Annotated in this window: 80 protein-coding genes and 3 pseudogenes (1 of these 83 cut by a window edge); 32 read left to right on the top strand and 51 right to left on the bottom strand. The window is 73.3% G+C overall.

Annotation, left to right across the window (positions count from 1 at the left end; translation table 11 throughout):
• Nucleotides 1–43 precede the first annotated feature (43 nt).
• From AQJ11_RS10035 to AQJ11_RS10025, 3 genes are all read right to left on the bottom strand, one after another.
• Complete coding sequence (locus AQJ11_RS10035; RefSeq protein ID WP_059262702.1) at nucleotides 44–2,380, bottom strand: ATP-binding cassette domain-containing protein; 2,337 nt, start codon at nucleotides 2,378–2,380, stop codon at nucleotides 44–46.
• A gap of 29 nt (nucleotides 2,381–2,409) precedes the next feature.
• Nucleotides 2,410–2,607, bottom strand: a complete 198-nt coding sequence (locus AQJ11_RS10030; RefSeq protein ID WP_014676437.1) for an antitoxin — start codon at nucleotides 2,605–2,607, stop codon at nucleotides 2,410–2,412.
• Between the two features lie 74 nt (nucleotides 2,608–2,681).
• Nucleotides 2,682–3,689, bottom strand: a complete 1,008-nt coding sequence (locus AQJ11_RS10025) for an LLM class flavin-dependent oxidoreductase (protein WP_058083079.1) — start codon at nucleotides 3,687–3,689, stop codon at nucleotides 2,682–2,684.
• Between the two features lie 105 nt (nucleotides 3,690–3,794).
• On the opposite strand from AQJ11_RS10025, the gene AQJ11_RS10020 reads away from it, so the two are divergent.
• Nucleotides 3,795–4,286, top strand: coding sequence for a phosphatase domain-containing protein (locus AQJ11_RS10020; protein WP_014676439.1), 492 nt, complete (start codon nucleotides 3,795–3,797; stop codon nucleotides 4,284–4,286).
• Between the two features lie 21 nt (nucleotides 4,287–4,307).
• Here AQJ11_RS10020 and AQJ11_RS10015 read toward each other — a convergent pair whose 3' ends face one another.
• A complete protein-coding gene (locus AQJ11_RS10015) occupies nucleotides 4,308–4,523 on the bottom strand; it encodes a dodecin (RefSeq protein ID WP_014676440.1) in 216 nt (71 codons plus the stop codon).
• A 210-nt stretch (nucleotides 4,524–4,733) separates the two neighbouring features.
• Here AQJ11_RS10015 and AQJ11_RS10010 point away from each other — a divergent pair, with 210 nt between their 5' ends.
• Complete coding sequence (locus AQJ11_RS10010; protein ID WP_059262701.1) at nucleotides 4,734–5,990, top strand: extracellular solute-binding protein; 1,257 nt, start codon at nucleotides 4,734–4,736, stop codon at nucleotides 5,988–5,990.
• A 15-nt stretch (nucleotides 5,991–6,005) separates the two neighbouring features.
• Here the strand turns inward: AQJ11_RS10010 and egtD are convergent, their stop codons facing one another.
• Genes egtD through egtA form a run of 4 tightly spaced genes read right to left on the bottom strand, consistent with a single transcriptional unit; the run spans nucleotide 6,006 to nucleotide 10,460 of the window.
• Nucleotides 6,006–6,965, bottom strand: a complete 960-nt coding sequence (gene egtD / locus AQJ11_RS10005) for an L-histidine N(alpha)-methyltransferase (RefSeq protein ID WP_014676442.1) — start codon at nucleotides 6,963–6,965, stop codon at nucleotides 6,006–6,008.
• On the bottom strand, nucleotides 6,962–7,777 hold the full coding sequence (egtC, locus tag AQJ11_RS10000; protein ID WP_059262700.1) for an ergothioneine biosynthesis protein EgtC: 816 nt from the start codon (nucleotides 7,775–7,777) through the stop codon (nucleotides 6,962–6,964). Before egtC ends, egtD begins: the two co-directional genes overlap by 4 nt.
• Nucleotides 7,777–9,120 carry an ergothioneine biosynthesis protein EgtB gene (egtB, locus tag AQJ11_RS09995; protein ID WP_014676444.1) on the bottom strand — a complete coding sequence of 448 codons (1,344 nt, stop codon included), beginning with the start codon at nucleotides 9,118–9,120 and terminating at the stop codon, nucleotides 7,777–7,779. The genes egtC and egtB overlap by 1 nt, the downstream gene beginning before the upstream one ends.
• Complete coding sequence (gene egtA / locus AQJ11_RS09990) at nucleotides 9,117–10,460, bottom strand: ergothioneine biosynthesis glutamate--cysteine ligase EgtA (protein ID WP_059262698.1); 1,344 nt, start codon at nucleotides 10,458–10,460, stop codon at nucleotides 9,117–9,119. The genes egtB and egtA overlap by 4 nt, the downstream gene beginning before the upstream one ends.
• Before the next feature lie 272 nt (nucleotides 10,461–10,732).
• Between egtA and AQJ11_RS09985 the strand changes: the two are divergent.
• Nucleotides 10,733–11,558: pseudogene (locus tag AQJ11_RS09985) on the top strand (TIGR02452 family protein).
• A 42-nt stretch (nucleotides 11,559–11,600) separates the two neighbouring features.
• Here the strand turns inward: AQJ11_RS09985 and AQJ11_RS09980 are convergent.
• Nucleotides 11,601–12,047: a type II toxin-antitoxin system PemK/MazF family toxin gene (locus AQJ11_RS09980; protein ID WP_059262696.1), complete on the bottom strand. Its 447-nt coding sequence runs from the start codon at nucleotides 12,045–12,047 to the stop codon at nucleotides 11,601–11,603.
• 430 nt (nucleotides 12,048–12,477) lie between these two features.
• Nucleotides 12,478–12,939 carry a cupin domain-containing protein gene (locus AQJ11_RS09975; protein WP_059262694.1) on the bottom strand — a complete coding sequence of 154 codons (462 nt, stop codon included), beginning with the start codon at nucleotides 12,937–12,939 and terminating at the stop codon, nucleotides 12,478–12,480.
• A 113-nt stretch (nucleotides 12,940–13,052) separates the two neighbouring features.
• On the opposite strand from AQJ11_RS09975, the gene AQJ11_RS09970 reads away from it, so the two are divergent.
• Nucleotides 13,053–13,736 carry a helix-turn-helix transcriptional regulator gene (locus AQJ11_RS09970; protein ID WP_059262692.1) on the top strand — a complete coding sequence of 228 codons (684 nt, stop codon included), beginning with the start codon at nucleotides 13,053–13,055 and terminating at the stop codon, nucleotides 13,734–13,736.
• Nucleotides 13,737–14,015: 279 nt separating this feature from the next.
• On the top strand, nucleotides 14,016–14,444 hold the full coding sequence (locus AQJ11_RS09965) for a hypothetical protein (RefSeq protein WP_059262690.1): 429 nt from the start codon (nucleotides 14,016–14,018) through the stop codon (nucleotides 14,442–14,444).
• 151 nt (nucleotides 14,445–14,595) lie between these two features.
• Here AQJ11_RS09965 and AQJ11_RS09960 read toward each other — a convergent pair whose 3' ends face one another.
• From AQJ11_RS09960 to AQJ11_RS09935, 6 genes are all read right to left on the bottom strand, one after another.
• Nucleotides 14,596–16,083: an SPFH domain-containing protein gene (locus tag AQJ11_RS09960; protein ID WP_059262688.1), complete on the bottom strand. Its 1,488-nt coding sequence runs from the start codon at nucleotides 16,081–16,083 to the stop codon at nucleotides 14,596–14,598.
• A gap of 133 nt (nucleotides 16,084–16,216) precedes the next feature.
• Nucleotides 16,217–16,435 carry a hypothetical protein gene (locus AQJ11_RS09955; RefSeq protein ID WP_189887123.1) on the bottom strand — a complete coding sequence of 73 codons (219 nt, stop codon included), beginning with the start codon at nucleotides 16,433–16,435 and terminating at the stop codon, nucleotides 16,217–16,219.
• Nucleotides 16,436–16,461: 26 nt separating this feature from the next.
• Nucleotides 16,462–17,898 carry an amidase gene (locus AQJ11_RS09950; protein ID WP_059262685.1) on the bottom strand — a complete coding sequence of 479 codons (1,437 nt, stop codon included), beginning with the start codon at nucleotides 17,896–17,898 and terminating at the stop codon, nucleotides 16,462–16,464.
• 165 nt (nucleotides 17,899–18,063) lie between these two features.
• Entirely contained in the window at nucleotides 18,064–18,594 is a 531-nt protein-coding gene (locus AQJ11_RS09945; protein ID WP_059262683.1) for a hypothetical protein, read from the bottom strand.
• Between the two features lie 9 nt (nucleotides 18,595–18,603).
• Entirely contained in the window at nucleotides 18,604–19,596 is a 993-nt protein-coding gene (locus AQJ11_RS09940; protein WP_059262681.1) for an alpha/beta hydrolase, read from the bottom strand.
• A 244-nt stretch (nucleotides 19,597–19,840) separates the two neighbouring features.
• The gene (locus AQJ11_RS09935; RefSeq protein ID WP_059262679.1) at nucleotides 19,841–20,401 is read right to left on the bottom strand and encodes an NADPH-dependent FMN reductase; all 561 of its coding nucleotides are present in this window, start codon (nucleotides 20,399–20,401) and stop codon (nucleotides 19,841–19,843) included.
• 99 nt (nucleotides 20,402–20,500) lie between these two features.
• Here AQJ11_RS09935 and AQJ11_RS09930 point away from each other — a divergent pair, with 99 nt between their 5' ends.
• Complete coding sequence (locus AQJ11_RS09930) at nucleotides 20,501–21,181, top strand: TetR/AcrR family transcriptional regulator (RefSeq protein WP_208616471.1); 681 nt, start codon at nucleotides 20,501–20,503, stop codon at nucleotides 21,179–21,181.
• Between the two features lie 705 nt (nucleotides 21,182–21,886).
• Here AQJ11_RS09930 and AQJ11_RS09925 read toward each other — a convergent pair.
• Together AQJ11_RS09925 and AQJ11_RS09920 are read right to left on the bottom strand one after the other, a co-directional pair.
• A complete protein-coding gene (locus tag AQJ11_RS09925) occupies nucleotides 21,887–23,035 on the bottom strand; it encodes an FAD-dependent oxidoreductase (protein WP_059262675.1) in 1,149 nt (382 codons plus the stop codon).
• Nucleotides 23,032–23,748: a TetR/AcrR family transcriptional regulator gene (locus AQJ11_RS09920; protein ID WP_014676460.1), complete on the bottom strand. Its 717-nt coding sequence runs from the start codon at nucleotides 23,746–23,748 to the stop codon at nucleotides 23,032–23,034. The genes AQJ11_RS09925 and AQJ11_RS09920 overlap by 4 nt, the downstream gene beginning before the upstream one ends.
• 138 nt (nucleotides 23,749–23,886) lie before the next feature.
• Here AQJ11_RS09920 and AQJ11_RS09915 point away from each other — a divergent pair, with 138 nt between their 5' ends.
• A complete protein-coding gene (locus tag AQJ11_RS09915) occupies nucleotides 23,887–24,900 on the top strand; it encodes a LacI family DNA-binding transcriptional regulator (protein ID WP_208616470.1) in 1,014 nt (337 codons plus the stop codon).
• A 39-nt stretch (nucleotides 24,901–24,939) separates the two neighbouring features.
• On the opposite strand, the gene trxA is transcribed toward AQJ11_RS09915, so the two are convergent.
• On the bottom strand, nucleotides 24,940–25,347 hold the full coding sequence (gene trxA, locus AQJ11_RS09910) for a thioredoxin (RefSeq protein ID WP_059262671.1): 408 nt from the start codon (nucleotides 25,345–25,347) through the stop codon (nucleotides 24,940–24,942).
• Nucleotides 25,348–25,489: 142 nt separating this feature from the next.
• Between trxA and AQJ11_RS09905 the strand changes: the two genes are divergently transcribed.
• Nucleotides 25,490–26,920, top strand: a complete 1,431-nt coding sequence (locus AQJ11_RS09905; RefSeq protein ID WP_058083098.1) for a dihydrolipoyl dehydrogenase family protein — start codon at nucleotides 25,490–25,492, stop codon at nucleotides 26,918–26,920.
• A gap of 8 nt (nucleotides 26,921–26,928) precedes the next feature.
• Here AQJ11_RS09905 and AQJ11_RS09900 read toward each other — a convergent pair whose 3' ends face one another.
• The gene (locus AQJ11_RS09900) at nucleotides 26,929–27,573 is read right to left on the bottom strand and encodes a peptide deformylase (protein WP_014676465.1); all 645 of its coding nucleotides are present in this window, start codon (nucleotides 27,571–27,573) and stop codon (nucleotides 26,929–26,931) included.
• Nucleotides 27,574–27,951: 378 nt separating this feature from the next.
• Here AQJ11_RS09900 and AQJ11_RS52635 point away from each other — a divergent pair.
• The 3 genes and pseudogenes from AQJ11_RS52635 to AQJ11_RS09885 all read left to right on the top strand — a co-directional run.
• Nucleotides 27,952–28,203: pseudogene (locus AQJ11_RS52635) on the top strand (PepSY domain-containing protein); the annotation flags it as partial.
• Between the two features lie 49 nt (nucleotides 28,204–28,252).
• Nucleotides 28,253–28,651, top strand: coding sequence for a BlaI/MecI/CopY family transcriptional regulator (locus AQJ11_RS09890; RefSeq protein ID WP_014676528.1), 399 nt, complete (start codon nucleotides 28,253–28,255; stop codon nucleotides 28,649–28,651).
• Nucleotides 28,652–28,657: 6 nt separating this feature from the next.
• A complete protein-coding gene (locus tag AQJ11_RS09885) occupies nucleotides 28,658–29,605 on the top strand; it encodes a M56 family metallopeptidase (protein ID WP_014676529.1) in 948 nt (315 codons plus the stop codon).
• Nucleotides 29,606–29,757: 152 nt separating this feature from the next.
• Here the strand turns inward: AQJ11_RS09885 and AQJ11_RS09880 are convergent, their stop codons facing one another.
• Both AQJ11_RS09880 and AQJ11_RS09875 read right to left on the bottom strand, forming a co-directional pair.
• Nucleotides 29,758–30,588 (bottom strand): cytochrome c oxidase assembly protein, encoded by an 831-nt coding sequence (locus tag AQJ11_RS09880; RefSeq protein ID WP_059262666.1) that lies wholly within the window; start codon nucleotides 30,586–30,588, stop codon nucleotides 29,758–29,760.
• On the bottom strand, nucleotides 30,588–31,148 hold the full coding sequence (locus AQJ11_RS09875) for a DUF2243 domain-containing protein (RefSeq protein WP_059262664.1): 561 nt from the start codon (nucleotides 31,146–31,148) through the stop codon (nucleotides 30,588–30,590). Before AQJ11_RS09875 ends, AQJ11_RS09880 begins: the two co-directional genes overlap by 1 nt.
• A 271-nt stretch (nucleotides 31,149–31,419) precedes the next feature.
• Here AQJ11_RS09875 and AQJ11_RS09870 point away from each other — a divergent pair, with 271 nt between their 5' ends.
• The gene (locus tag AQJ11_RS09870) at nucleotides 31,420–32,277 is read left to right on the top strand and encodes an MBL fold metallo-hydrolase (RefSeq protein WP_059262663.1); all 858 of its coding nucleotides are present in this window, start codon (nucleotides 31,420–31,422) and stop codon (nucleotides 32,275–32,277) included.
• Nucleotides 32,278–32,332: 55 nt separating this feature from the next.
• On the opposite strand, the gene AQJ11_RS09865 is transcribed toward AQJ11_RS09870, so the two are convergent.
• On the bottom strand, nucleotides 32,333–33,991 hold the full coding sequence (locus AQJ11_RS09865) for a catalase (protein WP_059262661.1): 1,659 nt from the start codon (nucleotides 33,989–33,991) through the stop codon (nucleotides 32,333–32,335).
• A gap of 251 nt (nucleotides 33,992–34,242) precedes the next feature.
• On the opposite strand from AQJ11_RS09865, the gene AQJ11_RS09860 reads away from it, so the two are divergent.
• Nucleotides 34,243–34,959: a chaplin gene (locus tag AQJ11_RS09860; RefSeq protein ID WP_279616942.1), complete on the top strand. Its 717-nt coding sequence runs from the start codon at nucleotides 34,243–34,245 to the stop codon at nucleotides 34,957–34,959.
• Between the two features lie 138 nt (nucleotides 34,960–35,097).
• Here AQJ11_RS09860 and AQJ11_RS09855 read toward each other — a convergent pair whose 3' ends face one another.
• Nucleotides 35,098–36,447: a hypothetical protein gene (locus tag AQJ11_RS09855; protein WP_059262658.1), complete on the bottom strand. Its 1,350-nt coding sequence runs from the start codon at nucleotides 36,445–36,447 to the stop codon at nucleotides 35,098–35,100.
• Between the two features lie 112 nt (nucleotides 36,448–36,559).
• Between AQJ11_RS09855 and AQJ11_RS09850 the strand changes: the two genes are divergently transcribed.
• Nucleotides 36,560–37,825 carry a molybdopterin-dependent oxidoreductase gene (locus AQJ11_RS09850; protein ID WP_086011605.1) on the top strand — a complete coding sequence of 422 codons (1,266 nt, stop codon included), beginning with the start codon at nucleotides 36,560–36,562 and terminating at the stop codon, nucleotides 37,823–37,825.
• 313 nt (nucleotides 37,826–38,138) lie between these two features.
• Here the strand turns inward: AQJ11_RS09850 and AQJ11_RS09845 are convergent, their stop codons facing one another.
• Genes AQJ11_RS09845 through AQJ11_RS09835 form a run of 3 tightly spaced genes read right to left on the bottom strand, consistent with a single transcriptional unit; the run spans nucleotide 38,139 to nucleotide 40,263 of the window.
• Entirely contained in the window at nucleotides 38,139–38,933 is a 795-nt protein-coding gene (locus tag AQJ11_RS09845) for a class I SAM-dependent methyltransferase (RefSeq protein WP_058083107.1), read from the bottom strand.
• A complete protein-coding gene (locus AQJ11_RS09840) occupies nucleotides 38,930–39,562 on the bottom strand; it encodes a TIGR04282 family arsenosugar biosynthesis glycosyltransferase (protein WP_014676538.1) in 633 nt (210 codons plus the stop codon). The genes AQJ11_RS09845 and AQJ11_RS09840 overlap by 4 nt, the downstream gene beginning before the upstream one ends.
• On the bottom strand, nucleotides 39,559–40,263 hold the full coding sequence (locus AQJ11_RS09835; RefSeq protein ID WP_237281026.1) for a glycosyltransferase family 2 protein: 705 nt from the start codon (nucleotides 40,261–40,263) through the stop codon (nucleotides 39,559–39,561). Before AQJ11_RS09835 ends, AQJ11_RS09840 begins: the two co-directional genes overlap by 4 nt.
• Before the next feature lie 124 nt (nucleotides 40,264–40,387).
• Here AQJ11_RS09835 and AQJ11_RS09830 point away from each other — a divergent pair, with 124 nt between their 5' ends.
• Both AQJ11_RS09830 and AQJ11_RS09825 read left to right on the top strand, forming a co-directional pair.
• Nucleotides 40,388–41,170, top strand: a complete 783-nt coding sequence (locus AQJ11_RS09830; RefSeq protein WP_244218173.1) for a response regulator transcription factor — start codon at nucleotides 40,388–40,390, stop codon at nucleotides 41,168–41,170.
• 1 nt (nucleotide 41,171) lies between these two features.
• The gene (locus AQJ11_RS09825; protein ID WP_059262656.1) at nucleotides 41,172–42,281 is read left to right on the top strand and encodes a sensor histidine kinase; all 1,110 of its coding nucleotides are present in this window, start codon (nucleotides 41,172–41,174) and stop codon (nucleotides 42,279–42,281) included.
• A gap of 101 nt (nucleotides 42,282–42,382) precedes the next feature.
• Here the strand turns inward: AQJ11_RS09825 and AQJ11_RS09820 are convergent, their stop codons facing one another.
• The 6 genes from AQJ11_RS09820 to AQJ11_RS09795 form a co-directional block, all read right to left on the bottom strand.
• Complete coding sequence (locus AQJ11_RS09820; protein WP_014676542.1) at nucleotides 42,383–43,372, bottom strand: NAD-dependent epimerase/dehydratase family protein; 990 nt, start codon at nucleotides 43,370–43,372, stop codon at nucleotides 42,383–42,385.
• Nucleotides 43,373–43,463: 91 nt separating this feature from the next.
• Nucleotides 43,464–44,390: an RNA polymerase sigma-70 factor gene (locus AQJ11_RS09815; protein ID WP_059262649.1), complete on the bottom strand. Its 927-nt coding sequence runs from the start codon at nucleotides 44,388–44,390 to the stop codon at nucleotides 43,464–43,466.
• 229 nt (nucleotides 44,391–44,619) lie between these two features.
• Nucleotides 44,620–46,017, bottom strand: coding sequence for a GH1 family beta-glucosidase (locus AQJ11_RS09810; RefSeq protein ID WP_059262647.1), 1,398 nt, complete (start codon nucleotides 46,015–46,017; stop codon nucleotides 44,620–44,622).
• Nucleotides 46,018–46,049: 32 nt separating this feature from the next.
• Nucleotides 46,050–46,877: a carbohydrate ABC transporter permease gene (locus AQJ11_RS09805; protein ID WP_014676545.1), complete on the bottom strand. Its 828-nt coding sequence runs from the start codon at nucleotides 46,875–46,877 to the stop codon at nucleotides 46,050–46,052.
• A gap of 5 nt (nucleotides 46,878–46,882) precedes the next feature.
• On the bottom strand, nucleotides 46,883–47,836 hold the full coding sequence (locus tag AQJ11_RS09800) for a carbohydrate ABC transporter permease (RefSeq protein ID WP_014676546.1): 954 nt from the start codon (nucleotides 47,834–47,836) through the stop codon (nucleotides 46,883–46,885).
• Nucleotides 47,837–47,847: 11 nt separating this feature from the next.
• Nucleotides 47,848–49,122, bottom strand: a complete 1,275-nt coding sequence (locus tag AQJ11_RS09795) for an ABC transporter substrate-binding protein (protein ID WP_059262646.1) — start codon at nucleotides 49,120–49,122, stop codon at nucleotides 47,848–47,850.
• Between the two features lie 279 nt (nucleotides 49,123–49,401).
• On the opposite strand from AQJ11_RS09795, the gene yicI reads away from it, so the two are divergent.
• From yicI to AQJ11_RS09755, 8 genes are all read left to right on the top strand, one after another.
• Nucleotides 49,402–51,672 carry an alpha-xylosidase gene (yicI, locus tag AQJ11_RS09790; RefSeq protein WP_059262644.1) on the top strand — a complete coding sequence of 757 codons (2,271 nt, stop codon included), beginning with the start codon at nucleotides 49,402–49,404 and terminating at the stop codon, nucleotides 51,670–51,672.
• Nucleotides 51,673–51,765: 93 nt separating this feature from the next.
• Nucleotides 51,766–52,848 carry a PDDEXK family nuclease gene (locus tag AQJ11_RS09785; RefSeq protein WP_244218172.1) on the top strand — a complete coding sequence of 361 codons (1,083 nt, stop codon included), beginning with the start codon at nucleotides 51,766–51,768 and terminating at the stop codon, nucleotides 52,846–52,848.
• A gap of 315 nt (nucleotides 52,849–53,163) precedes the next feature.
• Nucleotides 53,164–54,438, top strand: coding sequence for a hypothetical protein (locus AQJ11_RS09780; protein ID WP_014676551.1), 1,275 nt, complete (start codon nucleotides 53,164–53,166; stop codon nucleotides 54,436–54,438).
• Between the two features lie 24 nt (nucleotides 54,439–54,462).
• Nucleotides 54,463–55,902 carry a Dyp-type peroxidase gene (locus tag AQJ11_RS09775; protein ID WP_059262642.1) on the top strand — a complete coding sequence of 480 codons (1,440 nt, stop codon included), beginning with the start codon at nucleotides 54,463–54,465 and terminating at the stop codon, nucleotides 55,900–55,902.
• Entirely contained in the window at nucleotides 55,899–57,062 is a 1,164-nt protein-coding gene (locus AQJ11_RS09770) for a catalase family protein (protein ID WP_059262640.1), read from the top strand. The genes AQJ11_RS09775 and AQJ11_RS09770 overlap by 4 nt, the downstream gene beginning before the upstream one ends.
• A gap of 109 nt (nucleotides 57,063–57,171) precedes the next feature.
• Nucleotides 57,172–57,561, top strand: coding sequence for a hypothetical protein (locus tag AQJ11_RS09765; protein ID WP_014676554.1), 390 nt, complete (start codon nucleotides 57,172–57,174; stop codon nucleotides 57,559–57,561).
• Between the two features lie 55 nt (nucleotides 57,562–57,616).
• Nucleotides 57,617–59,431, top strand: coding sequence for a peroxidase family protein (locus AQJ11_RS09760; protein WP_059262639.1), 1,815 nt, complete (start codon nucleotides 57,617–57,619; stop codon nucleotides 59,429–59,431).
• Nucleotides 59,428–62,400, top strand: coding sequence for a patatin-like phospholipase domain-containing protein (locus tag AQJ11_RS09755; RefSeq protein WP_059262637.1), 2,973 nt, complete (start codon nucleotides 59,428–59,430; stop codon nucleotides 62,398–62,400). Before AQJ11_RS09760 ends, AQJ11_RS09755 begins: the two co-directional genes overlap by 4 nt.
• Before the next feature lie 297 nt (nucleotides 62,401–62,697).
• On the opposite strand, the gene AQJ11_RS09750 is transcribed toward AQJ11_RS09755, so the two are convergent.
• From AQJ11_RS09750 to AQJ11_RS09740, 3 genes are all read right to left on the bottom strand, one after another.
• On the bottom strand, nucleotides 62,698–63,774 hold the full coding sequence (locus AQJ11_RS09750) for a glycerophosphodiester phosphodiesterase family protein (RefSeq protein ID WP_059262635.1): 1,077 nt from the start codon (nucleotides 63,772–63,774) through the stop codon (nucleotides 62,698–62,700).
• Nucleotides 63,775–63,813: 39 nt separating this feature from the next.
• Entirely contained in the window at nucleotides 63,814–65,034 is a 1,221-nt protein-coding gene (locus AQJ11_RS09745; protein WP_059262633.1) for an alkaline phosphatase, read from the bottom strand.
• Nucleotides 65,035–65,323: 289 nt separating this feature from the next.
• The gene (locus AQJ11_RS09740; RefSeq protein WP_244218171.1) at nucleotides 65,324–67,339 is read right to left on the bottom strand and encodes a multicopper oxidase family protein; all 2,016 of its coding nucleotides are present in this window, start codon (nucleotides 67,337–67,339) and stop codon (nucleotides 65,324–65,326) included.
• Nucleotides 67,340–67,724: 385 nt separating this feature from the next.
• Here AQJ11_RS09740 and AQJ11_RS50315 point away from each other — a divergent pair.
• Both AQJ11_RS50315 and AQJ11_RS09730 read left to right on the top strand, forming a co-directional pair.
• Nucleotides 67,725–67,877 (top strand): annotated as a pseudogene (locus tag AQJ11_RS50315) (transposase); the annotation flags it as partial.
• 148 nt (nucleotides 67,878–68,025) lie between these two features.
• On the top strand, nucleotides 68,026–68,394 hold the full coding sequence (locus tag AQJ11_RS09730; RefSeq protein WP_244218170.1) for an SMI1/KNR4 family protein: 369 nt from the start codon (nucleotides 68,026–68,028) through the stop codon (nucleotides 68,392–68,394).
• A 109-nt stretch (nucleotides 68,395–68,503) separates the two neighbouring features.
• On the opposite strand, the gene AQJ11_RS09725 is transcribed toward AQJ11_RS09730, so the two are convergent.
• The 5 genes from AQJ11_RS09725 to AQJ11_RS09705 all read right to left on the bottom strand — a co-directional run bounded on the left by AQJ11_RS09725 (nucleotide 68,504) and on the right by AQJ11_RS09705 (nucleotide 72,691).
• On the bottom strand, nucleotides 68,504–69,349 hold the full coding sequence (locus AQJ11_RS09725) for an alpha/beta hydrolase (protein WP_244218169.1): 846 nt from the start codon (nucleotides 69,347–69,349) through the stop codon (nucleotides 68,504–68,506).
• An 879-nt stretch (nucleotides 69,350–70,228) separates the two neighbouring features.
• Entirely contained in the window at nucleotides 70,229–70,570 is a 342-nt protein-coding gene (locus AQJ11_RS09720; RefSeq protein ID WP_059262631.1) for a hypothetical protein, read from the bottom strand.
• Nucleotides 70,567–71,229 (bottom strand): RNA polymerase sigma factor, encoded by a 663-nt coding sequence (locus AQJ11_RS09715; RefSeq protein ID WP_059262629.1) that lies wholly within the window; start codon nucleotides 71,227–71,229, stop codon nucleotides 70,567–70,569. Before AQJ11_RS09715 ends, AQJ11_RS09720 begins: the two co-directional genes overlap by 4 nt.
• Nucleotides 71,230–71,292: 63 nt before the next feature.
• Nucleotides 71,293–71,808 (bottom strand): hypothetical protein, encoded by a 516-nt coding sequence (locus AQJ11_RS09710; RefSeq protein WP_059262626.1) that lies wholly within the window; start codon nucleotides 71,806–71,808, stop codon nucleotides 71,293–71,295.
• A 187-nt stretch (nucleotides 71,809–71,995) separates the two neighbouring features.
• Nucleotides 71,996–72,691, bottom strand: coding sequence for a type 1 glutamine amidotransferase domain-containing protein (locus AQJ11_RS09705; RefSeq protein WP_059262624.1), 696 nt, complete (start codon nucleotides 72,689–72,691; stop codon nucleotides 71,996–71,998).
• Nucleotides 72,692–72,873: 182 nt separating this feature from the next.
• Here AQJ11_RS09705 and AQJ11_RS09700 point away from each other — a divergent pair, with 182 nt between their 5' ends.
• The gene (locus AQJ11_RS09700; protein WP_244218168.1) at nucleotides 72,874–74,157 is read left to right on the top strand and encodes a LysR substrate-binding domain-containing protein; all 1,284 of its coding nucleotides are present in this window, start codon (nucleotides 72,874–72,876) and stop codon (nucleotides 74,155–74,157) included.
• 13 nt (nucleotides 74,158–74,170) lie between these two features.
• On the opposite strand, the gene AQJ11_RS09695 is transcribed toward AQJ11_RS09700, so the two are convergent.
• Nucleotides 74,171–74,737, bottom strand: a complete 567-nt coding sequence (locus AQJ11_RS09695) for a GNAT family N-acetyltransferase (protein ID WP_059262621.1) — start codon at nucleotides 74,735–74,737, stop codon at nucleotides 74,171–74,173.
• A 2-nt stretch (nucleotides 74,738–74,739) separates the two neighbouring features.
• Entirely contained in the window at nucleotides 74,740–75,339 is a 600-nt protein-coding gene (locus tag AQJ11_RS09690; protein WP_059262619.1) for an HD domain-containing protein, read from the bottom strand.
• A gap of 212 nt (nucleotides 75,340–75,551) precedes the next feature.
• On the opposite strand from AQJ11_RS09690, the gene AQJ11_RS09685 reads away from it, so the two are divergent.
• Nucleotides 75,552–75,908, top strand: coding sequence for a cupin domain-containing protein (locus tag AQJ11_RS09685; RefSeq protein WP_058083128.1), 357 nt, complete (start codon nucleotides 75,552–75,554; stop codon nucleotides 75,906–75,908).
• Between the two features lie 60 nt (nucleotides 75,909–75,968).
• Here the strand turns inward: AQJ11_RS09685 and AQJ11_RS09680 are convergent, their stop codons facing one another.
• From AQJ11_RS09680 to AQJ11_RS09670, 3 genes are all read right to left on the bottom strand, one after another.
• Nucleotides 75,969–76,943, bottom strand: coding sequence for a D-cysteine desulfhydrase family protein (locus AQJ11_RS09680; protein WP_059262617.1), 975 nt, complete (start codon nucleotides 76,941–76,943; stop codon nucleotides 75,969–75,971).
• 130 nt (nucleotides 76,944–77,073) lie between these two features.
• On the bottom strand, nucleotides 77,074–78,429 hold the full coding sequence (locus AQJ11_RS09675; RefSeq protein WP_059262615.1) for a vWA domain-containing protein: 1,356 nt from the start codon (nucleotides 78,427–78,429) through the stop codon (nucleotides 77,074–77,076).
• The gene (locus AQJ11_RS09670) at nucleotides 78,426–79,283 is read right to left on the bottom strand and encodes an AAA family ATPase (protein WP_014676571.1); all 858 of its coding nucleotides are present in this window, start codon (nucleotides 79,281–79,283) and stop codon (nucleotides 78,426–78,428) included. Before AQJ11_RS09670 ends, AQJ11_RS09675 begins: the two co-directional genes overlap by 4 nt.
• Nucleotides 79,284–79,420: 137 nt before the next feature.
• Here AQJ11_RS09670 and AQJ11_RS09665 point away from each other — a divergent pair, with 137 nt between their 5' ends.
• The 4 genes from AQJ11_RS09665 (at nucleotide 79,421) to AQJ11_RS09650 (ending at nucleotide 82,481) form a co-directional block, all read left to right on the top strand.
• Nucleotides 79,421–79,993, top strand: coding sequence for a TetR/AcrR family transcriptional regulator (locus AQJ11_RS09665; protein ID WP_059262614.1), 573 nt, complete (start codon nucleotides 79,421–79,423; stop codon nucleotides 79,991–79,993).
• Between the two features lie 129 nt (nucleotides 79,994–80,122).
• Complete coding sequence (locus AQJ11_RS09660; protein ID WP_014676573.1) at nucleotides 80,123–80,803, top strand: ABC transporter permease; 681 nt, start codon at nucleotides 80,123–80,125, stop codon at nucleotides 80,801–80,803.
• The gene (locus AQJ11_RS09655) at nucleotides 80,800–81,471 is read left to right on the top strand and encodes an ABC transporter permease (protein ID WP_059262612.1); all 672 of its coding nucleotides are present in this window, start codon (nucleotides 80,800–80,802) and stop codon (nucleotides 81,469–81,471) included. Before AQJ11_RS09660 ends, AQJ11_RS09655 begins: the two co-directional genes overlap by 4 nt.
• Nucleotides 81,468–82,481: an ABC transporter substrate-binding protein gene (locus tag AQJ11_RS09650; RefSeq protein WP_244218167.1), complete on the top strand. Its 1,014-nt coding sequence runs from the start codon at nucleotides 81,468–81,470 to the stop codon at nucleotides 82,479–82,481. The genes AQJ11_RS09655 and AQJ11_RS09650 overlap by 4 nt, the downstream gene beginning before the upstream one ends.
• A 6-nt stretch (nucleotides 82,482–82,487) precedes the next feature.
• Here the strand turns inward: AQJ11_RS09650 and AQJ11_RS09645 are convergent, their stop codons facing one another.
• From AQJ11_RS09645 to AQJ11_RS09625, 5 genes are all read right to left on the bottom strand, one after another.
• Nucleotides 82,488–83,642, bottom strand: a complete 1,155-nt coding sequence (locus tag AQJ11_RS09645) for an ABC transporter ATP-binding protein (protein WP_059262610.1) — start codon at nucleotides 83,640–83,642, stop codon at nucleotides 82,488–82,490.
• 74 nt (nucleotides 83,643–83,716) lie between these two features.
• Nucleotides 83,717–84,358, bottom strand: coding sequence for a LutC/YkgG family protein (locus tag AQJ11_RS09640; RefSeq protein WP_059262608.1), 642 nt, complete (start codon nucleotides 84,356–84,358; stop codon nucleotides 83,717–83,719).
• Nucleotides 84,355–85,833, bottom strand: a complete 1,479-nt coding sequence (locus AQJ11_RS09635; RefSeq protein WP_058083136.1) for a LutB/LldF family L-lactate oxidation iron-sulfur protein — start codon at nucleotides 85,831–85,833, stop codon at nucleotides 84,355–84,357. The genes AQJ11_RS09640 and AQJ11_RS09635 overlap by 4 nt, the downstream gene beginning before the upstream one ends.
• Complete coding sequence (locus AQJ11_RS09630) at nucleotides 85,830–86,585, bottom strand: (Fe-S)-binding protein (protein WP_059262605.1); 756 nt, start codon at nucleotides 86,583–86,585, stop codon at nucleotides 85,830–85,832. The genes AQJ11_RS09635 and AQJ11_RS09630 overlap by 4 nt, the downstream gene beginning before the upstream one ends.
• Before the next feature lie 72 nt (nucleotides 86,586–86,657).
• Nucleotides 86,658–87,787, bottom strand: the 3' portion of a protein-coding gene (locus AQJ11_RS09625) for a rhamnulokinase (RefSeq protein WP_208616468.1). Its footprint extends 334 nt past the window's final position; only the last 1,130 of its 1,464 coding nucleotides appear in the window; its start codon lies beyond the right edge, outside the window; its stop codon occupies nucleotides 86,658–86,660.

Below are 87,787 nucleotides of genomic sequence, written 5' to 3'. Positions count from 1 at the left end.
AGCCACCGATCAGCCGCGTGAACAACGCTGCGGGTCAATACACCTAAGGCATGACCCGTGCCAGATAGGGCGCCGTCGCGCTGCCCTCGGCGCGGGACACCCGGTCCGGCGGGCCGGCCGCCACGATCCGGCCGCCCCGGTCGCCCCCGCCCGGGCCCAGGTCGATCACCCAGTCCGCGCCCGCCACCACCGTCATGTCGTGCTCGACCACGACGACGGTGTGCCCGGCGTCGACCAGCCCGTGCAACCGGTCCATCAGGACCTCCACGTCGGCCGGGTGCAGACCGGTCGTCGGTTCGTCCAGCAGGTACAGGGTGTGGCCCCGGCGCCCGCGCTGGAGCTCGCTCGCCAGCTTGATGCGCTGCGCCTCCCCGCCGGACAGCTCGGTCGCCGGCTGGCCGAGCCGCAGATAGCCGAGGCCCACGTCGAGCAGGGTGGTGAGGCTGCGGGCGGCGGCGGGGGAGTCCGCGAAGAACTCCGCCGCGGCCTCCACGGTCAGGTCGAGGACGTCGGCGATGGTCCGTCCCCGGTACGTCACCTGGAGCGTCTCGGGGTTGTAGCGGGCGCCGCCGCAGTCCGGGCAGGGCGCGTAGGTGCTCGGCAGGAACAGCAGTTCCACGCTGACGAACCCCTCGCCCTGGCAGGTCTCGCAGCGCCCACCGGCCACGTTGAACGAGAACCGCCCGACGCCGTACCCGCGCTCCCGTGCCTCCTCGGTGCCGGCGAACACCTTCCGCACGACGTCGAACAGGCCGGTGTAGGTGGCCAGGTTGGAGCGCGGGGTGCGCCCGATGGGCCTCTGGTCGACCCGGACCAGCCGCTCGATGCCGTCCAGGTCCTCCGTCAACTCGCCGATCAGCGTGGACTTCCCGGAGCCGGAGACACCGGTCACCGCGGTGAACGCGCCGAGCGGGAACCGTGCCGTCACCTCTCGCAGGTTGTGCCGGGTCACCGGGCCCACCGTCAACCAGCCGCGCGCCGGGCGGACTTGGCGCGGCGGACCGGGCGACTCGTCGAAGAGGAACACGGCCGTCGCCGACTCCTCGACCGAGGCCAGCTCGGCGACCGGCCCGCTGTACAGCACCCGCCCGCCGTGCTCGCCCGCGCCGGGGCCCACGTCGACCACCCAGTCGGCGCCGCGCACCACCTCCAGGTGGTGCTCCACCACGAAGACCGAGTTCCCGGCCGCCTTCAGCCGGTCCAGCACGGTCAGCAGGGCCTCGGTGTCCGCCGGGTGCAGCCCCGCGGACGGCTCGTCGAGCACGTACACCACACCGAACAGCCCGGAGCGCAACTGCGTGGCGAGCCGCAGCCGTTGCAGCTCGCCCGCCGAGAGGGTGGGGGCGGCCCGGTCCAGGCTGAGATAGCCGAGCCCCAGCTCGACCACCGGCGTGATCCGGGACATAAGGTCGGCCGTGAGCACCCGGGCCGTCTGCGTCCCGGTGCCGCCGTCCAGCAGTGCCGCGAGGTCGGTCAGCGGCAGCGCGGCCAGCTCGGCGATGGTCCGGCCGCCGAAGGTCACCGCGAGGGCCTCGGGCCGCAGCCGGCTGCCCCCGCAGGCGGGGCAGGGCGCGCTGGTCAGGAAGCGCTCCGCCTTCGCCCGCAGGGTCGGCGACTTGGTGTCGGAGAAGGTCTTCAGGACGTACCGGCGGGCGCTCATGTAGGTGCCCTGGTACGGCCGTTGGATGCGGTCGGCGTCCCGGACCGGGTGCACGGTGACCACCGGCTGCTCGTCGGTGAACAGGATCCACTCGCGCTCACGGGCGGGCAGTTCGCGCCAGGGCCGGTCCACGTCGTGACCGAGCGCGTCCAGGATGTCCCGCAGGTTCTTGCCCTGCCAGGCGCCCGGCCAGGCCGCGACGGCGCCCTCCCGGATGGTCAGCGAGGGGTCCGGGACCAGCAGCTCCTCGGTGGTCTCGTGCACCTGCCCGAGGCCGTGGCACGTGGGGCAGGCACCGGCCGCCGTGTTCGGCGAGAACGCGTCCGAGTCCAGCCGCTCGGCGCCGGGCGGGTAGGTGCCGGCGCGCGAGAACAGCATGCGCAGCGAGTTGGAGAGGTTGGTGACCGTGCCCACCGAGGAGCGCGAGCCGGGGGCGGAGCGGCGCTGCTGGAGCGAGACCGCGGGCGGCAGCCCGGTGATCTCGCCGACCTTGGGCGCCCCCACCTGGTGGATCAGCCGGCGCGCGTACGGGGCGACCGACTCGAAGTACCGCCGCTGCGCCTCGGCGTAGACCGTGCCGAACGCCAGGGACGACTTGCCCGAGCCGGAGACGCCGGTGAAGACGGCGAGGACGTCCCGGGGGATGTCCACGTCGACGCCCTTGAGGTTGTGCTCGCGGGCGCCGCGGACGCGGACGTAGGGGTCATGGGGGCTGTGCATCGAGGGGATACTCTAACCGCCCCGGTGCGTCAGACCTGCGGAGGGTTGTCCCGGTCCTGCGGCCGGGTGCCGAACTCGTCGCGCAGTTTGTCCTGGCCGGTGTCGACCTGCGACCGGTACTTGTTCCCGGTGCGCTCGTCGACGTAGTCGCCGCCCTTGTCGATGCCCTTGTCGGCCATACCCTCACGGCCCTTGAGCATGCCCTTGATCTTGTCCTTGAGGGACATGGCAGCCCTCCTCGTCGCTAGGGGTTCGCCCTCCCAGGGTCACCGGCCCCGGCCGGGTTCGCATCTCGGGCGGGTCACCTGACCGGCGCGAAGAGCGCGGCGAGCCGCCGGTGGGAGTCGAGCAGGGCCGTACGGTCGTAGGTGCTGGTGGTGACGAGTACCTCCTCGGCGCCCGTCTCCTTGAGCACGGTCTCAAGCTCGTGGGCGACCTGGTCCGCGGTGCCCGCGATGTGCCCGGCCAGCCCGGAGGCGTAGAGGTCCCGTTCCTTCGCGGTCATCGCGCGGGCCTCGACCGCCTCGGCGGGGGCGAGCGGCGGGAAGGTGCCGTGCGTGCGGGAGTACGCCATCGCCCAGGCCTCGGGGACCAGCAGCCGGCGCGCCTCGGCCTCGGTGCCGGCGACCGCCACCGTGCCGGAGATCACGACGTACGGCTCGGACGCCCAGCGGGAGGGGCGGAACAGGGAGCGGTACTGGTCGATGCCGCGCAGCATCTTCTCGCGGCCCCGCAGGTCTCCGATGACCATGGGCAGGCCCGCGCGGGCCGCGATGCGCGCGCCCTCGCCCATGGCCAGCACGAACGGCGGCACGGTCAGCCCCTCCGCGGGGCGGGCGTGCACCCCGGTCGGCGAGCCGCCCGTGAACCAGTCCAGCAACTCGCCGAGCCGGGCCGCGAAGTCCTCCGCGTCGCCCTTGTCCCGGCCGAGCGCCCTGCGCACCCCGTCCGTGAAGCCGACGGAGCGGCCGAGCCCCATGTCGACACGGCCCGGGAACAGCGACTCCAGCACCCCGAACTGCTCGGCGACGACCAGGGGCTGGTGGTTGGGCAGCATGACCCCGCCCGTGCCGACCCGGATGGTGCGGGTGGCGGCGGCGACCGCGGCGGCGAGCACGGTCGGCGCGGAACCGGCGACACCCGGCACGCCGTGGTGCTCGGACACCCAGAACCGGTGGTAGCCGAGCGCCTCCACCTCGCGCGCCAGCGCGACGGTGTCCCGCAGGGCCTCGGCGGGCGGGTGGCCCTCTCGGGTGCGGGAGCGGTCGAGGACGGAGAACCGGGTCCGGCTGATCAGTGTGCTGCTCACAACAGGGTTCAACGCCGTGGCAGGCCCGGGATTCCCGCGGCCGGCCCCGGTGGGTGCGCCGGTACGCGCCGTACGGCCGGCCGGGGGCTGGTTAGGGTGGTCGGTGTGACCGACAGCAGCAAGCGCCCGCTCGCCGTGTTCGACCTGGACAACACGCTTGCCGACACCGCTCACCGCCAGCACTTCCTGGAGAGCCGGCCGCGGGACTGGGACGCGTTCTTCGCCGCCGCGCCCCAGGACCCGCCGATCGCCGAGGGCGTGGCGCTGGCCGTGGAGAGCGCCCGCGCCTGCGAGGTCGTCTACCTCACCGGCCGCCCCGAGCGGTGCCGCCGGGACACGCTGGAGTGGCTCGCGGCCCACGGGCTCCCGGAGGGGCGCGTGCACATGCGGCGCGACGCCGACCGCAGGCCGGCCCGGTTCACCAAACTGGAGATCCTGCGCCGGCTCGCCCGGGACAGGGAGGTCCGGGTGGTCGTGGACGACGACGAACTGGTCTGCGACGACGCCGAGCGGGCCGGTTTCACCGTCGTACGGGCCCGCTGGGCCGCGGAGTCGGCCGCACTGCACGAGGCGCAGGAGCGGGAAGGACGTACCTGAACAGGGCCCGAGCGGACGGGCTCAGTCGCCGTCCTCCAGGCGGAAGCCGACCTTCAGGCCCACCTGGTAGTGCTCGATCCGGCCGTTCTCGATCTGGCCGCGGACCTGCGTCACCTCGAACCAGTCCAGGTTGCGCAGCGTCTGGTCGGCGCGGGCGATGCCGTTGCGGATGGCCTGGTCGACGCCCTCGTGCGAGGTGCCGACGATCTCGGTGACCCGGTAGGTGTGGTTCGACATGCGGGTGCTCCTCTCGTGTCACGCCGTACTCCACCGTGCCGTATCAGCGCTGCGCGCGCACGGCGTCGCGGGCCGGCCGGGGTCCGGCCCTTGACCTCCGCATTGGTCCATACCAAAATCCGGAACACCCGTACGAGCCGCGCGCTCGTCCCCCCACGTCGGGCCCCCACCCCTGTCCCAGCACTCCCGCCAGACAGAACAGGACCCCTCGTGAGACGTCGTCTGCTCGCCCTCATCTGCGTCACCGGTTCGCTCGTCAGCGGCTGCGGGATGCTCCCCGGCGACCACGACCGCAAGACGGTGACCGTGTGGCTGATGAAGGGCAGCGCCTCCGGGGAGTTCCTGCGCCGGTTCACCGAGGACTTCGAACGCACCCACGAGGGCCTGCGGCTGGACATCCGCATCCAGGAGTGGACCGGCATCGTCGACAAGGTCCGCGGCGCGCTCAAGGCCGGCTCCGGTGACGGCCCCGACGTCATCGAGGTCGGCAACACCCAGGTGCCGCTGTACGCGGACGGCGGCCGGCTCGCGGACCTGACCCTGGAGTCGATGCGGGACTGGGGCAAGGAGAAGTGGCTGCCCGGTCTCGCCGAGCCCGGCAAGGACGGGAACAAGCAGTACGGCATCCCGTGGTACGCCGCCAACCGCGTCGTCATCTACCGCAAGGACCTGTTCGAGCAGGCCGGCGTCACCAGCCCGCCGAAGACCCGCGACGCATGGCTCGCCGCCACCGAGAAGCTCGACTCCGGCGGCAACCAGGGCATCTACCTCGCCGGGCAGGACTGGTACACGCTCTCCGGCTTCATCTGGGACGAGGGCGGCGACCTCGCCCGGGAGGAGGACTACGAGTGGCAGGGCACCCTGGACACCCCGGCCGCGCTGCGCGGCATGGACTTCTACCGCCGGCTCCAGGCGCTGGGGGAGGGACCCGTGGACGCCGACGAGGAACACCCGCCGCAGGCCGGGGTGTTCGCCGGCGGCAAGGTCGCGCAGATCGTCGCCGTACCCGGGCTCGCCCAGGCGGTCGTCCGGCAGAACCCGGACCTGAAGGACAAGCTCGGCTTCTTCCCCGTGCCCGGCCGGACCGCCGGGCGGCCCGGCACGGTCTTCACCGGCGGCTCGGACCTGGTCGTCCCGCGCAACACCGACGACCAGTTCGCCGCCACCGCCGTCGTCGGGGCGCTCACCGGGGCCAAGTGGGACACCGAGCTCGCCCGCGCCATGAACTACGTGCCCAACAAGACCACGCTGGCCGACGCGGTCGGGGGCGAGGAGGGGGTCGCCGCCATGGCCGCGGGCGCGGCACACGGCCGGGCGACCCCCAACACCCCTCAGTGGGCCGACGTGGAGGCCGACAACCCGATCAAGGAGTACATGACCCGGGTGCTGGGCGGCGCGGACCCGGCGACCGAGGCCCGCCGCGCCTCACGCGAGATCACCGAGGCGCTCGCCCCGAACGTGGGCTGACCGGGCGCACCCGGCTCACCGCACCACGCTCAGCGACAGTGCGAACCGGCCCTCGGCGTCCGTCCACCAGTGGGTCAGCTCCAGGCCGGCCGCGGCCAGTTCTCCGGTCACGCCCTCCTTGCGGAACTTGGCCGACACCTCGGTGCGCAGCTCCTCGCCCGCCGCGAAGTCCACGGCGAGATCGAGCGCGGGCACCTTCACGGTCTGCGCGGTACGGGAGCGCAGCCGCATCTCGATCCACTCCCGCTCGGCGTCCCAGAGGGCCACGTGGTCGAACGCGTCCGGGTCGAAGTCGGCGCCCAGTTCGCGGTCGACCACGGCCAGCACGTTCTTGTTGAACGCGGCCGTCACCCCGGCCGCGTCGTCGTACGCCCGGACCAGCACCCGCTCGTCCTTCACCAGGTCCGTGCCGAGCAGCAGCCCGTCGCCCGGGGCGAGCAGCGCCCGCACCGAGGCGAGGAACCCCGCGCGTTCGACGGGCAGCAGGTTGCCGATCGTGCCGCCGAGGAAGGCCACCAGCCGGGGCCCCGGTGTGGCGGGCAGGGTCAGCGGGGCGGTGAAGTCGGCGATCAGCGCGTGCACGTCGAGCTCGGGGCGCTCCTCGATCAGGGCCCCGCCGGCCTGGGTGAGGGCGCTCTCGCTGACGTCGACCGGGACGTACGCCGAGAGGGGGAGCGCGTCGATCAGATAGCGGGTCTTCTCCGAGGAGCCCGAGCCCAGTTCGACCAGGGTGCGGGCACCGCTGGCGGCGGCGATCTCACCGGACCTAGCGGCGAGGATCTCCCGTTCGGCGCGCGTGGGGTAGTACTCGGGCAGTTCGGTGATCCGCTCGAACAGCTCGCTGCCGCGGGCGTCGTAGAACCACTTGGGCGGCAGCCACTTGGGAGTGGCGGTGAGGCCGTGCAGGACGTCGGCGCGCAGCGCGGCGTCCGTCGCGTCCTCGGGGAGCGTGCGGGTGACGTGCAGGGGGCTCAACGGCAGGGCTCCTTCGGTGATCGGGGTGCCCCCGCTCGGGCGGAGCCGAGCGCGGGCGAGGCCGCCGGGTCCTCCAGCGGGGCGAGCAGCACGCCGACGCGGCTCGCGGTGAGCACGGTGCGGTCGGGCACCTCCCGCCAGAGCGGGTCGTCGTCGTACGGCTCGGAGGCGACGACCGTGCTCCGGCCGGGCTCCGTGCGGTACCAGAGCGAGTCGCCCCAGGCGGTGGCCGTGATCGTGGCTCCGTCGGTCAGCAGCAGGTTGAGGCGGGAGGCGGGGGCCGCCCAGGCAAGCTGGCGAACCGTTTCTCCCATGGCCTGGTCCGCCTCGTCGCCGCTGCGCAGCCGGTGCAGGACCAGCGCCCAGACGAACGCCGAGTCGTTACGGGCCTGGAGCGAGAGCAGCTCGACCGGCGGCAGCGCGGACACCAGGGGCGCCGCCGCGTCCGGCCAGCCCGCGACCGCGCCGTTGTGACTGAACAGCCACCGCCCGGACGCGAACGGCGCCGCGGCGGCCTCGGCGTCCGCCCCCGCGAAGGTCGCGTCCCGGACGGCCGCGAGCACGGCGCCCGAGCGCACCACCCGGGACAGGTCGGCGAAGGACAGGTCGGCCCAGATCGGCCCGGCCCGCCGGTAGCGCGCCGGTACCGGGTCCTGCGAGGCGTACCAGCCCACCCCGAAACCATCGGCGTTGACCGTGCCGTGCCGCTGCCGGCGCGGCGCCCACGACTGACGGAACAGACTGTGCGGGGGCTCCATGAGGACCCGGCCGAGCGGTTCCTCGGGGCCCAGGTAGGCGAGGTGACGGCACATCAGACCGCCTCCGAGCGGGCGGTGCGGAACCCGGAGAAGATCTGCCGGCGGATCGGATAGTCCCAGTTGCGGAAGGTACCCCGGCAGGCCACCGGGTCCACGGCGAACGAACCGCCGCGCAGCACCTTGTGCTCGGACCCGAAGAACACCTCCGAATACTCCTTGTACGGGAACGCGCGGAAGCCCGGGTACGGCAGGAAGTCGCTCGCCGTCCACTCCCACACGTCACCGATCAGCTGCCGGACGCCGAGCGGCGAGGCACCGGCCGGGTAGCTCCCGGCGGGAGCGGGCCTGAGGTGCCGCTGGCCCAGGTTGGCGTGTTCCGGCGCCGGGTCGGCGTCCCCCCACGGGTAGCGCCGCGAGCGGCCGGTGGCCGGGTCGAAGCGGGCCGCCTTCTCCCACTCCGTCTCGGTGGGCAGCCGCCGCCCGGCCCAGCGGGCGTAGGCGTCCGCCTCGTACCAGCACACATGCAGCACCGGCTCGTCGGGCGGGACCGGTTCCGTGATCCCGAACCGGCGCCGCAGCCACTGGCCGCCGTCGCGCCGCCAGAACAGCGGGGCGGATATGGCGTGCTGCCTGATGTGCGCCCAGCCCTCCGGCGACCACCAGCGCTCGGTGTCGTAGCCGCCGTCCTCGATGAACGCCTGGTACGCCGCGTTCGTCACCGGGGTCGTGTCGATCCAGAACGGCGCCACCTCGCGCGGGTGCGCCGGGCGCTCGTTGTCCAGCGCCCAGGGTTCGCTGGAGGTGCCCATGGTGAACGGGCCGCCGGGGACGAGGACTTCGGCCGGCCCGGTGAAGAGCGGGGCCGGCTCCGGGTCCGGGGCGGTCAACGCCTGCGGGCCCTTGCGGAGCTGATGGGTGATCAGCATGGTCTCGTCGTGCTGCTGTTCGTGCTGGGCGATCATGCCGAAGGCGAAGCCGGCCTCGGTCAGCCGGGTGCCGTGGAAGTCCGCCGCCTGGAGCAGGTCCAGCGCCCGGCCGCGCACCTCCGCCGCGTACCGGCGGGCCTCGGCGGGCGGCAGCAGCGGCAGGGTGGGGCGCTCGGACCGCGGGTGCTCGAAGGCGTCGTACAGGCTGTCGATCTCGGGCCGCATCGCCTCCCGGCCGCCGACCGCCCGCAGCAGCCACAGCTCCTCCTGGTTGCCGATGTGTGCCAGGTCCCACACCAGTGGGGACATCAGCGGCGAGTGCTGGGCGGTGAGGTCCGGTTCGTCGACGCAGGAGGTCAGCAGCGTGGTGCGGTCGCGGGCGGTGGTGAGGGAGGCCAGCGCGCGCTCCCGCAGCGCCTCGGCGTCCGTCTCGGCCGTCTGGGTCTCGATGTCGGTCTCGGGGGCGGTCATGTACGGATGTCCTTCCTCCCGCGGGCGGTGCGGGTGCCTCGGGCCGGGCCGGACCCGGACGAGGGCGTCACGGTCAGCCGGTCCAGCAGGTCGTCGGCCGGGCAGCGGCCCCGGGCGACATAGCGGTCCCGGTACGCGGCCACGGCGTCGATGACCCGGGCGGTGGCGCCGAGCCGGGGCAGCGCGTCCAGGGCCGCCGCGAAACAGACGTCGGCCGCCTCGCGCAGCTCCGGGTCGGCGAGCCCGGACCGGGCCGCGTCGACCCACAGGGGGTTGTGCGGGGCGGGCAGGTCCAGGGCCCGTTCGCCCAGTGGTTTCACGGTCCGGTAGGCGGTCTCGGCGGCCTCCGGGTCGTCGAACAGCGCCGCCGTCACCGCGAGCGGCACGATCCAGCCGTCCTCGCCGGGCTGGGCGTCGATCATCCGCAGCTCCAGATGGCCGCGCGGCCGGACCGGCGGGAACAGCGTGGTGAGGTGGTAGTCGAGGTCCGCCCGGGTGGGCGGCCGGGGCGAACCGGAGCGGGTCCACTCCCGGAAGGTGAGCCCCTCGGGCACCTCCCACGGTCCGCTGTCCCGGCGCACGCACATCACCGGCGCGTCCAGCACGTGCCGGGCCCAGGCGGCCCGCGGCTCGCCGTTCGGCGGGGGAGCGCCGGCCCGGCCGGCACCTATCTCCGTCCATATCAGCTGCCGGGCGGACTGCCAGCCCGTGGGGCGACCGCCGATCAGCGGCGAGTTGGCGAACGCGGCCACCAGGACCGCGCCCAGCTGGTGCGCCAGCCACCAGCGCCGGGCGTGCCCCAGCGGGCCGGGCTCCTCGTGTCCGGCGTCCACGCAGACCTGGACGGACGCAGAGGCGCACATCATGTGCCGGCCGGCCGGACCGGTGCGGTCCAGGCAGGTCTCCATGGCGTCGTAACGGGGCTCGCGCAGGAATCTGCGGGGCGGGTGCCAGGGATCGTGACCGATGCCCGCGAGGCCGAGACCGTCCTGGGCCAGCACGGCCCGGACGGCGTCCAGGTCGGCGGAGACGGTGTCGACGCACTCCATCAGGGAGGCGGCGGGCGGCGAGCTCAGCTCCAGCTGGCCGCCGGGTTCGACGGTGAGCGCCGATCCCAGGGGTACGGCCCGCACGGTGGCGTAGGCCGCTTCGAGTCGTTCGGGTGTGACCGGGAGCTGCGGCAGCTCCAGCGGGTGGACGAGCCACTCCAGCTCGACACCGAGGGTGCGGGGCGGTCCGGTCTTGAAGCAGATGCCCCGGACCAGGGCCTCCACCTCGGCCTCGGTGACGGCGGTGCGGTGCTCCGTACAGTCACCACCGTCGCTCTGTGTATGAGACATGTCGGGATCCTCCTGAGATTCCACCATGCCACGGGCCCCGCGTCCGGGCCGGTGGCACTCGTCCCACCCAAGACCTTCGCACCGATTCGCACAAGAGTGCCAGCCGGGACGTTCCGGATCCGTCACCTCCGTTTCCTTGGGTGTTCCCGGGCCGTCGCGGAGCCGCGGGAAACTCCTTTGCACCGCATCACCAGCATCACCCAGGATGCGTGCGTGAGCACGACGGGGGAGGCCGCGCGGGCCGCGGTCGCGGCGCCCACGGGGGTGGCGCCGTGAGCGCGCGCCTGCGCGGGATCGCCGAGGAAACGGAACGGATCGTGGCCGCGGGCCGATATCGCGCGCCGGACGGCCGGGAGGTGTCGCTCGCCGAATCGGTGCAGGCCGCGCGGGCGGGCACCCGGATGTACGGCCCGGCCCCGGTGCCGGTGACACCAGCAAGCGGAACCGAGTTGGTGGTCGAGGTCAGCGGCGAGAGCAGCCTGGAGGCGGCCCGCCGGCTCGCCGACGCCCCCGTCGCCGTCCTGAACTTCGCCTCCGCCCGTAATCCCGGCGGTGGTTACCTCAACGGCGCGCAGGCGCAGGAGGAGGCCCTGTGCCGCGCCTCCGCGCTGTACACCTGCCTGCTGACGGCCCGTGCCTTCTATGACCATCACCGCGCCGACCGCGACCCGTTCTACTCGGACCGCGTGATCCACTCCCCGGCCGTCCCCGTCTTCCGCGACGACCGGGGCCGGCTGCTCGCCGAGCCGTACCACGCGGGCTTCCTGACGGCCGCCGCCCCCAACGCGGGTGTGATCCGGCGGACGGCGCCGGAGCGGGCCGCCGCCCTCCCGGCAGCCCTGGCCGTACGGGCCGGACGCGTCCTGGAGGTGGCCGCTGCCCACGGTTACCGGCGGCTGGTGCTCGGCGCCTGGGGCTGCGGCGTCTTCCAGAACGACCCGGCGCAGGTCGCGGGGGCCTTCCGGACGCTCCTGGGGCCTGACGGCCGGTTCGCTCGGGCATTCGAGCACGTGGTGTTCGGCGTGCTGGACCGGACGCCGGGGGCGGTGGTGCGGGGGGGCGTTCGAACGGGCGTTCCCGGAGTCGGCGGGGGTGTAGCGGGGGGTCCGGGAGAAACGCTCGTGCCGTGGCCCGGCGCGGTCAGGTCCAGCCGTAACGTTCGTGCAGGCGTTGGCGGACGAGGTTGAACCGCATGCGGTCCAGTGCGCACGCCTCGCGGCGCATCCCCTGCTCGTGCAACCGAAGCACCCGATCCACGTCCACCCACGAATCACGGCCCGACCGGTCCCAGGGTCCGGCGCCGATCGCCACCCACTCGCGGTCGCCGTCGTGCCGCTTGCTGGACAGTTGTACGGCGAGCAGGGTGCCGGCGGGCTCCCGGGCCACCACCAGCACCGGGCGGTCCTTGCCCCGGCCGTCGTTCTCCTCGAACGGCACCCAGGTCCACACGATCTCCCCGGGGTCCGGGTCGCCGTCATGGGCCGGGGAGTACTCGGTGCGCACCCGGCCGACCTCGCGCGGGTCGGCCTCGGTGGTGGCGTGCGGGCCGTGCCGGCCGGGGACGTTCTCTTCGGTAAACGTGCTCACGGAGGCACCCTAAGGGCTGTCCCGTAATGATCTAAAGCGCGCTGACGTCGACGGGCCACCCCGCTCGACGGCCCGTCAAGCGGGCGAAGGCGTGTTCAACGCGGGGGTGGGCCCTGCGGTGAGATGTCGTTTTCCTCTTCCCATGCCGGGAGTTCGGCTTGGACCTGGCGGTGATGGGCGGAACGGACCAGGGGCCTCGCTCCCGTGACGCAGCTAGTCCTGTTCATCGAAGTACAGCGGCGACAGTCTGGCGCCACGCTCTGAAGCATCTACGTCAGGCGGTGTGACATGGGCGAGGTCACCGTCGATCGGGATGTCGAACGTCCGGCCGATCTCGGGGTGAGGCGTTCTCTTGCGTTCTCTCGACGAACCTGCGTGCCGAATCCACCGTCGGCAGTTCCCGGGCGCACGACGAGCCGAACGAATCGACCTAGCCCGCCGCCCGGTCCGGTGCGGAACCGGGGCGCTGGAGCGGTGCCGTGCCCGTCGGGCGCGCGCCGATCCGCATGCCGGGGCGCCGGACGTGCACCGTCAGATAGGTCAGCCCCAACTCGCCGGCGGTGATGCTGCGGGCGGCGCCGTGCGGCAGCCAGACCAGGGCGCCCTCGGTGAGCGCCTCCACCGCGTCCGAGGAGCCGTTGCCGAGCGTGCCGTTCCCGGCGACGACCAGGACCAGCACGTCCAGTTGCGCCTCGGTGTGGGCCGTGATCCGTCCGCCCGGAGCCAGCCGGACGACGTTCGCGTCGAGCTGCCGACCGCTCTCCGCCAGCTTCCACAGCACCCCGGCCGGTGCCGGGGGCGTGTCGGCCAGCGCCCGGGTGTCGCACAGCACGCGCGGGTCCGCCGCCGGAGGGGCTGCTGCTGCGGTGTCGGTCGCGGACGGCGACGTCATCTGGTGTTCTCCTCGGCTCTGCCGTATCCCTGCCCACGGTGTCCGACCACTTTACAATTAATACATGTAGGGTTCGTGAAAAATGGCCGCAGGTGGGAGAGGGGTGTCCGGACGTGACCACGCGGGAGAGCCCGCGCCGCCGGGAGCTGGTGGAGGTGCTGCGCACCGCGCCCGCACCGCTCGGGGTCGCCGAGGCCGCCGAGCGGATGGGGCTCCACCCCAACACCGTGCGGTTCCACCTGGACGCCCTCGTGGCCGACGGCCTGGTGGAGCGCCGGGCCGTGGCACCCACGGGACCGGGCCGGCCCCGCACCGTCTACACCGTGCGCCCCGGCATGGACCGTGGCGGCCACCGCGACTACCGGTTGCTCGCCCGTATGCTGCTCAGCCGGTGGGCCGCCGCCGACCCGGCCGCGGCGCGGGCGGAGGCGATGGAGACGGGCCGGGCCTGGGGCCGCTTCCTGGTGGACCCCCTCCCACCGTACGAGCCGGCGACGCCCGAGCGGTCGGTGACCGCGTTGCTCGCCCTGCTGGACGGCCTGGGCTTCGCGCCGCGGCCGGACGGGGAGGACGGAACGGGCGGCGAGCCCGGCCGGACGCCGGAGCGGATCCGCCTGCGGCACTGCCCCTTCCTCGAACTCGCCGAGGAGCAGGGCGGGTTGGTCTGCCCGCTCCATCTGGGCCTGATGCAGGGAGCGTTGGCGGAGCTGGGCGCACCATTGACGGCCACCGCCCTGGAGCCGTTCGCCGAACCCGACTCCTGCGTGGCCCACTTGGCGGTGACCGCGCCCGGCTGAGCCGTCCCGCGCGCGTCCGGGCGCCGCACTCAGCGAACGAGCCCGCTCGCCGGTCGCGGAAGCCAACGCGCCGCTCGCCGAGTCGGCGGCCACCGCACCGTCCGCCGGTCGGGGCAGCCACCGCACCGCTCGCCGGATCGCCAGCCACCGCACCGCCCGCCGCCCGCGGCAGCCAACGCACCGCCCGCCGGATCCGCGGCTGTCGCACCGCCCGCCCCGATCAACCCCGCCCCGATCAACCCCGCCGCTGCACCCACCCGGGCGGAGAGAGGCCCTCCCATGAACTCCACCGCCGCAGCCACCGCCGGCGCGGTCACCTTCGTGTGGCTCGGGATGGTGCTGGCGATCTCCTTCCTGGAGGCGCCGCTGAAGTTCCGTGCCCCGGGCGTGACGATCCCCGTCGGTCTCGCGATCGGACGACTGGTGTTCCGCGCGCTGAACGCCGTGGAGACCGTCCTCGCGGTCGTCGTGGTTCTCGCGGTCGCGCTGGGCGACGCCCCGGCCGCCGTCATCTCGCTGACCGCGGCGGTGGCGGCCCTCCTCCTCGCCCAGCTGGCCGTCGTCCGGCCCTTCCTCAACCGCAGGTCCGACCGGGTCCTCGCGGGGGAGGAACTGCCCCGTTCGCGCAGCCACCTGTGGTACGTGGCCCTGGAAGTCCTCAAGGCGGGCGCCCTGATCGCCCTCGGCGTCGCCCTGCTCACGGCGTGACCTCCTAGCGTCGAAGCGGGGCGGAACCTCCCGGCCTCGCCCACGCCGCCGGGGCGACCCCGCCGCGCGCCCGGAGACGGCCGACCGGATCGTGCACGCGCACGGCCGGGGCCCCTGGTGAGGGACCCCGGCCGTGCACGGCACCCCTTGCTCAGCCCTCCTGCTCCACCGGCACCTTCTGCGGCGGAGGCGCGACCACGCCGTTGAGCGAGGGCGAACCCCCGTTCACCGGCTGGCCGTTGTCACCCATGGTGGCGAGCAGCTTGCGAGCGAGGCCGAGCCCCGTACCGCCCATGGTGAGCGCCTTGGCGAACAACTCGCCCATGCCGTCGGCGCCGTTGAGCAGAACCATGTTGTCCACGTTGCCGAACGCCGACGCCCCCGCCTGGACGATCTCCGGCCACTTCTCGGCGAGTTGCTGGGCGACGACCGCCTCCTGGTTCTCCGCGAGGGCCGCGGCCCGCGCCTTGATGGCCTCCGCCTCCGCCAGGCCCTGGGCGCGGGTGGCCTCGGCCTCCGCCAGGCCCTTCGCCTGCTGAGCGGCGGCCTCGGCCTCACCGGTGGCCCGGGTGGCGGCGGCGCTCGCCGTACCCCGGGTCTTGGTCGCCTCGGCCTCGGCCGCGGCGGCGGCCTTCACCCGGGTCGCCTCGGCCGCCGCCGCCAGCTCCGTCTCCTTCGCCTTCGCCTGGGCCGCCGAGATCCGCGCGTCACGCTCGGCCTCGGCCAGCGTCCGCTTCTCGTACGCCTTGGCGTCCGCCGGCTTGCGGACGTCCGCCTGGAGCTGCTGTTCCCGCCGGTGCGCCTCCAGTTCGGCGACCCGCGTCTCCTGCACGACGACCTCCTGCCGGGCCGCCGCCGCGGCGAGCGGGCCGGCCTGCTGGGCCTTGGCCGCCGCCTTGTCCCGCTCGGCCTGGTAGCCGGCCTGGAGGATCTTGCTGTCCCGGGTGGCTTCCGCCATCCGCGCGAACGACTGCTGCTCGGCCTCCGTGGCCAGCCGGTTCGCCTCGGCCTGCGCGATGCGCGCGTCCCGCTGGACGGCCGCCGCGTGCGGCATCGCCAGGTTCTGGATGTACCCGGTCGGATCCTCGATCTCGTGGATCTGGAGCGAGTCCACGATCAGACCGAGCTTCTCCATCTCCGTGCCACAGGCCGCCCGGGTCTGCCCGGTCAGCTTCTCCCGGTCGCGGATCATGTCCTCGACCGTCAGCCCGCCCACGATCGACCGCAAATGACCGGCGAAGACGTTGTGCACCCGCTCCGACATGAGCTTCTGCTGGTCCAGGAAACGGCGGGCCGCGTTCGCGATCGACACGAAGTCGTCGCCGACCTTGAAGATGACCACGCCCCGCACCTTCAGCGGAATGCCCTGGTGCGTCACGCAGTCCACGTGCAGCTCGGTCTCGTTCAGGTCCAGCGACAGCTTGCGCACCGCCTGCACACCGGGCAGCACCAGCGTGCCGCGGCCGGTGACGATGCGGAAGCCCATGCCCTCCTCCAGGCCCTCGGTGCGGTGCTTGGACCCGGAGATGATGAGCGCCTCGTTCGGCTCGGCGACCCGCCACATCATCTTGAACAGACCGATCAACACGAGGACGGCAACGACGACCGCCCCCGCAACGACGCCGACAACCATCGGCATACGCCCCCTTTGCATGGTGCCCTCTCGGCACCGAACGAAGGGAGTGTGCGCCTGCCGTGGGCCCGGGTGAAGACGCCGGGTAATCCTTGTTGCAATCTTGACGCACGCCGCCCTCACCTGGGGCGACGCGGGCTCAACTGTCGTACGCCGCCGTCACGTAGACCGTCCTCGGTGGCAGGTACTCCACCACCATCACGACCGTGCCGGTCGCGATCCGGCCCGTGCCGTCGGCCGGATAGGCGAGGAAGTGCTCCGCGCCGCCGCGCACCCGCACGATCACCTCGCCGACCAGACCGGGTCCGACCGTCCCGGTCACCCGCCCCATCAGCCCGACCATCGACGCGTCGTCCATGGCCCCAGCGTACGGGCGGAACGCCGTCACACGGCCGGAGTGCCGGCATCCGCGTCGGCGTCCGCCCCCTCCGGCGGCCACAGCTCGTGCCAGCGCAGCTCCGCCTCCAACTGCGCGGCCAGCGACACCAGGAGCGGCTCACTGTTCGCTGGGCCGAGCAACTGCGCGCCCACCGGGAGTCCGGGGCCGGCGAACCCGGCGGGCACGTTCACCCCCGGCCAGCCGAGCACGTTCCACGGCCAGGCGTACGGGCAGGCGGCGATGATCGCCCGGTCCGTGGCCGGCCCGCCGAGCCCGGACAGGGCACCGATCCGGGGCGGGGGCATGGCGGTGGTCGGGGTGAGGATCACGTCGTACGACTCGAAGAACGCGCCGATCCGCCGGTGCAGCACCGCCTCGGCGCGCCGGGCGGCCCGGAGCGGGGCACCGGCGAGCAGCCGGCCGAGCCGGGCGGCGCCCCGGGTACGCGGATCGAGCAGCGCCGGATCCGGTGCCTCGCGGACCCGCTCGGCGATCCCGGCCGTGGCCCGGGGCACGAAGGCCAGCCCGATCTGCCCGTACGGCGGATCGGCCTGCTCCACGACATGCCCCAACCGCGCCAGCCGCTCGGCGAGTTCGACGACCCGGGAGCGGATCACCGGGTCCAGCCGGGCGGGTACGGCGGTGAACGGCGGCTTCAGCGACAGGGCGACGCGCAGCCGGCCCGGGTCGCGGCCGACCGCGTCCGCCGCCGTCAGCGCGGGCGGCCGGTGCGGGTCCCGGTCGTGGTTGCCGCTCGCCGCGTCGAGCAGCAGGGCCGCGTCGGCGACCGTACGGGCGAGGGTGCCGTTGACCGTGATGCCGTGGAAGGACTCGCCGCGCGGCCAGGTCGAGATACGGCCGCGCTGCGGCTTGATGCCGATCAGGTGCGTCCAGGAGGCCGGGATGCGTACCGAACCGGCGCCGTCGGAGCCGAGCGCGGCCGGGACGAGCCCGGCGGCGACGGCCGCGGCCGACCCGCCGGAGGACCCGCCGGGCGTGTGCTCGGTGTTCCACGGGTTGCGGGTCTCCCCGAAGGCCGGCCCCTCGGTGAACGGCCACTGCCCCAGCTCGCACGTGTTCGTCTTGCCGACGATCACCGCGCCGGCCGCGCGCAGCCGCCGTACCGCCTCCCCGTCCGCGGGCGCCGGCGGGAACTCGCCGCAGCAGCCGAACGCGGTCGGCTCACCGGCCACGTCCATGTCGTCCTTCACCGCCACCGGCACCCCGAGCAGCGGGCGCCGCACACCGGCGGCCAACTCCCGGTCCGCGGCCTCCGCTTCGGCGAGGGCGGCCTCGGCGCGCACGATCCGGAAGGGGTTCAGCGTCGCCTGCGCGGCCTCGATCCGCGCCAGCGCCCGCTCCACCACCTCCCGCGAACTCACCTCCCCCTCGGCGAGCGCACGCCGCGTCTCCACGAGTCCTGCGGCACGGTCGGGCGTCATGGACGAGCACCTCCGGGAGACTCCGGGCACGATGTCTACCGAACGGTAACGTCACAGCGGGCCGGGAGCGCGGTTTTCAGCCGGGTGTCTTCCGGGGGCCGGGATTCTTGCAGGGGGTGGGGCGGTGATCCCCGGGGCGGGCGCGGCCACGTCCGGCCCGGCCAATCAGGGGCGGACCCGGAGGCGGCGGGTCGGTGGGGCGTCGGTGGGGGTGAGGGCGCTCGTCACCAGGGCCTCGCCCGTGTCGGCGAACTCCCAGCGGGCCGGGTGCGCCCCTGCCTCGGAGGGCCACTCGGCACGGACGACGGGACGCATCAACAGGCGCTCGAACCAGGCGGCGCACCGCTCGGCGAGCTCCTCCACCGTGCCGGAGGCGCGGAAGAAGCCGCGCTCGGGCGACTCGTGCAGGTTGAAGAGCTGGTCGCAGACCTTCCCCGCGCGCACATGAGAGCCGTGGAAGTGCACGGCCCACTCGCCGAGCGCCATCGAGCGCGCCTCGTCGAGGAGGCACACGTGGACGAGCAGCGAGGAGCCGTCCTCGGGCCGTCCGGCCCGGCTGGGAGCCCACGGCACCCGCCAGGCGGCGGCCCGGCCGCGCAGGGCCGCGAGGAACGCGCGTTTCGCCTCGTCGAAGTCCCAGGGCTCCTCGCCGTACTGCTCCGGATCCTCCGCCTCGAACCAGGTGGTGATGTCCACGAAGAGACTCTAGGACACAGGTGTGTCGCGTGGTGGGGGGTCACCCAGCAGCCGCCGCAGCCACCCCAGGCGGGCCGCGCGGGCCGTGCGGGACAGGGTCGCCTCCGGGGCGAGGGCGTCGAAGCCGTGGCAGCCGCCCGGCCAGACGTGGAGTTCGGCCTCGCCGCCGGCCTGCCAGATCCGGGACGCGTAGCCGACCACCTCGTCCCGGAAGGTCTCCGCGGAGCCCACGTCCAGGAAGGCCGGGGGAAGGCCGGACAGGTCGGTCGCGCGGGCCGGGGCCGCGTACGGGGACACCTCGGGACCGCCGCGGCGGTCGCCGAGCAGGGCCGTCCAGGCGGTCTCGTTCGCGGTACGGTCCCACACGCCCAGGCCGGCCATCTGACGGCTGGAGACGCTGTCGTTGCGGTCGTCCAGCATCGGGCACATCAACAACTGGCCGAGGGGGCGCGGGCCCCGCCGGTCCCGGGCGAGCAGGGCCAGCGCCGCGGTCAGACCGCCGCCCGCGCTGGCGCCCGCGACGACGATCCGGTCCGGGTCGCCGCCGATCTCCCGCGCGTGCTCCGCGGTCCACAGCAGCCCGGCGTACACGTCCTCGATCGGCGCCGGATGCGGATGTTCGGGCGCGAGCCGGTACTCCACCGACACCACGACCGCGCCCAGCTCGCGCGCCCAGGCCAGCGGTTCGGTCACACCGACCCGGTTGGTTCCGGCCACCAGGCCGCCGCCGTGCACGTGGTACAGCACCGGCAGCGGGGCCGGGACGGGAGCGGTCGTCGGCCGGCACAGGAGGAGGGGGACGCCGGGGGCGCCCTCCGGACCGGGCACCGTACGGTCCTCCGCCTCGAACGCGCCGTCCATGGTCACGTCGACCAGCTCGACGGCCGCGCCGCGCCGGGCGGCCTCGACGTCTTCCGGTGCCAACCCGGGCTCGATCACACCCCGGAACGACTCCAGTACGGCGGCGAGTTCCGTGTCGAACGGCGGGGGGACCAGGGACATGGCTCCTCCTGCTCCTTCCGTGGGGCGTCCGGCGGTCGGTCACGACGCAGGCGGTCGTGACCGGTCATGAGCGGTCACGAGCCGTCTACCCCTTGCCGCCCGGAGCACGACCCGCCGGAGCCGGGGACTTCGGCCGCAGCCCCCGGCGCCAAGGGCTGCGACACGGGTGAGGGCCGGAGCCGCGGCGGCTCCGGCCCTCACCGGGAACACAGGGTGCCGGTCCCGACGGGAGCGGCGGTACGGCTCAGGCGGCGGCAGCGCCGACGTTGCCGTGCAGACGGGCGACGACCTCGGTCAGCTGGGCGGCGACCTCGGCGTCGTCGACCGGGTGGGTCTCGGCGAAGCGGGTGACCGAGCCGGGGATGGACAGCTTGATGTCCTCGATCACCTTGCCGCCGGCGATGCCGACGGCCTTGCGGGCCTCGTCCTGCGCCCACACGCCGCCGTACTGGCCGAAGGCGGTGCCGACCACGGCGACGGGCTTTCCGCCGAAGGCGCCGGCGCCGTAGGGGCGGGACAGCCAGTCGATGGCGTTCTTCAGCACGGCCGGGATGCTGCCGTTGTACTCGGGGGAGAAGAGCAGGAAGGCGTCCGCGGCCTGGGCGGCCTCGCGCAGCTTGGCGGCGGCGGCCGGCACGTTGCCCTCGACGTCGACGTCCTCGTTGTAGAAGGGGATGTCGGCCAGGCCCTCGTACAGCTCGACCTCGGCGCCCTCCGGCGCGAGCTTCACGGCCGCCTCGGCGAGCTGGCGGTTGTGCGAACCGGCGCGAAGGCTGCCGACGAGCGCGAGGATGCGAACAGACATGGGAACTCCAAGGGGCTGAAACATCGCTGTCACGATCCGGACCGGGGTCCGTTTAAGTTTGTATCACCCTAACCGGACCGCGGTCCAGTTTTGTTCCCGATGCTTTACGCTGTCGACATGTCCAGCGCTCTGCCGCCCTTCCCGAAGCCTGAGGAGCCCCTCGACACGCCCCAGTTGCTGGAGGTCGGCCCGGCATCCGAAGCGCCGGGCCTGCGGGCCGACGCCGCCCGCAACCGGGCCCGGCTGCTGGAGGCCGCCGCCCGGCTGATCACGGAGCACGGGGTGGCCGGGGTCACCATGGAGGCGGTGGCGGCGGCGGCCAACGTGGGCAAGGGCACCGTCTTCCGCCGCTTCGGCGACCGCACCGGGCTGCTGATGGCCCTGCTCGACCACTCGGCCAGGCAACTCCAGGCCGACTTCCTGTGCGGGCCCCCGCCGCTGGGTCCCGGCTCGCCGCCCCTGGAGCGGCTGCGGGCATTCGGCGTGGCGGTGCTGTACCGCACCATGGAGCAGCTCGACCTCCAGCTGGCCGCCCAGCCGGAGCCGACCCGCCGGTTCGTGCACCCCGCCTCCGGGTCGCTGCGCATGCACGTCACGATGCTGCTGCGCCAGATCGTCCCCAACGCCGACTGCGACCTGCTGGCCCACACCCTCCTCGCCTCGCTGGACCCCGCGCTGATCCACCACCTGACCCGGCAGTGCGACATGCCGATGGAACGCCTGGAATCCGGCTGGCTCGATCTGGTCGCCCGGGTGACCGGCACGGAGCCGCTGCGCTAGCCGGACCTGAACGAGCCGACCCGCGTGAAATCACCGAGCCGGGCCACCCCAACCGGCCGTGCGGAACCAACGAATCGGCCGCACGGAACCACCGAATCGGCCGCACGGAACCACCGAATCGGCCGCACGGAACCATCGAGCCGGACCGGCCGAACCGGCCCGGCTCGGACGGCCTCACCCGGCCAAGTCGACGCGCACCGCGCAGAACCGTCGCTCCCGGCCGAGCCGCCTCCGCCCGCTCGGGGCCCGATATCCGGCCGAGTCGCCCCCGCCCGTGCGGAGCCCCCGACGCTCGGCCAAGACGTCCTCGCCCGCTGGGGGCCCCGGTCCCCGGCCACGCCGGTCTGGCCCGCTCGAACCGGATCGCCCCGTCAGGCCAGTCGTCTCCGCTCGCTCCAAACCGCCGGTGCCCGGCCAAGTCGCCTCCGCTCGCTCCAAACCCCCGGCGCCCGGCCAAGACGCCCCCCGCCCGCGCGGAGCCCCGGCGCCGGGCCGAGTCGCCTCCGCCCGTTCGCAATCCCGGCGCCCGGCCGAGTCACTTCCGCCCGCTCGAAATCCCCCGGCGCCCGGCCAAGTTGCCCCGGCCCAATCGGGCCGGCCCGCCCAGCTAAGACGAGCCAAGGCCCGCCCAGTCAGGACGAATCAGGGCCCGCCCGGTCAGGACGAGCCAAGCCCGCCCGGTCAGGACGAGCCAAGCCCGCCCGGTCAGTCCTCCTGGCCGGTGAACATGTTCACCAACCCCTGCGGCGCGTCCGTGCGGAACAGCAGGGACTGGCTGTGGGCGGAGTCCGTCGCGGCGGCCTCGGCGCGGGGGAACATCCGGGACTCGTAGGCGGCCAGCGCGGCCTCCGTGTTCCCGGGGTGCGCGGCCAGGGCGAGGCCCAGTTCGGCGCCGTCGATCAGGGCCAGGTTGGCGCCCTCGCCCGCGAACGGCGACATCAGGTGGGCCGCGTCGCCGAGCAGGGTCACCCCGGGCACCCGCTCCCAGCGGTGCCCGGCCGGCAGGGCGTGGATGCGGCGGGGCACCAGCGCGCCGTCCGCGTCCGCGACCAGCGCCCGCAGGCTCCCGTCCCAGCCGTCGAACTCCTTCAGCACGGCCGCCTTCGCCGCCTCGGTGTCGGTGAAGTCGATGCCGTCGAGCCAGTCCTCCGGCGCCACCACGGCGGCGTACACGTGCAGGCTGCCGTCGGTCTCGCGGTGGGCGAGGAAGCCGCGGCCGGGCCCGAGCGCGAAGAGCATGCCGCCGCCGACCACCTCCGCGCTCGCCGGGTGCCGCGCATCCGCCTCCCACAGGTCCACCTCGACGAACGACACACCGGTGTACGCCGGCCGGGCCGCGGAGACCAGCGGGCGCACGCGCGACCAGGCGCCGTCCGCACCGACCAGCACATCGGTGGTGAACCCGGTGCCGTCCGCGAGCGTCACCCGGTGCCGGCCGCCGTCCAGCGGGTGCGCGCCGGTGACCTTGGCGCCCCAGCGGACCGTGCCGGCGGGCAGGGAGCCGAGCAGGAGTCCGCGCAGGTCGCCCCGGTCTATCTCGGGCCGGCCGCCGGTGCCGTCGTCGGGCTCCGCCAGCCGGACCGCGCCGTCCTGGTCGAGGACCCGCAGGGCCTGGCCGCCGGGGTGCACCCGGGTCAGGAACTCCTCGTGCAGGCCGGCGGCCCGCAGCGCCTCCTGGCCGGTGTCGTCGTGGATGTCGAGCATGCCGCCCTGGATCCGGGCGTCCGCCGACGCGTCCAGGTCGAACAGGGCGGCCTCGATGCCGTGCACGTGCAGCACGCGGGCGAGCGCGAGTCCGCCGAGCCCTGCGCCGACGACCGCGACGGGGTGGTGGGGGAGGGAACCGGTGGTCACGTGGCCTCCTGGCCTTCGGTCGGTACGGGGTTCAGTGCGTCGGTCGGTACGGGGTTCGGTACGGCGGTTCGCTCGATGCCGTTGATCAGCGTCTGGAAGGCCCACGACAGGCGGGCCCCGGGCGTGCCGGACAGCAGCGCGTCGGCACCGGCGGCGATGTGCGGATGGGTGGCCGCGGGCGCCTCGCGCAGGGCCCGGGCCGCCGCCTGCCAGTCGCCCTGGGGCTCCTCCCCGGCGTGCTCGGCGGCGGTCGCCGTGGCGTGCTGGAGCAGCAGGTCCACCCCCCAGGCCGCCTGGGCGAGCGGTACCCCGCCCGTCTGGAGCAGCTCCAGCAGGGTCTCGACCAGGCGCAGGTAGTGCGGGCCGCTCGGCCGGGCGGTCAGCGCCGAGCGAGCCAGGGTCGGGTGCTCCAGGAGCATCGCGGTGTAGCCGGTGAGCACCCGCTCCAGCCGTTCCCGCCAGGTGCCCTCGGCAGGAGCGGGGCCGATGGTGCCGAGCAGTTCGTCCAGGACGGCCGCGTGCAGTTCGTCGGTGTTGCGGACGTACACGTAGAGCGAGGCGGGGCCGGTGTCGAGTTCCTGCGCGAGCCGTCGCATCGTCACCTTGCGGAGCCCTTCCGCCCGGAGGATCGCGACGGCGGCGGCGATGATGCCTTCCCGGGTCAGGGCGGGCTTGGCGGGACGCTCCCGGCGGGAGCGGGGGGCAGCGTTCATGCCCGTCACCGTAACGAACATGTTCGTCGCGAACAAGTTCGACACGAACGTGTTCGTCACAGGCCGCGCGGGCGTCCTCTTTGTCGAACGATGAACCACCTTGCCCCGCCCGGCCCCGGCCCCCGCCCCTCTGCCAAGATGCGGTCTGTCATGGTGCAGATACCGAACACGCCCACGAGTGCCGATGTGGCCCGCCTGGCCGGCGTCTCGCGCGCGACCGTCTCCTACGTCCTCAACAACACCAGCGCCGTACGGATCAGCGAAGCGACCCGCCGGCGCGTGCACGAGGCCGCCCGCGAACTTGGGTACGTCCCCCACGCCGCCGCCCGCAGCCTGCGCGCCGGACACAGCCGTATGGTCCTCATGCCCGCCCCGGCGATCCCGGTGGGCCCCCTGTACAGCCGGTTCCTGAACGAACTCCAATGGGCGCTGGGCCGTCTCGACTACACCGTCGTCCAGTACGGCAGCGTCGGCCTGGAAGGTGACGAGGCCGCCCGCGCCTGGGCGGAGCTGCGGCCGGTCGCCGTCCTGGTGCCCGGTGCCGGACTCGGCCCGCAGGGCGTCGCCGTCCTCAAGCGGTCCGGCGCCCGCGCCGTGGTCACCCTCGGTCCCGGCCGCGTCGAGGGAGCGCACGCGCTGCTGATGGACCACGACGCCGTCGGCCACTGCGCGGGCGCCCACCTGTACGCGCGGGGCCGGCGCCGGATCGGCGTCGTCCTGCCCGGGGAACCGGGACTGGAGGTCTACTCACGGCCCCGGCTCGCCGGCGTGCGCGAGGCGCTGCGGGGCACGGACGCCACCGTGACGGAGCTGCCCCTCGCCTACACCGAGGAGGCCGCCGCCGAACGGGCCGCCCGCTGGACCGCGTCCGGCCTGGACGCGGTGTTCGCCTACAACGACGAGTACGCGATGCTGCTCATGCGCGCCCTCCAGGACGAGGGCGTCCGCATCCCCGAGGACGTCGCCGTGATCGGTGCCGACGACCTGGTGCTGGGCCGGCTGCTGCGGCCCCGGCTGAGCACGGTCCACATCGAGCTGCCCTCCGGGCAGGACCTCGCCGAACTGGTCGACCGTGCCGTGCGCGACCCGGGCGGCGAGCCCGAGGTGCACACCGTGCTGGGGGCCTCGGTGATCCGGCGCGAGTCCAGCTGATCCGGTCCCGCACGCGGTGTCACCGCGGCCCCGCACGCGTTACTGCTGCGCCTGCCCCGGCTGCTCCTGGCCCGCCTGGGCCTGGTCCTGCTGGGCGGCGATGTCCTTGCGGACCTCGTCCATGTCCAGCTTGCGGGCCTGCCCGATGAGGTCGGCGAGCATGGGCGCGGGCAGGGCGCCCGGCTGGGCGTAGACCGCGACCTGGTCGCGCACGATCATCAGCGTCGGGATCGACTGGATGTCGAAGGCGGCGGCCAGCTCCGGCTGCGCCTCGGTGTCCACCTTGGCGAAGACCAGGTCGGGGTTCTCCTCGGCGGCCTTCTCGTAGACGGGCGCGAACGACCGGCAGGGCCCGCACCAGGACGCCCAGAAGTCGATGAGAACGAACTCGTTCTCGGTGACCATCTGGTCGAAGTTCTCCTTGGTCAGCTCCACAGTGCTGCTCATGGCGTGATTCCCTCTTCCTGGTGTGGGGTGTGCCGACGTCGGAAACACAGTCGCCCGGCCGCCTATTCCACCCGCGCACGCCCGTGTTCCGCGCGCGTACCCCCGTGTGGCCACGGCGCACACCACCCACCAGACTGACTGCATGACGGAAACGGAATCCATCGCTTACGACGTCGTGGTGATCGGGGGCGGACCCGTGGGGGAGAACGTCGCCGACCGCACCCGCGCGGCCGGCCTCACCACGGCCCTCGTGGAGAGCGAACTGCTCGGCGGCGAATGCTCGTACTGGGCGTGCATGCCCAGCAAGGCCCTGCTCAGGCCGGTCATCGCGCAGGGCGACGCCCGCCGCCTGCCCGGCCTCGCCCAGGCGGTCCAGGGCCCGCTCGACGCCCCGGCCGTGCTGGCCCGCCGGAACTACTTCACCGCCGACTGGAAGGACGACGGCCAGGTCGGCTGGCTGGAGGGCACCGGCGCCGTTCTGTACCGCGGCCAGGGCCGGCTGGCCGGGCCCCGCACGGTCACGGTCACCGGACCCGACGGCACGGTCACCACCCTCACCGCCCGGCACGCCGTCGCCGTGTCCACCGGCACCCGGGCCCAGCTGCCCGACCTGCCCGGACTCGCCGAGGTCAAGCCCTGGACCAGCCGTGAGGCGACCAGCGCCCAGACGGTCCCGGGCCGGCTGATCGTCGTCGGCGGCGGTGTCGTCGCCACCGAGATGGCCACCGCCTGGCAGGCCCTCGGCTCCCGGGTCACCATGCTGGTGCGCGGCAAGGGCCTGCTGAACCGCATGGAGCCGTTCGCCGGGGAACTGGTCGCCGAGGCCCTCACCGAGGCGGGCGTCGACCTGCGCACCGGCACCTCCGTGGAGTCCGTCAGCCGTGAGAACGGCACGGTCGTGGCCGTCACCTCCGCGGGCGACCGGATCGAGGGCGACGAGATCCTCTTCGCCACCGGCCGCGTCCCGCACACCGACGACATCGGCCTGGACACGGTCGGCCTGGAACCCGGCTCCTGGCTGGACGTCGACGACAGCATGCGCGTGACCGGCACCGACTGGCTGTACGCGGTCGGCGACGTCAACCACCGCGCCCTCCTCACCCACCAGGGCAAGTACCAGGCCCGCATCGCCGGTGCCGCCATCGGCGCCCGCGCCACCGGCGGCACGGTCGCGGAGGAGCCCTGGGGCGCCCACGCGGCCACCGCCGACCACCATGCCGTGCCCCAGGTCGTCTTCACCGACCCGGAGGCCGCCGCGGTCGGGCTCTCCCTCGCCGAGGCGGAACAGGCCGGCCACCGCGTCCGCGCCGTCGACGTGGAGTTCTCCTCCGTCGCGGGCGCCGGCCTGTACGGCGACGGCTACAAGGGCCGCGCCCGGATGGTCGTGGACCTGGAGGACGAGATCCTGCGCGGGGTCACCTTCGTCGGCCCCGGCGTCGGCGAACTCATCCACTCGGCCACCGTCGCGGTCGCGGGACACGTCCCGGTCAGCCGGCTGTGGCACGTCGTCCCGTCGTACCCGACGCTGAGCGAGGTGTGGCTGCGGCTGCTGGAGGCCTACCGGGACAACTGAGCCGCAGGCTACGGCAGTTCGAAGCCCAGGGCCTCGGCCGCCGCCTCCGGCGTCGGCTGGGCCCACAGGGCCAGCGCCGCCTCCGTGGTGGACAGCGAGCGCGGCTCCGCGCGGTCCAGGTACAGGGTGCCGTCGAGGTGGTCCGTCTCGTGCTGGACGATCCGGGCCGGCCAGCCGGTGAACACCTCGTCCAGCGCGCGGCCGTGTTCGTCCGCGCCGCGCAGCCGCACCTCGGCGTGCCGGGCCACCACCGCGACCCACCCCGGCACGCTGAGGCAGCCCTCGAAGAACGCGGCCCTGGCGGTGCCGACGGGCTCGTACGAGGGGTTGACCAGGACCCGGAAGGGCTGCGGCACCCGTCCCCGGGCGACCGCCACCTCCTCCGGCACCTGCGCCGGGTCCTCGATGACCGCGATCCGCAGCGGCACCCCGACCTGCGGGGCGGCGAGGCCCACACCGGGGGCCGCGTGCATGGTGACGCGCAGGGCCTCGACGAACCGGGCCAGCAGCGCGGGGCCGAGCTGGCCGTCGTACGGCTCGGTGCCGCGCCGAAGCACCGGCTGTCCGGCCGCGACGATGGGCAAGGGGCCGCCGGCGGCGAGGAGTTCCTCGACCCGCTCGGCGAGCGGTGCGTGATCACGGGGAGGTGCCATCGCGTCAGGATGCCACGCCCGCCCGCCGACCCCTGTGGCACAGGTCACCAACACCCCGGGCAACTCGGCCCTTTCGCGGTCCGACCACTGGACCACCCGCGATTCGCGCACCGAGCCCCGGAGAAGGGCCTGCACCTCTACGCCGGCGCGCTCGTCGCGACCTTCCCGCTGACCGCCGCCGTCACCGGCCCGCTGTACGCGGGCTCCATCCAGGCCGAGAGACTCGTGTACGGCCACGAGCCGACCGTTCCGGCCGGCGAGCGCGCGCTGCCCCGTCTCCGTCCAGGTGACCGCCGCCCGCAAGGCCCACCCGGAGGGCACCGCCACGCCCGCCCGCCCCGCGCCCGAGGCCGGCGCCGCGCCTTCGGCCTGCACCGCACCGTCGCCGTCGACCCCGCCGCCGGCCGGGTCACCGACGAGCTGCGGTTCGCCGACCACCCGGTGCTCGCCGAGCTCACCCGCTGGGGCATCGACCTGCACACCGGTGTCCTCTTCGAGGTGCCGCCGTACCTCCTCGCGCCGCCGCTCGGCATCCCGCCGGCCTGTTTCCTCGTCGTCGGCATCCTCCTCGGGGAGGTCGCGAACCGGCGCGGGCGCCGCACGTGCGGGAGTGTCAGTGGCGTGAAGTAGCGTGGAACGGCGGGTGAGCGAGCGAGTGAAGACGGGGGAGGTTCCACGGATGACGAGGGAAGACGGCCGGGCCCGGCGGCGCGGGCAGGGGGAGCTGGAGGGCCAGGTCCTCGGCGCGCTGCGCGAGGCGGACGGACCGGTCACCGCGGCCTGGGTGCAGGAGCGCCTCGGCGGCGACCTCGCCTACACCACCGTCGTCACCATCCTGACCCGGCTGCTCGCCAAGGACGTCGTCTCCCGCGAACGGCACGGCCGGTCCTTCCTGTGGACGCCGACGGCCGACGTGGCCCGGCTGGCCGCCCTGCGCATGCGCCGCCTGCTGGACGGCGAACGGGACCGCGAGGCGGTCCTCGCCAGCTTCGTCACCGCCCTGCCGCCCGGCGACGAACAGGTGCTGCGGGCGCTGCTCGACATCCCGGGCCCGGACGCCGGCGGCACGGAGGACTGACCGCTCATGGGGCTCTTCGTCTTCCTGCCGCTGGTGCTGCCGCTGTCCGCGTGGCCCGTCGCCCGGCTCGCCGAGACCCGGCTGCACCCGCGCACCGCGACCCGGCTGCTGACCGCGGTCGCCGTCGTCATGGCCGGGTGCAGCACCCTGTGCCTGGCCCTGCTCATGGTGGTCGGCACGGCCCAACTCCCCGGCAACCCGCTGCCGGACGGCTGGTCCGACCCGGAGGTGCGGGCCGCCGTCCCGCACGACGAGGTGGCCGGCCGGGCCGCCATCCCCGCGCTCTCCGTCGTCGCCGCGGCCTGCGCCCGCACCCTGTGGCGGCACCACCGGGTCACTCACCGCGCCCACCGCGCGCTCGCCGGGGTGCCGGGGTCCACGGTCGCGGTCCTCCCGGACGGCACACCGTACGCGTACGCCCTCCCCGCGAGCCGCAGCCGGGGACGGGGACGGGGCCGGATCGTCGTCAGCACGGCCCTGCTGGCCGGACTGGCGCCCGCCGAGCGGCGTGCCCTGTTCGCCCACGAACGCGCCCATCTGACCGCCCGTCACCACCGCCACCTGCTCGCCGCGCACCTGGCGGCCCGCGCCAACCCGTTCCTCAGACCGCTGCGCACGGCCGTCGTCTATACGGCGGAGCGGTGGGCCGACGAGGAGGCGGCCCGCGCGGTCGGCGACCGGCGTACGGTCGCCCGCGCCATCGGCAAGGCGGCCCTGCTGTCCCCGCGCATACCGGTGCCGACCGTGGCCGCGCTGGCGGCGACCGGTCCCGTGCCGCGCCGGGTGGCCGCGCTGCTGGCCCCCGCCCCCGCGGCCCGTACCTGGCCGTCGGCGTTCACCTCGGTCGGCCTGGCCGCCTGGGGCGCCGCCGCCGGGGCGCTGGTGTCGGCGATGTCGTCGGCGAGCTCCGCTGTCACCCTGTTCCTGGTCCTGCACGCGGCGACACCGCTGTGACGACGCAGCGGCCGGGCGGCAGTACCCAGGCCGCGCGGGCTGGTGCCGGTCCGGTCCGCGGACACGCGGGGTCTGCCGGAGGGCCCGCGAGGGGGCCTGAATTCTCGGGGTGCCGCCTCCTGGCCGTGCCGGCCGGCATGCCTGCCGCGTCCCTACTGCGCGGGGCGCACCGCGTGCCTGGTGACCGCGCCGCGAGCGGGGCGCCAGGTGGCGACCAGGGCCGCCGCCAGCAGGAGTTCGGCAATGTCACCGCCGTAGTACATGATCTCGGCAGCGCCCCGGACCTGGGGGACCGGAGCGCCGACGGCCACCCGGAAGCCGCCGTACATCAGCTGTGCGACGCTCGCGTGCACCGCGATGGCGCAGCCCAGGCAGACCAGCCGGGCGCGCACACCGGGGCGGCCCGGTGCGGGATCGGGTCCGGCGACGGCGTGCGCGAACAGGCAGCCCGCCAGCAGGAAGTGCGCGTGCAGCAGCCAGTGTCCGGCCGGGCGGCCCGTCACGGCGTCGTAAAGCGGGGTGAAGTACAGCGGCACGAGGCTGCCGGTGGACAGCAGCAGACCGGTCACCGGGTGGGCGAGCAGCCGGGCCGGTCCGCTGTGCAGGAACGCGGTGAGGCGGCGGGCGTGGGGTGCGGGCAGGGCGCGCAGCGCGAGGGTCATCGGGGCGCCCAGCACCAGGGCGAGTGGCGCGTACATGCCGATGAGCATGTGCTGGGCCATGTGGCCGCGGAAGTCACGGTGGGCGAAGGCGGCGACCGGAGGCAGCAGCGCCGCCGCCAGCAGGAGCAGGCCCGCGCAGAAACCGGCCGTGCGCCAGGGGTTCCAGCCCCGCACGGGGTTGCGGCGGCGGACCCGGCGCGCCAGCAGCAGATAGCCGCCCGCGCACGCCAGCAGGGCCAGGACGGGGAGCAGGACCTCCAGCGCGCCGCCGCTCTCCGCGTGCCGCATGTGCGTGTGCAGATGCGCGGTGCCGTCGGCCATCAGACGGCGTGTCCCGGCCGTGCGGCGCGGGGCGCGGCCGGATCGAAGGGCCGGGCGCCGCGCCGCAGGAGCAGGCCGCCCGCCAGCAGCAGCGCACCGAGCACGAGGAAGCCGATGTCCCACCACACCTGGTAGGGGCCGCCGTGGACGTGGTGGACGCCCAGAACGTGATGGTCGAGGACGCCCTCCACGAGGTTGAACAGGCCCCAGCCCGACAGCACCCAGCCCCAGAGCACCCGTGAGGCCCACACCTGGCGCCGGCCCGTGGTCACCCGGGCGTACAGGACGGCGAGGCCGCCGAGGACGGCGAGCCAGCAGACGGTGTGGAAGACGCCGTCCCACACGGTGTTCATCTCCAGCCCGGAGACGGTGTGGGGGTCGTAGTACTTCACACCGATGTGGTCGTGGTCGGTGCTGGTCAGCATGTGGTGCCACTGGAGGAGCTGGTGCAGCAGGATGCCGTCGACGAATCCGCCGAGCCCCACTCCCAGCAGGAGGCCGGGCAGCCGGAGGCTGGGCGGCGCGGTCTCGGCTCCGGTCTCGCGCACGGTGGTCGTCATCGCTCCTCGTCTCGGTCGGTTCCCCGGTGTCCCTCGGTCGAGCGGGTACGGCAGCGGCTGCCCTACGAGAGCTACCAGCTCCCCGGCCCCGCCGCTGCGGCACGCTCGGCCATCTGTGCGCGGACGGGTGTACGGCGACGGAACCGGCCGGCCCGGACCGGTCCTCTCATGCCGTCCGCCGCCAGGGGTACCCGCCCGGCACGGGAGGAACCCGGCACGCCCGCGCGGGTGCGGGTACCCGCGACGGCTCGGACGGAAGGGCGACGCGACCATGCCCGGTACCACGGACCCACCCACCGACGACACGGCCGACCTGCACTTCATCGGCAACGCGACCGTTCTGCTGCGCTACGGGCCGCTGACCCTGCTCACCGACCCGAACTTCCTGCACGTCGGCCAGTACGCCTACCTCGGCAAGGGCCTGCTGAGCCGGCGCCTGACCGAACCCGCTGTGGAACCGGAGGACCTGCCCCGACTCGACGGGATCGTGCTGTCCCACCTGCACGGGGACCACTGGGACCGCCGGTCCCGGCGCCTCCTGGACCGCTCGGTCCCGGTGCTGAGCACCCCGCACGCCGCGCGCCGCCTGAAGGTGCTGCACGGACGCGAGCGGGTGGCCGGACTGCGCACCTGGCGGGGACTCACCCTCCGGCAGGGCCCGGTCCAGGCCAGGGTCACGGCGCTGCCCGGACGGCACGCCGGACATCCGGTGCTGCGAGGGCTGCTGCCCCCGGTGATGGGCAGCATGATCGAGCTCGGTCCGGCGGGCGGCCCGCCGCGGCTGCGGCTGTACGTCTCCGGCGACACCCTGCCGTACGACGGCCTCGACGAGATCACCCGCCGCTTCCCGGCCGCCGACCTGGCCGTCCTGCACCTGGGCGGTACCACGCTCCCCGGCGGCTTCCTGGTCACCATGGACGGCCGGCAGGGCGCGGAACTGGCCCGGCGCCTCGGTCCCCGCGCCGTGCTGCCCGTGCACTACGAGGAGTACACGGTGATGCGCTCGCCCCTGTCCGCCTTCCTGACCGAGGCCGGTCGGCTCGGCCTCGGCGACCGGATCGTGCACTGCCCGCGCGGGCGCCACGCCCGGCTCGTGGCCGAGCCGGGGGCGGCGCCCGTCGTGGGCTGACCGGCGCGCCGGGCTGCCAGGAGTTCCGGCGCGTCGGGGGTGCGGGCTCAGCGGGTCACCGCGTCACCTCATGGCGCGCGTCCGGGACGCAGTGCGTCATGGTGAGGCCCTCGACGTTCCGCGGCGGGTTCTTGCCGAGGTTCGCCAGCCGCTCCTTGTCCTCCTCGGTGAGGTCCTGGCTGGCCAGCGGCTCCAGGTCCGCGACGTCCTCGGGGCGGAGGCCGAGGCCCTCGCCGACCCGCAGCCCCAGATCGTTCTCCACCAGCAGGAAGTGCCACACCATCCGCTCCTGGACGGACCGGTCGCACCGGGAGAGCTGACCCACCAGGTTCCGCACCAGGTCGTCGCGCTCCCACTGCTCCATGAGCAGGTACCGCTGGCCCGCCTGGAGGTAGTCGTTGGTGCGCGGGATGCGCTTGCGGGTGAGCCGGCCGTGGATCTCCGGGCCCTGCTCGTCGTGCGCCGGATACTCCGCCTCGCGCAGGCCGCCCCGGATCGACGGCTCGTAGTTGACGCTCGGGTTCTCCCCGGCGCCGTCGACGTGGTACGTCATCAGCCCGTCGCGCTGGTTGGTGCGCACCCGGGCGTTCTTCGCCTGGTTGACCGGCAGCTGGAGGTAGTTCGGGCCGACCCGGTAGCGCTGGGTGTCGCTGTAGGAGAAGGTCCGGCCGACGAGCATCTTGTCGTCGGAGAAGTCCAGGCCGTCGACGAGTACACCGGTGCCGAAGGAGATCTGCTCGTTCTCCGCGAAGAAGTTCTCCGGCATCCGGTCCAGCACCATCCGGCCCACCGGCTTCGGCGGGAAGTCCTGCTCCGGCCAGGTCTTGGTGTCGTCCAGCGGATCGAAGTCGAGTTCGGGGTGCTCGTGGTCCTCCATGACCTGCACGAGCAGCTCCCACTCGGGGTACTCACCCCGCTCGACGGCCTCGTACAGGTCCTTGGTGGCGTGACCGAGGGAGCCGGCCTGGACGTTGGCCGCGTCCTCCTCGGTCATCGAGCGCACGCCCTGCTTGGGCATCCAGTGGTACTTGACGAGCACGGTGTTGCCCTCGGCGTTCACCCACTTGTAGGTGTTCACGCCGAAACCCTGCATGTGGCGGTAGTCGGCGGGGATACCACGCGGGCTGAACAGGTTGACCAGCATGTGCATGGCCTCGGGCGTCTGCGACATGAAGTCGAAGATCCGGTTCGGCTTCTGCTCGAAGTCCACCGGGTCCGGCTTCAGGGCGTGGATGACGTCCGGGAACTTGATGGCGTCCCGGATGAAGAAGACGCCCAGGTTGTTGCCGACGAGGTCCCAGTTGCCGTCCTCCGTGTAGAACTTGACGGCGAAGCCACGCGGGTCGCGCGCCGCCTCCGAGGAGTCGCGGCCGCCGATGACGGTGGAGAAGCGGACGGCGACGTCGGTGCGCTTGCCGCGCTCCTGGAACAGCTTCGCGCGCGTGTAGCGGCCGATCGGCTCGTCGCCCCAGGCGCCGTACGCCTCGAAGAAGCCGTACGCGGTCACCCCGCGGGCGTGGACGACCCGTTCGGGGATGCGTTCCCGGTCGAAGTGGCTGATCTTCTCCAGGAACTGGTAGTTCTCCAGCGTCGCGGGCCCACGGGCGCCGACGGTGCGCTGGTTCTGGTTGTCGTAGACGGGGTGGCCCTGTCGGTTGGTCAGGATCCTCCGGTCGTCTCCGGAGGCGGGACCGGTGCCTGCTACGTCTGTCATGTCGAAGGCTCCTAGAAACGGGAGAGGCGGTACGACAAGCGTCGCCACGACCACCGTCCGAGTACCCGAAGGCGCGCGGCCATGTCCCTGCCGAACCCTCGTACGGCTCTCGGGCGCGACGGCCGCGCGAAGACGCCCGTCGGCCGCCGTATAGGGCAAAAGGCTGAAAAACCATAACTTGCGTGTTTACGGCGGCGTTTCCTCCGGTGCGGGTGAGTGCCCGCGACCGTGTCTGGAAGGGCTGGGAACCGATGAAACGGGCTACCCGAAACAGTGTGATCGCCATTGCCGCCGCGTCCGGCGCGATGGCAGTGGCGGGACCGGTGCACGCCGACTCCGCCGCGCAGGGTTCCGCGGGCGGCTCGCCCGGGCTGATCTCGGGCAACGGCATCCAGTTGCCGGTGCACCTCCCGGTGAACGTCTGCGGCAACACCGTGAACGTGGCGGGGCTGCTCAACCCCGCCATGGGCAACACGTGCGCCAACAAGGGCGGCGGCACCGGCGGGAAGGAGCGGCCCGCGGCGCCGAGCGGGGCGACGGCCCACGCCCGCACGCAGGACTCGCCGGGCCTGGTCTCCGGCAACGGCCTCCAACTGCCGGTCGACCTGCCCGTCAACGTCAGCGGCAACAGCGTGAACGTGGTCGGTGTCGGCAACCCCGTCTTCGGCAACACGTCCGCGAACGTCCCGGGCGACCACCCCCAAGAGCCCGGCCGGGCCACCCCGCCCAAGCCGCAGGAACCCCCGGTCGCGCCGCCGGTGCGTTCCGAGCCCCCTCGGCCGCAGGAACCGCCCGCCACCCACCCGGCGCCGACCCCGCCCGTCGTACGGCACGAGCCGCCCGGCAGCCTCGCGCAGACCGGTGCGGAGACCACCTGGGCGGCGGCCGTCGCGAGCCTGGCCTCACTGATGGGCGGGGCGCTCCTGTACCGCCGCTCCCGCACGAGGCAGGCCGGCCGGGAGGCATGACCCCACCCTGAACCCCCGGCCGGACTGTCTCCGGCCGGGAACGGACGGCTGCGGACGCAACCGGGCCGACCGGGGGACTAGGCCGGGGCCGGCCGGGTTCGGATCGGGTGGCCGGCCGGCGCGTTCCCCCGGGCCCGGTCACCAGCCGGTGAGCAGCAGGTGGTTCAGCAGCAGCGCGAGCGCTGCCTGGGCGGTGAGCCAGCCGCGTGGGCGGGGGAGGAGCGCGCAGGCCGGGAGCAGCCACATCGCGAAGGGCAGCCAGATGCGTTCCGTCTCCGCCTTGCTCATGCCGGACAGGTCGGCGGCCAGCAGGGCGAGCAGCGCCGCCGCCACCAGGAGGGCGAGCCGGAACTCCGCACGGGGGGCCGTGCGGCGGCGGACGAGGCAGACGCCCGTCCGCCGGAGCCCCGCCGCCGTGGCCAGGCCGGTGATCAGCACCGTGCAGGCCAGGTTGGCCCACACCCAGTAGCCGTAGGGGCGGATGCCGCCGACGCCCTGGTAGTAGCGCGTCACCAGCAGCCGGTACCCCTCCCACCAGTCGAACCCGGCCAGGGTGAACACCGTCGGGACCACCGCCGCCCCCGCCACGAAGAGGACGAGCGGGACCGGTCGCACCCGGCGCCGTCCCGCCGCCGGCACCACCGCCCCGATCAGCGCGAAGAGCGTCAGGCCGTACGAGAGGTAGCAGGTCAGGCCGTACAGCAGCCCGCTGCCCACCGCCCAGGCCGCGGACCGTCCGGTGACCGCCAGCGCCAGCAGGGCCACCGACCAGGCCGCGACCGCCGCGAAGTACCCGTCGGCCGAGGCGCCCACCCACACGGCGGCCGGGGCGAGGACGAGGAACGGCGCCGCCCGCCGGGCCAGGCGCTCGTCGGCCAGCGCCCGCACCGCCACCAGGACCGCCACGCAGGCGGTCGCCCCGACGGTGATGCACCAGGCCCCGGCCCAGCCGCCGCCGCGCAGCCCGGCCCGGTCCAGGAGGACGAAGGTGACGGTGGCCGCCGGGGGATGCCCGGCGACGTGCGCGGGCCAGGGGGCGGGGGAGCCGCTCACGATGTGGTGGGTGAAGTCGCGCAGCGCGGCCGGGAGGTCGTGGAAGCGGCCGATCACCCTCAGGTACTCGTTGCGGGCGGTGAGCCGCCCGGCCACACCCCGCTGCCAGCCGTCGACCAGCGCCAGCGACCAGGTCCAGGCCAGTGCCGCGGCCCAGGCCGCGAGGAGCAGCCCCCGCCACGGCAGCCGTGCGGCGACGCAGGGCCCGTACGCCACCACGGCGACCGCCACCAGGACGGCGGCCGGGGTGCCCGGCCCCAGGTGCGGGTCCCAGTCGGCCAGCAGCGGCGGCCAGTGGACGAACAGGGTGCGCCGGGTGTCCTGGATGTGCCGGCCGACCAGCACGGCGACGAGGACGAGCAGGGCGGCGGCCGACGCGGCACAGAGATCGGCGCGCAGGCCGGCGTACCGGTCGCGCAGGGGAGGCTGGGTCACACCGGAACGCTAGGGCGGCGACCGGGGGAACGAGGGGACCGGCGGCCCGACGTCAGCGTTTCGTCATGGGTCGCGGACGCGGTCACGGCGTGTTCCGGCCTACGGTCGAGACATGCGAGACGACGACCCTCGGCTCCCCTCCTCACCCGGCTTCTGGCGCAGCCCGCTGCGCGGCCCCTGGTTCACCTCGGTGCTCGGCATCGTGCTGCTGGTGGGCATCACGGTGCTGTTCGTGACGGGCCTGGTGTCCTACGCCGCCTACAACCCGGACCTCGCACGGGTGAACGACCAGACGCCGGACAAGGGAATCCTCGGCTTCTACCTCTTCGCCTGGCCGACGAACCCGTACTGGCTCTACCGGGTCACCCAGGGACTGCACGTCACCCTCGGCATCACCCTGATCCCGGTGCTGCTGGCCAAACTCTGGTCGGTCGTGCCGAGGCTGTTCGCCCTGCCCCCGGCCCGCTCGCTCGCGCACGCCCTGGAGCGGATCTCCCTGCTCCTCCTCGTCGGCGGCGGGCTGTTCGAGTTCACGACCGGCGTCCTGAACGTCCAGCTCGACTACGTCTTCCCCGGCTCCTTCTACCCGCTGCACTTCTACGGCGCCTGGGTCTTCTTCGCCGCGTTCGTGGCGCACGCGGCGCTGAAACTGCCGACCGCCGTACGAAGCCTGCGCCGACGGCGCGAGGAGCGGGGGGAGCCGGTGCCCCGCGCGCCGGAGCCGGGGGAGTTGGTGTCCCCCCGCCCGCTGCCGCCGACCGTGTCCCGGCGCGGGGCGCTGTGGTTCGTCGGGGGCGCCTCGCTGCTGCTCCTCGTCACCACCGCGGGCCAGAGCATCGGGGGAGCGCTGCGGCGCACCGCCCTCCTCGCGCCGCACGGCGGAGCCGACCCCGGCGGCGGGCCGAACGGCTTCCAGATCAACAAGACGGCCGCCTACGCCGGCATCGACGCGGCGGAGACCGGCGAGGAGGCATGGCGGCTCGTCGTCACCGGCCGCACCGGAACGGTCCGCCTCAGCCGCGCCCAGTTGCTCCGGCTGCCGCTGCACAGCTCCGCGTTGCCCATCGCCTGCGTCGAGGGCTGGTCGACGGAGGACCAGTGGTGGCGCGGGGTGCGGCTGCGCGACCTCGCCGCGCTCGTCGGGTACGACGGCGACCCGCCGGACCTGTTCGTGGAGTCGCTCCAGCGGCGCGGGGCCTTCCGCCGGGCCGCCCTGCGCGCCAACCAGGTGGCCGACCCGCGCTCCCTGCTCGCCCTGTACGTCAACGGCGAGGCCCTGTCCCCCGACCACGGCCATCCGGCGCGGATCATCGTGCCCGCGGCGCCCGGTGTGCTCAACACCAAGTGGGTGGCCCGGCTGACCTTCGGAGACCTGTGATGCTTCCGCGCCCGGCCCTCGGCAGCCCGTTGCAGATCCTGCTGCTGGCCTGCTCCTTCGCGCTCGCCGGCTACGCCGGCGTACGGCTGTTCGCGGGCGACTGGCGGGCCGTGGCGCTGTGGCTGGTGGGCGCGGCCCTGCTGCACGATCTCGTGCTGCTGCCGCTGTACGCGGTGGCGGACCGGGCGGTCGTCCGCGCTCTCGGCGCCGCCGGGCGGCGGGAGCGGACCATGTACGTCCGGGTCCCGGCCGCCCTGTCCGGACTGCTGCTGCTCGTGTGGTTCCCGCTGATCACCGGCATGGTGGACCGGCCCTACCGGTCCGCCACCGGCCTGTCGGCGGACGGCTTCCTCGCCCGCTGGCTGCTGATCAGCGCGGTGCTGTTCGCCGGCTCGGCGCTGCTGCTGGCGCTGCGGGGGCTGCGGCTGCGCAGGGCGACGAAGCGGCGCCGGCCGGTCGTCCACTGACCGGCGGTGCGCCAGCCCGCCCGGCCCGCGTACCGCAGCAGGGCCGGGGTGCCGAGCCGCGCCCACGGAAAGGCACCATGGCCGCCCGTGTCCACATCGGTGCCGTCGACGACCTGCACCTCGGACCGTTCGTCGACGTCCACCACGGCCGTCTCGGCGATCAGCAGACCGCCGGGCCGCAGCAGCCGGGCCACCCGGTCCAGCAGGGCGCGCGGGTCGCCCCCGATGCCGACGTTGCCGTCCATGAGCAGCACGGTGCCCCAGCGCCCCTCGCCGGGCAGCGGCTCGAACACCGAGCGCCGCAGCGCCTGGCCGCCGAGCCGCACGGTGTGGTCGACGGCGGCCTCGCTGACGTCGATGCCGAGGACGGTACGGCCCCGGGCGGCGAGCTCCGCCACCAGCCGCCCCGGTCCGCAGCCGACGTCGAGCACGGCACCCTCGCACCGGTCCAGCACCGCCCGGTCGACCGGGTCCGCCCGCGCGCACCAGCGCTCGACCTCCAGCGGCAGCAGCCAGCCGTCGGTCCGGCGCAGGAACAGCGGGCCGCGCCCGGTGCGCAGGGCGAGGGCGTAGGGACCGGCCCCGGCCCAGGGGACGGCCGGCGGGGCGCTCCTCGCCCGGCTGCGGCTCCGGGTGCTCATCGCCCGGTCCCCGGTCCGCAGGGGTGCGCGGCGCACCGGGCCAGCCGGGCGGCGAACCGGCCGTGCGGCGCCCGGCCGGCGACCGCCACCGCGTCGGCGGCCGTGTCCACGTCCCGCAGCCGGGGCAGCTCGCGCACCCGCAGCCCCGCGGCCACCAGCCGCCGCCGCTGGACGGCACCGGTCCACGGCGTCGACATGGGCACGCCCCGCAGCAGAGCCGGGTCGGGCTCGGCCAGGCCCAGCGCCCAGAAGCCGCCGTCCTCCGCCGGGCCGAAGCACGCGTCGTACCCCGCGAAGTCCACGGTGAGCAGCTCCGGGGTCACCTGCGGGGTGTCCATGCCGATGAGCAGGGCGGGACCGGTGCACCGCGCGAACGCGTCGGCGAGCCGCAGGTCCAGCCCGCCCGCGCACTGCGGTACGACGTCGAAGCCGGGCGGCAGCCAGGGGCCGGGGCTCCCGTCCAGCACCAGGACGCGCCGGGTGGCGGGGGCCGCCGCGACGGCGCACAGGGTGTCGGCGAGCGCGGCCTCGGCGAGCTCCGCAGCCTGAGCGGGGCTGAACGGCGGGGTGAGCCGCGTCTTGACCCGCCCCGGCAGCGGTTCCTTGGCGATCACGAGCAGTGTGGTCACGGTGCGGTCCTCCCGCCGGCCGGCGGTTCGGCCAGGACGCGGCTCATGTCCCGCACCGCCTGCCAGGTGCCGCGCCAGGTGCCCGTCACCTTGGAGGCACCGGTGCGCGGCAGGTACGGCACGTCGTGCTCGGCGATCCGCCAGCCCGCGTCGGCCGCGCGCACCACCATCTGGAGCGGATAGCCGCTGCGCCGGTCGTCGAGGCCGAGCGCCAGCAGCGGCTCCCGGCGGGCGGCACGCAGCGGGCCGAGGTCGTGCAGCCGCAGCCCGGTACGGCGGCGCAGCAGCCGCGCGAGCGCGAAGTTGCCCGCCCGGGCGTGCGCGGGCCAGGCACGCCGGGTCCGCGCCCGCCGCCGGCCCAGGACCAGGTCGGCCCGGCCGTCGAGGACGTCCCGGACGAAGGGCACGAGGTGCCCGGGGTCGAGGGAGGCGTCGCAGTCGCAGAAGCAGACGACGTCGGCGGTGGCGGCGGTCAGCCCGGCGTGGCAGGCGGCGCCGAAACCGCGTCGCGGCTCGTGCACGACGGTCGCGCCGAGGGCGCGGGCGAGGCCCGCGGAGCCGTCGGTGGAGCCGTTGTCGACCACGAGGGCGCGCCAGCCCGCCGGGATCCGGGCGAGCACCCAGGGCAGGGCCTCCGCCTCGTCCAGGCAGGGCAGCACCACGTCCACGCTCGCCGCCGATGAGGGGGATGAGGGGGTCACGCCGTTCACCCTACGGAGGGGAACCGGGCATATCGGGCCGGCGCTGCTTACGAAACGCGGACGTCCGGGCCGGGAGCGGGCCAGGGGTGCGACACCCGCCGCGGCCCGGTGCGAGGCTGGTGACATGCAGCAGCCGCACCTGCCCGCCGGACGCCCAGTCAGGGACGGGTCCGCCCCCGGCACCGAAGCACCGGCCCCCCGCTCCGTCCCCGGTGCCCCCCGGGTCCTGGTCGTGGACGACGACGCGACCGTCGCCGAGATCGTCGCCGGATACCTCGGCCGCGCCGGATACGCGGTCGACCGCGCCGCCGACGGCCCCACCGCCCTCACCCGCGCCGCCGCCCACTGGCCGGACCTGGTCGTACTGGACCTGATGCTGCCCGGCATGGACGGACTGGAGGTCTGCCGGCGGCTGCGCGCGCGGGCTCCCGTCCCCGTCGTCATGCTCACCGCCCGCGGTGACGAGGACGACCGCATCACGGGTCTGGAGGTCGGCGCCGACGACTACGTGACCAAGCCGTTCAGCCCCCGCGAACTGGTCCTGCGGGTGCAGTCCGTGCTCCGCCGGGCGCTGCCCGGCACGGGCACCGGGCCGCTGACCGCGGCCGGTGTCACCGTCGACCCGGCCGCCCGCCGCGCCACCAAGAACGGTACCGAACTCGCCCTCACGCTACGGGAGTTCGACCTCCTCGCCTTCTTCCTGCGGCACCCGGGGAGGGCCTACGGCCGGGAGGACCTGATGCGCGAGGTGTGGGGCTGGGACTTCGGCGACCTGTCCACCGTGACGGTCCACATCCGCCGGCTGCGCGGCAAGGTCGAGGACGACCCCGCCCGGCCGCGCCTGATCCAGACCGTGTGGGGCGTCGGCTACCGCTTCGAGCCGAGCGGCGCGGAAGGGGAGGGCTGACGTGCGCGACACCGTCCTCATCGCCCTGCTCGCCTTCGCCGGGGCCGCCGTCACGGGCCTGGCCGGGGCCGCCGCGCTCCGGCTGCTGCGGCGCCGCTCGCTCACCGTGTCCCTCGCCGTGATCGCGGCGGTCGGCGTGGGCGGCGTGCTCGCCGGCACCCTCGCCGTCGCCCAGGCGATGTTCCTGTCCGCCCACGACCTGAGCGTGGTGACGACGGTCGTCGCCATGGCGGCCGTGGTCTCCCTGGCGACCGCGCTGGTACTGGGCCGCTGGGTCGTCGCCCGCAGTCACGAACTCGCCATGGCGGCACGTTCGTTCGGCGAGGCCGGCGACTTCGCCGCCCCCGCGGGCCCGGCCACCGCCGAACTGGCCGAACTGAGCCGCGAGCTGGCGGCCACCAGCGCGAGACTCGCCGAGTCCCGGGAACGGGAACGCCTGCTGGAGTCCTCGCGCCGGGAACTCGTCGCCTGGATCTCCCACGACCTGCGCACCCCGCTCGCCGGTCTGCGCGCCATGTCGGAGGCCCTGGAGGACGGCGTCGCCGACGACCCCGACCGCTATCTGAAGCAGATCCGCACCGAGGTCGAGCGCCTCAACGGCATGGTCGGCGACCTCTTCGAACTCTCCCGCATCCACGCCGGCACGCTTCCGCTGAGCCCGTCCCGGATCTCGCTCTACGACCTCGTCGGCGACGCCCTCGCGGGAGCCGACCCGCTCGCCCGCGCCCACGGCGTACGGCTGGTCGGCGACCGGGTGGAGCCGGTCCCGGTCGAGGTCGACGCCAAGGAGATGAGCCGCGTCCTGGGCAACCTGCTGGTCAACGCCATCCGCCGGACGCCCGCCGACGGCACCGTCGCCGTCGCCGCCGAGCGCTCGCCCGACGGCGTGGTGCTCTCCGTGACGGACGGCTGCGGCGGCATCCCGGAGGAGGACCTGCCCCGCGTCTTCGACACCGGCTGGCGCGGCACCCACGCCCGCACCCCGCCGGCCGGCGCGGGCCTCGGCCTCGCCATCGTGCGCGGCATCGTGGAGGCCCACCGGGGCCGGGCCACCGTGCACAACATCCCCGGCGGCTGCCGCTTCGAGGTCACGCTCCCGGCGGCTCCCTAGCCGGTACGCCACCGGCGACGGCCAGTTCGGCTTCGGGCGGCACCAACGCCCAGGGCGACCACGTGTACGAGCGGGGTCCGCAAGAGCCTGACCGGCACCGGTCACCCCGAGGCCGCGAACTCCCGCATTCCCTCCTCGAAGCCGACCCGCGGCTTCCAGCCCAGTTCGGCCCGCAGGCGTGAGGAGTCGGCGGTGATGTGCCGTACGTCGCCCAGCCGGTACTCCCCGGTGACGACCGGCGCGGGACCGCCGTGGGCGTCGGCCAGCGCGCGGGCCATCTCCCCGACGGTGTGCGGCTCGCCGCTGCCGGTGTTGTACGCGGTCAGCGCGCCCGGCGCGGACCCCGCCTCCAGCGCCACGACGTCGGCCGCGGCCACGTCCCGGACGTGCACGAAGTCCCGGCGCTGCCGCCCGTCCTCGAAGACGCGGGGTGCCTCGCCCCGGGCGAGCGCGGACCGGAAGAAGGAGGCGACGCCGGCGTAGGGGGTGTCGCGGGGCATCCGGGGCCCGTACACGTTGTGGTAGCGCAGCGACACGGCGGACCCGCCGGTCGACCGGGCCCAGGCGGCGGCCAGGTGCTCCTGCGCCAGTTTGGTCGTGGCGTACACATTGCGCGGATCGGCCGGCGTGTCCTCGCCGACCAGCCCGGGGGCCGGCTCGGCGCCGCACACCGGGCACCTCGGTTCGAACCGCCCCGCGTCCAGATCGGCGACGGTCCGCGGCCCCGGCCGTACGACCCCGTCGCGCGGGCACACGTACCGCCCCTCGCCGTACACGACCATCGACCCGGCCAGCACGAGGCGCCGTACCCCGGCCTCGGCCATGGCCGCGAGGAGTACGGCGGTGCCCAGGTCGTTGCGGGAGACGTACTCCGCCGCGTCCCCGAACCCGGTCCCGAGCCCGACCATCGCGGCCTGGTGGCAGACGGCGTCCACACCGGCCACCGCCCGCGCGACCGCGACCGGATCCCGCACGTCGTCAGCCGGATCCGTACGCACGTCGAACACGACCGCCTCGTGCCCGCGCGCCGTCAGCGCCTCGACCACATGAGACCCGATGAACCCGGCGCCGCCGGTGACCAGTACCCGCATGCCCCCACGCTAGGCCCGCCGCCGCACCGGGCCGGCGGGCCGCGCCCGCACGTCACGACTCCGTAAGACGGGCGCGCAGCAGGGAGGCGGTTCAGCGGCGCAGGGCGGTCTCGCGGTCCATGCGCGACAGCTTCTCGGGGTTGCGGACGGCGTAGAGGCCGGTGACGCGGCCGTCGTCCAGGTGCGCCGCGATCACGGTGTCGATCCTGCCGCCGAGCCGGAAGAGCAGCGCCGGGTAGCCGTTGACCTCGGCGGGCTCCAGCGACGCGGCGGGGCCGAACCTGCTCAGCCCGGCGGCCAGCGAGGCGACCCGCTCCGCCCCCACGACCGGCACCGGCGCGGCCTCGGCGACTCCGCCGCCGTCCCCGAGGAAGACGACGTCGGGCGCCAGGATGTCGAGCAGCCCTTGCAGGTCGCCCGTTTCGACCGCCCGCCGGAACGCCTCCAGCGCGGTGCGGGTCTCGGCCGCGGAGACGGCTCCGCGAGGCCGGCGCGCCGCCACGTGCGCGCGTGCCCGGCGGGTGATCTGGCGGACGGCGGCCTGGCTCTTGCCGACGGCCTCGGCGATCTCGTCGTACTCCACGCCGAACACCTCGCGGAGCACGAACACCGCCCGCTCGGTCGGCGTGAGCGTCTCCAGCACCAGCAGCATCGCCATCGAGACGCTGTCGGCGAGTTCGACGTCCTCGGCCACGTCGGGGGCGGTCAGCAGCGGCTCGGGCAGCCAGGGACCGACGTAGGACTCCTTGCGCCGGGCGAGCGCGCGCAGCCGGGTCAGCGCCTGGCGGGTGGTGATCCGGACCAGGTACGCCCGCTGGTTGCGCACCGTCTGCGGGTCGACGCCCGCCCAGCGCAGCCAGGTCTCCTGGAGGACGTCCTCGGCGTCGGCGGCCGAGCCCAGCATCTCGTAGGCGACGGTGAACAGCAGGCTGCGGTGGGCGAGGAACGCCTCGGTCGGGGAGCCCGCGCGGCTCCCGCCGGTACGGTGTCCGGCTCCGTCCGTCTGCCGCTCGCCCATGCCCGGCCCCCGCTTTCTTCGCGCTCGACTCCGCCACACCCACGAGACGCCGGTCTCCGCCGCCGTGTGACGGTCACCGCCGGTGGCGTGCGTCACAACCCGGCGAGATCCGTCGCGCCGTCGGCATCGGCGCCGGGTCCGCCCGGCCGGCCCGGGGGGACGGGTCCCCGTCGGCCGGCCGGGTGCGCTCGGCGGCGCCAAGATACGGCGCCTTGGCCAGGAACCCGCGTCACCCCCGCTGTGCGGCGATCATCGCCTTGTACCAGTGGTAGCTGTCCTTCGGTGTGCGCCGCTGGGTGTCGTAGTCGACCCGGACGATCCCGAAGCGCTTGTCGTAGCCGAGGGCCCACTCGAAGTTGTCCAGCAGCGACCAGACGTAGTAGCCGCGGACGTCGACGCCGGCGTCCATCGCGGCGCGCAGCGCGGTGAGGTGGTCGCGCAGGTAGGCCACCCGGTCGGTGTCGTGCACCGCGCCGTCGGCGGAGAGCGTGTCGTCCTCCGCCGAGCCGTTCTCCGTGATGTGGACCGGCGGCAGCGCGTCCCCGTACCGCTCCTTGAGCTGGACCAGCAGGTCGGTGAAGGAGCCGGGGACCACCGGCCAGCCCATCGCCGTCTGCCGCACGCCCGGCAGCCCGACCTCCGCGTAGCGGTTGTCCGTGGCCACCCGCCGTGCCGGGTCGGCCTCGCGGTGCGGGGCGTCGGCGACCACGATGGGCCGGTAGTAGTTGATGCCGAGGAAGTCCAGCGGCCGGGAGATCAGTTCCAGGTCGCCGTCCCGCCGGAAGTCCGCCCCGGTGATCAGCTCGCCCCAGGTCTCCTCCTCGGTGGCCGGGTAGCGGCCCGCGAGGATCGGCTCGGTCCACACCAGGTTGTGCTGGGTGTCGGCGCGGACCACGGCCGCGAGGTCGGCGGGGGAGTCGCCGGCCGGCAGGTTGCGGTCGAGGTTGAGGGTGATGCCGACCTCGCGCACCCCGGCCGCCCGCAGCGCCCCGACCGCCAGGCCGTGGCCGACCAGCAGGTGGTGCGCGGCGGCCAGCGCGCCCCGGCCCTCCTGGGCGCCGGGCGCGTGCCGGCCCACGGAGTAGCCGAGGAAGGCGCTGCACCACGGCTCGTTGAGGGTGATCCAGCGCGGCACCCGGTCGCCCAGGTGCCCGGCCACGACGGCCGCGTACTCGGCGAACCGCTCCGCCGTCTCCCGCACCCGCCAGCCGCCCCGGTCTTCGAGCGCCTGCGGCAGGTCCCAGTGGTAGAGGGTGGCGGCCGGCTCGATGCCTGCCGCGAGCAGTTCGTCGACGAGCCGGGAGTAGAAGTCCAGCCCCTTGGAGTTCACCGGGCCGGAGCCGTCGGGCACGATCCGCGGCCAGGCGATCGAGAAGCGGTACGAGTCCACGCCCAGGTCGCGCAGCAGCGCCACGTCCTCCCGGTAGCGGTGGTAGTGGTCGCAGGCCACGTCTCCGGTGTCGCCGTTCGCCGTCCGGCCCGGCGTGTGGCTGTAGGTGTCCCAGATCGACGGCCCGCGGCCGTCCTCCCGCGCCGCGCCCTCGATCTGGTACGAGGCGGTCGCGGCGCCGAAGACGAAGCCGGGCGGGAAGTCGGGGAAGCCGGTGGTGTCGGGGAAGTCAGTCATGAAGGCCGTTTCCAGGGGTGCGGTGGGGCGGGTCACTTGACGGAACCGCCGGTGATGCCGGCGGCGATGTACTTCTGGGCGAGCACGAGCAGGATCGCCGCGGGCACCGCGGACAGCACGGACGCGGCCATCACCGACCCCCAGTCGCCGACGTGGGCGCCGATGTACTGGTAGATGCCCAGCGTGACCGGCTTGACGTCGTCGGTGGTGTTCAGCGTGAGCGCGAACATGAAGTCGCTCCACGAGAAGAGGAAGGCGAACAGCCCCGACGTGATCAGGGAGTTGCGGCTCATCGGCAGCACCACCCGCAGGAACGTCCGCACCGGCCCGGCACCGTCCATCTGCGCCGCCTCGATCACCTCGCCCGGGATCGACACCATGAAGGACCGCATCAGCACGATCGAGAACGGGATGCCGAGCGAGGCGTCCGCCAGCATCAGGCCGAAGTAGGAGTTGACCAGGCCGAGGTCGACGTACGAGTTGTAGAGCGCGTTGGCGATGACGATGCCCGGCACCATCTGGGTGATCAGCGTGCCGAACACGATCGTCCGGGAGCCGCGCAGGCCGAACCGGGCCAGCCCGTAGGCCGCCGGGGCGGAGACCGCCAGGCAGATGACGACCGCGCCGAGCGAGACGACCAGCGAGGTCAGCAGGTGACCGCCCTGGTCGTCCAGGGCCTTGGAGAAGCCGGACAGGTCCAGGCTGCCGGGCACCGGGTCGACCTGGAGCAGACCCGAGGCGGGCTGGAGCGCGGTGTTGAGCATCCAGTACAGCGGGAACAGCATCACGCACAGGATGAGCACACCGGCGACGGTGGAACCCCAGCGGCGCCCGGATGTCGTGGGCGTGCGAGCGGCCATGGAGGTCACTTCCCCTCGGTGCGGTTGGCCCGCAGGTAGAACACCGCGAACACCGCGGAGACAAGGATGAGGACGTTGCCGACGACCGCGCCCGCGCCGAAGTCCAGCCGGACGAACGAGTTCTGGTAGGTCAGCGTGCCCAGGGTCTGGGTGGCGTCGGCCGGGCCGCCGTCGGTGAGCGCGAGGATCAGGTCGAGGATCTTCACCGTCGACATGAAGCCGAGCACGAGCACGACGGTGATCACCGGCTTGAGCTGCGGCAGGGTGATGGAGCGGAAGGTCCGCCAGGCGGAGGCGCCGTCCAGGGAGGCCGCCTCGTACAGCTCCTTGGGGATCTCCTGGAGACCGCCGTAGAGGATGACCATGTTGAACGGGATGCCGATCCATATGTTGACGAGGATCACCGACAGCAGGGCCATGCCGGGACTGGTTAGCCACGGGGTGTGGCCGCCGAGGCCGAGCGTGTCCAGGAACGAGTTCAGGACGCCCGTGTCCTGGTCGAGGATGCGGCGCCACACGATGCCGGACACCACCATGGGCACCAGCCAGGGCAGCAGGATCAGCGACCGCAGGACACCGTTCAGCGGGAAGCGGCGGCTGAAGAACACCGCGAGCGCCATCCCGATGCAGAACTGGCCGAGCAGCGAGCCGGCGGTGAAGACCAGGGTGTGCCAGAGCGCCTTGCCGAACAGCGGGTCCCGGAACACGTTCGACCAGTTGTCGGCGCCGTTGAAGGGCGCGTCCCCGGTGAAGAACGTCTTCGGGGTGAAGTGCTGGAAGCTCATCACGACGTTGCGGACGAGCGGATAGCCGAAGAACAGCAGCATGAAGACGACCGCGGGGGCGACGAACCCCCACTGGGCCAGTCTGCGGCGGCGGCGCAGCCGGACCGGGTCCGGCGCGGCGGCCGTCCGGGACGCCGTCCCGGGCGCCTGGGCGGTGACGATGGACGTGGTCATGGTGGCTTACCTCAGTTCCCGCTCGTGGCCCGCTGCTGGGCGCGCTTCAGGGCGGCCTCGCTGGACTGGCCGGTCAGTGCGGACTGGAAGGCGCTCTGGAGGGCGAGCGACACACTCGGCCAGCCGGCGCCGAGCTTGGCGGTCCGGGACCGGGCGGCGGCCACCTGGTCGGCGAGCGCGTCCAGCTCGGGCACCCGTGTGCGCCACACGGCGGCGGCCTTGGCGTTCGCCGGGACCATCCAGCTGTTGAGCGCGTAGGTCAGCTGCTCCTTCCGGCTCGCCAGACAGGCGACGATCTCCCCCGCCCGCTTCTCCCGCGCGGTGTCACCGGTGTTGGGCACGGTGAGCACGGCACCGCCGAGCGGGCCGACGGAGGGCGCGCCCGCCCGGGGGACCGGGATCTTGGCGATGCCCCAGTGCAGCGACTTCTTCGTGTTGAGCGTCTCGACCTGCCAGGGGCCGTTGATCATCATCGCCGCGTTGCCGGCCATGAACTGGTCGTTGACGTCCGCCTGCGTCCAGCTCACCGTCGACTTCGACAGCGAGCCGTCCGCCAGCAGGGCCTTCCAGTAGTCGAGCGCCCCGACGACCTGCGGGCCGTCCAGCCTGGTCTCGTCACCGCCGTTGGACCACATGAACGGCGTGAACTGGAAGACGCCGTCCTCCGCGCCGCCCGCGCTGAGCGCCAGTCCGTACCGCTTGCCCCCGGTGAGCTTCTTCGCGGCCTTGCGCAGCTCGTCCCACGTGGTGGGGACCTTCACCCCGGCCTGGTCGAGGATGTCCTTGTTGTAGAACAGCGCCAGGGTGTTCACCGACCGGGCCGCGCCGTAGTAGGTCCCCTTGTAGGAGCCGAAGTTCACGATGCCCCGGGGGATGTCCCGGGTGCTCAGGCCAAGCGTCTTGAGGTCGACCAGGCCGCCCGCCTCGGCGAACGTCGGCATCTCCGAGGCGTCGAACTGGACGATGTCGGGCAGCGACTTCGACGACGCCATGCGCAGCGCCTTCGTCATTACCTGCGCGGCCGGGACGCTCTGCTGCTCGATAGTGACGCCGAGCTGCTTGCCGCAGCGGGCCATCGCCTCGGCGTCCCAGCGGTGGTAGGTCTCGTCGGTCGACGAGTTCATCACGGTGTAGACGTCGCCGTCACGCTGCTGACCGCATCCGGTCAGGGCCGCCCCGGCGACCAGGACCGACACGGCGGTGAGTGGTGCCACGGTCCTGCGGGGGCGCCCCCGGCGCCTGGCGACCGGGGACCTCTCAGGAATGCGATTGAAGCGCTTCGACATGCTGCGGCCCTTGCTGTCGTGTGCCCGGCTTCGTCGCCGGGGCTTTTGTTTGGCCTGATGACTAATACGTCAATCCCGGGTGTCACGCTAGACCCCCAGGCGTGTTCATCCGGGCACGCAGCGAAGTGGCACTCGATAACTCGGCTACAAACTTGCAGGTCACAGTGGCTTTAGCTGGCTGAAGCAGGCGGGACGACGATTTCTTCTGTGTACGATCAACCCGCCGGACGACAGCCTCCGCCGTCCCCACCGAACAGCCCCGCTCCCCCGAGGAAGACCATGAAGTTCACCAACGGGTTCTGGCGCATCCGCGACGGTGTCCAGGTCGCGTACGCCACCGAGGCGCGCGACGTGCGCGTCGAATCGAAGCGCTTCACCGCCTATGCCTCCGTGCAGAAGGTGACGCGCAGAGGGGACACGCTCAACGCGCCGCTCCTCACCGTCGACTGCTTCTCACCCGCCGAGGGCGTCATCGGCGTGCGGGTCACCCACCACGCCGGCAAGCGCCGCCCCGGGCCGGACTTCGCCCTGGCGGCCGAGCCCGGCGGTGCCGGCGAGGTCCGCCGGGACGGCGCCGTCACCGAGCTGACCAGCGGCCCGCTGACCGTGCGCCTGGACCGGGCCGCCCCGTGGTCGCTGACCTTCCACGACGCGGACGGGCGGGAGCTGACCCGGGCGGGCCGCAAGGGCACCGCCTTCGCCACCACCGACGACGGCGCCCACCACGTCCTCACCCAGCTCGCGCTCGGCGTCGGCGAGCAGGTCTACGGCCTCGGCGAGCGCTTCACGCCGTTCGTGAAGAACGGCCAGGTGGTCGACATCTGGCAGGCCGACGGCGGCACCAGCAGCGAGCAGGCCTACAAGAACATCCCCTTCTACCTGTCCTCACGCGGCTACGGCGTCTTCGTCAACCACCCCGGCGCGGTCTCCTTCGAGGTCGGCTCCGAGGCCGTCGGGCAGGTGCAGTTCAGCGTCGAGGACCAGACGCTGGAGTACTACGTCGTCGCGGGCCCCACCCCGAAGGACGTCCTCACCCGCTACACCGCGCTCACCGGCCGCCCGGCCCTGCCGCCCGCCTGGTCCTTCGGCCTGTGGCTGACCACGTCCTTCACCACGGACTACGACGAGCAGACGGTGACGTCGTTCGTGGACGGCATGGCCGAGCGCGGCATCCCGCTGTCCGTCTTCCACTTCGACTGCTTCTGGATGCGCGAGTACCAGTGGTGCGACTTCGAGTGGGACCCCGAGGTCTTCCCCGATCCCGAGGGCATGCTCGCCCGGCTGAAGGCCAAGGGCCTGAAGGTCAGCGCCTGGATCAACCCGTACATCGCGCAGAAGTCCCCGCTGTTCGAGGAGGCCGCCGCGCTCGGGCACCTGGTGCGCCGGCCGGACGGTGACGTGTGGCAGTGGGACCTGTGGCAGGCCGGCATGGGACTGGTCGACTTCACCAGCCCCGACGCCCGCGCCTGGTTCCAGTCCAAGCTGAAGCCGCTGCTGGACCAGGGCGTGGACTGCTTCAAGACGGACTTCGGCGAGCGCATTCCCACCGATGTCGTCTGGCACGACGGCTCCGACCCGGAGCGGATGCACAACTACTACACCCACCTGTACAACCAGACCGTGTTCGAACTCCTCGAAAAGGAGCGCGGACAGGGCGAGGCCGTGCTCTTCGCCCGCTCCGCGACGGCGGGCGGTCAGCAGTACCCCGTGCACTGGGGCGGCGACTGCTGGTCGTCCTTCGAGGCCATGTCCGAGTCGCTCCGGGGCGGCCTGTCCCTGTCGCTGAGCGGCTTCGGGTTCTGGAGCCACGACATCGGAGGCTTCGAGGGCACGCCCGACCCGGCGGTCTTCAAGCGCTGGCTGGCCTTCGGCCTGCTGTCCTCCCACAGCCGGCTGCACGGATCGTCGTCCTACCGGGTGCCGTGGGCGTTCGGCGAGGAGGCCGTCGACGTCGCCCGGCGGTTCACCCTGCTCAAGCACCGCCTCATGCCCTACCTGTACGGCGCCTCCGTCGAGGCCCACCGCACCGGCGTCCCCGTGATGCGGCCCATGGTCCTGGAGTTCCCGCACGACCCCGCCTGCCGCCCCCTCGACCGCCAGTACATGCTGGGCGCCGACCTCCTGGTCGCCCCGGTGTTCAGCGAGGACGGCGAGGTGGAGGTCTACCTCCCCGAGGGCACCTGGACCCACCTCCTCAGCGGCGAGCGGGTCACCGGCCCGGCGTGGCGCACCGAACGGCACGGCTACGACAGCCTCCCGCTCTACGTCCGCGAGGGCGCCGTACTGCCGCTGGCCACCGACGACCAGCGCCCCGACGGCGACTGGCTCGACGACCCGGTCCTGCTGGTCCACCCGCCGGCCGCGGCGACGTACACCCGCCAGGTCGCCGTCCCCGACCTGACGGGTGCGCCGGCCGCGGTGTTCCACGTCCGCCGGGAGGGCGACCTGCTGCGCGTCACCGCGGAGGGCACCGACCGCCCCTTCACCGTGCGCGTCGCCGGCCGAGCGAGCGCCGGGGGCACGGGAGAGGTGACCGTCCCGCTGCACTGACCGCGGAGCCCCGCGAGGTCCACGGCGGCGGTGACCGGAGTCCCGGCCACCGCCGCCGCCCCGGGTGTCAGTGGCCGCGGCTACAGTCCGGGCATGGTTCAAGAGAGGGTCCTGCGAGGGTACTTACTGGAAGAGGTCGTCGCCTGGCTCCTGCGGTCGAGCGGGTACGAGTTGCTCTCCGCGGCGGACGACAAGGAGACGAACCCCGTACACCGCGTCCTCGAACAACGGCCCAGCGGGCTGGCCGTGCGCGGCCGGGGCGCCTGGCACCAGGCGGACGCGCTCGGGGAGTTCCGGTACGTACCGCCGTTCTCGCTGCCGGTCCGGCTCTTCGTGGAGGCCAAGTTCACCGGCAGGAACGTCAAGCTGCCGACGGTGCGCAACGGCCACGGAGTGGTGCACGACGTCAACGAGAACGTGGTCACGTCGGTCCACGGCACCGACCCGAGCCGGCCCCGGCCGCGCTACCACTACAGCTACGCCGTCTTCTCCACCGCCGGCTTCAGCCGGGACGCCCAGGAGTACGCGCTCGCCCACCAGATCTCGCTGGTCGACCTGTCCATGCCCGACTTCGCGGAGCTGCGGGACCTGGTGGCGACGCAGGCCCAGCGCGTCCACCAGGCGCTCGACGCGCTCCCCCCGGCGGCCCGGCCACGGGTGTACGGGGTGCGCAGCCACCTCCGCCGGCGGCTCCTCCAAGTCGCCGGCGACAACGGCTACTTCCTCTACGGCGACGAGACGCCCGCCCTGCCCCCGGACGTCGCCCGGCCGCTGGACGAGATCGCCGAGCGCCTGACGAGCCGGCGGACGCCGGGGCTGGTGCTCGCCTTCCCCTCGGCCCCCTTCGTCCTCGGCCTGGCCTCCGAGAACCTCCACGCCTTCGTCGACCACGCCCGCCGGCACCCCACCCACACCGTGCACCTGCGCAGGCTCCCGCGGACCGCGTCCCATCCGGTGTGGCAGATCCGCCCCGCCGGGGACCCCGATGCCTACGCCATGACGTTCAGCCTGCCCGAGCAGGTCGAATCATGGATCCGGGCGCAGGAGGAGACCGTCAACGACCGTGCCCGCTGGATCAAGCGCCATGTGCTGTCGACCATGACGGTGTACTGGCTGGACGGCGATCACACCCTCACCTTCCAACTGCGGTACACCCCGGCCGCACTGCGCGGGTGACCGGCGGACGGGCGCGGTGGCCGGTGCACTTCCAGGGCCCGGGGACGCGTGCCACCGACTCGTGGCCACCCCCCTCCGCCGTGTGGGCCGAACCATGCCGGGCGGACCTGCCCCTCATACCCATGCGGGCGCGCGCAAGGTCCGTCGCATCGCGGGGCCGTCGGGATGCCGGGGACGGGCGGGCGGAAATAGGATGGTTCGTAGCACGTGATCCCGTGCACCGTCGCTCGGTCGAGGTGCGAAGTCCTTGATCCCGGCCTGACGTTCCGCGACGCGCGGACCCGAGGTCCTGAGCGGAGGCGGAGGTGCTTGAAGATGCCGTACCAGACGGCCGTCACCGTCCAGGCCGCCCTGCCCCCGGACCGGGTCGCCGAGGTGCGGGAACTGCTGCACGAGGCCGGCCGGAAGAGCGCGGCCGGTGGGTTGTTCCCCTTCGCCGAGATACCGGGCGTTCACTTCGCACGCGTCGTCCTCGTCCCCGAGGGACCCGGCGGCGCCACGGCGGACATGCCCCCCAGCGTCGTGTACATGAGCGAGGTGGACGGGCCCGTCGAAGCGCACCTCGCCGCTCTCGTCCGCACGGCGGGCGACGGCCTGGACCGGGTGTTCGGGCACTGCGCCGGATACCCGGCAGCCGGCTCCCCGGATGCCGCGCGGATCGACTGGCTGCGTGCCCACGAGGTGCCCTGCGCCGCCTTCTACGTCAACACCGTCGGCAGGGGACGGCAGCAGATCGAGCAGGAGGCCCTGCTGCGCGAGGTCATCGAGGAATTCCTCGACCGGAACGGACCGGCCCTGGCCGGCAGGAGCCCCGTGGAGATCAGGGCCGCCGTCCAGGACTACGTCGGCGGCCGAGAGGACCTGGCCTGGGCCCGCACCGGGCCCGCGCCGCCCCCGCTCGGCCGGCGCATCCGCCGGGCCGCCCACCTGGTCGGGGTTCCGCTGGCCGCCGTGGGGCTGCTGCCGCTGCTCGTGAGCGCCCTGCCGGCCTGGGTCGTCCTGCTCAGGCTGCACGAACGCCGCGATGTCCCCGACCACGCCCGTCCGAGCCACGACCGCATCCGCGAACTCGCGGCCTGCGAGGACTTCGTGGCGCAGAACCCGTTCACCGCCGTCGGCTCCGTCAAGACCGGCCCGTTCCGGCGGATCACGCTCACCGCCGTCCTGTTCGTCGTGGACTACGGCGTCCGCCACGTCTTCGACCGGGGGAACCTCGCCGGGGTCAAGACGATCCACTTCGCGCGCTGGCTGTTCATCGACGGGAAGCGGCGGGTGATCTTCGCCAGCAACTACGACGGCAGCCTGGAAAGCTACATGGACGACTTCATCGACAAGGTGGCCTGGGGGCTCAACGCCGTCTTCAGCAACGGCCGCGGCTATCCGCGGGTGCGCTGGCTCGTGCTGGACGGGGCCAAGGACGAGCAGGCCTTCAAGAACTACCTGCGGTGCCACCAGGTGCCGACGCAGGTCTGGTACTCCGCGTACGACACGTCGACCGCGCACGACCTCGACACCAACGCCCGCATCCGGGCCGGCCTCTTCGGGGACCTCGGCCCCGCCGAGACGGAGGCCTGGCTCGCCCTGTTCTGAAGGGCCCGAAGGAAGGGTGACACCATGGCGACGCCACTGGAACTCGACGACATCCAGGGCCTGGTCACCCGCGGCTACCGCACCCTGACGTCGGCCTCGTTCCTGGTGCTCGCCACCGCCGGGCCGGCGGCCACCGCCCGTGCCGCGCTGGGCCGGCTGGCGCCCCGCGTGACGAACGGCCTCTCCGATCCCCCGGACACCGCCGTCAACGTGGCCCTCACCGCGGACGGCCTGCGACGCCTGGGACGGGAGACCCCCGAACTGGACGGATTCCCGTACGAGTTCGTCGTCGGCATGACCGATCCCGATCGCAGCCGCTTCCTCGGGGACGTCGGGGAGAACGCCCCCCGGCACTGGCGATGGGGCGGCCCGGCCGGCCCGCCGGTGCACGTCCTGGTGATGCTCTACGCGCGCGACGGGCAACGGCTGCGACAACTGGAGGCCGAGACACGCCGGGAGGTCCTGGTCCCCGGCGCCTTCACCGAGACCGCGCGGCTGGGCACCGCCGAGCTGACCGACCGCGAGCCCTTCGGCTTCCGCGACGGCATCTCCCAGCCCCTCATCGAGGGGCTGCCCAAGGCCGCGCTCGCGGCCAGTGCGGCCGGTGACGGGGGCATGGGCGGTGAACAGGTCGTCAAGGCCGGGGAGTTCGTCCTCGGCTACCTGAACGAGTACGGGCTGCTGACGGACCGCCCGCTGCTGCCGCCCCGCCACGACCCCCTCGGCGTGCTGCCCCGCGCCCCGGAGGGCGGCGCGGACTTCGGGCGCAACGGCAGCTACCTGGTCTTCCGGCAGCTCCGCCAGGACGTCGAGGCCTTCCGGGAGTACCTCGACGCGGAGACACGCCGCCCCGACGGCAGCAGCGACCCCGCCGCACAGGAGGCGCTCGCCGCGCGCATGGTGGGACGCTGGCCCGGCGGCGCCCCGCTGGTCCGGGCGCCCGAGCACGACGACCCCGCGCTGGCCACGGACAACGGCTTCGGCTACCACGCCACGGACCCGGCCGGTCTGCGCTGTCCGCTCGGCGCCCACATCCGCCGGGCCAACCCCCGCGACTCCCTCGACCCCCGCCCCGGTACCGCCGATTCGGTCGCCGTCGGACGCCGCCACCGGCTGCTCCGCCGCGGCCGGCCCTACGGCCCCGACGGCACGGGAGACGGCCCGGACGCACACGGACTGCACTTCCTCGCACTGAACGCCAACATCTCCCGCCAGTTCGAGTTCATCCAGCACACCTGGCTCGACAACCCGAACTTCAACGGACTCCACGACGGCCCCGACCCGCTCGTCGCGCCGCGCCAGGAACGCCGCGCGACCTTCACCGAGCAGGGCAGGCCCTTCCGCACCCGCCACGTCGGCCTTCCGCAGTTCGTCACCGTGCAGGGCGGCGCCTACTTCTTCCTGCCGGGCCTGAAGGCGCTGCGCTACCTCTGCACGGCCGTGCCCGAGGGCGGGCGGCAGTGAACGCCGGGCAGCGGCTCAACGACGCGGTCCTGGGGTGCGTCCTGCTGGAGCGGCGCATCGACCCCTACGTGCGCCCGCTGTTCGACCGGACCCTGCTGCGTCCCCTCCAGGCCGCCGTGCAGTGGTGCGTCAACGCACGCCGCCGGGACGAGCACCTGGGCCTCGCCGAAGAGCGGGCCATGCCGGGCGAGGCGGCGGTCGCCGAGGCCATCGCACAGCAGATGGCCCGCTTCGTCCGGCGCCAGTACCGGCCGGGGGAGGCCCAACGGGCCGGCAACACCAAGACGTACGGGGTCGTCCACGCGGACTTCACCGTCCGCGACGACCTGCCCGCACGGCTGCGGCACGGCGTGTTCCGGACCCCCGCCACCTACCGCGCCTGGGCCCGCTTCGCCGGTCCCGGCCCCCTCGCGCCGCCCGACATCAAGGACAACGGGATCCTCAGCATCGGCGTCAAACTCCTCGGCGTCGAGGGCGAGAAGCTGCTCGACGACGAGCGGTGGACCCAGGACTTCACCGGCATCAGCGCGCCGACCTTCACCACGCCCGACGTCGTCGAGAACCTCAGGCTCCAACGGCACGTCTTCGCGGGAACCCCGGTCCTGTACTTCCTCGACCCCTCCCACCCGCACCTCTGCGACATGATCATGCAGGGGCTGTACGCCAAGACCCAGACCAGCCCGCTGGAGGCCCGGTACTGGAGCTGCGCACCGTATCTCCTCGGGGAGGGACAGGCCATGCAGTACTCCTTCGTGCCCCGCGAGACCACCCGCAGCCGGGTGCCCCGGCACCCGCCCGACGACTACCTGCGCCAGGGCCTGGCCGCCGCACTGCGGGAACGCGACGTCTCCTTCGACTTCCTCGTCCAGGTGCAGACGGACGCCCACCGGATGCCCGTCGAGAACGCGTCCGTGGTGTGGCCCGAACGCCTCTCGCCGTTCGTGCCGGTGGCCACCCTGCGCCTGCTCCGGCAGGAGTGCGATCCGGCGGACCAGTTCGCCCGTGCCGACCGGCTGTCGTTCAACCCCTGGCACGCCCTGCCCGAGCACCGGCCGCTGGGCAACCAGAACCGTGCCCGCCGCACGATCTACCTGCGCCTCGCACGGCTCAGACAGACCATGAACGGCACACCGCACCAGGAGCCCGGAGAGGAGGAATGACGGGGCGGCGACCGCCCGCGGCCCCGACGCGCGTATCAGGACCGCTTCCCATATCGTGGGAACGAGGGCGTGAACATCCCCTGGATGCACGCCTGGAAGGGACGCTGAGATGGACGTGCGGACAGCCGCGCGCCGTTCTCTGGCCGTCATCCGACTGGTGAACGGTGCGGCGGCGCTGCTGGCCCCGCGGGTGATGGCCCGCCGTCTGGGCGCGGACCCCGGACAGCCCGCCCTGGTCTACGTGCTTCGTATGTTCGGAGTGCGCACCGTGGTCATCGGCGCCCAACTGCTCTGCCCCGCGGACGCGGACGAACGCGGCCGGCAACTGCGCACCGGCACGCTCATCCACGCGAGCGACGCCCTCGCCGCCGCCCGCGCCGGCCGCGAGGGCCTGCTTCCGCGCCGCATGGCCGCCGCGGCCACGGCGATCTCGACGGTCAACGTCGCCCTGACACTCGTCGCCCGGGGGCGGCCGGGCCGGCTGCCGGACGTCCGCTGACGCCGCAGCCGCCGCGCCGGCCCTCCCGGGACGGGACGCCGGAAGGAATCCCCTCATGAGCACAGCACCACAAGGCCGGGCCCCGTGGTTCGTACAGCTGCACGACCGGCTGGCGGTCGCCGTCGACCAGAGAGTCGGCTGGCAGCGCCTGCCCAAGCCCCTCGCCCTGCTGACCCTCGTCGGCCTGCGGGACAACCTGCGCCGCAAGAACCTCTTCGACACCGGCTCCTACCCGTCGCGCGACCTGCCGGAGGTCGGCCCCCCGAACGTGCAGAACCTCACCTCCCGCACGGCCGACGGGACCTACAACGACCTGGCCGACCCCCGCATGGGCATGGCCCGTTCGCGCTTCGGCCGCAACGTGCCGCCGGACCGGGCATGTCCCGAACCCGAGCCGGGCCTTCTCTCCCCGAGCCCGCGCGAGGTGAGCCGGGCCCTGCTGACCCGGCACGCGTTCGTCCCGGCGGAGTCCGTCAACGCCCTGGTGGCCGCCTGGCTCCAGTTCATGGTCAGGGACTGGGTCAGTCACGGGCAGGGCACCATGGACCGCCCCTGGTCCATCGACCTGTCCGACGACGACCCGTGGCCCACACCACCGATGCTCGTCCCGCGGACCATCCCGGACCCCACCCGCCCCGACGGGAACGACGGTCTGCCGCCGACCTTCCTCAACGAGAACTCGCCCTGGTGGGACGCGTCCCAGCTGTACGGGAACAACCTCGCCGAGCAGCGGTCGCTGCGCACCGGCCAAGGCGGCAGGCTCCGGGTCCCCGACGGCCCGCTGTTCCCGGACGACCCGGACAAGGACCCGGCGGCAGTACCCGGCTTCTGGGTGGGACTGGCCATGATGCACCTGGTCTTCCTGCTCGAACACAACGCGATCTGCGACGCGTTGCACGACGCCTACCCGACGTGGTCCGACGAGGAGCTCTTCCAGCGGGCACGGCTGGTCAACGCCGCGCTCCTCGCCAAGATCCACACCGTGGAATGGACGCCCGCGGTCCTCAGCCACCCGACGACCGTCACCGCGTTGCACACCAACTGGTACGGCCTGCTGGGCGAGCGCCTGCACCGGCTGCTCGGCCGTCTCGGCAGCGGCGAGCTGCTCAGCGGCATCGTGGGCGGGCGCACGGACCACTTCGGCGTCCCGTACTCGCTCACGGAGGAGTTCGTCGCCGTCTACCGTATGCACCCCCTCATCCCGGACGACTGGAGCTTCCGGTCGGCCGCCGACGACTCGCTCCTCCAGGAGGCCGGCTTCCGGGAACTGACGGGGTGGCACGCGTACGACATCCTCGGCAAGCACACCCTGACCGACCTGCTCTATTCCTTCGGCACCTCACACCCGGGCCTGGTCACCCTGCACAACTACCCGCGGTCCCTCCAGGAGTTCCAGCGGCCCGACGGCAAGCTCATGGACCTCGGGGCCGTCGACATCCTGCGGTCGCGCGAGGTGGGTGTGCCCCGCTACAACGAGTTCCGGCGCCAGTTCCACCTCCGCCCCGCCAAGGACTTCCACACCCTCACGGACAACCCCGTCTGGGCCGAGGAACTGCGCCGGGTCTACGACGGGGACATCGAGCGCGTCGACCTCTCGGTGGGCCTGTTCGCCGAACCCCGCCCCAAGGGCTTCGCGTTCAGTGACACGGCCTTCCGCGTCTTCGTCCTGATGGCCTCCCGCCGCCTCAACAGCGACCGGTTCCTCACCAGGGACTACACACCGCAGGTGTACACCCCGACCGGCCTGGACTGGATCGAGAACAACACCATGACCAGCGTGCTGCTACGGCACTTCCCGGGGCTGCGGGGGTCGCTGCGGTCGGTGGACAACGCCTTCGCCCCGTGGACCGTGGCCGGGAGCCCGCAGTGAGACATGACCCGGACGACGCGAAGCGCGGCCTGTCACGCGTGCTCGGCGGCGTCCTGGCCGTCGTGGCCCTCGCCGTCTTCGGCGCGGGACTCTGGATCCGCCAGCGCGCCCCCGCCGTCGACGACATCGGGCTGCAACTGGCCGGCGGCGCGCGTGCGGCGCACACCCTCGTCGGCAACCGGACGGCCGACTTCCGTACGGCACTGACGGCCGACTTCGTCCTCATAGGGACGTCCACCGCCGGCACGGTCCTCGCGTTCTGGCTGAGCGACCGCACCATCGCGGTGCGCATGAGACACCGCTGCCTGATCGTGTACGGCATCGGCGCGGCCGTCGCCGCGTGTGTGTGCGCCGTGACCGAGAAGCTGCTGCTTCTCCACGGACTGAGCGGCGCGGACTGGGTGTTCGCGTGGGCGGCGGGCTTCGCGACGGTCAAGTGGCTGCTGGTCGTCCTCACCGTGCCGGTCGCCGCGGTCCTGGTCGGGATCATCCTCAAACGAGCCGTGTTCCACGGCTGTGCCCGGCGCAGGTACGAAAGGGAGCGCGCACGCCGCAGGACATGCGCGTGCGGGAACGGGCACCGGGGCGGCACGACCGACTCCGGCCCCGAGGGGCCCGAGGTCGTCGCGCCCTGGCCCGTGATGGCGTGGGGCCGGACGCGCTGGCCCGGTACGGCACGCGGTGACCCTCCGCGATCCAGGGAGGCGCGCTGGGAGAACGGCAGCCGGGTGCCACCCGGCCGGGAACAGGGCGCGCTCGGCTTCTGCGTCTCGGGCGGCGGCATCCGCTCGGCCTGCGTCACCCTGGGCGCGCTCCAGGCCCTGCGCCCCCAGCTGCGCCGGGCGCGCTACCTGGTGTCGGTCTCCGGAGGCGGCTACACCGCGGGTGCCCTGCAACTGGCGCTGGCCGGGCCGGACGGGTGCCGCGGGGAGGACCGGAACCGGGTTCGTACCCCTGACGTGTACATGCCCGGCACGCCGGAAGAGGACCACACCCGCCGGCACTCCAAGTACGTCGCGGAAGGCACCGGCCAGTGGCTGGCCGCCATCGGGGCCGTCCTGCGGGGCCTGCTGGCCTCCCTGGGGCTGCTCACCGCGACCGTGCTGGTCCTGGGGCTCGCCCTGAGCTGGGGCTACCACCTCGTTCCGCTGGCCGACCCGGACCGGCTCCCGGGCTTCCGGAGACCCGCGCTGTGGGCCGTCCTGGCCCTGCTGTGCTGCGCGGCGGTGTTGTGGTTCCTGTGGCTGGTGTCCTTGTTCCTCGCCAGACAGCTCCTGTCGAGCGTGTTGAAGAGGGCCTTCCTCACCTTCGTGGTGGCGGGCCTGCTGCTGGCCGTCGTGGTGGTCGTCCTGCCCGCCCTGGAGTGGGTGACGGTGCGGCTGTGGACGCTCCATGCCCCGGCGACCGCGGTGAGCGGCGGAGTCGTGGGACTGCTCACCTACCTGACCGTGCTGGCCGGCACCACATGGCGGCGCATCGAGTCCACCGAGCACGCCGTCGAGTCCGCCAAGCGCGCGCGACTGGTGCGCGCCATGCCCGCCGTCGGCAAGTACCTGCTGGTATGGGTGGTTCTCGTCGCGCTGGCAGCGGCCTACCTGCTCGTTCTGGGCGGGACGATCCACGTCGGACGGACATGGCCCGTGGCGGTCCAGATCGGCCTCCCCGTCGTCCTCTGCGCGGTCGCGCTGAGCCTCGACCAGACGTGGACGAGTCTCCACCCCTTCTACCGCGCCCGGCTCGCCTCCGCCTTCGCCGTCCGCCGCGAGACCGAGACGGGCGGTGAACAATTGGCCGTCCCCTACGACTTCGACGAGCCGACGCCGCTCTCCTGCTACGGCAGGCGGCATCCCGGCTTCCCCCAGGTCGTCTTCGCGGCGGCGGCCAACCTGTCCGGCGACGACCGCACACCGCCGGGGCGGCACGCGGTGTCGTTCACCCTCTCATGCGACTACGTCGGCGGTCCGGACGTCGGGTACGCCCGGACGGACGTCCTGTGGGACCGCACCGGACCGGTCATCCGCAAGGACCTGACCGTCGAGTCAGCCGTCGCCGTCTCCGGTGCCGCCTTCGCCTCGGCGATGGGACGCCAGGCGCGCGCGTTCCAGACGCTGTTCGCGCTCTCCAACGCCCGGCTGGGCACCTGGCTCCCCAACCCCGGTGTCCTCGACGCCCTGTGGGACGAGCGCGCCGACTGGGCGCTGCCTCCGATGCCCGGCATCCGCCGCCTGCCGTACCTGCTGCGGGAAGTGTCCGGCCGCTACCCGTTGGACGACCGGATGCTGCTGGTCACGGACGGCGGGCACTACGAGAACCTCGGCCTGGTCGAACTGCTCCGGCACGGCGTCGCCACCGCCGTGTGCGTGGACGCCAGCGGGGGCTCCGGGGCCTTCGCCCCCGCTCTGGCCGAGGCCATCGCCCTGGCCCGGGAGGAGCTCGGGGTCGAGATCAGGATCGCGCGCGAGGACTGGCGCAAGCTCGTCCCCGGCAGCGCGCCTCCCCTCACTGCGCAGCCGCCCCCGCCCACCGAGCCCACCCCACCGGCTCAGCCGGCCCCACCGGCCCCGCCGAACCCACTGGCCGCCCTCGACCTCCGGCTCTCGGCCGACGCGGTGCTCGTGGGCGAGATCGTCTACCCGCGGCCACTGGTGGACGAACACGGTCGAAGGCTGGGGACGCGGGGACGGCTGATCGTCGCCCGGGCCACGCTGACCCCCGACATGCCGTACGCACTCCTCGCATACGCCCAGGCCAACCCGGCATTTCCGCACGACGGGACCAGCGACCAGTGGTTCGACAGCCGGCGCTTCGACGCCTACCAGGCACTCGGCCACTGGATCGGCGAGCGGGTCGCGCACCTGCTCCCGGCGGAGAGCTGCGTACCCCGGACCGGATGGCGGGGTGACGGAAGTCCGCGCGCCGGGCGGCAGGAACCGGCACGTGGCGGCAGGGCGGGCGGAAGGGTGCTCTGAGGGAGGAGCGGTACTCGGCCCACGGTGGTGACTGTTGCCGGTGAGTTGTCCCGGCTTCGGATGACTGACGTCTCGGCCACCGGAGCGAGGGAGCGCGTCCGGGCTTCCGTGTCGTGGACGGGTGTGGACAGCATCAGTTCGCCGCCGGACTCCGGACGCGACGGGCCGAGCGGAGTCGTACGTCGGTGAGGAGCTGTCGAGGAGCTGTCCTCCGCCGGGTGGCAGGTCGAGCGGCAACCGTTCGACCTGCGCTGGACGGTGCTCCGGGGGGCTGGTGTGCGCAGTGGGCCGCGGGCGTCAGCCCTTTGGCTCGTAGGCCTTCGGCAGGCGCATGCCGCGCTCGGCCATGATGTCCCGGACGCGGTTCGGGTAGTTGGTGATGATGCCGTCGATGCCCATGTCCATGAGGGCCTCGATGGTGGAGGGGTCGTCACAGGTCCACGGGACGACCTTCAGGCCGCGCTTGTGGGCCTCGGAGACCATCTTGCCGTCGACGTAGAACCTGAAGTCCGGGTCCGAGACGACGCCGTCCTGCGGGAAGCCGTAGACCGGGGAGAGCGCGGTCACGCCGGGGACGGCGGCTGCGGCCTTGACGAAGTCGCCGTCGTAGTCGTCGGCGTCGATGCCGCCGAGCCACGGGGAGGCGCCGGGCTTGCCGACCTGGAGGAAGTCGTAGTTGGTCAGCGCCACCAGCGGGTACTTCGGCGCGAGCTTGTGCATCTCCTTCAGGGCGCCCCAGTCGAAGGACTGGATGGTGACCTGGTCCTCGATGCCGGAGGCGTGGATCTCCTCGTACACGCGACGCACGAACAGCTCGCGCGGCGCGGTCTGTTCGGGGGCGCCGGCCTCGACCTTGGTCTCGATGTTGAGCTTGATCTGCCGGGCGTTGTAGCTCTTGACCAGGTTCAGGACGTCCTTGAGCTCCACCATGCGGTGGCCCTTGATCTGTTCCTGCTCAGGGAAGCCGGGGAGCTGCTGGTAGCCGCAGTCCATGGTCTTGATCTGCGCCAGCGTCAGGTCCTTGATGTACTTGCCGACGTACGGGTACATCGGGTCACCCGGCGTGACCGGCGCGGTGTCCTTGCACTTCTGTGCGCTGATCTGGCGGTCGTGGTTGACGACGACCTTCCGGTCCTTGGTGACGTGGGTGTCCAGCTCCAGGGTGGTGACACCGAGGCGCATGGCCTTGCCGAAGCCTTCCAGGGACTCTTCGGTGGTCATGCCGATGCCACCGCGGTGGGCCTGGAGGTCGAAGTGCGTCTTCTGGGGGAGCACCGTGGGCTGGGGGTCGGCGGGGGCCGCCTGGGCGGCGGTCGCCGGGAGGGCGAGCACGGGCACGACGGCCAGTGCGGCGAGAACATGCCGGAGGGACACTACAAACCTCGTATCACTCAGGGTCAGCCGGTCGGCCGGTCAGTGGCGGGGGGCCAGGACCTGGGACAGGACGTCGTGGACGTAGGTGTTGGCGTGCTTGCCGGTGAACCGGCTCGCAAGCGGGCCGGCGGCCGTGACGGGCACGTCGACACTGGTGTGGCCGGACGTCGTCCAGTCGATCGTGAACGTCCGGTCACTGCCGTGGATCGTGAACGGGCCGTCCTCGACGGAGACACCACTGCCGGACTCGTCCGCGGTGTCGTTCTCCTCGACCGCCAGGCCGCCGGTCTCGTGGTCGCCGGTGACGACGAGGAGGGTGTCCGGGTGGGTCGCCTGGTAGGCGCGGGCGACGGCGACGGCCTTCTCCAGTTGCTGCATCGATTGCAGGACCCGCGTGCCGTTGTCGTTGTGCGCGAACTCGTCCACGCCTTCCTCCTCGACCATGAGGAAGAAGCCCTTCTTGTTCTTGTCCAGCGTCTTCAGTGCCTTGCTGGTCATCGTGGCGAGGTCGACCGCCGGGCTGTACACGTCGCCCTGGCCCTCGGGGCGCTGCTGGAACATCTCCTCGTTGCCGAAGAGACCGAGCAACTTGCCGGCGGGGGCCTTGTTGAGTTCCTTCGCGCTGGTGACGTACTGGTAGCCGGAGCGCTTGGCCTTGGCGATCAGGTTGCCCTTCGTGCCGCGGCTGCCCTCGCTGGTGTCCTCGGCGGGCTTGTCGGGGAAGGCACCCGCGGTGCCGGCCGGCAGCCACCAGTCCTCGCCACCGCCCAGGATGACGTCCGGCTTGCTGACGTCGAGGTACTGGCGGGCGATCTCGTCCTGCTTGCCGCGGTCGGCGGTGTTGGCGAAGAAGGCCGCGGGTGAGGCGTCGGTGACCTGTGCGGTGGTCACCAGGCCGGTGGACTTGCCCGCCGCCTTGGCCTGCGCCCCGAGCGTGGGGAGCGGGTTGCCGTCGGTGTCGACGCTGATCGCGCCGTTGTACGTCTTCTCGCCCGTGGCCCATGCGGTGGCAGCCGCCGCGGAGTCCGTGACCACGGCCTTGGGGTCGTCCGGTGTGGTCGTCAGCTGACCGGACACGGGAAGCCTGTCCATCGTCAGCTGGCCCTGGAGGCCCGCGAGGTGCAGTCGTGCCGCCTCACGCGCGGCGGCACCCATGCCGTCGCCGTTGATGAAGATGACGTTCTTCGCGGTGGGGGCCTTCGCCTTCGCCGTGCTCTGCGGAGCACTGGCGGACGCGCCCGGCGTGGGGTTGAGCACCATGGTCGCCACCACGGCCGCGGACGCCGCTGCGACAGGCGCCCCCCATCGCATACCACGCACGTTTCTGATCACAAAACTCTCCCATGGGCATCGCAAAGGTCTTCCTTTGCAGGCTAATGGGGTGGCGATCGGTCACGGCCCAACCGCAAGTGACGTCTGTGCCAACAGTGCGCGTCCGCGCCCGTGCCGCACTCGCGTCACCGCCGGACACTTCTGTGGACCCGTTCGGAGAGCGTCGCGGAGACCGCGCACCGCGTCGACTGCGAAAGCGCGTCTCGGTTCAAGGTTGTCAGCCCATCGTCCCGTGGTCCACGGGCGGCATGCCGCCGCCGTCCGGCCTGCCCGGGGGGTTCATCATCTTCCGCATCATGTTCTGCAAGGTGAGCACCTGCGGTGGCATGACGACGAGGGGACGCATCATGCCCTCGTCCTCGTGGTCGAGGATGTGGCAGTGGTACATGAACCGGCCGGTCTCAGTGCCGAACTGGCCGGCGATGGTCACCATCGAGTTGGCCATCAGGTTGACCGTGTCCTTCCAGCCCGACTCGCTGGTGGCGATCGGCACCGAGTCCTTGAGGGTGATCGGCCTGGTGGTGCCGCCCAGCGCGGTGTCGAACGCCGTGCCGTCGACCGTATGGCGTTCGAGGACCTGGAAGTTCATCAGGTGGATGTGCATCGGATGCTGGATGTGCTGCGTGACCGGCCCCACGCTGATGAACGTCCACTTCTCCCAACTCCCGGCCGCGGCGTAGAAGTTGGCGGCATCCTCGAAGTGCTTGCCGATGATGCGGAAGGTGCGGGTTCCGCCGGGCAGGGCGATCTGCACGACGCCCTCGCCGGTCTTCGTACCGGCGGCCTCCTGAAGTTCCATGACCGTCGGCGTGCCCATCGGGTCGAGCGAGAGCAGGACGAAGCGCTCGACCGCGTTCTTCGGAATGCCGGACGCGCTCAGATGCCTGAACCGGGGGTCCAGCCTCTTCGGCGCGGCGTAGGCGCGGTGCCGGTCGAGGCCCACGCGGAACTGCATGACCTGCGGGTACGGCACACCGGCCGCGGGCGCGGGGGTGCCCGGGGGAGCCGGCGGAGCATCCGCGGCGCCGGGGACGACGTTGACGAGCCTGAGCCGCCGGCCCCGGAAGGCCGCGAAGTCGATCACGATGTCGGCGCGCTCGCCGGACGTGAGGGTGAAGGTGTCGTCGATGGCCTCAGGCTTGTCGAGCAGGCCCAAGTCGGTGCCGATGACCAGCATCGCGCCCTTGAGGTTCTTGCCGGTCTTCTCGTCCACCAGGGCGAGGGTGTACGGGCGGGCGTTGGAGGCGTTCACCACACGGAAGCGGTAGGCCGTGGCCTCCACGTCGAGGTAGGGCCACACCCGGCCGTTGACCATGGTGTACGGGCCCTGGAAATGCAGCGCGTCCGTCATCACGCCGGGGACGGTGGGTTCGGTCTGGACTCGCTTCGCGAGGAGCCGTCCGTTGATCCGCCCCTGGGCGTCGGTGTCGAAGTTGACGTCGGTGATGGCCAGCGGGATCTCGTACCGGCCGCTCGGCAGGTGGAGGCGGTCCTCCTCCTCGTCCCGGACGATGTAGTTGCCGAACAGGCCGGCCATCACGTTGAGGGCGGTCACCGGCATGGCATGGTCGTGGTAGAAGAGGTGCGCCGCGGCCATGTCGTTGGTGTACTCGGCGAGCTGTGCGCTGCCGCGGGTCACGCCCGAGTCCGGTACGCCGTCGGAGATCGCGTGCTGCCGCCCGCCGTGCAGGTGGACGGAGGTCCAGGCGGTCAGCGCGGCCACCTCGGGCCGTTCCTTCGCGCCCTCCGAACCGGGGGTGTTCAGCGCCTGGTAGCCCGGCGGCGGGCCCTGGGGCTGCACGAAGACGCCCTTGACGGGGATGGTGCCGGTGAGCTCGTTACGCCAGGCCAGCCGGACCTTCCGACCGCGCCGGACCTCGATGGTCGGGCCGGGGAAGTAGCCCTCGTACGTCCACATGCGGGTCGCGGGGAGCTGCGAGTGCAGACGCACGTGCTTCTCGACGAGGCGCACCTCGGTGGTGCCCCGGCCCGAGGGCTTCAGCGTGGGCGGGATCGGCAGCTTGTCCCTGAACGGCGTGAGCTCGGTGACCTGTGGCGTCGAGACGCCCTTGAGGTCATGTCCCTCGCCGCCGGTCAGCCGCGCGGACATGTCCTGTGAAGCCTCGGCTTCGGTTGCTCCGCCGGCCAGCAGGTTCGCCCCTCCGTAGACCGCCGTGCCGGCCACGGCACCGCCGGCGATTCCCAAGAAGTTCCGCCTCTTGTGTACTGCCACGTGCTCTCTGCTCCCTGGTATTGCGTTCCTGCCGCGGCTTGTCCGCCCGCAGCGTGAAGTCCCGGCTGATGTCCGGCTTCACTGATTTCCGGGCTCGTCGCCATGTACAGCATCAGGAATGCCATTCCTGATGTGCGCTTACCGCCGAGTGGGCCGCTTCGGCACGAGTGCGAGCGCGGCCCGGAACTCGGCGCCTGAAGATTACGCCGGAATGCGCGCACTTCCCGTCCCGTGGCCTTCAGGTTCATACGGTTGGCGCTGCTCTTCCCGGTGCGCTCGCAGATCACTTACGTGACATTCTTCTGATCATTCCTGTGAACATTTCTGCCAACGACGGCTAACGAGCGGCACTTTCGGTACCCGGGCCGCGATCCTTTACCGGCTGCATCACTTGACCACCGATGGCCACGGCACCCCGCTGGCGGTCCTGTTGACCGGCGGCAACTGCAACGACGTCACCCAACTGCCGCCCCTGCTCGACGCGATCCCACCGGCCTGCGGCCGGGCCGGTCGTCGCCGCCGCAAGGGGGACTCGCTGTAATTGCGCTGACGTCGGGTTGCGAGACCGCTGGTCACCTCATGGATGTCCGTAGCCCATGCCATGATCCGGCGTCATGAGTGACCGATCGCTTTCACCCGCCTGGCTGGCCTCGTGGACAGACAGAGTCTCCGGGATCCTCACGGCAATGACAGGCGAGTTCGAGCGCCGGCACGGATTTCCCCCCGGCACCAACGAGGTCCGGCCGGCCAGCCGCGACGATCAAGCGGCGGCTCGCGCGCTCGCCCAAGTGAGCCTCATCCCGGCTGACCTGGTCACCTTCTACGACAACATCGGCGACGTCACCTGGGCGGACGTCGGCAACGGCTACTTCCTCGATGTGGCAAGTGACGTCCTTCTGCGACTCCAGGAGTACGGCGTTGTCGACGTCGGCCCGGATCAGAAGGTCCACGGTCTGGTCATCGGCTCGAACGGCGGGGGCCTGTCCTACGTTGTGGGCTCCGATGGGTCGATTCACCGGACGCGGACAGCGTCATTGGACGAACCGGAGCCGTGACCAGGCAATGAGCAGTACCTGCGAGCCATTCTCGACGCGTTCCTGAACCTCGGCGGAGTACCTGATGGAAACGGGCGTCGGCTCCCCCGAGGGCCAGGGGCCGGGCGGGTCAGCCAACGGAGCGGGCCGCTGTGCTGATGACCTTGGCCACCGCGTCAGGGTGCGAGATCAGGGTCAGGTGTGACCCGCCCCGGAAGACGGTCGTCTTCGCGTGGGCGCGACGAGCCATGCGCTCTTCCGACTGGGGGGTGATGATCCGGTCGCCGGAACTGATGAAGTACCAGGACGGGATCGTCTTCCAGGCCGCGTGCTTCGACGGCGTGTCGAACGCGGCCGTCGAGGCGGCCCGCTGCGTTGCCCACAGGTTCTCGGCCTGGTTGGTGGGCAGGTCACTGGCGAAGTCCTTGATGAAGATGTTCTTCTTGAGATACAGGTTCTTCGCCCCGGACGGCGCCTGCGGGTATGCGGCGGTGTCGAACAGCGTGTTGGGCGGCGCGTTCAGTGCCGAGTTGGAGCCGCTCAGGGATCCGTTGGTCTCACCGACGGCGGGCGCGGCGGCGTCCACGTAGACCAGGGCCTTGACGTTCTTGGTCTCCGCGGCGGCGTTGGTGATGACACTGCCCCCGTAGGAGTGTCCGACGAGCACCACCGGACCGCGCACCGTCTTGAGGAAGCCCGCGATCGTCTGTGAGTCGGTGGTGAGGTTCTGGAGGGGATTGGCGATGGCACGTACCTGGTAGCCCTCATCGCGGAGGATCTTGATCTCGCCGTTCCAGCTGGAGGCGTCGGCCCAGGCGCCGTGGACCAGCACGATGGTGGGTTTGGCGGCGGTCGGGGAGGCTGCCGCCGGCAGGCCCATGGCGTAGGCGTGCGTCGGGAGGAGCGCGGAGACGGCGAACGAGACGCCGGCCGCGACAGCCGAGTAACGAAGCGAGTGCGTTCGGTGCATACCCATACCCACAGTTCTTGAGCCGGGACGTGACCGCGACACCGGCGACGGTACGAGTGATGACCTGCTGAGCGGTGTCATCCGAAGTCCTCGGGCACCGGCGGCCACAGGGCCTGGCACTGCACGGCCCTCACAGCCAATCTGCCATGCGCCGCACCGCCCCGCATCCGGAGTGCGCGCGACGGCGCGACGACCCCGCGACCAGCGTCCGGGGCGGTGCCGCTCTGCCGCCGTCGTACCAGGAGCAGTTGTGCGGCAGGGCGTCCGGCGACCCGGACGACCGCGCCGGACGGCGTGGGTCGAGTCGTCGGGACCTTCGGCCGGGGACGCGTCCGGCGCACAGGGTCAGGAGGGGAACCGCGTTCGGGCAGCGGCTTCGATCAGTACCCGGCGCCGGGTCTGCGTCAGCTCTCCCGCGGCGGTGCGTTCGTCGGCGACGTCGGTCACCGCCCGCACCAGTCCGCCCCGGTTCCGGAACGGGCCCCGATCCCGGCCAGCGCGTCCTGACACTCGCCGAGCGCGTCGTGGGTGTCGCCGCGTCGGCCGCCGTCGGGAACAGGGTCTGGAACGCCGGTGTCGCGGTGGTGAGTGCGGTCAACCGCTGGACATCGCGGCGGGGGAGGAACCAGCGGAGCCGGCGCGAGCAAGCCCCGCCGCGCGGCGACAGAGACAGATGTGCGGCATATCGGATACCGCTCGAAGTGCGTGACCGGGTGGACGGTGCCCCGGGCGCCATCCTGCCGCCGGGCAAGCCGGGGGCGCGGGCTCCTCATCTCCTCAATCCCCAACTCGCGCGCCGATGTTGGCGGCGGCTCCGTCACCCGCAGTTCGTGCCCCCCGGCCCGGCGCCCCGCGTTCCGTCGTGGAGGAGCCGCGCGGGTGGGTTCACGGCTGTCGCGCGCTCGGGGACGGCTGGGGCGTGGACGGGCCCACCGGGCTCGGGACGGGGGTCGGGGTGCTGATCGGTGGATGCGGGGACCGGGCCGGCTCGACCGGGCGGGCCGGTTCCCGGCGCACCGAGAGGAACACCAGCGCGGCCACGGCGGCCAAGACCAGCACGCCCGCCACCGCCCGGCGCACCAGTACTCGCCGGGACCGCACCGGCCCGGTCGGCGGGCGCAGGGGCCGCAGGTCGGCCGGGCCGACGGTGTGCGCCCGCGCGGCCAGTGCGGCCCGCAGCCGCTCCTCCACCGGTGTCGCCGTGCTCCCCGTACCGGACTCGTTCATCGCAGCCCCTCCAGACGCCGGCCCAGGGCGTCCAGCGCCCTGCTGGCCGTGGACTTGACGGCACCGCGCGACAGACCGAGCGTCGACGCGATCTCGGCCTCGGTCAGATGCGACCAGTAGCGCAGCACCAGCACCTCCCGCTGACGCCGGGTCAGCGTGCCCAGCGCCGCCAGCACCTCCCGGTGGTCCTCGTGCAGCAACACGTCCTCCTCGGGGGCGGGCGCGTGTCCCTCCGGGACGGGGGTGTGCGCCCGTGCGGTCCTTCGCCGGCGCAGCACCGAGCGGGCCGCGTTGACGACGCTGGTCCGCAGATACGCCTCCGGGTCGTCCAGCCGCGCTAGCCGGTGCCCGTGCCGCCGGAACAGCGCGGTGAACGCGTCCTGTACGACGTCCTCGGCCGTGGGCAGGTCGTCCACCAGCAGCACCGCCAGGCGCACCAGGGAGAGCCGGCGGTGGTGGTACAACTCCTCGATGCCCGGTGACCGTCCGGCTTCCGCGGTGGTCCGGGTGCCGGTACGGGGCTCGGTGCCGGGCGCGTCCTGCGTCGTACCCGCGCGGGTGCGGGCGAGGACGCGGGCCCGCAGCCCTGCTGTCAGGCGTCGCCAGGACGCGGGCCGCTCCCAGGGCACGGCCGTCACCGGTGGTGTCGCTGTCGTCATGGATCTCCCGGAGCCGGGTGCGGAGGAGCCGCCGCGCGACGGCTCCTCCGCACCGGCCCTGCCTCAGTGCTGCTGCGGAACCGGTGCCGGCGTGGCGTGACGGTGGTGCGGCACCGGCGCCGGACGCGCGTGTTCCGGAGCGGGTGCCGGGTGCCGGGGCGCGGGAGCGGCGGTGGACGGCACCGGGCTCGGGGCGGCCGGTCCGGGGGTGGAGGGCACCGGGGAAGGCGTGGCGGGCACCGGTGCGGGGCTCGTCGTGCGTACGGGGGAGGGGACGGGGGACGGGGTTCCCGTGCGCACCGGCGACGGGACCGGGGAGGGGGTTCCCGTACGGACCGGCGACGGGACCGGGGACGGGGACGCCTGGTCACGAGCCGGGGCCGGGGCGGGGGCGGCGGCACTCCGGGAGTGGGCCGTGGGGTGGGCGGTGCGGCTGTCGGTCGCGGCCGGGCCGTCGTCCTGGGCCGCCTGGGCGGTCAGGGTTCCGGCGACGGCCAGGGCCGCGCCTACGGCGGAGACCCCCAGCGCGGCGCGCAGCCGGTGGGTGCGGTTCGGGCGCGGGGCACGGTGTGCGGACATGTGTTCCTTCGGTCGCTCAGGATCGGACAACTGGACGAGGTGGAGGCCTCCACCCCGACAGACGTCCGACCCCGGGCGAGGTTGCGGGTGACGTCCGGCGAATTTTCCGCGACCCGTTTCCCGCCCCGTTTTCCGCCACCCGTTTCCCGCTACTCCCGAGCGACCGCCCGCCCGCGCCCGAAGGGTCTCAGCCCAGCTGCTTCAGCAGTTCCTCGGCGACCGGGGCCGAGGAGGCCGGGTTCTGGCCGGTGATCAGGTTGCGGTCCACCACGACGTGCGGCGCCCACGGCTCACCCGCCCGCACCTCGATGCCCGCCTCGGTCAGCCGGTCCTGGAGCAGCCACTTGGCCTGGTCGGCGAGGCCGCCCTGGGTCTCCTCCTCGTTGGTGAAGGCCGCCGCGCGGTAGCCGGCGAAGGCGTTGCCGCCGTCGGAGCGGACCGCGGCGAGCAGGGCGGCCGGACCGTGGCAGACCACGGCCAGCGGCTTGCCCGAGTCCAGGGCCGCCACCAGCAGCCGGCCCGACTCGGCGTCCACGGCCAGGTCCTCCATGGGGCCGTGGCCGCCCGGGTAGAACACGGCGGCGAAGTCGGCGAGGTCCACCTCCGCGAGCTTCACCGGCGTCCGCAGTTCGGTCATCTCCTCCAGCGCGCGGGTGATCTCGTCGGCCTTCTCCTGGCCGCCGTTGACCTCGGCGGCCAGGCTCGCCCGGTCGACCGGCGGCACCACACCGTCCGGCGTGGCGACGACGACCTCGTGACCGGCGGCCTTGACGGCCCGGTAGGGGACCACGGCCTCCTCGGCCCAGAAGCCGGTCGGGTGCGCGGTGCCGTCGGCGAGCGTCCAGTGATCGGCGCCGGTCATCACGAACAGGATCTTCGACATGCGGTTCTCTCTCCAGAAGGCTTGCGTCCACAGGCGGCTCGGGGCCGCGCGCGGATGCGGCGGTTCGGGCCTGCGAGAAGAACGTAGGCGAGTCGGCCCATAGACATCCAATGAAGCACCGAATGGCTGACATTGGGTTTCCTATGGCGGCCGGGGAATACGCGGCGGCCATACTCGGACCCGTGGAGACCGCTTCCCTCGCTTCCCTCGACCTCAACCTGCTGCGCACCTTCCTCGCGGTGTACCGCTCCGGTTCCTTCACCGGCGCCGCCCGGCTGCTCGGCCTGTCACAGCCCACGGTGACGACGCAGATGCGCGCACTGGAACGGCAGACCGGCCGGGAGCTGTTCGAACGGCTGCCGCGCGGCGTGACGCCGACCCCGGTGGCCGACGAGCTGGCGGCCCGGATCGCCGCGCCCCTGGACGAGCTGGCCGCCGTCGCCGGTCCCACCCCGCGGGCCGGGACCCGGGCCGAGCCCGTCCATCTGGCCGGCCCGGCGGAACTCCTGTGCACCAGGGCCCTGCCGGCCCTCGCGCCGCTGATCGCGGAGGGCGTACGGCTGCGGGTGGCGACCGGGCTGACCGATCCGCTGCTGGACGAACTGCGGGCCGGCCGCCACGATCTGGTGATCGCCACCACCCGCCCACGCGGCCGTACGGTGCACGCGGTCCCGCTCACCGACGAGGAGTTCGTACTGGTCGCGGCCCCGATCTGGGCCGAGCGGCTGCTGGGGCGCGGACCCGCGCGGGAGAACGAGGGCGAGGGGGCCGCCGGGCGGAAGACCGAGGGGCGCGGGGTCGTCGAGCGGGATACGGACACCGACGGGGTCGTCGTACCGGAGACCGAGGACGAGATCCACGGACAGGGCCCGGCCGGGCAGGGCGCCGAGGGTCCGGGGTCCGCTAAACCGGGCGGCGAGGGTCCGGGGTCCGCCGGGCGTCAAGGATCCGCCGGGCGGGGCGCCGAGGGGCAAGGGCCTGCCGGGCGGGGCGGCGAGGGCCAAGGGTCCGCCGGGCGGGGCGCCGAGTATCAAGGACCCACCGGGCAGGCCACCGAGGCCCCAGGGCCCGCCGTGCGGCACGCCGGCCGGCGGTCGTTCGTCGCGCCGGACTCCTTCGACCCCGCCGTGCTGCACGAGGTTCCGCTCATCACCTACGCCGAGGATCTGCCGATCGCCCGCCGGTACTGGCGGCACGTCTTCGGCCGGCGTCTGTCGCGTACCGCCGCCGTGACCGTCCCCGATCTGCGCGGGGTGCTCGCGGCCGTGGCCGCCGGCGCCGGGTTCAGCGTGCTGCCCCGCTACCTGTGCCAGGACCTCCTGGCCTCCGGCGCGCTCGTCGCGCTGCTGGAACCGGAGGACCCGCCGATCAACACCGGCTTCCTCGTCCAGCGCCCCGGTGCCTCCGACAACCCCGACGTGGCCCGCGTCCGCGCCCTCCTGCTGCGGGCGGCGCGCAGGTGGTAGGCAGGTGGGGGCGTCAGGACGAGCCGGCTCCCGGGCCGGCCGTCCACTCCGGGGCCAGGACCGACCAGATCTCCTCGTCATGCCGCTCGCCCCGGTACAGGTGACTCTCCCGCAGCACGGCCTCCTTGCGCATGCCGAGCCGGCGGGCGACCGCGATGCTGGGCGCGTTGCCGGCCGACACCCACCACTCGACGCGGTGGACGCCCCGCTCCCGGATCGCCCAGTCGATGAGCAGGCGTGCCGCCCGGGTCACCAGACCGCGGCCCACCGCGGCCGGTTCCAGCCAGCAGCCCGCCTCCGCCGTACCCTGCGGCACGTCCATCCGGCGCAGGATCACCGCCCCCACCAGGGTGCCGTCGAGGCGGATCGCCCGGATGAGCCCCGCGTCGGCCGCCTCCTTCTCGGCGTACGCCTCCAGAAACGCCCGGCCGGCGGCGAGATCCGTGACCACGTCCGGCAGTCCGTTGAACCGGCCGATGAACTCCCGGCCCCGGTCCACATGGGCGAGGAACTCCGCGGCCTGCCACGGCTGGAGAGGACACAGTTCGGCACCGTCGGCGCCGAGAGGGGTCGCGAACATGGTCACCTTCGGCCGAGAGGGTGGGACATCTGGTAGGCCAGCCTACGGTCCGCGTCCTCCCCGACGGCGGTGAGGGCTTCGTCCAGCTCCATGAACCACTGCCAGGCGGGCCGTCCGTCGGTCTCGGCCAGCCGCGCCACCACCAGGTCCTCCAGCTCCGGGACGCGCTTGTTCTTCCAGACCTTGTCGGCCAGGCTCACCAGCAGGTCCTCCACGCCGGTCCCGGGAGCCGTCCAGGACGCGTGGGTGCCGGCGAACCGGGCGAGGCCGGCCGGCACGCCGTGCTCCAGCAGCAACTCCCGCCCCGCCGCCTCGTGTCGCGCGCCCGGACCGGACAGCTCGGCCGGGTGCAGTGCCTTGCCGATGTCGTGCGTGGCGGCACCGAACAGCACCGCCTCCGCGTCCAGCTCCAGCCCCGGACAGCGCGGTCGTACCCACTCCAGGAGCTGTGCCGCGACATCGTGCACCGCTCGCAGGTGGGCCACCAGCCGTGGCGGTGCGCCGACTTGCCCCAGCAGCAGGGCGGCCCGCTCGGGCAGGGGGCGCAGGGGCGGGTCGTCCAGGTCGTCCGTCGCGATCGACGGTGTGTCGCCGGCTGTCACCGTGCCAGGGTAATCAGTGACGTGTCCACGGCCCCTCGGCCGGTGCTGCCGACATCGTTGTCCCCCGCCCCCTGGATGGCGATGCGGGGACCGGGGTCCGACGATGGTGCCGTGGGGTACGGCCGCCGCCGCAGCGCCGGTGCCGTCCGAGGCCGCCGGGGGACGGAGGCCGGCCCCGGCCGCGGTCAGCGGCCGGAAGGGAGGACACCGTCATGCTGGAAGTGAAGACGGTCGAGAAGCCGGACGAACGGCGCGACTTCCCCCGCGGCCACCTCGAAGCCCTTCACCTGACCGGGCTCGACTTCGCGGTGGGCACGTTCGAACCCGGGTGGCGCTGGTCGGAGAGCGTGGCGCCGATCGCGGGCACCGAGAGCTGCATGGTCCACCACAACGGGTACGTGGTGCGGGGCCGGATGCACATCCGCATGGACGACGGCGGCGAGAGCGAGGTCGGCCCCGGCGACGTCTTCGTCCTCCCGCCCGGCCACGACGCCTGGGTGGTCGGCGACGAGCAGGTCGTGCTGTACGACTTCGCCGGGACGATGGCGAACGAGTACGCGAAGGGCTAGGGCCTCTCGTTTGGATCATGCCGGGCTCGCGGGCCCTGGCAGCGGTCCGGCGGGGCCGGTCTACACGTCGAAGACCCGCGCGCCCTCCTCCGCGAAGGCGATCGTGTCCGTGTGGCCGAACAGGCCCGGGAGACCGCCGGTGTGGAGGAAGACCGTCCGCTCGTCCGGGCGGACGGTGCCGTCGCGGACCGCGGCGTGCAGGCCGGCCAGGGCGCGGCCGGTGTAGATGGGGTCGAGGACCAGGCCCTCGGTGCGGGCGGCGAGCCGGAGGGCTTCGCGTACCGGGGCGGTGAGGGCCGCGTAGCCGGCGCCCACCTGGTCCCGGCGGATCCGCAGGGTGTGCGGCGTGACCGCCTCCGCCGTGAGCGGTGCGGCGAACTCCGCGACCGCCGTGGCCGGGTCGGTCAGCGCGCCCACGTCGACGCCGAGGACCGACCCGCTGCCCAGGGCCGCGACCAGCCCGGCCATCGTGCCGCCCGAGCCGAGGGCCACGACCACCGTACGCAGGTCCGGCAGTTGCTCGCGCAGCTCCGTGCCGCAGCGTACGTACCCCCTGGCGCCCAGCGTGCCGGAGCCGCCGAACGGGATCAGTGCCGGGCGGGCGCCCTCGGACAGCAGCCGCGCGCAGACCTCGGCCGCCGCCGCGTCCAGCCCGGCCTGGTCCACCTCGCCCGCCCAGGCGAGCCGCGCCCCGAACAGGCCGTCCAGGGCGAGGTTCCCGGAGCGGGAGGCGCCCGGGGTGCCGCGCAGGACGAGGACGGCGTCCAGCCCGAGCCGGGCGCCCGCGGCGGCGGTCAGCCGGGCGTGGTTGCTCTGCGGGGCACCGGTGGTCACGAGCGTGTCGGCGCCCTCGGCGACGGCCGCGCCCACCGTCCACTCCAGCTTGCGGATCTTGTTGCCGCCGCCGCCCAGGCCGGTCAGGTCGTCCCGCTTCACCCACAGGTCCTCGGGCCCGAGCCCGAGCGCGGCGGCGAGCCGGGGCGCCGGTTCCAGAGGGGTGGGGAAGGTGCTCAGCGGCACGGGCGGGTGGGTCATGGGGACGTCCTTGAGTCGGTGTCGGCGTTGGGGTCAGTCGATCACGGCGGGGCACCTCGCGTCATACCGGCGGCGGGGTCCGTGATCTCGCGCGGAGCGGATCAGCCGGGCATGGTCACGTGCCCGGGTCTCACACCGGCAGCAGGCCCGCGATCAGCGCGCTGAGCTGGGCCGCCGTGCGGCACTCGTGCATCTCGACCAGCTCGGCGTACGCCGGCGCGGCCGAGTCACCGGTGCCCCAGCGGTCGCGTGGCTCGGGGTTGAGCCAGTAGACGCGCCGGGCCCGCCGGGCCAGCTCGCGTACGGCGGGGAGGTTCGGGTCGCTCATGTTCGTACGGGCGTCACCGAGGACGAACACCGTCGTACGCGGCCCCACCGCACCGCCGTACCGCTCGGCGAACTCGCCCAGCGCCACGCCGTAGTCGCTGCTGCCGTGCCAGCCGGTGAGCGTGGCCTCGGCGCGGATGCGGGCGCCGAGCCCGTCGGGGTCGGCGCGGCCGTGGTCGAGCAGGCCGGTGACCTCGTCGAGCCGGTTGACGAACGCGAACACGCGCACCTTGCCGAACTGGTCGTGCAGCGCCTGCACGAGGAGCATGGTGAAGTCCGAGAAGCCGGACACCGAGCCCGACACATCGCAGAGCAGCACCAGTTCGGGCCGGACCGGGCGGCGCCGCCGCAGCACCGGCCGCATCGGCACGCCCCCCGTGGACAGCGAGGAGCGCAGGGTGCGGCGCAGGTCGATCGTGCCGCGCGCGGCCCGGCGGCGGCGCGCGGCGAGCCGGGTGGCCAGCTTCCGCGCCAACGGCTGGACCGCGCGGCGGAGTTCGGTCAGCTGGTCCCGGTTCGCGATCAGGAAGTCGACCCGGTCGGCGGTCGGCCGCACGCCCCGCCGCGCGATCTCGTCCCGCCCCCGCCGCTCGGCCACCCGGCGCCGGGCCTCCGCCCCCACCAGCCGCCGGAACTCCTCGATGCGGCGGCGGATCTCGTCGTCCAGCAACCGGTCCGCGAACCCGGCGCCGCCGTCGCCGTCCCGGCCCCGGACGTCGGCCCGCACCCGGGCCAGCAGGGTCTGGGGCCGCAGCCGGTCCAGGGTCTGGTACGCCGACCAGCCGTCCGATCCCGGTGAACTCCCGTACCCGCCCAGGCCGTCGACCGCCTCCGCCGCCAACCGGGCCATCATCGCCCGGTCGTCGGCGGCGAGCGCCTCGGCCAGCCGGTCGCGCAGGGCTTCCCGGTCCCGGGGAGCGTCCTCGGGACCGCCGACTGCGCGCGGGAAGTAGAGGTCGAAGACCGGGTCGAACAGGGCCCGTTGACCCGGTCCGTGCAGCAGCGTCGCCGCCAGCCCCTCACGCAGCCGCTCCCGGTCCGCGAGTCCCAGCGCCTCCACTGCCCGGGCCGCGTCCACGGTCTCCCCGGTGCCGATCCGCACCCCGTGCGCGCGCAGCGCCGCGACCAGGCCGGTGATCCGGTCCGCGACGGCGGTCACAGCGCGTCCAGGTCGAGCTTGGCCGCCGCCTTCTGGATGTCGTCCTGGTGCTTGAGGATCACCCCGAGGGTGTCCCGTACGACGGTCTCGTCCAGCGTGCCGGCGCCCAGGGCGAGCAGGGTGCGGGCCCAGTCGATGGTCTCTGCGACGGACGGCACCTTGCGCAGGTCCATCGCGCGCAGCGCCCCGACCACCCGGACCACCGACTCGGTCAGCGCCGCGCCGAGGCCGGGCACCTTCAGCCGTACGATCCGCCGCTCCAGCTCCTCCTCGGGGAAGCCGATGTGCAGGAACAGGCAGCGGCGGCGCAGCGCCTCGGACAGCTCGCGGCCGGCGTTGGAGGTGAGGACGACGAACGGGCGGCGGGTCGCCGTGACGGTGCCCAGCTCCGGGACCGTGACCTGGAAGTCGCTGAGCACCTCCAGCAGCAGCCCCTCCATCTCGACGTCGGCCTTGTCGGTCTCGTCGATGAGCAGCACGGTCGGCTCGTCGCCGCGGATGGCGGTCAGCAGCGGGCGGGGGAGCAGGAACTCCTCGGTGAAGATGTCGGTGCGGGTCTCGTCCCAGCTCTCGCCGCGGCCCGCGCTGATGCGCAGCAGTTGCTTGGCGTGGTTCCACTCGTACAGGGCCCGGGACTCGTCCACGCCCTCGTAGCACTGGAGCCGGACCAGCCGGGCGTCGGCCACCTGGGCGACGGCCTTGGCCAGCTCGGTCTTGCCGACCCCGGCGGGGCCCTCCACCAGCAGCGGCTTGCCCAGCCGGGCGGCGAGGAACACGGTCGTGGCGACGGCGGGGGAGGCGAGGTAGCCGGTCTCGGCGAGACGGGCGGAGACGTCGTCGACGGACGTGAACAACGGGGCCTCCGGCGGGGTCGGGGACAGGGTCCGGGAGGAACGGTTTCCGATCTCCTATCTAAGCGCTTGTTCACCCTCCGCGCCATCGTGTACACCGATCGGTATCCTCCGCGTCGGCGTCGCGGTAATCTCGCGGTATGACCAGCACACAGAAGGCGTCCCCCCGCGACCGGCTGCTCGACGCCGCCGCACGGCTCTCCTACCGCGACGGTGTGTCCATCGGCATCGAGGCCCTGTGCCGGGAGGCGGGCGTCTCCAAGCGGTCGATGTACCAGCTCTTCGAGAGCAAGGACGACATGCTGGCCGCCAGCCTGGAGCGGCGGATGCCGGCGTACCAGTCCCGGCTGACCCACCCCGATCCAGCGTCCGCGACCCCGCGCGAGAGGATCCTGTACGTCTTCGAACAACTGGAGAAGGGCTCCGCGGAACCCGAGTACCACGGCTGCCCCTACCTGGCCGTGCTGGTCGAGGTGAAGGATCCCGAGCATCCGGCGAGCGTGGTCGCCCGCGAAGCCAAGGAGACGCTGCTGAGCGCCTTCCGTGAGGAGGCGGAGAGCGGCGGCGCGCGGGATCCCGAGCTGCTCGCCCGCCAGCTCCTGCTCGTCTTCGACGGCGCCAGCGCCCGCGCCGGCGCCCGGGTGGAACACCTGGACGACGCACTCGCCACGACCACGGTGACGGCCCTGCTGGACGCGGCGGGAGTCCGCTAGGACGCACCGGAGGGATGCGTGCCGCGGCGGCCCGGGTTCGCGTGCGCGCCGCACCGCACGGACCTTCAGGGCCCCCGTCCGGGCCACCACAACGCGCCGCCGTCCTCGCCCGTACGGTCCAATGGACCCGTGAGCGCGCCCCCGGACGACTGCCTCGCGCGGAACGAGTGGATCTGCGGTGCCTATCTGAGCACCCGCCGCCAGATCCTGCTCGACGCGGTCGTCCAGCACCTTGAGCTGACCTTCCTGTCGGTCCTGATCGGCCTGGTCATCGCGCTGCCGCTGGCGGTGCTGGCTCGCCGTTGGGGCTGGGCGGCCGGGCCGGTCCTCGCCGTGACGACGATCCTCTACACCATCCCGTCGCTGGCCATGTTCTCGCTCCTCCTGCCCCTCTACGGCCTCTCGGCCACCCTGGTCGTCGCCGGACTCGTGCTGTACTCGCTCACCCTGCTCGTCCGGAACATCCTCGCCGGCCTGCGCGCGGTCCCGGAGGAGACCCGGCAGGCCGCGCGGGGTCTCGGCTACGGCCCCGTCCGCCTGCTGCTCACCGTGGAACTGCCCCTGGCCCTGCCCGCCGCGATGGCCGGACTGCGCATCGCGACCGTCTCGGCGGTCTCGCTGCTCACGGTCGGCGCGATCGTCGGCTTCGGCGGTCTCGGCAACCTCATCTACGCCGGCATGAACACCTACTTCAAGGCGCAGGTGCTCACCGCGTCCGTGCTGTGCGTGCTGATCGCCGTCGCCGCCGACCTGCTCCTACTGGGCGTACAGCGGCTGATCACCCCCTGGACGCGGGCGGCCCGGTCATGAGCACCCTCACCGCCGCCTGGGACTGGCTCACCGACCCCACGCACTGGACGGGCGACGACGGCATCCGGCACCGGCTGCTCCAGCACCTCCTGCTCACCGTCGTCTGCCTGGTCCTCAGCTGCCTGATCGCGCTGCCCGTGGCGCTCGTCCTCGGCCACCTCGGCAAGGGCGGCGCGCTCGCCGTGAACATCTCCAACGTCGGCCGGGCCGTGCCCACCTTCGCCGTACTGGTCCTGCTCCTGCTGACCCCGGTCGGGAGGTGGGGGGACGGCCCCACGGTGGTCGCCCTCGTGCTGTTCGCCGTACCGCCGCTGCTCACCAACGCCTACGTCGGCATGCGCGAGGTCGACCGGAGCGTCGTCCAGGCCGCCCGGGGCATGGGCATGACCGGCCGACAGCTGCTGTTCCACGTGGAACTGCCCCTGTCGCTCCCCCTGCTGCTGAACGGCGTGCGCATCGCCGCCGTCCAGCTCGTCGCCACCGCCACGATCGCCGCGCTCGCGGGCGGCGGCGGCCTCGGCCGGATCATCACGGCGGGCTTCAACCTGGCCAGCACGCCCCAGGTGGTCGCGGGCGCGCTGCTCGTCGCGGTGTTCGCCCTGCTCGTCGAGGGTGTCTTCGAGATCGCCGAGCGAGTGGCACCGGCCTGGGTCCGGGGCGGCCGATGAGACACCGTACGGCACCTGCCGCCTCCCCCCTTCCCGGCCACCGCACGGCACGCGCCTCGCCCGCCCTCCTCAGCCGCCGTACCGCACTCGCCACGGCCGCCCTCCTCGCGCTCGGTGCCTGTGCCACCGGCCCGTCCCTGGAGGACCGCGGGCAGGTCACCGCCCCGCCCGGGGACAGCCGCCACCTGACCATCGGCTCGGCCGGCTTCACCGAGAGCGATCTGCTCGCCCAGATGTACGCCCAGCTGCTCGACCAGGCCGGCTACAAGACGTCCCTCCTCACGGTCGCCAACCGGGAGCTGTACGAACCCGCCCTGGAGTCCGGCCAGATCGATGTCGTACCCGAGTACGCGGCGACCCTGGCCGACTGGCTGAGCGCCAAGACCCACGGCGCCGACGCGCCCCCGGCCGGCTCGCCGGACCTCGGCGCCACGATGAAGGCCCTGCGCGCCCTCGCGGCACCCCGCGGCCTCACCGTCCTCCCGCCCGGCCGGGCCGTCGACCAGAACGCTTTCGCGGTGACCGCCGCCTACGCCCGCCGGCACCACCTCAGGACCCTCAGCGACCTCGGCGCCTCCGGACTGAAGGTACGCCTCGCGGCGGGCGACGAATGCGTGCGACGGCCGTACTGCGCGCCCGGGCTGAAGAAGGTGTACGGCATCCACATCACCGGCATCGATCCCAAGGGGGTCGGCACCACCCAGGCCAAGCGGGCCGTGCAGGAGGGCCGCGACCAGATGGTGCTGACCACCACCACCGACGCCACCCTCGACGCCTTCGGCCTGGTCCTGCTCGCCGACGACAAGCGTTTGCAGAACGCCGACTACGTCGTCCCCGTCGTCAACCGCGCCCGCGCGGGCGGCGCCGGCGTCGCGAAGGCGCTCGGCAGACTCAATGACGTGCTCACCACCGCCGACCTGGCCGCCATGAACCGGCAGGTGGACAGCTGGCGGCGGCTGCCCGCCGACGTGGCCCGCACCTATCTGAAGGACAAGGGCCTGCTGAAGTGACCCGGGTTAGGCGTCCGCCACCGAGTCGAACGGCACCTGCCCCCGCGTCACCCCGCGCGCGTCGGCGTCCACCGAACGGCGCAGCGCCTCGTGCAGCTTCGCCGGGGTCAGCACACCGAGGAACCGCGCCCCGTCCAGCACGGCGACCCACCCGGCGTCGTGCTGGAGCATCACCCCGAACGCCTGCTTCAGCGGCGCGCCGACCGGCACCCAGGCGGTCATGCGGTGGGCGAGGTCCCCGACCGTGCCGCCCGCCGGCAGTTCCTCGACGCCGACCCAGCCGTGCAGGTCACCGCCCGGGTCCAGGACCACCGCCCACCGGGCGCCCGCGGACCGCAGCCGCTCCAGCGCCCGCGCGGCGGGCTCCTCCGGGCGGGCCACGGGCGGCTGCTCCAGGTCGTCCGGCTCGATCGCGGTGACCGACAGCCGCTTCAGCCCGCGGTCCGCGCCCACGAAGGAGGCGACGTACGGGGTCGCGGGCGCCCCCAGCACCGCGCCCGGCGTGTCGAACTGCTCGATGCGGCCCTGCCCGTACACGGCGATCCGGTCGCCGAGCCGGACGGCCTCCTCGATGTCGTGCGTGACCAGCAGCACCGTCTTGCGCACCGCCGCCTGCATCCGCAGGAACTCGTCCTGCAACTGCTCCCGCACCACCGGGTCGACCGCGCCGAACGGCTCGTCCATCAGCAGCACCGGCGGATCCGCGGCCAGCGCCCGCGCCACGCCGACCCGCTGCCGCTGCCCGCCGGACAGCTGCTCCGGATAGCGCGGCCCGTAGGTCCGCGGATCCAGCCCCACCAGCTCCAGCAGCTCGGCCGCCCGGGCCCGCGCCTTCGCCCGCTTCCAGCCGAGCAGCGCCGGCACGGTCGCGGTGTTGTCCAGGACGGTGCGGTGCGGGAAGAGGCCCACCTGCTGGATGACGTACCCGATCCGGCGGCGCAGCCGGACCGGGTCGACGGTCGCGATGTCCTCGCCGCCGACGAGGATCCGGCCCGAGGTCGGCTCGATGAGCCGGTTCACCATCATCATGGTCGTCGTCTTGCCGCACCCGGAGGGCCCGACGAGCGTGACCAGTTCCCCCTCGGCCACCTCGAAGGAGAGGTCGTCCACGGCCGTCGTACCGTCCGGGTACCGCTTGGTCACCTGCTCGAACCGGATCATTCCCTCAACGTACGGCAGGCCGCCGCGCGCTTCATTCCGTCGTGCCCCGACCGGCGGACGCCCGGGAGGCGCGGTCAGCCGAGCAGGATCACCTCCAGGGTGCGGGGGCCGTGGACGCCCTCCACCCGGTCCAGTTCGATGTCGCTGGTGGCCGACGGGCCCGAGATCCACGTCAACGGGCGGGTGGGGTCGAGTCGTTCGAGGGCCTGGGGGACGGAGGAGACGACCTGGTCCGGGACGCGCACGACGCAGATGTGGTGGTCCGGGACGAGCGAGATGCGCCGCCGGCCCTGGTCCGGGGAGCCGTCGAGCACGATCGTGCCGGTCTCGGCGATCGCCACGGCACATCCCGTCACCACACTGCCCACCCGGTCCAGCCGCTGGGCGGTGTCCGCCACCCGGTCGTGGATCCGCACGGGATCGGCGGCGGACAGCCACTCCGGCGGCAGCCCCGGAGGAACCAGCACCTCCCGGGAGCCGCGCTCGGCCAGCAGCCGCATGACGAGCAGCGGCAGCTCCTCCGCGTCGCAGCGGTGCACGATGGCCCGGTAGTCCACCAGGTTCTCCGCCAGCAGCTCCACCGTCTCCTCGGTGGTCCGCCGCTCGTGCTCGCGCAGGTAGTCCCGGGGGACGGCCTCCTCGTACGGCCCCTCGTCAGCGGGCACGTCCGCGAGCGCGCGCCGCACCCGGCCCAGGATCCGCTCCCTGCTGCTCACTTCGCACCGTCCTTCCCGCCGCGCGTGCGCTGCCACCAGTCCCGGAACGGTTCCGGCGGCACGGCCGGCAGGTCCCGGGTACCGCTCCACGCCCGGCCGGGGCCGGGCAGGGTACGGGGGTGCAGCCGGCGGGTGCGGGAGGCCAGCCGCTGGCCCGTGCGCAGGGCGCCGGGGTGCGTGAACGCCCAGCGCGCCGCCCGCATCGCCGCCCGCTCGGCCGCGTGCCCCTTCGCCGGCCGGAGCACCACCGTGTTGCCCCGCCGCACCGCAGGACCGCCCTCGACCACCCGCTCCCGCAGGTGCACCAGCACCTCGGGGATGTCGATGGCCACCGGGCACACCTCGTAGCAGGCCCCGCACAGGCTCGACGCGTACGGCAGGGAGGCGTCGATCTCGCTCGCCGTGCCCCTCAGCTGGGGGCTGAGGATGGCGCCGATGGGGCCCGGGTAGACCGAGCCGTACGCGTGCCCGCCCGCCCGCTCGTACACCGGGCACACGTTCAGGCAGGCCGAGCAGCGGATGCAGCGCAGCGCCTGGCGGCCGACCCGGTCGGCGAGGGTGTCGGTGCGGCCGTTGTCGAGCAGGACCAGGTGGAAGGCGCGCGGACCGTCGCCGTCCGTCGTTCCGGTCCACATGCTGGTGTACGGGTTCATGCGCTCGGCGGTGGAGGAGCGGGGGAGGGTCTGGAGGAAGACCTCCAGGTCGCGCCAGGTGGGCACTACCTTCTCGATGCCGACGACCGAGATGAGCGTCTCCGGCAGGGTCAGGCACATCCGGCCGTTGCCCTCGGACTCCACGACGACCAGCGTGCCGGTCTCGGCGACCATGAAGTTGGCGCCGGAGACGCCGACCTTGGCGCGCAGGAACTTCTCCCGCAGGTGCAGCCGGGCCGCCTCGGCGAGTTCGGCGGGCGTGTCCGTCAGGCCCTCCGGGGCCGGGCGGCCCCACTCACCCATCTCGGTGCGGAAGATGTCGCGGATCTCGCCCCGGTTGCGGTGGATGGCCGGGACCAGGATGTGCGAGGGGCGGTCCTTGCCCAACTGCACGATCAGTTCGGCGAGGTCGGTCTCGTAGGCGCGGATGCCCTCGGCCTCCAGGGCTTCGTTGAGGCCGATCTCCTGCGTGGCCATGGACTTGACCTTCACGACCTCCGACTCGCCGGTCTCCTTGACCAGCCGGGCGACGATCCGGTTGGCCTCCTCGGCGTCCGCCGCCCAGTGGACCGTACCGCCGGCCGCGGTGACCGACTCCTCCAACTGGACGAGGTAGCGGTCGAGATGGCGCAGGGTGTGGTCCTTGATCCGCCTGCCCGCCTCGCGCAGCGCCGCCCAGTCGGGCAATTCGCCCACCGCCTTGGCCCGTTTGGCCCGGATGGTGTGGGTGGCGTGCCGCAGATTGCCCCGCAGGACGGGGTTGTGGACGGCGTCGTGCGCGGCCTTCGGGAAGGCCGGCATGCCGAGATACGTTCCGGTCATACCGCCGGTTCCTCCTCCGTGCTCGCCAGGATCTCCGCGATGTGCACCGGCCGCATGCGCGTGCGCAGCCGGCTCATCGTGCCGCCGAGGTGCATCAGGCAGGAGTTGTCGGCCGCGCACAGCACCTCCGCGCCGGTCGACTCCGCGTTGCGCACCTTGTCCGCGCCCATCGCCGCCGACACCTCCGCGTTCTTCACCGCGAACGTGCCGCCGAAGCCGCAGCACTCCTCCGCGCCCGGCAACTCGACCAGCTCCAGCCCCTTGACGGCCCGGAGCAGCCGGCGCGGCCGGTCGCCGAGCCCCAGCCCGCGCAGCCCGTGGCAGGTCGGGTGGTAGGTCACCGTGTGCGGGTAGTAGGCCCCGACGTCCGTCACCCCGAGCACGTCGACCAGGAACTCCGTCAGCTCGTACGTCTTCGGCACCACCGGCGCCAGCGTCCGCGCCAGCACGTCCCCGCGCCCCTCGGCCCGGGCCCGCTCGCCCATGCGGGGATACAGCTCGCGCACCATCGCCCCGCACGACCCGGACGGGGTCACGATCGCCTCGTACTCCCCGAAGACATCGGAGAAATGCCGGGCCAGCGGCTCGGCCTCATGCCGGTAGCCGGTGTTGTAGTGGGCCTGTCCGCAGCAGGTCTGCGCCATCGGGAAGTCGACGTCGACACCCAGCCTGGTCAGCAGCTTCACCACGGCCCGGCCGGTGTCCGGATACAGCGTGTCGTTGACACAGGTCAGGAACAGGGCGACACGCATCGCGGCTCCTCGGTGTCGGTCATCGGACGAGTGAAGGGTAGTCGGCGGGCGGCGCCGACGGGAGACCGCGGCTCACCGCGCGGCGAGCCGGGCCTGGGCCGCCCGCCACGGGCCGGTGTCGCCGCGGGGCGTGTACCGGGTGAGCGGCTGGGTCCGGACGAGCAGCCCGCGCAGGGCGGCGAGGTCGCCGGCGAGCCCGTCCGCGCGGGCCTGCACGAGCACGTTGCCGAGGGCCGCCGCCTCGGTGGCGCCGGCCACCACCGGCAGCCCGCAGGCGTCGGCCGTCAGCTGGCACAGCAGCGCGTTGCGGGTGCCGCCGCCGACCAGGTACACCACGTCCACCGGATGATCGGCCAGCCGCTGCGCGTCCAGCACGGCCCGCCGGTGGGCGAGGGCCAGCGAGTCGAGGATGCAGCGGGTGGTCTCGGCCGGGGTTCCCGGCACCGGCTGCCCCGACGCCCGGCACGCCTCGGCGATCCGCTCCGGCATCCGCCCCGGCGCCAGGAACGCCTCGTCCCCGGCGTCCACCACCGAGCGCAGCGCCGGCACGGTGGCCGCCTCCCGCAGCAGCGTTCCCAGATCCGGCTCGCCCCAGGCCCGTACGCACTCCTGGAGCAGCCACAGCCCCATGATGTTGCGCAGGTAGCGGACGGTGCCGTCGAGCCCCAGTTCGTTGGTGAAGTTCGCGGCCCGGCTCTCCTCGGTGAGCACCGGGGCGGACAGTTCCAGGCCGGCCAGGGACCAGGTGCCGGTGCAGATGTAGGCGAAGCGCTCCCCGGCCGCCGGGACGGCGGCCACCGCCGACGCGGTGTCGTGCGAGCCGACGGCCGTCACCGGCACCGGACCGGCGAGGCCCGTCTCCGCCAGCACCTGTGGCCGCAGCGTCCCGGCCGGATCGCCCGGCCGGCGCAGCGGCGGGAACAGCCCGAGGTCGATGCCCAGCCGCTCGGCGACCTCGTACGACCAGTCCCGGGTCCGGGGATCGACGAGCTGGGTGGTGGAGGCGTTGGTCAGCTCGGTGCCCTGCTCGCCGGTGAGCCAGTACGCCAGCAGGTCCGGGACCAGCAACAGCCGCCTGGCGTGGGCGAACTGCTCCGAGGCGCGGGCGGCCGCGAGCTGGTACAGGGTGTTGAACGGCGCGTGCTGGATGCCCGTCGCCGCGTACAGCTCCGCCGCCGGCACGGTCGCCCACACCTTCTCCG

Origin of the sequence: Streptomyces corchorusii (assembly GCF_001514055.1) — a bacterium.
Taxonomy (GTDB): Bacteria; Actinomycetota; Actinomycetes; order Streptomycetales; family Streptomycetaceae; genus Streptomyces; species Streptomyces olivaceoviridis.
The sequence above is the reverse complement of the archived record's forward strand: the minus strand, read 5'-3'. Positions and strand labels throughout refer to the sequence as shown.

Coding starts and splice junctions, on each gene's coding strand:
- AQJ11_RS10035 (WP_059262702.1), bottom strand. CDS start 2,380: ATGCACAGCCCCCATGACCCCTACGTCCGCGTCCGCGGCGCCCGCGAG.
- AQJ11_RS10030 (WP_014676437.1), bottom strand. CDS start 2,607: ATGTCCCTCAAGGACAAGATCAAGGGCATGCTCAAGGGCCGTGAGGGT.
- AQJ11_RS10015 (WP_014676440.1), bottom strand. CDS start 4,523: ATGTCGAACCACACCTACCGGGTCACCGAGATCGTCGGCACCTCGCAC.
- egtC (WP_059262700.1), bottom strand. CDS start 7,777: ATGTGCCGTCACCTCGCCTACCTGGGCCCCGAGGAACCGCTCGGCCGG.
- egtB (WP_014676444.1), bottom strand. CDS start 9,120: ATGACCGCCCCCGAGACCGACATCGAGACCCAGACGGCCGAGACGGAC.
- egtA (WP_059262698.1), bottom strand. CDS start 10,460: ATGTCTCATACACAGAGCGACGGTGGTGACTGTACGGAGCACCGCACC.
- AQJ11_RS09975 (WP_059262694.1), bottom strand. CDS start 12,939: ATGACGTCGCCGTCCGCGACCGACACCGCAGCAGCAGCCCCTCCGGCG.
- AQJ11_RS09965 (WP_059262690.1), top strand. CDS start 14,016: ATGAACTCCACCGCCGCAGCCACCGCCGGCGCGGTCACCTTCGTGTGG.
- AQJ11_RS09960 (WP_059262688.1), bottom strand. CDS start 16,083: ATGCCGATGGTTGTCGGCGTCGTTGCGGGGGCGGTCGTCGTTGCCGTC.
- AQJ11_RS09955 (WP_189887123.1), bottom strand. CDS start 16,435: ATGGACGACGCGTCGATGGTCGGGCTGATGGGGCGGGTGACCGGGACG.
- AQJ11_RS09950 (WP_059262685.1), bottom strand. CDS start 17,898: ATGACGCCCGACCGTGCCGCAGGACTCGTGGAGACGCGGCGTGCGCTC.
- AQJ11_RS09940 (WP_059262681.1), bottom strand. CDS start 19,596: ATGTCCCTGGTCCCCCCGCCGTTCGACACGGAACTCGCCGCCGTACTG.
- AQJ11_RS09935 (WP_059262679.1), bottom strand. CDS start 20,401: ATGTCTGTTCGCATCCTCGCGCTCGTCGGCAGCCTTCGCGCCGGTTCG.
- AQJ11_RS09930 (WP_208616471.1), top strand. CDS start 20,501: ATGCTTTACGCTGTCGACATGTCCAGCGCTCTGCCGCCCTTCCCGAAG.
- AQJ11_RS09920 (WP_014676460.1), bottom strand. CDS start 23,748: ATGAACGCTGCCCCCCGCTCCCGCCGGGAGCGTCCCGCCAAGCCCGCC.
- AQJ11_RS09915 (WP_208616470.1), top strand. CDS start 23,887: ATGCGGTCTGTCATGGTGCAGATACCGAACACGCCCACGAGTGCCGAT.
- trxA (WP_059262671.1), bottom strand. CDS start 25,347: ATGAGCAGCACTGTGGAGCTGACCAAGGAGAACTTCGACCAGATGGTC.
- AQJ11_RS09905 (WP_058083098.1), top strand. CDS start 25,490: ATGACGGAAACGGAATCCATCGCTTACGACGTCGTGGTGATCGGGGGC.
- AQJ11_RS09900 (WP_014676465.1), bottom strand. CDS start 27,573: ATGGCACCTCCCCGTGATCACGCACCGCTCGCCGAGCGGGTCGAGGAA.
- AQJ11_RS09890 (WP_014676528.1), top strand. CDS start 28,253: ATGACGAGGGAAGACGGCCGGGCCCGGCGGCGCGGGCAGGGGGAGCTG.
- AQJ11_RS09885 (WP_014676529.1), top strand. CDS start 28,658: ATGGGGCTCTTCGTCTTCCTGCCGCTGGTGCTGCCGCTGTCCGCGTGG.
- AQJ11_RS09880 (WP_059262666.1), bottom strand. CDS start 30,588: ATGGCCGACGGCACCGCGCATCTGCACACGCACATGCGGCACGCGGAG.
- AQJ11_RS09875 (WP_059262664.1), bottom strand. CDS start 31,148: ATGACGACCACCGTGCGCGAGACCGGAGCCGAGACCGCGCCGCCCAGC.
- AQJ11_RS09870 (WP_059262663.1), top strand. CDS start 31,420: ATGCCCGGTACCACGGACCCACCCACCGACGACACGGCCGACCTGCAC.
- AQJ11_RS09865 (WP_059262661.1), bottom strand. CDS start 33,991: ATGACAGACGTAGCAGGCACCGGTCCCGCCTCCGGAGACGACCGGAGG.
- AQJ11_RS09860 (WP_279616942.1), top strand. CDS start 34,243: ATGAAACGGGCTACCCGAAACAGTGTGATCGCCATTGCCGCCGCGTCC.
- AQJ11_RS09850 (WP_086011605.1), top strand. CDS start 36,560: ATGCGAGACGACGACCCTCGGCTCCCCTCCTCACCCGGCTTCTGGCGC.
- AQJ11_RS09845 (WP_058083107.1), bottom strand. CDS start 38,933: ATGAGCACCCGGAGCCGCAGCCGGGCGAGGAGCGCCCCGCCGGCCGTC.
- AQJ11_RS09830 (WP_244218173.1), top strand. CDS start 40,388: ATGCAGCAGCCGCACCTGCCCGCCGGACGCCCAGTCAGGGACGGGTCC.
- AQJ11_RS09820 (WP_014676542.1), bottom strand. CDS start 43,372: ATGCGGGTACTGGTCACCGGCGGCGCCGGGTTCATCGGGTCTCATGTG.
- AQJ11_RS09815 (WP_059262649.1), bottom strand. CDS start 44,390: ATGGGCGAGCGGCAGACGGACGGAGCCGGACACCGTACCGGCGGGAGC.
- AQJ11_RS09810 (WP_059262647.1), bottom strand. CDS start 46,017: ATGACTGACTTCCCCGACACCACCGGCTTCCCCGACTTCCCGCCCGGC.
- AQJ11_RS09805 (WP_014676545.1), bottom strand. CDS start 46,877: ATGGCCGCTCGCACGCCCACGACATCCGGGCGCCGCTGGGGTTCCACC.
- AQJ11_RS09800 (WP_014676546.1), bottom strand. CDS start 47,836: ATGACCACGTCCATCGTCACCGCCCAGGCGCCCGGGACGGCGTCCCGG.
- AQJ11_RS09795 (WP_059262646.1), bottom strand. CDS start 49,122: ATGTCGAAGCGCTTCAATCGCATTCCTGAGAGGTCCCCGGTCGCCAGG.
- yicI (WP_059262644.1), top strand. CDS start 49,402: ATGAAGTTCACCAACGGGTTCTGGCGCATCCGCGACGGTGTCCAGGTC.
- AQJ11_RS09785 (WP_244218172.1), top strand. CDS start 51,766: ATGGTTCAAGAGAGGGTCCTGCGAGGGTACTTACTGGAAGAGGTCGTC.
- AQJ11_RS09780 (WP_014676551.1), top strand. CDS start 53,164: ATGCCGTACCAGACGGCCGTCACCGTCCAGGCCGCCCTGCCCCCGGAC.
- AQJ11_RS09775 (WP_059262642.1), top strand. CDS start 54,463: ATGGCGACGCCACTGGAACTCGACGACATCCAGGGCCTGGTCACCCGC.
- AQJ11_RS09765 (WP_014676554.1), top strand. CDS start 57,172: ATGGACGTGCGGACAGCCGCGCGCCGTTCTCTGGCCGTCATCCGACTG.
- AQJ11_RS09760 (WP_059262639.1), top strand. CDS start 57,617: ATGAGCACAGCACCACAAGGCCGGGCCCCGTGGTTCGTACAGCTGCAC.
- AQJ11_RS09745 (WP_059262633.1), bottom strand. CDS start 65,034: ATGGTGCTCAACCCCACGCCGGGCGCGTCCGCCAGTGCTCCGCAGAGC.
- AQJ11_RS09730 (WP_244218170.1), top strand. CDS start 68,026: ATGACAGGCGAGTTCGAGCGCCGGCACGGATTTCCCCCCGGCACCAAC.
- AQJ11_RS09725 (WP_244218169.1), bottom strand. CDS start 69,349: ATGGGTATGCACCGAACGCACTCGCTTCGTTACTCGGCTGTCGCGGCC.
- AQJ11_RS09720 (WP_059262631.1), bottom strand. CDS start 70,570: ATGAACGAGTCCGGTACGGGGAGCACGGCGACACCGGTGGAGGAGCGG.
- AQJ11_RS09715 (WP_059262629.1), bottom strand. CDS start 71,229: ATGACGACAGCGACACCACCGGTGACGGCCGTGCCCTGGGAGCGGCCC.
- AQJ11_RS09710 (WP_059262626.1), bottom strand. CDS start 71,808: ATGTCCGCACACCGTGCCCCGCGCCCGAACCGCACCCACCGGCTGCGC.
- AQJ11_RS09705 (WP_059262624.1), bottom strand. CDS start 72,691: ATGTCGAAGATCCTGTTCGTGATGACCGGCGCCGATCACTGGACGCTC.
- AQJ11_RS09695 (WP_059262621.1), bottom strand. CDS start 74,737: ATGTTCGCGACCCCTCTCGGCGCCGACGGTGCCGAACTGTGTCCTCTC.
- AQJ11_RS09685 (WP_058083128.1), top strand. CDS start 75,552: ATGCTGGAAGTGAAGACGGTCGAGAAGCCGGACGAACGGCGCGACTTC.
- AQJ11_RS09680 (WP_059262617.1), bottom strand. CDS start 76,943: ATGACCCACCCGCCCGTGCCGCTGAGCACCTTCCCCACCCCTCTGGAA.
- AQJ11_RS09665 (WP_059262614.1), top strand. CDS start 79,421: ATGACCAGCACACAGAAGGCGTCCCCCCGCGACCGGCTGCTCGACGCC.
- AQJ11_RS09655 (WP_059262612.1), top strand. CDS start 80,800: ATGAGCACCCTCACCGCCGCCTGGGACTGGCTCACCGACCCCACGCAC.
- AQJ11_RS09650 (WP_244218167.1), top strand. CDS start 81,468: ATGAGACACCGTACGGCACCTGCCGCCTCCCCCCTTCCCGGCCACCGC.
- AQJ11_RS09645 (WP_059262610.1), bottom strand. CDS start 83,642: ATGATCCGGTTCGAGCAGGTGACCAAGCGGTACCCGGACGGTACGACG.
- AQJ11_RS09635 (WP_058083136.1), bottom strand. CDS start 85,833: ATGACCGGAACGTATCTCGGCATGCCGGCCTTCCCGAAGGCCGCGCAC.
- AQJ11_RS09630 (WP_059262605.1), bottom strand. CDS start 86,585: ATGCGTGTCGCCCTGTTCCTGACCTGTGTCAACGACACGCTGTATCCG.